Raw genomic sequence first — 93074 nt, 5'->3', positions numbered from 1 at the left:
ACGGTGGTGTGAGAGGACGCTAAATAAAATAATTATTTAGCTCCTACTCGATTGCATTTGTATATGTTTTTTCAACAGCAATCTCAATAGGAATAGAAATTTTTAAATATGGTAATTTTAGAATCACTAGAAATGAGGATTCATTTAATATAAGATATGGGACAATTAATTTAAAAGAATATTCTATATCATTAGATAAAATTCAAGGTATAAAGTTTAGACAAAATTTATTACAGCAATTATTAAATTTATATAAAATAGAAGCAATAGTCATAGGAGACAATGAAATAAATACATTGTTATTTCCATGCTTAAATAGTTCAAATAAAAATAAATTTATTAATGATTTTTTACCCGAATATAATATTACTAAAGAAATAGATAAGGCTCCTAAAAAATCAATTTTTAGATTTATATTTAAGAGATTTTTAATTTCTATGATTGTTTCAGTGATATTAATATTATTAACTAGGAATTTCTTACCTAAGTTATATATGATAAGTTGTTTTAAAGTTTTACTTCCATTAATTTTAGGAAGTTCTCAAATCATATTAGGTTACATTGACTATTTAAATAATGGTATATCAGTAGAAAATAATAATATTCTATTAACAAATGGTTCAAGAATGAGAAATACTTATATAATAAGAAAATTTAAAGTTCAATCATTGCAGGTTAAACAATCAATATTACAAAGATATAAAGATATTTGTAATTATAAAATAGACATTGCTACCAGCTCTTTTGGAGAAACAATAGAGATAAAAAATATGGATATAAATAAATATGAAAATATATTATAAATATGAAAATGTGCAGATTATTATTATGAAATCTGCACATTTTTTATTATAATATATTGACTTTATTTGGTATAATCTTATTAATAAATTTTTATTTGTATGTTTTAAAATAAAATGATATTTTAGAATAAAAATTATAGGACGGAAAATTTAATTTAGGAAGATTAAAAGTAAATATTAAGTTAAAACAAAACTTAATAATAAATGAAAAGAGGATATTGAGAATTTGAGAAAATATACGTTGATAACAGGTGGAACAGAAGGAATAGGGTTAGAATTAGCGAAGTTATTTGCTAAAGATAAATATAATTTGGTTATAGTAGCAAGGAATACAGATAAATTATTGCAAGTTAAAAAGCTTATAGAAAGTGAATACAAAGTAAATGTTGAAATACTTTCTGTAGATTTATCTATCAACAGTTCTTATGAAAAAATATTTGAATTTGTGGATAAAAAAAATATTTCTGTGGATTATTTAATAAATAATGCTGGAATTGGATCATTTGGATTTTTTCATAAAGGCGAATGTGGTTTTGAAGAGAATTTAATAAATATAAACATAATATCTCTTACAAATCTAACAAAATACTTTTTAGGTAAAATGGTAGAAAAAAATCATGGTGGAATAATGAATATAGCTTCAACAGCTGCATTTATAGGTGGACCGAAAATGGCAATGTATTATTCTAGTAAAGCTTATGTACTTTCATTAACTGAAGCTTTACATGAAGAAGTAAAAGATTTAGGAATAAAGGCAAGCTGTGTGTGTCCTGGACCTGTGAAAACATCTTTTCAAAGTAAAGCTGGAATAAAGAAGTCTGAAAAAGCTAAAAAGTATTTGATGGATGCAGATAAAGTAGCTGAAATAGCATATGAAGGATTTTTTAAAGGAAAGGCTATTATAATCCCAGGCTATAAAAATAAATTGTTAGTATGGGGAACAAAACTAATTCCAAGATCAATAAGTAGAAAGATAATATTTAAAAATAATGCTTAAATTAAGGTGATATTTTAGAATAAAGCTCACTGGATAGAGTAATTCACTTTAAGAGTAATGTTGATATTTGCATACGTAAAGTGGACTAAGTAATTGAACTTAGGAATACTAAAATGAGTATAGTCCCATTTTAGCTTGTTCCCAATATAAAATTAAGACAAGCAGTAAATGTGAGAATACTCATTAAGTATTCTCAAAATCCAATTATAATGCCACTTTACCTATTGTAGATATCAACATAGTTTTAAAATATTACTTATACTAGGATAATAATAAGTTGGGTTAGTATTTTTTAAATAGAAATAGTAATTATGGGGGAAATTATGGAGAAGTTTTTTTATGGATATTTGTTGGTTTCAGATATGGATGGAACATTATTAGATAGCGATGGTAAGTTATCTGAGGAGAATAGAAAGGCTATAGATTATTTCATAAGTAAAGGTGGAAATTTTACTTTAGCTACTGGAAGAATAGTCGCATCAGCTGGGAGATTTTTAAATGATATAAATGTTACATTGCCAGTAATACTGTATAATGGAGCGAAAATTTATGACTATAAAAACAACAGAGTGATTTATGAAGAATTTATAGAAAATTATAGAAAAAATACAATTACTTTAGTAAAAAGGGATAATCCTACTCTTGGAATTGAAGTGTATTCTGAAGAAAAAGTCTATATTTATTCTTCATGTAAATATACAGATAGATTTTCAAAATTGGGATATGAAGTTATATATAATTTACCTACAGAGGTTTGGAATAAAAAATGGACAAAGGTTCTTATTGTAGGAGATGAAGATGAAATAGATGTACTTGAAGAAAATTTTATAAGGAATTATGGCGATGGAAATATAATAAGAAGTGGTGCTAGATATTTAGAAATAGTTCCCAATAATACATCTAAAGGTAAAGCAATCGAAAAATTAATTGATATATACAATATAAAATCACAAAATCTTATAACTGTTGGTGATAATATGAATGATATTGAGATGATTAAACTAGCTGATTATGGTTTTGGTGTTAGAAATGGGGCAGAACGATTAATTAATAATTCAAAATTTATAGCACCAAGTAATGATGAAAATGCAATAGATTATGTAGTAAAGTGGATTAATAAAAATATAATAAGATAACTATTAAAATATGAATATTTTGTTAAAAAATATAAATTAAGTACGATAATCAAGATAATAATATAAAGAGAATGTATAAATAGAAGGGGAGAATTAATATGTTTAATAATAAAAATAGAGTTATTAGTGATGTTGTAACTAATATCTCTAATTTAAAGCTACCAAAAGAAAATATAAAAGTAGATAGGGATGTTTTAGATAAAATTAAATCAATACATATGAGATTAAATACTGGTAAGGGTAAATTTCAAGATATAACTAGATTAGTGTTGAATTCTGTTATTCAAATGAGTAATTTAGATTTAACTTTAACAGATAAACAAGAAAAAATAGAAAATGTAACTGAAGAAGTAGTTGAATTAATGGAAAGCGTATCTAGTACATCTGAAATATTATCTAGTACATCTGAAGAAATTACAGCAGCTCATACAGATATGACACAATCGATATCTCATTTATCATTAAATTCTACAAATTTATTAGAATCTATAAAAAGAAGTGAAGATGAGTTGTTAGAAATAAAGGGTTTTTCTGATACAGCAATATCTCATTCTATTGGAATGAAAGATGATATGAGTAATTTAATTCATGTAATAGAAAATGTACAAAATGTTATAAATGCTATCAGCGATATATCAGAACAAACTAATCTTTTGGCTTTAAATGCATCAATAGAAGCTGCAAGAGCTGGAGAAAGTGGACGAGGCTTTGCCGTGGTTGCAGAAGAAATAAGAAAATTAGCAGATGAAACTAAAACCTTAACCAATAATATGTCTGACTTTATAAATGCAATTGAATCTGCATCTAACAAAAGTAACTCTAGTGTTGATAATACTGTTGACTCTTTAGAAAAATTAAATCAAAATTTAGATTCAGTTGTAAAAGCAAGTAAAGATAATAGAGAACGTGTTAATAATATAAATGAATCAATAACATCTATTGCAGCTAATAGTGAAGAAATAAATACTTCTATGGATGAAGTTGCAACTAGTATGAGAAAATTTGATGAAGATATTGAAAAATTAGGTGAAGATACTATAGCGTTAAAAGATATAAGTTATACACTAGGAACTGTGATATCTCCTATAAGTTTAATGGAAGAAGATTTAGATAATGCATCTAAGATAATAGGAACTTTAGTTAATGATGAATATTATATGATAACTAATAAATTATTTATAGAAACAATTAATAAGGCAATTTCAGCACATCAAAATTGGCTGCAAACTTTAAATAAAATGGTTAATGATAGAGAAATATCAGCGCTTCAAGTCAATGAACAAAAATGTGGTTTTGGACATTTTTATTATTCAATGAAGCCTAAAAATGAAGAAGTATTAACAATTTGGAATGATATAGGTGAGAAGCATAAAGTATTTCATTCATATGGAAGAGACATAATATCAAAATTAAAATCAAATGTTAATGATAATATTGTAAAAGAAATGTATAGTAAAGCAGAAAAACTTTCCGTTCATTTAATTAATGATTTTAAAAAGATAATAAATTTTGCTGAAGAATTAGATTCTTCTAACAGTAACGTATATACTAATTAATTTCTAAACTATTTATTTAAAATACTCATAGTTTAGAAACAAGAATTAATACATTTAAATAAAAAAATAAATCTATTCTTCTTGACAGTATATGTATGATAAACTACAATAAGAAACAAGGTAAATATATAAATAAATATTTTCTAAAGATACACTTTAAATTGGTCCAGTGAGGCCAGAAAGGAGTCTATTTCTATGATATATTATGAGTTAGAAAAAAATAATACAGCTTTGTTTAAAGCAGTTAGTATACTTGATAAATATGTGTGGATAGTAAAGAGACCTCTTTTATGGTTGTCTCTTTAGTATCCTTTTATTTTATATAAAAATATAAATTTTAAAACATAAATTAAGGAGGACTAAGTATGAAAGCAAAGCTTATATTAGAAAATGGTATGGTATTTGAAGGTAAGGCTTTTGGATATTTGAAAGAAAGTATTGGAGAAGTAGTATTTACTACTGGAATGACAGGATACCAAGAAGTACTTACAGATCCGTCTTATTATGGTCAAATAGTAACTATGACTTATCCTTTGATAGGGAATTATGGTATAAATCTTGAAGACATGGAATCAGATTCAATAAAGGTTAGAGGGTTCATCGTTAGAGAAAAATGCAATTTACCAAGTAACTTTAGATGCGAATTAGAATTAGAAGACTTCTTAAAACAAGGAAAGATTATTGGCTTAGAGGACATTGATACAAGAGCTTTAACTAAGGTTTTAAGAAATAGTGGGACAATGAGAGGTATCATTGCACTAGAAGATTTAGATGATAAAACTATAAAGGAAAAAGTAGCGAGTTTTTCTAACAAAGAAGCGGTTAAGAACGTTACTACCAAAGAAAAATATGTGGTTAATGGTAACGGAAATGGAAAACATATAGCAATAATGGACTTCGGAATAAAGCAAAATATAATAACTAATTTCAAAAAAAGAGGATGTAAGCTAACAGTATTTCCTGCAACAGCAAGTGCAGAAGAAATATTAAATGCTAATCCAGATTTAGTATTCTTATCTAATGGACCTGGAGATCCAGAGGATTTAGATTTTGTTATAGAAAATGTAAAGAAAATAGTAGGTAAAAAGCCTATTGTAGGTATTTGTCTAGGACATCAATTATTAGCATTAACTTTAGGTGGAAAAACTACAAAATTAAAGTTTGGCCACAGAGGATGCAATCATCCAGTTAAAGATTTAGAAGAAAATATAGTTCATATAACTTCTCAAAATCACGGTTATGTAGTAGAAACATTACCAGAAAATGTTGAAGTAACTCATGTAAATATAAATGATGGAACTGTAGAAGGATTAAAGCATAAGACTTTACCGATATACTCAGTTCAATTCCATCCAGAAGCATCAGCGGGTCCTAAGGATAGCGAATATATATTTGATAAATTTTTAAAATATGCACTATAGGGGGATGAAGATAAATGCCATTAAATAAAGATATAAAAAAAGTTTTAGTTATAGGATCAGGTCCAATAGTTATAGGTCAAGCAGCGGAGTTTGACTATTCAGGAACTCAAGCGTGTGAAGCTTTAAAATCAGAGGGAATAGAGGTTGTTTTAATAAATTCTAACCCCGCAACAATAATGACTGATAAAGAAGTTGCAGATAAGGTATACTTAGAGCCTCTAACATTAGAATTTATTGAAAAAGTTATTGTAAAAGAAAGACCAGATAGTTTACTTGCAGGAATGGGAGGTCAAACAGGACTTAACCTTGCAGTAGAATTACATGATGCAGGTATTTTAGATAAATATAATGTAAAAGTAATAGGAACATCTATTGAATCTATAAAAGAAGGCGAAGATAGAGAACTATTTAGAGATATGATGAATAGAATCGGAGAACCAGTTATAAAGAGTGAAATTGTTACTGATTTACAGTCAGGTATAGATTTTGCTAATAAAATTGGATATCCAGTAATAGTAAGGCCAGCTTATACATTAGGTGGATCAGGTGGCGGTATTGCAGATGATGAAGAGGAATTAAGAACAATACTAGAATCAGGTCTTCAATTAAGCACAATAGGTCAAGTTTTACTTGAAAAGAGTGTTAAAGGTTGGAAAGAAATAGAATATGAAGTAATGAGAGATTCTTATGGAAATTGTATTACTGTATGTAATATGGAAAATATAGATCCAGTAGGAATACATACAGGTGATAGTATAGTTGTTGCACCATCACAAACTCTTTCGGATAAGGAATATCAAATGCTTAGAACAGCATCTATAAATATAATAAATGCTGTAGGTATAGAGGGCGGATGTAACGTTCAGTTTTCATTAAATCCAAATACTTTTGAATATGCAGTTATAGAAATTAATCCTAGAGTTTCAAGAAGTTCAGCTTTAGCATCAAAAGCAACAGGTTATCCAATTGCAAAACTTGCAGCTAAAATAGCTCTTGGATATGGATTAGATGAAATTAAAAATGCTGTAACTCAAAAGACATATGCATGTTTTGAACCAACACTTGATTATATTGTAGTAAAAATACCAAAATGGCCTTTTGATAAATTCTTTGGTGCTGATAGACAGCTTGGAACTAAGATGATGGCAACTGGAGAAATAATGGCTATAGGAGCTAACTTTGAACAAGCATTTTTAAAAGGAATAAGAAGTTTAGAAATAGGTAAATATTCATTAGATCATAAAAAGTTTAAAGAACATAGCATGTCTGAACTTAAGGCATTAGTAATGAAGCCAGATGATGAAAGAATCTTTGCTCTAGCAGAAATGTTACGCCGTGATTATATGATTGAAAGAATAAATAAAATTACTGGTATAGATAAATTCTTTTTAGAAAAAATTAAATGGATAGTTGAAGAAGAACAAAGATTAAAATTAAGTAATATAGAAGATTTAGATAAAGAATGGTTAAAGAGTTTAAAGAAAAAAGGTTTTTCTGATAAAGCAATAGCAGATATGCTAAAGGTAAGTCCAGAGGACATATATAGATTAAGAGATATTTGGAGTATAAAGCCATCATATAAAATGGTAGATACTTGTGGAGGAGAATTTGAAGCATTATCACCATATTACTACTCTACTTATGAACAATATGATGAAGTTGAAGTATCTAATAGAAAAAAAGTAATAGTAATAGGATCAGGTCCAATAAGAATAGGTCAAGGAATTGAATTTGATTATGCATCAGTTCATTGTGTAAAGGCATTAAAGAAACTTGATATTGAAACTATAATAGTAAATAATAACCCTGAAACTGTAAGTACTGATTTTGATATATCAGATAAGTTGTACTTTGAACCATTAACAGAAGAAGATGTTTTAAATATAATTGAAAAAGAAAATCCATATGGGGTAATTCTTCAATTTGGTGGTCAAACAGCAATTAAACTTGCTAATTTCTTAAAGGAAAAAAATATTAAGACTTTAGGAACTACAGCAGATCAAATAGATATGGCTGAAGATAGAGAAAAGTTTGATGAACTACTAGAAAGATTAGACATATCAAGACCTAAAGGTAAAGGTATATGGTCAGTAGAAGAGGGATTGGAAGAAGCAGAAAGATTAGGTTTCCCAGTACTTGTTAGACCATCTTATGTAATTGGTGGTCAAGGAATGGAAATAACTCATGATGAAGAAGAGTTAACTTTCTACTTAACTAATGCATTTGCAAAAGACAAAAAGAATCCAATACTTATAGATAAATATTTAATGGGTAGAGAAATTGAGGTAGATGCTATATCTGATGGAGAAAATGTACTTATACCAGGAATAATGGAACATTTAGAAAGAGCAGGAGTTCACTCTGGGGATAGTGTAACTATGTATCCAAGTCAAAATGTTTGTGATGAAATAAAAGGGGAAATCTTAGAATATACTAAGAAGTTGGCTTTAGCAATAGGAATAAAAGGAATGATAAATATTCAATTCATAGAATTTGAAGGAGATTTATATGTAATTGAAGTTAACCCAAGAGCATCAAGAACTGTACCTTATATAAGTAAGGTTAGTGGAGTACCAATTGTTGATATAGCAACACAAGTTATGCTTGGAGCTAAATTAAATGATTTAGGATATGGAGTAGATATATACAAAGAACCTGAATTAGTTTCAGTTAAAGTTCCAGTATTCTCAACTCAAAAATTACCTAATGTTGAAGTATGCTTAGGGCCTGAAATGAGATCAACAGGAGAAGTTCTAGGAGTGGGTAGAACTTTGAAAGAAGCTCTTTACAAAGGTTTTGTAGGGGCGAATATGTATCCATCAAAGAAAAAAGGCAAAATATTAGCAACAATTAATAAGCATAATAAGGCAGAATTTTTACCAATAGCTAAGGATCTTGCTAAAGTTGGATATAAGTTTATAGCAACAACAGGAACATGCAAGCTATTAAGAGAAGAAGGAATAGATGCAGAAGAAGTTCGTAAGATAGATGAAGAAAAGCCTAATATTTTAGATATAGTTAAAAATAGAGACGTTGATTTAGTTGTTAATACTCCAACTAAAGGTAATGATTCTAAGAGAGATGGTTTTTTAATTAGAAGAGCAGCTGTTGAGAGAAACTTAGGAGTTATTACTGCATTAGATACATTAAGGGCAATCGCAGATGTTGAATTAGAAGAATTTGATAAAAATAAAAATTTAGATGTATTTGATATAACTAAATAAGCATAAATAAAAAATGTTACAATTAATTATTGTAACATTTTTTTATGCTTCATATTTTATGCCTGATATTACTACTGATAATTCAGTTAATAAATTAATACGAGATCCAACAATTTCTTTGTTATCACTTTTTAATATTTTTATTTGAGGCCTAAGTGGATAATTTGGAAAGGTCTCTTCAACTATGCCAACATCACCATTACTTAAACAGACTATAGTTCCATTTGGGAATGGTATTATAACTCTAGAGAATACTTTAATCATGTCATAATCAAAGAAAGTTCCAGAGTTAGACATTATGTATTCTAATGCATCACCAGGACACATAGCACGCTTATATGGTCTATCAGATGTTAGCGCATCATATACATCTGCAATACTCACTATTTTAGCCATATAATTAATCTTATCTCCATTTAATCTATAAGGATAACCTAATCCATCTACTCTTTCATGGTGTTGCAAGATTATTAATTTACTATTGGAATTAATATTATATAAATCACCTAAAAAGCTATATCCTCTTTCAGGATGAGTTTTTATAATATCAAATTCTTCTAAAGTTAATTTACCAGGTTTTAATATAATATCTTTATCTATAAATGTCTTACCTATATCATGAAGTAATGCACCACTACATAATTGAATTAGTTTCCGCTTAGGAAGTTTTAAACTTATCCCTAGTACTAAAGATAAAACAGCTACATTTACAGAATGTTGATAAGTATAATTATCCATATTTTTAATATCAACTAGTGAAATTAACAAATTTTTATTAGACAATATATTGTCTAATAATTCTTCTGATATAGTACTTATATTTTCAAAATATTTTAGTTCATGTTTTGAATAATTATTAATTGAGCATTTTTCAAAGCTATGAAGTGAAGAAATTCTTTGAATATCATTAAATGTTTCTTTTAAAATTTTAATAGCTTTTTGACGTAATTCAGGTTTTATTATATCTTCTATTTCGTAATCACTATATTCATCAATTATATATATTGAAAGTATACTTAACTGCTTAATTTTTTGTATTAAAGGTTGCGTTAATTTTACTCCCTTTTTCAACAAAATTCTACCCTCAGAATCATATATAGTTTTACCTAATATAGTATCTTTCTTTACACATTCAATTGGTATTAAACGCATGATTAGCACCTCGTAATAATATTTCCATAAATTTAATAAATATACAATTATATCAGAATATAGAGAAATTTTTTTGTTAAACAATTACACTTTATTATATCATATATAGGATATTTAGACAAAACTTGCAATAAAAAATGGGAGAAAAAGCTAAAACTTTATCTCCCATTTTTTATTTATAAAATACCTAAAATTAATAAGCTTTCTAGATATATAAGTTTTAATTTTAGTAGAATTTGAATTTAACCGATTAGATCTAAAAAGTTAATAGAAACCTTGTTTATATATCTAAAAGATTTTTTCTATAAGAAGAATATAGACTTCTAAGAAGTTTCATTTTATCTTCAAGCTCAATATATAATTCTGATGCTTTTGCGTAATCTTTATTTATAAAAGCTATTTTAATTCTTGTAAATAAACCTTTAGTTGTATAGGTATCTTTCATTATATACATTCTTAAATCATTTATTTTCATCCAATTAGATATATCTAAATCTAAGGCCTTATCTAATGAATGAAGAGGTGCAAATGATCTTATTTCATTAATATAATTATTAATAATTCTATGAATAATTTCAGTAGTCCATCTTTGTAATGTAGCTAACTTAAAGCTGTTTATTATGTCTGATGTCATTACATTATTTTTCTTTAATATTTCAACTTTCTCAGGATATGTTTCTAATTGTGATAAATTTTCATAAATAGTTGCAGGAGCTATACCGAAGAATTTATTTCTTTCTTCTTCAGAGAAGTATTCAAATACATCTTCTTCACTTCTATAAGCTCTTTCTTTTTCAAGATAATCTGCATCTTCACCTGATTTCTTTGATAATTCAGCAAGTAATTCATCTTCTGTTTTGTTTACAGCATACAATATACCATCAAGCATTGACATAAAAGAAACAGCCATTGCAATATAGGTGTTTGTATGTGGATTTGGAGATCTAAGCTCAAATCTAGTAGCTAACGGAGAATCTAAATCTCTAATTAACCCAACTAATATAGATCTATTTCTTGATGGGTTTTCAGGACTCTTACCAAGTGAAGTTACTATACATACAGGTGCTTCAAATCCTGGTTTTAATCTTCTTAATGAGTTGTTTGTTGAAGAAATAAATGGATTCACAACTTCATAGTTTTTAAGAATTCCCATTATAGCTCCATATCCGATTACACTTAAGAAGTGGTTTTTAGGTCCATTAAATATGTTTATTCTTTTTCCGTTCTTTAATTTTAAACTAATACTTAAATGAACATGCATTCCAGATCCAGCTACTTCTTCTATTGGTTTAGCCATGAATGTTACTTCAAGTCCATTTCTTCTAAATGTTTCTTGAGTTAATATTCTTACAAATAACTCATTATCAGCAGCTTGAAGAGCGTCAGAATATTTCCAGTCTATTTCTATTTGCTCCATAACATGATCGAAGTTACCAGATGAGTTTAATTTAGCTCTTACTCCACCAACTTCTTTATGACCCATTTCAGGTTCAAAATCATATTTTTCCATTAAAAGAAGTGTTTCTTCAAGTGCAGTTCTTACTGAACCTTTAGTTCTTGTCCAATAATGTTCATGTAGTACTTGAGAAGTTGATAATTCTTCTACTTCAGCATTTTCATTAGGTGTTTTAACCCAAAATTCTAATTCAGTAGCAGAAGTAACTATTATATCATCTATATCATCAGGGGTAATATCATAAATATTTAAAAGTTCAGGCTTGTCTTTAAAAAGATGAGAAAGAGTTTCTTTAACTGTAGAGACAGATGCTTTAAGAATATGTCTAGAATCAACAGGTTTGTTATCATGATATAAGAAACATGGTATTCTTAGTGTACCTACAGGTTTGTTGGTTTCGGGATCTGTAAAGTTAAAGTTGTAATCAACAAACCATTTACTGTCTAAATCGGTAATCATATCAACTTTAGCATTGTTTAATGTAGCAATACCAGGCAATACAACAGAAGAACCATCTGTTTGAACAGCAATTCCGTTTAAGTATGAATCTATATTTTCTAAGAAAAGTTTAACAGGTATTTTTTCATCAGTATCATTACCAGATAAATCAATACCAACAAATGAAACAAACTTAATTTGGCTATTCTCATTCAATATTGCATTTAGGTCTTTAGCGTTATGATTCTCTTTTTTAATAACATAAAGTAAATTATTCATAATAATAAGCAGTTACAGATAATTCTGTAAGTTGCTATTCACATCCTTTCACAATTTAAATTTGATTTTAACGTATATCGAACAAATGATAAAAAAAACATAAAAATATTCGTATTTATTAGCTATAAAAATTCTATTATAAGTAGACTATACTGTCAATATATTTAAAGTTAAATTTTTAATTTAATAATTATAGTACAATTATAAATAAAATATGAAATAAAAGTACACATAAAAAACAATTCAATATAGATTTATTTTTAATAAAGTAATAAAATGTTTATTAGATAATATAGGGAAATTGGAGTGTGAACACTTTGGATAAAAAAAATAGGCCTATAGGATTTTTTGATTCAGGGGTAGGCGGATTAAGTGTAATGAAAGAAGCTATTAGTCTAATGCCGAATGAAAATTATATATATTTTGGAGATTCTAAAAATGCACCTTATGGGGTTAAGACTGTTGAAGAGGTCAGAAACCTTACATCTAATGCAGTAGAATGCTTATTAGAAAAGAATGTTAAGGCAATTGTAGTTGCTTGCAATACTGCAACTAGTGCTGCAATAGATTTAGTTAGAAGTAAATATAAAAATATTCCTATAATAGGCATAGAGCCAGCATTAAAATTAGCAACTAAGTATAATAGAAAAGGCAACATAATAATAATGGCTACACCTATGACTTTAAAGGAAAAAAAATTTAAGTCTTTAATGGAAAAATACAGTGAGAATTATGATATAGTATCATTACCATGTGCTAAATTAGTTGAATTTATAGAGAATGGTATACTAAGTGGAGAAGAGTTAGAAGAATATTTAAAAGAAAAGTTTAAGCCATATATAAATAATGATATAGGTGTAGTTGTTTTAGGATGTACTCATTACCCATTTATAAAAGAAATATTGCATAAATTAATTGACAAAGATATACCTATAATAGATGGTGGACTTGGCACTTCTCAAGAATTAAAAAGAAGGTTAGAACAAAAGAATTTATTGAATACTGAAGATAAGAAAGGTAGTATAACTATAATAAATTCAAATGGAAGCGAAAAAATGATAGAACTTTGTAAAAAGTTAATAGAAATTTCTTAATTAGCATATAAATGAATTTATGCAAATATTTTAGCTAATAATATATGTTATGAAATTGCACTAAGTGAAAAAATATATTTATACTATATAAATATATTTAATATATTAAATATCGTAATGTTTGAAAGGAGAATTTTTTATGGCAAATCCAATTGTTACAATAAAGATGAAAAATGGAGGAACAATAAAAGCTGAATTATATCCAGAAATAGCTCCAAATACAGTTAAGAATTTTATTGATTTAATTAATAGAGGATTTTATGATGGATTAATATTCCATAGAGTAATACCAGGTTTTATGATACAAGGAGGTTGCCCAGAAGGTACAGGAATGGGTGGCCCAGGATATGGTATAAAGGGTGAATTCACATCTAATGGATTCAAAAATGAGTTAAAACATAGCAAAGGTGTATTATCTATGGCAAGAGCTATGCATCCAGATTCAGCAGGAAGTCAATTTTTCCTTATGGTTGCAAATGCGCCTCATTTAGATGGTCAATATGCATCATTTGGTAAAGTTATTGAAGGAATTGAAATTGCAGATAAAATAGTTGCATCAAAAAGAGATATGCAAGATAGACCTTATGAAGATCAAGTTATTGAAAAGATGACTGTTGATACTCAAGGTGAAACTTATGGAGAACCAGAAATAATTGAAGAATAGTTCATTAGAATAAAAAGCTCTATTTTAAATATGTGTTGATATATAATTATTTAAAAGTGTTTGTTTAAATATATATCAACACTTTATTAAAAATAATATTTAAATAGGTTGTTTTTTACTGTATATGAAATTATAGAAATTTTAAAGCTTGAAAGGCTGATAAAATCTAAGTTAAAGTAAATATTAGTTGAAAATTGAGAGTGAAAAGTGGAGAATTAAGAAAAAAATTTCTAGTAAAATTTTAAAATATATATTTTAGAAAGTCTTTAAGACTTTCAACCCAAACCTTCAACTTTCATCTCTCTACTCTCAACTAAAAAGCGTGGTGCAGCCACTTTTTTATATATAAGTGAAGGCGGTGATATTATGATTCCTAACATTAAGTGTATATTAGCATATGGATTAGAGGATAATGAAATTAATAAAATAAAACAACGTCATGGAAAAGTTATAAAAATTAACAAAGACATGGGAAATGTTAAGATAAAAGATTTAATATCAGGCTTAGAACAAGTAGAAGAACCAGAAGATATGCTAGATGAAAAGATGATAATATTTAATAAGTTTGCAGAAGGCGAATTAAAGGGCGCAATAAAATATATAAGAGGATTTACAAGTGATGGAGTGTTAGCTGTAACTACACCAGTTTCTTGTAATTGGTCACTTAAATATTTATTGGAGCATTTAATTGAAGAGAGAGAATGGCATAAAGAGGGGCAAAAGGGGAGAGAGTAAAGTGAGCCGTGTAGGAGAAAAAATAAAACAAGCAAGAGAAAAGAATGGATTATCAGCTAAAGTATTGGGTAAGAAATTAGGCGTGGCAGAAAAATATATAAATGATATTGAATTAGGAAGAAAAGTAGCCAATGAATCATTTATAGAAAGAGTATCTAAATTCTTAAAAACTGATTTAAATGATATAAGTATGGTTGTTACTGATGAGGACTTAATGAAAGAAAAAGAAAGTCTAAGGAAATCAGTTAATACTAAGATTGAAAAATCAGAAGTATGGACTGATGCTTTTGCTTCAGTTATAAAAAATGTACCTATATACAATTATGCTTTATCTAATACAAAGGGTACAAAAGAATTAACTGTTCATTCTAATAAAGTAGAAGGATATCCACAAGATAAAGTTCTTTATCTTGAAATAGAAAATGATGAGATGTCTGGATTTAGAATTTTAAAAGGTGATTTAGCTTTTGCACATATGGTTAAGGAATTTAGTAATAATGGTATTTTTTTAATTGATCATAAGGGTGAAAGAAAAATAAGACAAATAAGAAGTCTTGGTAATTCTAAAGTTCTATTAATTAGCAATGGTGGTAGTTTACTTACAGAAACAACTGAAATAAAAGAGATAAATATAATTGCAAAATTAGAGAGAATAGAAATAAAACTGTAGTTTTATTAAGTAGTTGTATACATAAAAGTGTATAACTACTTTTTTTGTTCAATTAATCAATGTATGGGCATAAACTTATTATATAAAAATAGTTGGGGTTGATTAAAATAGAGATTACAGAATCTAACGGAATATCGTCTAAACTTGATACTGCTATTGGATTATTAACTAATGTACCACAAGATATATTAAATAGAATAAATACAAAGTTTTTTTCAGGAGAATTAGGTAAAGTAATTGAGGTTGTTATTTTATATAGAGATACAGCTGAAAATTTAGCAGCATTAGCTAAAGAGCTAGAGGGTGAATTTCAAGATTTAGGATTTAACTTTGGACTAATTAGTTTGCCACTAAAAAATTTAATTAAATTAGCAACAAGTAATAGTATTCAGTATATAGAATTGCCTAAGAACTTATATGAAGCAGACAGCGAAGGAAATAGAGCAACCTGTGTGCCTCAAGCTGTATCAATTTATAAAGTATCTGGAAAAGGCACACTAGTAGGGTTTATTGATTCAGGGATAGATTATATGCATCCAGCATTTATGGATTCTAATGGTAAGACTAGGATAGAATATATATATGATTTAAGTTTCGGGAAAAAAGTTTATGATAAAGAGTCAATAAACAAAGCCATAGAATCAAAAGATCCATATTCAATTGTTCCGGTTTTTGATAATACAGGTCATGGAACTCATGTTGCAGGAATAGCTTGTGGTGGTGGCAATATTAGCGATGCATATAAAGGTGCAGCACCAGAATCATCTATAGCTATGGTAAAAGCAGCAAGAGGCACTTGGATATTAAGTTCTCAAATAATGCAAGGAATAAAATTTTTAATAGATAAAAGTAAAGAAACTAATATGCCTTTAGTTATTAATATGAGCTTGAGCACTAATAATGGAGCCCATAATGGCAGTAGTTTATTAGAACAATATATTAGCACAGTATCTAATTTAGAAAGAGTAACTATAGTTATAGCAGCAGGAAATGAAGGTGATGCAGCACATCATACAGGTGGTGAGCTTTATGAAACTCAAACTAAAGCATTTAATGTTGCTAGTGATGAAAGTACAGTGGTTATAAATTTATATAAGTCAATACTACCAGATGTATCTTTAGATGTAATATCACCAACTGGTCAAAGCAGTGGAAGCATAAATATGCAAGAAGGATACTTTCATGGAGGGATAGGGCGTGATAGATATGATATATATGTATCTGGACCAAAGCCATTTGAATTGAATAGTGAAATTCAAATAATAATATCTTCTAGAGAATCAAGTTATTTAATTACTGGTGTATGGAAAATACAAATTGCTACTCGTAATAACTATAATGGATCATTTTCAATGTGGCTTCCAATATCTGAAGGGTTAAATCCTCAGACTAAATTTTTAGAACCTATAAATTATAATACATTAGGAATACCAGCAACTGTAGAAAATGTTATAGCTGTAGGAAGTTATAATTCACTTACAAATACCTTATCTTCATTTAGTGGAAGAGGACCACAGGCTCGAAGCAACTTAATAAGACCTGACCTTGTTGCGCCAGGTGTAAATATATTAGGACCAACTCCTAATGGAGGATACGATTCTAAAACAGGAACTTCAATGGCAGCACCTCAGGTATCAGGAATCTGTGCATTAATTATGGAATGGGGAATAGTAAAGGGAAATGATCCGTACTTATATGGACAAAGATTAAAGTACTATTTAGTAAGAAGTTCTAATAGAACAAGAACTGATATAGAATATCCAAATCCACTTTGGGGATATGGAACAGTTTGCGCTTATGATACCATTTATGATATTGAAAATACAATAAATCAAATATTATTTAGAAACTATAGATTAAGAGAAAATAAGGATAAATGTGAAAGATATATTAATTATGAGGACATTGATCAATATATTAATTCGGAAAAAAATAATGAGTTTTATGTAAATAATTTATTTATTAGACTTCCTAATAAATGACGATATAATGAGATAAATACAAAATTAGAGGAACTAAATCTCGTCTTACTTCATATAATATTCGTAGGAAAAATTTTAAGGAGTTAGTTATGGCAGATAAAGGTAATTTGAGAATTCAATGTTTTAATGGAGACAGTTATATCCCTGTAGATAACGCTAAAATCAGTGTAAAAGGAAGTTCATTAAATGAAAATAATCCATCAACATCAAGCATAGAATTAGTCACTAATTCAATTGGATTAACTGATAAAATAGATTTGGATGCACCACCTATTGAATATTCTTTAGATGAAAATAGTAATAAAATTCCTTATAGCATATATGATATTTTAGTTGAAAGAGACGGATTTGAAACTTTAATAATAAAGGGGTGTCAAATATTTCCGAAAGAGATTGCTTATCAAAGATGTAGTTTGATTGAACGTAGAAATATTACAAGGCAAGAGGAAGTAATTAAAATTCAACCCAATACTCTTAATGGTAATTTTCCACCTAAAATTCCTGAAGATGATGAAAAAAAATTACCACCTCCAAGCTCAGGAGTTGTATTGGCACAACCGATAGTGCCAGAATATATAATAGTACATCAAGGAGTTCCTAATGATACCTCTGCACCTAATTATACAGTTCCTTTTAAGGAATATATAAAAAATGTTGCATCTTGTGAAATATATTCTACATGGTCTAGTAATGCAATAAGAGCTAACATATTTTGTATAATTTCATTTACTTTGAATAGAATATATACAGAATGGTATAGAGGAAAAGGAAAGAACTTTGATATTACAAGTTCTACTGCTTATGATCATGCTTTTAATTATGGAAGGAATACTTACGATAACATAAGTTTAATTGTTGATGAAATATTTTCCACCTATATTAGAAGATTTGGTAGAAAGCAACCTCTTTTAACACAGTATTGTGATGGAAAAACTGTCTCTTGCCCAGAATGGTTAAGTCAATGGGGAAGTCAAAGCTTAGGTGCGCAAGGAAAGCCACCATATGAAATATTAAAATATTATTATGGAAATGATATTGAACTTGTAACTGCAGAAAAAGTTCAAGGAAGTCCTAAATCGTATCCAGATTATGATTTAACTATTGGATCGGTTGGTGAGCCAGTTAAAACAATACAAAATCAACTAAATAGAATATCAAATAATTATCCTCTTATTCCTAAATCGGCTGAGGATGGAGTTTTTGGTACTAGTACTGCAGAAGCAGTTAAAGTATTTCAAGGAATTTTTAATTTACCACAAACAGGTGTAGTTGATTATGCTACTTGGTATAGAATATCAGATGTGTATGTAGGGGTTACAAGAATAGCAGAACTTAGAGGTGAAAGTTCTGATCAAAAAATATTTGTTCCACCAATGACTATACAACAAGCAAATAGAGAAATTCCAAGTTTTAATTACTTTGTATAGAAAAAATAAAGTAATGCTTCAAATTGTTTGAAGCATTACTTTTTTGTTGCATAGTTATAGAACTTTTAAAGTTTAAAGAGATTATGAAATTTAAAGTGTGACTAATTTGTTTTTTTAGACTTTTTTAAATATTCGTTTATATATGCAATAGGTAAAATGGCATTGGAATTGGACTTTGAGAATTCTTAATGAGTATTGTCACATTTATTGCTTGTCTCAATTTTATATTGGGAGCAAGCTAAAATGGGACTATACTCATTTTAGTATTCCTAAGTTCAATTACTCAGTCCAGTTTTACTTATGCATATATAAACACTTTATTTAAAACATTATTTTTTATATTCCTTCACCATTAAAAGATGGAACAAAATCTGTTGTGTTAGTTCCTTGATCTTGGATAAAGCCATTTTTTAAACCAATATTTACGGCATAATCAATTAAGCTATCATAATGATTTGGATTTAGAGTCTTATTTATTTCAGGATAATCACAGGCTTTAAACATAGGTGTATATTGATTCATTAGGCTAATATAGATTTTATCCCCATATCTATTAAATAGTAAATCTACAATTTTTTTTGAATCAAAAAGTAAGCCTGGAAGAAGTAAATGTCTAACAATAACACCTTTGGTAATATGAGATTCTGAGTCAAAGTTAACTTCACCAGTTTGCCGTACCATTTCATCTATAATTTTTATGGCATTTATACTATAATCACTAGCTTTAGAATATTTAGTAGAATATTTATTATTGAAATATTTGAAATCAGGAAGATACACATCAATGTATCCATCTAAAGCTTTAATTGTTTCAAGTGAATCATAAGTGTTTGTATTATATAGTATAGGTATATTTAATCCTTTAGATTTAGAAATTTCTAGAGCCTCAATTATTTGTGGTACATAATGAGTTGGGGTAACTAAATTTATGTTATTAGCTCCTTTTTCTTGAAGTTCTAAAAATATGTCAGCAATTCTTTCTATTGATATGTCCATTCCTTTAAATTCTTGACTTATATCATGGTTTTGGCAAAAGACACAATTTAAATTACAATGTGAAAAAAATACGGTACCAGAACCTTTGCCAGATGAAATAGGCGGCTCTTCCCAAAGATGTAAGGCAGCTCTTGCAACTTTCACCTTTTCAGAAGCTCTACAAAATCCAATTTCATTATTTAATCTATTAATTTTACACCCTCTATAGCAAAGAGTACATTCTTTTAACATATTTGAATATTTCATAATTATCTCCTCGATATTTAATATAAACAGAATTCTAATACTTTTTATTATATCATGAGATATTATTTAATGATTATGTTTAAAAAAAATGTTGATACGTGTAATAGGTAAAATAGGACTACACTCATTTCTATCATTCCTAATTTTAATTACTCCGTTCATTTTACTTATATATATCAAGATTACTTTAATTCCTTTCTATGTTTAAAATAAAATATTACACTTTGTAGAACGAATACTAAACTTAATACTCCAAAAGCTGGATATAATTTTGTTATTAAATTACTAAATCCAATTTGAGATATTGGAAGGGCTATTGCTAAAATTATAAAAATACCTTTTTTAAAGTCTATATTAAATGTTTGTTCTAATGTTTTGCTTATTGAATAAACATCTGAAACTTCAGTAGAGAACATTTCAAGCCAAATAATCACTAATAATATAGCTTGTATTATGCTACCAAATCTATTTGCAACAAGAAGTAATGGAATTTCAAATTTGTATATATAAGGTTGATTTACTGTTAACATAAGATTTATTGCTAAGCAAAGTAAAGTTAGTCCAATAGCACCAATAGTAATTCCTATAAACATAGTTTTAGGTTTTTTCATTTGATTGCTAAGAGGAACTAGTACACCAGTACAACAAAGGGTGTTATAACCAGCATATAATATAGCTGATACAGCAAGTCCACTCTTAACAGGCTTGAATTGTCTCATGCTCTCCAATGAGACTGCATCTCTAGAAAATACAAAGTATAAAATAGTAATCAATGTTATTGTGCAGATTAAAGATGGAACTATAAATGAATTTACTGCAATTAATCCATCAGTACCTCTTAATAAGAAAAATACAGCTATACAAATCATTATTATTGATCCAACTAATTTAGGAATTCCAAAAAATTGATTTATAAGAGCACCACTACCAGCCAAAATTATAGAGGCACTTGAAATAAGATATAAAGTAGTTATAAAACCTGTAAATTTGCCTAAATAATTAGGACTTATCACATTAATCAAATCACTATAAGAATTTAACTCATAATGAATACTTATTTTAGCGATTATACATCCAATTACAATATAAAATATTCCACATACTATAATGCCAAAAAAACTTTTTAGACCAAAAGATGTGAAAAATTCAGTGATTTCTTTTCCTGAAGCTAATCCAGCTCCAACAATAGTACCTATGAAAACTACTGCAACTTGAAATATATTAACAAAACTCTTTTTCAATTTAAATTCTCCTTAACAATATTTTCACTAATAAGTATATAATGTAAAGTTATCTTTTATTCTTAAATTCTCGCATAACACTACATTTCTTAGGAAAAATAAATAAAGAGCTAAATAAGGGAGGTATTCAATTTTGAAAAAGATAATTTTAATAATAATGTCTATGATGATGATTTTTATATCGATAGGATGCAGTAATAAAACGTCAAATAATGAAAAGATAGATTTATATGACAGCAAGAAAGCTATTGAAACTGCTCAAAAATATTTAATGGAGATACAAAATGAAAATTTTGAGGAGGCAAAAAAATTCTGCACTAAAGATTTTGCTTCAGCTTCAAAGATAAACGATTTAGGAAATTCTAAAATACAAGTATTTAAGATAAATAAGAGTGCAGATGGTGGAGATAAGGTATCTATAACATTTGATGTGCTTAGAGGTGAAGATTACTCACCTAATAACAATTTAGATAAATATAAAATAGATGTTATAAAAGAAAATGACCAATACAAAATAAATAATTTAAGTGCTGCTGAAGAAGTAGAAGCATATGAAAAAGAAAATGAATTAAGATTGCAAACATCAGGTTCAGGAGAAAGTAAGCTTATTTTAAAACTTTCAGATATACCTAAACAAGTATATAATAAAGGAGATAATCCATTAGAGAGAGTAGATATTCCAAGTGATAAGTTTTCTAGTTGTGGTTTAAGTTATTCTGGTGATAAGGTAGCATACTCAACAACTAATGGGAAAGATAGTTTTATTGGAATACTATACATAAAGAATGATAAATCAGTTACTACAATAGGAAGTAACCAAGATGATACTCAAAATAAATCTGATAATAAAAGCAATGCAATAGAAAAAGTTCAAACTGATAAAGTTATGAATTTTGGGATATTAAATGATTGCAAAATAGAGAGAATAGTATTTAGTGCGGCCGAAGATAATTTGGTAGTGTCTTATAAGAATTATAATGAAGGAGTAGGACTAAAAATATTTAATGTAGAAAGCGGAAAAGAATCTTCATTGGATATAAAAAGTAAGTTTCCAACAGATAAATATAATGTAAGAGTTATGTATGTAGATGAAGATGAAATTATAGTTAGAGTCACATTGTTAGAGGGAGTACCTGAAGAAAAAGAAGATTTAACAGGTATTTATTCTATAAACATAAATAAATCTACAATAGAAAAGAAGTAGAGAATGTAATTTAAAAAATATTATAAATGTGTATAGATGAAATTTAGGAGGCAAAATGAATAATTCTTGGAATGAAAAGAGATATCATAGTTTAAATTATTTTTTGAGAGAAAAATTTGGAGAAAAGGTATTTAAAATATCTTTAGATGGTGGATTTTCATGTCCTAATAGGGATGGAAAAGTAAGTAAAGGTGGATGTGTATTCTGTAGTGCTAGAGGTTCTGGAGATTATGCAGGAAGTAGAAATTTTTCTATTACAGGTCAGTTTAATGATGTAAAAACTATGATGGCTAACAAATGGAAAAGTGGAAAGTATATAGCATATTTTCAAGCATATACAAATACATATGCTCCAGTAGATGAGTTAAGACAGAAGTATGAAGAAGCTATAAATCAAGAAGGTGTTGTAGCATTATCAATAGCAACTAGACCAGATTGTTTAGAGGATGATGTATTAGATTTAATAGAGGAATTAAGTAAAAAATTATATGTATGGGTTGAACTAGGTCTGCAAACTATAAACGATGATGTAGCTAAGAAAATAAATAGAGGATATGATTTAAAAGTATTTGATGATGCAATGACTAGACTTAAAGAAAGAAATATAGATGTTGTTGTACATTCTATCTTGGGATTGCCTGGTGAAAGCCAAAATGATATGTTAAAAACTATAGATTATATTGCTCATTCTGGAGCTCAAGGAATTAAGCTTCATTTACTACATTTAATGAAAGATACTAAAATGGTTGAGTTATATGAAAATGGTGAACTGCAATTCTTATCACAAGAAGATTATATAAAATTAATTTGCAGGGCAGTTTCTATGTTACCTAAAGAAATGGTGGTACACAGATTAACTGGTGATGCGCCTAGAGATTTACTAATAGGTCCTATGTGGAGTTTAAAAAAGTGGGAAGTATTAAATGCAATAGATAAAACATTAGAAGATAATGATATATATCAGGGCAAAAATTTTGATATGGGGGATATTTAAATGAGAGTAGATGTTTTAATTTCAGCAGATTACATAACTGATGATATTGTAAAAGATAAGGTTGTTGTTGTAATAGATATGTTTAGAGCAACTTCAGTTATAACAACTGCAATTAATAATGGATGCCAAAAAGTTATACCATATTTAACTGTAGAAGAAACACTTGAAGAGTCGAAGAGATACGATAAGAGTGAAGTTATATTAGGTGGAGAAAGAAGAGCAGTTAAGATAGAAGGCTTTGATTTAAGTAATTCACCTTTAGAATATACAAAAGAAGTGGTTAAAAATAAAATAGTTTTAATGACAACTACTAATGGAACTAGAGCATTAACTAAATGTTTACCAGGCAAAAAGATTGTTATAGCAGCAATGATAAATGCAGAAGCTGTAGCTAAAAAATTATTAGAATTTAACGAAGATATTGTTATAGTAAACGCAGGAACTAATGGAGAATTCTCTATGGATGATTATATTTGTGGAGGATATATAATTAATACTATGTTAAAAGAAAAAAGTAATATAGAACTTACAGACATAGCTAAGACTTCAAATATGATTTATGAAAGCAATAAGGATATTATAAATTACGTTAAAGAAGCGAGACATTATTCAGTTATGAGATCTTTAAAATTAGATAAAGATATAGAATATTGCATAAAAAAAAGCATAATAGATGTAGTTCCAATTTATGATGGAAATAAGATAGTTAAATTATAGACTTCTTGAAGTTTAAAAACTATATTAAATGTTAAGAGTAAGAATGGATTTAGTTAAAAATTAAAAGGCTAAGTTTTTAATATGTGTTGATATATGTAATAGGCAAAGTGGCATTGTAATTGGCTTTTAGAACTCTTAATGGGACTATAATCATTTTAGTGTTCTTAAGTTCAATTACTCCGTCCACGTTGCTTATACATATATCAACACTCTACTAAAACTTAGCTACTTTTTTATAGTTTTGTTTTATCAAATACTTGGAATATGAAGAATTTTAAATAGTAACTTTCATCTGAATTCCAAAGTATTGGATGATCACAAGATTGAGTTCTAAATTCTACTTGTCTTATAAGTTTATTAGCATCTTGGCAAGCTTCTACAATAGTTTTCTTTAAAAGTTCTTCATTCATGTAATGAGAGCAAGAACAAGTTATGAAGTAACCACCATGTTTAACTAATTTTAAACCTCTTAAGTTAATTTCCTTATATCCTCTTTTGGCTGCATTAATAGTATTTCTAGACTTTGTAAATGCAGGAGGATCAAGTATTACAACGTCAAATTTCTTTTCTTCTCTTGACCATGCAGGAAGAACATCGAAAGCATTATGACATTCAAATTTAACTGTATCTTGAAGATTGTTTAATTCAGCATTTTTATTAGCACAGTCTATAGCATGCTGGGAAACATCTATTCCAAGAACTGATTTTGCACCAGCAATACCTGCGTTTAAAGCAAAAGAACCAGTATGAGTAAAGCAATCTAATACGTCTTTATCCTTACATATTCTATGAATAGCAGCTCTATTTTCTTTTTGATCTAAGAAGAAACCAGTTTTTTGGCCATTTGCTAGATCAACTATGTACTTAACTCCATTTTCAACAATTTCAACATTAGTATCAAAAGGTTCAGTTAAAAATCCTCTAGTTTGTTCTAAACCTTCTATTTCTCTAGTTGCTATGTCACTTCTTTCATATACACCTTTAGCATTATATTCATTAACTAATACTTTAACAATTAAATCTTTATATTGATCCATTCCAAGTGTAGAAATTTGAATTACATAATAATCTTCAAATTTATCAACAGTTAATCCAGGAAGAAAATCAGCTTCTCCAAATATCATTCTACAAGATGAATCATCAATAATACTTCTTCTATATTCAAAAGCTGTTTTAAATCTCTTCTTAAAGAATTCCTCATCTATATCTTCATTTATATCTCTTGACATTATTCTTATAGTTATTTTACTTTTATCATTTATGTAACCTTTACCTATAAAGTAACCTTTGTGATTGTATACTTCTACGATATCACCATTTTCATATTCACCGTCATATTCATTAATTTCATCAGTATAAATCCAAGGACGACCTTGTTCAGCTTTACCGCTACGTCCCTTATGTAAATAAAATTTACTTGCCATATTAAAAAGACCCCTTCCAAAATAAATATTATATTTAATAATAGGCCTTATTCTTAGTTATTAAGAAAAGTCTTTTTTAATGAGCCTATCGTAATAATAAATACTCAATTAAAATAAAGCCTAAAAAAATTATAAACCAGAATAAAACTGGTCTATAATTTTTCTTTAAATATCTTATATGATTATAACATAATAGTCTAATTAGTATTTAATTATTTTAATATGCTTTAGTATAGCATTGATATTATAGTATAAAGCTCGTGGACTGGGGGCTTAAAAGGAAACTCGACTCCTATATAGTCGCTGAGTAAGTTCGAGAAACAAAATATAAAATTTTGACTCTCACTTAAGAACACTAAAATATATATTAATCTAATTAATGCATGTTCCCAATGAAATATTGTACTATGTGAAAGTTCGTGTTACCAAATATAAAATTTGGACATTCACTTTTGACAAGCAATTAATTCAACAATTTTATATTGAGAGCAAGCTAAAATGGGACTATACTCATTTTAGTATTCCTAAGTTCAATTACTCAGTCCAGCTTTGCTTATGCATATATCAACATCTACTTATTTAGTTCCTTTATTAAATCATTTATTTTTTCTGAACATTTTCTTCCTTTGCAACATCCTGATCCTGCACCAGTTGCTTTTTGAACTTCTTCGTAAGTTGAAGCACCATTTACTATAGCTTCTTTAATTTTTGCTCTAGTTATACTTTTACAAGTGCAAGTCTTTGTTATTTTATCTAAAATATCTTTATTTAAATTGTTATCCATATATATTTTCTCCTTATATGCTTTAAATTCTTATTTATTAAATTAAAACATCTTAATTAAAATGAGTCAATATTAAATAATAATTATTATCCATAATGCCAATAAATGATAACTAGATATTTTACTATAATTTATAAAAATATCTAGTTAAGTAAGTATTAAGAAAACTAATATATAATTTAAATAAAATATTATATATTATATCTAAGTTGTAAAAATATTAATAAGTATTTTAATTAGGATTTATATATTTTTGATAAGTATTTAAACTAGAATATAAATATAATTTTAAACATTAGGGCCTAGGCTTAATTAAAAAATAAAAATGGGGTGAATTTATGATAAGTATATTATTAGTAGAGGACAATATAGAAATAAGTAATAATATAGTAGAGTATTTTGGAAATGAATTTGATATCAAACCTGTGTACGATGGTTCAGATGCTATTCAATATTTAAATACCTATAGTTATGATATTGTTATTTTAGATTTAATGTTACCAGAAGTTGATGGAATGAGTGTATTAAGCTATATGTCTAAAAAAACATTAAATACTGGAGTAATTATATTAACAGCAAAAGAAGAACTTGGAGATAAGCTAAAAGCTTTTAATTTAGGTGCAAATGACTATTTAACTAAGCCATTCTTTATGGAAGAATTAAAAGCTAGAATAATTGCAATTCTTAAAAGTATGGGTAAGATAAAGAAATCTAATATACTTGAATTTAAAAATATGCAAATTGATATGAAAATTAAGAAGGTTTATATAAATAATGGAGAATTAGAATTAAATGAAAAGTTATATAAGCTTTTAGAGTACTTAGTTATAAATAAGGGAGTATTATTATTTAAGGAGCAAATATTTGATAATATATGTGGATATAATAGTGATGCAGCCACTGAAATAATAGAAGTTTATATCAGTAGATTAAGAAAACAACTTTCGAAATATAGTTATGATAAATATTTAGTAACTAAACGTGGAATGGGATATTTATTAGATGAAAGTATTGGAGATTGATTTTGATGAAAAAAGATATATTCTTATCTACTAAAAGAAGAATTACTGCTATAAGTATAGGAATAGTTTTATTGTGTTTAATTATATTTGCATTAATAACTCAAGCTTTTTATAAATCTAAATTATTAGACAATGTCGATCGCCAACTGATTGACCAGAAAAAAATATTTTTAGGTGAAGAAATAATTAGAATTGATAGAGATGAAAAAGAAAAACATTATAATTTTGATATGATACCTGACGGGAAACCTATAAAAATTCCACCAAATTTAATTTTAATATCATATAACAATGATATATTTGAAAGCATGAGCAATACTTTGTATTTTAGTGAGGATAATTTACCAACACTACCAAATGATTCTAATGAAAAAATGGTTAACTTTCAATATAATGGGTATAACTTTCGAGGAATTACTGTAACTAATGGTGAAAGAAAAATTCAGGTTATTGCTAATATTGATGTTGAAATTCACTCAATAAATAGATTAAGAAATTCTATTTTCTTTAGTTTAGTTATATTAATAATAATTTCTAGTGCTTTGGCGGCATATCTTGCTTCAAAGGTTATAAAACCTGTTAAAAAAGCTTATGAAAAGCAAATTTATTTTGTTCAGGATGCTTCTCATGAAATGAGGACACCAGTAGCAGTAATTAAAGGTAAAGTAGAATTGTTAGCTCATTCACCGGATGATACTATTGATGATCATTTTGAACATATATCAAAGATGATGAGCGAAATTAGGGGATTAGAAAAGCTTAATAATGATTTGCTATTATTATCAAAAGAAGATTTAGAATTAAGTTTAAACATAACAAGCTTTAGTTTAGATAAATTTATTGATGAAATAAGTGAATTTTATATTGATTTAGCAGAAATTAAAGATCGAGATTTTGAGATTATTAAGTCACAAAATGATGTTATAGTATCATGGGAATCTGACAAAATAAAAAGAGCTATTATTATATTACTTGAAAATGCATTTAAGTATACAAAAGAAGGTGACTCTATAAAATTAATTGTTGAAGACTTAGCTAAAAACATAAAAGTAACAGTTAAGGATGATGGAATAGGTATTAAAGAAGAAGATCAAAATCGTATATTTGATAGATTCTATAGAAGTAAAGAAGTTAGAGGAAAGAATATTTCTGGAACAGGTATAGGACTGAGTTTATTAAAATCTATTACTAAGAATTTTGGGATTAAACTAAAAGTAAATTCTAAATATGGAGAAGGGTCTGAATTTATATTAAGCATTCCTAAAATTATAAAATAGTTTAGGTATGTTTTAACAGGATGTTTATGTATGCCACTTTGTCTATGCCATATATAAACACGTATTTAAAATAGAATTAGATTAGTAAAAGCAATTATTTGGTTTTCATATATAAAACTAAATGGTTGCTTTTTTATTATTTGTAAAATTATGTTGTTGAAAACTTGTAGATAACTCAAATTATAAACTAGATGAAGTTTATCTTGTTTAGAGATTAATTTTAATAAAATTAATTATCGTTAAGCTAACATTAAGACTGATTGTATAAAATCTAAATTGTAAGATAGATTGGAGGTGAACATATGGAAGAAAAAAAGTTTAGACATGAATTAAAGCATTATATAAATTTTTCAGATTACTTAGCAATAAAAAGTAGGATAAGAAGTGTTATGCATATAGATAAAAATGCTAATAAAGATAATGAATATAGAATAAGAAGTTTATATTTTGATAATGCCTATGACAAGGTATTAATGGAGAAGGTTATTGGGTTAAGTAAAAGAGATAAATTTCGTATAAGATTTTACAATGATAATCATGAATTTATAAGACTAGAAAAAAAGTCGAAAATAAGAGGTTTATGCTTAAAAGATAGTACTCGCATTAGCAAAGAGGAATGTGAAAAGATTATAAATGGTGATATAGAATTCTTAAAGTATTCAAATGATAAATTGTTTGTTGATTTATATGCTCAGATAAAAGGTCAATTATTACGGCCTAAGACAATAGTTGACTACACTAGAGAAGCATATATATATCCAATTGGAAATGTGCGTATAACATTTGATAAGTCAGTTAGAACAGGAGTACAAAGTAAGAATTTATTTGATAATGATCTACCAACTATAGAAACAATAGATAACAAGCATATTGTATTAGAAGTCAAATTTGATGAATTTTTACCACAGGTAATTCAAGATATTATACAAGTAAATGAACGTAGGCCGACTTCTATATCAAAGTATGAAGCTGCCAGAATATATGGATAATAAAATTTTGAAAAGATCAAAGGAGGAATATTAATGACACAAACAACCACTAATTTTAATGACATTTTTAAATCAAGTTTTGCAGAAAAATTAACACAAGTATCTTTTTTAGATATGTTTATAGCATTAGCATTAGCTTTTGTAATAGGACTATTCATAATGCAGGTTTACAAAAAAACATTTAAAGGGGTAATGTATTCTGAAAGTTTTGCAATTTCCCTTTTAGCACTTAGTTTAATTACAACGTTAATTATATTAGCAGTAACATCTAATGTAGTATTATCACTTGGTATGGTTGGTGCTTTATCTATAGTTCGTTTTAGAAGTGCAATAAAAGAACCAATTGATATAGCATTTTTATTCTGGTCAATAAGTGTAGGTATAGTAATTGGTGCAGGTTTAATTCCATTAGCTATTTTAGGATCAATATTTATAGGAATAGTTATGATTTTATTTGTTAATAAGAAGACTTCAAACAATCCATATATATTAGTAATTAATTGTGAAGATGATGATTCAGAAAATACTGCATTAAGAGTGCTTTCAAAAAATGTAGACAAGTATAATGTTAAATCAAAAACAATTTCACCAGTGAATGGGATTGAAATGACAGTAGAAATAGGACTTAAAAAGAAATCAACCGATTTTGTAAATAGTATATCTAAATTAGAAGGAATATCTAATGTAGTATTAGTTAGTTACAATGGAGACTACATGTCATAAGTGAGACTCCGAATTTTACATTTGGCAAGTCAAACTTACTCAGGGAACGAATGTGAGTCGAGTTTCAGATAAAAAATGACTCCAAAAGTAAGTGTCCAAATTTTCACACAGTGCATTTTATATTTGGTAAGTCGAACTTATTTAGGGAAAGAATATGAATCGGATTTCAGATAAAAAATGACTCAAAAATAAACTTATTTAATAAAAAAGACTATGTTTTAAATAGGTGTTGATATATGTAACTTCACTTAAGGATATGTAAACACACTGCTAAAACATAACGAATAAAAAAACACCCAGCGAGCGTATGCTAGTTGGGTTTACTTTTAGAGTTAGCTTTGTTTAAAGATATGAACATTTATTTAAAGTAAAGCTTTGGGATTAGATAATATTAGGATAGAGGTGATGTATGAGTGATTAAAGAAAAGTATAAATGGTATATTTCTATAACTAGCATGATTGTAGCTGTAATACTTATTTTTTCATTAGTAGTTAATAATAAAGGAATAGAAAAATCAAGCATTGCTCAAAAGACATTATCAACTGTTTTGGATGAGGATAGTATCACCAATATAGACATTGATATAAATGAGAGTGATTGGAATTGGTTAATAGAAAATGCTATTAATGAAGAATTTCGTAGTTGTAATATAACTATTAATGGAGAAACATTTTATAATGTAGGAATAAGACCAAAGGGAAATACAAGTCTTACATCAGTAGCATCTGACGATACTACTGATAGGTATAGTTTTAAAATTAAATTTGATAAATATGTAGATGGGCAAACTTATCATGGACTTGAAAGTATTGTACTTAATAATATAATTCAAGACAGCACCTATATGAAAGAGTATATTACTTATGATTTATATGAATCTTTAGGCGTTGCAACTCCAGAAATGTCTTATAGTAATATAACTGTGAATAATGAAAACTGGGGATTATATTTAGCAATAGAAGTTATAGATGAAAGGTATTTAGAAAATAACTTTGGAACTAATGAAGGAAATTTATATAAACCAGAAACTATGGGAGTAAATAATGCAGGTGGAAATGGTGGTGGTAATCAAGGAGGAAATCCACCAAATGGAGGAGAAAGACCAACAGGTCCACCTCCAGATATGGAAAATAATCAAGACAATATGACTATGCCATCACAAGGCATGGAACAAAACACAAATGCTAAAGATACAGAAAATGCTCAACAAAATTTAGAAAATATGCCTCAAATGCAAGGTATGCAAATGCCAGAAGCACAAGAAAATATTAGTACAAATGTTGAACGGAATGTTTCACAAGAAGTTAATACAGTAAATGAGAAAATTAAAGAAAATGCATCAAATAATGAAAATATTAATAATGAAATGCCACAAATGGGTGGTGGAAAGATGGGTGGAAGAGCTGTTGAAGGTGCTGATTTTGTTTATATAGATGATAATATTAGCAGTTATTCAATAGTAAGAGAAAGCGCGGTACTTAAAAGAACAACAGATACTGATTTTAAAAAAGTAATAAATATGTTTAAGAACCTTAATGATGGAACCAATTTAGAAGATGTACTTGACGTTGAAGAAGTACTGAAATATTTTGCAGTAAATACTTTTGTAATAAATTTAGATAGTTATTCAGGTGCGATGTATCATAACTATTATTTATATGAGAAAGATGGAAAATGTCACATACTACCTTGGGATTTAAATCTTTCATTTGGAGGATTTGGTGCAAGAGGTGGTAATGGTGGAGATCAAGGCAATGCTTCGGGTGGATCAAGTATAATAAACTTTCCAATTGATAATCCTGTCTCAGGAGACTTATCAAGTATGCCATTAATAGGTAAGCTGTTAGAAGTAGATGAATATAAAGAAATGTATCATACTTATTTAAAACAAATAGGAGATGAGTATTTCAATAGTGGCTATTATGAAAATTTAGTTAATAAGATAGATAATTTAATTAGTAGTTATGTTGAAAATGATCCAACAGCATTTTGTACATACGAGGAATATAAAGCTTCAATCCCTGAAATGATAAAATTCGGAGAAGACAGAACTAAAAGTGTATTAGCTCAATTAAATGGAGAACAACCATCAACAACTTATGGAACTATAGAATCAACAGTAAATATGACTGCCTTAGGTGATATGGGTGGTGGCAAAGGAATGCCAGGAAATAAGACAAATAATGCTACTCAAAATACTGAGCAAAAAGTTTCTGCTGAAATTACAAATAAAGATAATGTAGAGAATACGCAAGTTACTAATGAAAATATTAATAAAGAAGTGCCTAATGTGATAAACCAAGACAATACTAATGCAAATATTTCAAATGAAGATATGATGCAACAAAAGCAAGAAAATACTACTGAAGTTAATAATGAGAATCCAAATAATCAAGTTAATGAAACAGAAGTAAATACAAATAATAAAAGTAAATCTGCAGGAAATAATATGCACAGACCTGATTTTCAACAGAACGATAATAGTGAACAAAACAAAAAATATTTATTACTATTAGCTGGTTTAGTTATATTAAGTGGAGCATCGTTATTGTTTGTAAGCAAATTTAAGAGAAAAAAATTCAAATAGAATTTAAAAAATTTTACTTTTAAAATTATTAAAAGTATTAAAAGTATTATAAATAAATATCTAATTAGTTAAAGAGATGTTAATTCATCTCTTTTTTATTTAATTTTTTGCAATTTAAATTATATATTTATTAAGTAAACAAGCTATAAAATATTAAAAGATATATATATTAGATATAGAATTGTAAAGATTATCATAATTATGATATTGATTACATGAGTATGTCTTCTTTTATAAAAAACATTATGTTATAATTTTCTATATATAAAATATAAATGAATAAAATTTAAAATATGGGAGGATAAGTTTAATGTTTAGACGTTCTAAAAATAAAAAATTTTTATCATCAATAGTAGCATCCATGATGATATTTACTCTATTTATACCTATTACAGCAAATGCTGCGACTAAAAATGAAAGCGTTAACTTGCAAATTTTAACAACTACAGATACTCATGGTAGATTTTTACCATACGATTATGCTGTAAATGTTGCTGATAATTCTGGTAGTCTTGCTCAAATATCAACTGCAGTTAAGGAGTTAAGAGCTAAAAATCCTAATACAATACTTGTTGATGCAGGAGATAGTTTACAAGATAATTCACAAGCTTTATTTATAAACGATTCAAGTAATCCAATGATAGAGGCTATGAATAAAATAGGATATGATACTTTTACTTTAGGAAATCATGAATTTAATTATGGCATGCCAACTTTAAAAAATATAATTAAACAAGTTAAAGGTACTGTATTATGCGGAAATGTATATGATACTGACGGCAAAACAAGAATTGCAGCACCTTATACAATAGTTGAAAAAGGTGGAGTTAAGGTAGGAATAATAGGTATGGTAACACCTAATATTACTAAATGGGACTCAGTTAATTTAAAGGGATATAAGGTTACTAATCCAGTTGAAGAAACTAAGGCTGCAATTGCAGAACTTAAAAAGAAAAATGTAGACACAATAATTGCTGTTGATCATATTGGAGAAACTCAAGAATATGGTACAGAAGGATCAAGTGCTATTGAAATATTAGAACAATGTCCAGAAATAACAGCTTTTGTAGCAGCACATTTCCATGTAAAAATAACTAATGATTATTATTATAATCATAAGATATATTCTTTAAATCCTAAAGACAATAAAGTTACTACAGTGATAAAAGATGGAACAATAGGACAAGCAACTGTAGCAGATTATGATAAAGCAAAAGCTAATGGAACAGTAATAGTTGAAGCTTCTAAATGGGCTAAAGCTATTGGACAAATTAATATTAACTTAACTAAAGATTCTAAAGGTAAATATGTAGTTGCAGATAAATCAAAGGATATAACTACAGGTTTTTATGAAATGGCTCCTAAAAATGGAACACCTGTTAAACCTGATGAAGAGATTGTAAAATCATTAGAAAGTTATAATAAGAGAGCAATTGATGATGCAAATACATTAATTGGTGAATTAAAGGGTGGTAATTTAACACCAGCAAATGAAGTTAAAGGAATAGATCAAGCTAAAATAGAGCCTACTCCAATGCTTAGCTTAATAAATGAAGTTCAAATGTATTATGGAGAAAAGGTAGCAAATCATAAAATAGACGTTTCATCTGCAGCAGTATTTAAAGATGGACAAAACATAGTAGAAGGTCCTATAAAGAAATGTGACACTGCTAATATATATAAGTTTGATAACACATTATATGCACTTAAAATAACAGGAAGTCAACTTAAAAAGTATATGGAATGGTCTTTTGCTTATTATAATAAATATAACCCTGGAGATTTAACAGTTTCATTTAATCCCAATACACCAGGATATAATTTTGATATGTTTGCTGGATTAAAATACAACGTAGATATATCAAAGGATGCTGGAAACAGAATAGTTAATTTAACTAAAATAGATGGAAGCAAAATAAATGATTCAGATGAACTTTATTTAACAGTTAATAATTATAGAGGGGCAACTCAATTATTAACTCCTGGAGTTATCTTTAAAGAAGGTGAACAACTTCCAACACTTGTAGGAAAATCAGAAGAAACTGCAGGATTAGGTGAAGGAAGAATAAGAGATTTAATTGGACAATATATCAAAGATGTTAAAGGTGGAACTATAACTCCTAAATGTGATAATAACTGGAGTATTATAGGTAACAATTGGGATAAAGAACAAAGAAAAACAGCAATCAAATGCATCAATAATGGAACCGTAACTTTAGATGGAGTTGCAGAAGAACAAACATCTTCTAATTCAAAATCTGTAACTTGGGATGAGGTAAAAGGCAAATAAGAGAGTAAACTTTAATTACTAAATTATATAGATAAATAATTTAAAACATGTAAAGTCATAGGGAATAAATTAAAGTATCTCTATGACTTTACTTGTTTTTAAATATATAATTTTAGAGGTAATAATAATCGCATTTTTATGACTTGTTTGGACTATCCAATTACAGTATTTGTAATGGTTATTTTAATTTTTAAAAATAAAGCGCAAATCAAGATTAAAAGTATGAAATAGGAAAAAATGTGAATAATAATAATATGCATAAACCGAATTCTCAACATATAAATAATTGTTTAGATAATAAAAATTACTTAATATTAATATGCGGATTAGTCATGTTAAACGTAATATTTTTAGTGTTTATAAATAAATTCAAAAGAAATAAAGTATAAAATTGTAAAAATATCAATAATTAATTTAAATATTTACAATAACTTTAAGACCATGAATTGACATTTAAAAATTGTTAATATATAATGTTACAATAAAAAGAAAAGACTTGGATTAGGAAAAGTAACTTAGACTTAACTTTTAGAGAATAGCTGGTTGGTGCAAAGCTATAGGGAAGCTAAGGGAAGATCACCTAGGAGTTGGAAACTGAAAGGCGTTTATGCTTATTAAGTTGTCACGTGGCCTGCGTTAAAGGATAGAGTATGTATGTACTTGAACTAAACACTATTTATAAAGTGTTAGCCTTAGGTGGTTTGCGATTTTAACTTCGTCCTGTGGGATGGGGTTTTTTTTATATTAAATTTAAGAAGTAATAATAAAAGAGTACTGACTATGAAAGGGGAAAACAGAATGTATAAAAAGGTTGATTCTTCAAAAGGTTTTGTAAATATGGAACATGATGTAGCAACACTTTGGAATGAAAAAGACATTATAAAAAAGAGCTTTGACTCAAATCAAGACGGTGAATATTTTACTTTTTATGATGGCCCTCCAACAGCAAACGGAAAGCCACATGTTGGTCATATCTTAACAAGAGTTATGAAAGATATAATCCCAAGATATAAGGTTATGAAGGGTTATAAAGTAGTAAGAAAAGCAGGTTGGGATACTCATGGTCTTCCAGTTGAACTTGAAATAGAAAAGAAACTTGGTATTTCAGGAAAAGAACAAATAGAAGAATATGGTGTAGAAAAGTTTGTTAAAGAATGTAAAGAAAGCGTATTTACATATGTTAGCATGTGGGAAAAGATGACTGAACAAATTGGTTATTGGGTTGATATGGAACATCCATATGTAACTTACCACAATCCATATATTGAATCAGTATGGTGGGCTTTAAAACAAATGTGGGATAAAGAACTTTTATATGAAGGACATAAAGTAATGCCTTACTGCCCAAGATGTGGAACAGCTCTTTCATCTCATGAAGTTGCTCAAGGATATAAAGATGTTAAGGACTTAACTGCTATTGCTAAGTTCAAAGTAGAAGGAGAAGAAAACAAGTTTATATTAGCTTGGACAACAACTCCATGGACATTACCATCAAACTTAGCTCTTTGTATAAATAAAGCTTACACATATATAGAAGCAAAAGTGGAAGAAGAAGTTTATGTATTAGCTAAGGATTTAGCTGATAAAGTTCTTGGAGAAGATTATGAAATAATAAAAGAATTTAAGGGAACAGAACTTCTTGGAACTAAATATGAACAATTAATGCCTTTTGGTAACGTTGAAGGAAAAGCCTTTGAAGTGATTCATGGTGACTACGTAACGTTAACAGATGGTACTGGTATAGTTCATATGGCACCTGCTTATGGTGAAGATGATAGTTTAGTATGTAAAGCTAATGGAATAGCTTTTATCAATTTAGTTGATAAAGAAGGTAAATTCGTAGAAGAAGTTACTCCATGGGCAGGTAAATTTGTTAAGAAGTGTGATGAAAGTATTTGTAAATGGCTTGAAGAAAATAATAAGTTATTTAAAACTGCAAGACACCTTCACTCATATCCACATTGTTGGAGATGTGATACACCACTTCTTTATTATCCAAAAGAAAGCTGGTTTGTAAGAATGACATCTCTAAGAGATAAACTTTTAGAGAATAATAACAAGATTAATTGGTGTCCAGATAACATAAGAACTGGAAGATTCGGAAAATTCCTAGAAAATGTTATTGATTGGGGTATTTCAAGAGATAGATACTGGGGAACTCCACTTCCAATTTGGGAATGTGAATGCGGACATAAGGAATGTATAGGAAGTATTGCAGAACTTAAGGAAAAGGGAATTAATGTACCAGAAGATATAGAACTTCATAAACCTTATATAGATAATGTACATTTAAAATGTGCTCATTGTGGTAAGGAAATGAAGAGAACTAAGGAAGTTATTGACTGTTGGTTTGATTCAGGATCAATGCCATTTGCTCAACTACACTATCCATTTGAAAACAAAGAATTATTTGAACAAAACTATCCAGCTCAATTTATATCAGAAGCTGTTGACCAAACAAGAGGTTGGTTCTATACATTACTAGCAATTTCAACTGCTGTATTTGATAGAAACCCATTTGAAAACTGTATTGTTTTAGGTCACGTTCTTGATAAGAAGGGCTTAAAGATGTCAAAATCTAAGGGCAATGTTGTAGATCCTTTTGAAGTTTTATCTTCTCAAGGTGCAGATGCTACAAGATGGCATTTCTACACTGCAAGTGCTCCATGGCTTCCAACTAGATTCTCAACTGATGATGTAGGAGAATCTCAAAGAAAGTTCTTAAGTACTTTATGGAATGTATATTCATTCTATGTATTATATGCAGAGATAGATTCATTCAATCCATTAGAATATACTGACTTTAAGTCTGAAAATGTAATGGATAAATGGATAATGTCTAAGTTAAATACATTAATTAAAACTGTTGATGATAAGTTAAATTCTTATGATATAACTGCAGCTACATTAAGTATTGAAGAGTTTACTGATGAATTATCTAACTGGTATGTAAGAAGAAATAGATCTAGATACTGGACAGAAACTATTAATGATGACAAAATAGGAGCATATGTAACTTTATATAGAATTCTTGTTACTTTATCAAAGGTTGCAGCACCATTTGTACCATTTATAACAGAAGAAATTTATCAAAACTTAGTAATTAATTTAGATAATACAGCAGAAGAAAGTATTCACTTAACTAGTTGGCCACAAGTTGATGAAAGTGCTATAAACAAGGAATTAGAAAAAGAAATGGACTTAGCTTACACAATAGTTAAGCTTGGTAGAAGTGCTAGAAATGGTGCTAATATTAAGAATAGACAGCCACTTTCAGAAATTTTAGTTTCAGTAGCATCACTTCCTGAATATTATGGAGATATTATAACTAATGAGTTAAATATTAAGAAAATTAAATTTGGAGCAGATCTTTCAGAACATGTTAACTTTGAACTTAAGCCAAATTTACCTGTACTTGGTAGAGCTTATGGTAAGTTAATACCTGGAATTAGAAAAGAAATAGCTGCTAGAAACCAAATGGAATTAGCTCAAAAGATTAAGGGTGGAGACGTTGAAGTTATAAACGTTGATGGAACTGAAATTGAGTTGAATTCAGAAAGTATTCTTGTAACTATGCAAGGTTTAGAAGGATATGCTTTTGCTGGTGAAGGTGAAATTGGAGTTGTTCTTGATACTCATATCACAAATGAATTAAGAGAAGAAGGTCACGTAAGAGAAGTTATCTCTAAAATTCAAAACATGAGAAAAGATAAAGGCTTTGAAGTAGCAGATAAAATAAAACTTTATGTAGCTAATAATGAGTTATTATTAGGAATAATTAAAAAATTCTCAGAAACAATAAAGAAAGAAACTTTAACTTCCGATATTATTTATAATGAAATTTGTGATTATACACAAACTATTATAAATGGTGAAAACTTAGATATGACAGTTGAGGTTGTTAAGTAATAATACATTTAATGGGCTAGAATCTAAGTTACTACTTTTGACTCTAGCCTTTTATCAATAAATAGTAGTTTATATAATTACTTTAAAATATAAAGGAGGAATGGTTATGGCAGCTTCTATTAAGGACGTTGCAAGAGAAGCGGGAGTTTCGATAGCAACAGTTTCTAGAGTGTTAAACGATATTGATGTGGTTAATGAAGATACTAAGAAAAAAGTATTGGATGCAATAAAATTATTAGGATATAGACCTAATATAATAGCTAGAAGTTTAAAAACACAAAAAACAAAAACTATAGGGATACTATTACCTGATGTATCAAATCAACTTTACCCAGAAATAGTAAGAGGAGCCGAAGATGTTTCTAATATATATGATTATAATGTAATCTTATGTAATTCAGATTTAGATATAGAAAAAGAAAAAGAATATTTAAGGGTTCTAAAAGAAAAAATGGTAGATGGAGTACTTTATATGAGTAGCTCACTTCAAGGAGAAATTTTAGAATTAATAAATGAATTAAATCTAAAAACTGTACTTGTTGAAACTAAGGATAAAGAAAGTAGATTACCAAGTGTTACAATAGATAATATACAAGGATGCTATGATAGCACAAAGTATTTAATTAAAAAAGGCCTTAGAAACATTGCGTTTATAGGAACTGAAAAAAATCATATGAATGCTTGGGGAGATAGATACATAGGATATGAAAAAGCTCTTAAAGAAGAAGGTATTGCATTAGATCAAGACTTAGTATACTTAGATACTGTAAAAGTAAAAACAGGATATGAAGGTATTGATAATTTCATAGACAAAAATAAGAAGTTTGATGGAATAATATGTGCATCAGATGAAATTGCTATGGGAGCAATAAATAGATTAAGAGAAAAGGGATATGAAGTACCTAAAGATGTTAGTGTTATAGGATTTAATGATAACTATGCAGCTTCAATTTTCTATCCAAAGATAACAACTATTTCTCAACCAACTTATGATATGGGATCAGTTGCAATGAGAATGTTAATAAAAATATTAAATGATAAAGAGTTAGAAACAGCTCATTATGTACTAGAACATGAATTAATAGAAAGAGATAGTACAATTTAAATATGAAGTTATTGTAAATAAGATGCAATGAAAGTATTAGATTACTTTTATTGCAGCTTATTTTTTATATTTTAATACTAGAATGTTTATATATGCATAAGTAAAGTGGACTGAGTAATTGAAATTAGGAATAATAAAATGAGTATAGTCCAATTACAATGCCACTTGACCTATTGAATATATAAATCTATATTAAAAGAAATATATGTATTTAAAATTGGGCATTACATTTACATAATAAATAAGGATTTTAGAGATAAAATATATTTAAGGAGGAAGTGAACCGATGAAGAAAAAGATGCTTGTGTGCTTTTTAATAATAATAGCTATTGTATTGGCAGTAATATTTTTTGATAAAATAAATTCAAAAACTAAAGAGGAACAATTTAGTTATAAATTAGAATACGTGAAATCTCTTGAAGATATAGATAAATCATTACCAACAGTTATATTTTTCAAAGGATTAATAAATAAAGAAGAAAGCTTAGAATCTGAGATAATGTTAAAGGACTTGAAGGATGAAATTAATTTTAATTTAGTACATATAAGTTTAGATTATATAACTACTGATGAACAAAAAAATATTATAGATAAATATGATGTTACTGAGGTTCCAATGATAGTTGTAAGGGATAGTAATCAAAATGATATAGAAACATATCATCATATCACATATGAAAAACTTAAAGAATCAATTAATAACTTAAATTAAATGTTTACATTTGATTTAAATGAACATAATTAGTATTAAATTTTGAATTGTAAAATTTTTTGCTAGATGTTAAAATGATTAGTATTGTAATTATACGAATTACACAAAAAGAGGAGGAGTTTTATTGAACAATCAAAAGAGATTGGGAGAAATCGGAATAGGAAAATTACTATTAGAGTTTTCAATACCAGCAATTGTTGGAATGTTAGTAAATACTTTATATAATATAATTGATAGAATTTATATAGGCAATATTCCTGAAATAGGGAATTTAGCTATAACTGGCGTTGGAATAACGTTGCCACTTATGACAATAATTTTAGCATTTGGTATGCTAGTTGGAATAGGGACAGCTACGAGAATATCAATTAAATTGGGAGAACATGATAGAGATAGTGCTGAACATCATTTAGGAAATGCATTTACACTACTAATAATAATAAGTATATTATTAACGGCAATAGGATTAATTTTTATGCGTCCACTTCTAAGTATGTTTGGAGCTAGTGCTAACACTATTGGATATGCCATTGACTATATTAGAATAATATTTATTGGTACTATATTTAATATGCTTAGTTTTGGATTAAATCATTCTATAAGAAGTGATGGAAGTCCTAAAGTAGCCATGCTTTCAATGTTAATAGGTGCACTTACAAATATAATATTAGATCCTATATTTATATTTGTATTAGGACTTGGAGTAAAAGGTGGAGCAATTGCTACTGTAATTTCTCAAATGGTATCAGCTACTTGGATTTTATATTACTTTACTAAAGGAAAAAGTGTACTTAAAATAAAAAGAAAGTATTTAAGATTAAATAAAGAGATTGTTACTAGCATATTTTTAATTGGAATGAGTCCATTTAGTATGCAAATTGCACAATGTGCAGTACAAGTAATTTCTAATAATTCTCTTCAAAGATATGGTGGAGATGCAGCAATTGGAGCTATGACAATAATAAATAGTTTAGCTATGGTATTTTTAATGCCTATATTTGGATTGAATCAAGGTATGCAACCAATCGTAGGATATAATTTTGGAGCTAAAAAATATGATAGAACAAAAAAGACATTAAAATACACAGCCGTAGCAGCTACTGTAATAGTAACAATAGGATTTATAGTTGTGGAAGCAATACCTGAATTGCTAATTTCTATATTTAATAGAGATCCAGAACTTTTAAGAATTGGTGTTTCAGGAATGAGAATATTCTTAGTTATGTTACCTTTAATTGGAGCACAAATAGTTACAACAAACTATTTCCAATCAATAGGTAAGGTTAAAGTTTCAATGTTTTTAAGTTTGTTAAGACAAGTTATAATATTAATACCGCTACTAATAATAATTCCTAAATTTATGGGATTAACAGGAGTTTGGGTTGCTGGAGCAGCATCAGATTTTCTTTCAGCATTAATAACATTAACTGTATTCTTAATATATAATAATAAGTTAAAAAAAGATACAATTAAACAAACCAGTGCTCAAATAGTAGAAGCATAGATTTATATAAAACAATCCCACATCTTAATTTTAAGATGTGGGATTTTATTTTTATAGTATTCCTTCATTTTTTAAGATGTTTTCTAAATTTTGAACTGTTTCAGATAACAATATAAACTTTTCCTTTATTTGTTCTTTTGAATCAGCATTTTCACTAAGAGATTTTTCCATATCTTGTACAGTCTTTAGTGCGTTTTCTATATCTTGTTGTGCTATTTTTAAGTTTTCTTCCTTCATAAAGTTTCTCCTTTTAGCCAATTTATATTGAATACATATATCCTATCACTACTAAAAAATAAGTGCAAGGCATATATATGTAAAGAATAATTACATTTTGGAGGAGAATATGATTAATTATATTTGGTTTGCTATGATTTTTTTTGGGATTTTAGTTGGATTAGTAAGTGGTAATGGAGATATAATTTCTAAATCAATAGTTAATGCATCGGGTTCAACAGTTACTTTCATAATTGAGCTTACCGGAATAATGTGTTTTTGGTGTGGTGTTATGAAGGTGGCAGAAAAAAGTGGTTTAACAGAAAAAATATCTAAGTTATTAAAGCCCGTCTTAAAACTTATTTTTAAAGATGCAGCCAAGGATGAAAAAGCGTTAGGTGCTATAGTTATGAATCTTACAGCAAATATGATGGGTCTTTCTAATGCAGCAACACCTTTTGGGATTAAAGCTATGGAAGAAATGGATAGATTAAATGGTAAGAAGGAAAGTGCATCTAATGACATGGTGCTTTTTTTAGTTTTAAATGCAGCATGTATTCAAATAATACCTTCGACAATTATATCTATAAGAGCAGCATGCAATTCTGTTAATCCAGGTGTTATTATAATTCCTGCTTTAATATCTACAGCGACAGCAGCGACAGTAGGAATAATATGTGCAAAGATACTACAGAAATATTTTTAAGGGAGCTGATTATATATGCTGAATTATTTGAGTAAAAGTATAATTCCTATAATTTTTTTATTAATTATTAGTTATGGAATGATAGAAGGACGCAAGGTTTATGAATGGTTCATAGAGGGAGCTAAAGAAGGCTTAAATGTATGTTTAAGAATATTCCCAGCTTTATTGGCCATGATTATAGCAGTACAAATTTTTAAAGAATCTAATTTATTAGATGTTTTAAATAATTTGATTGCACCAATAGGAAATTTAATAGGATTGCCTAAAGAAATAATACCATTAATACTTATAAAGCCACTTTCAGGCAGTGGAGCTATTGGGGTATTTACAGATATAATAAAAAGTTTTGGAGCTGATACTAAAATAGGATTAATTTCTTCAGTTGTAATGGGCACAACAGAGACTATTTTTTATACTATCACAGTTTACTTTGGTGCTGTAAAAGTAAAGAAAATAAGACATACATTATGGGCAGCTATTTTTGCTGATTTAACAGCTATAATAATGGCGGTTTTCATGGTTAATTTATTCCTAATTAAATAAAATTTATTAATTAAACATATAATAAGATTTAATTAATATTAATTCCCATTAGTAAATTAATTTAATAGTATATATTAAACATATATTTTAGGAGATGATTTTTTTGATTAAAGAAGCAAAAAATTTATTTGTTGCTATGGTTGGCGCAACAACTATGACTTATGAAAAAGCTAATGAAATTGTAAGTACATTAGTTGAAAAAGGCAAAGTAACAATAGAAGAAGGCAAAGAACTTTCGGAAGAATTAAAAAGAGAAGTAAAAGAAAAAAAAGAAAATGTAAAATGCATGGCTAATGAAAAAATTAATGAAATTAAACCTATGACCAAAGATGATATCTATGATATACTTCAAGAATTTGATTTTATTACAAAAGAAGAATTTAATGAACTAAAAGATAGAATTAGTAATATAGAACAAAAATTACAAGATAAATAATATAGATAAAGGATCTGTTTTAAGATAGCATTAATTTTTTAGTATAAGGCTCATGGACAGAGGAATTTACTTTAAGAATTCTAAAAAGAAAATTCCAATGCCACTGCGTCCGTATACTAAAAAATCAATATATATTTAAAACACATCATTTCAAATAAGAAATTATTCTTCTAAGGAGGAGAAAACCTGTGGCTAAACAATCTTCAGAGAGATTTAAAAAAATAATAAAGGTTTTTGCAAGTTATGGTTTTGGATATGTATTTGACAGTAAACAAGTTGAATATAAGAAATCTCCTGCTAATTTAAGAAATGCATTTGAAGAACTTGGACCAACATTTATTAAGCTAGGACAAATATTGAGTACAAGACCAGATATACTTCCTAAGGAGTATATAGATGAACTAGTAAAACTACAAGATTCTGCTCCACAAGAAGATTTTAAGGTGATGAAATCTGTTCTAGAAAGCTCATTAAACATCTCCTTAGAAGAATATTTTGAATATGTTAATGTATTTCCGATAGCATCTGCATCTATAGCTCAAGTTTATGATGGCGTATTGAAAGATGGAAGAAATGTAGTTATAAAAATACAAAGGCCAGATATTTATGAAAATATGCATTTAGATATAGCTATCTTAATGAGAATATTTAAGTTTACAAAATCAAAAAGTACATTACCAATAGATCCGATAGAAGCTTTGAAAGAAATAAAAATAACAGCAGAAGAAGAGTTGGATTTTATTTTAGAAGGAAAAAATATTGAGAAATTTAGGATTAATAATAAAAATGTTTCACCTATTTATGCCCCTTATGTAGTAAAGGAATTATTAAGTGATAAGGTAATAGTACTAGAAAAGATAGATGGATTTAAAATAAATGATTTACAAAGAATTAAAGATGAGGGATATGATAATAAGGATATTGCAAAAAAATTAGCTTTATCTTATTGTAAACAAGTATTTAAAGATGGTTTCTTTCATGGAGATCCTCATCCAGGAAATTTATTGATAAACTGTGGTAAAATTTGTTTTATTGATTTTGGTATTGTAGGGCAATTGAATGATGGAACTAAAAAAACTTTAAATTCAATAATGCTAGCAATAGCAACCAAAGATAAAGAAAAACTTATAGAATATATATTATCAGTTTCAATAAAAAAAGGAAAAGTAAATAGAATGCATTTATATGATGGAGTATCATACATGTTTGATACATATCTAACTACATCAATAAAGAATATAAAAATATCTGTATTATTACAAGAGATATTTTATTTAACAAAGGAAAGTAATTTACAGTTGCCAAGAGAACTAGTATCACTAATAAGAGGCGTAGTAATATTAGAAGGTGTTATAGCAGAAATAGATCCAGAACTAGAGATTATAGATGTTGTAGTATCTTTTATAAAAGCAAAAAATAAGGATATAATATTTGATTTTCTTACAAGTGAAGAACTAATAGTATCACTATATTCATTTGGAAGGGATGGAATTAGGATACCCTCTAAAATATCAGAGTTATTAACTAAAATGTCTTTAGGAGAAGCTAAATTACAACTCATAGTACAAGATAAGAATTATATATTTCAGGAGCTAAATAAAATGGTAAATAGGATGATAACAGGGCTATTAATAGCATCATTAATTATAGGGTCATCTCTAGTAATAACTAAGAATGTAGGTCCTAAATATAATGGAGTATCATTAATTGGTGTTGTTGGCTACAGCATTTCAACTATTTTTGCATTAATACTTTTAATAAATATGATAAAATATTGGCGTTTTAATATGAAAAAATAATGCGTTGTTTTAAATAAATGTTTATATATGCAATAGGTAAAGTCCAATTACAAAGCTACTTTACCTATTGCATATATCAAAACTTTTCTAAAACAGAGCCAAAAACAAAAAATAATATTTGAAAAAATTTCAATATGCTGTATAATGAATTATAAGTAAAAAGTGAATATGCGAAAGAGGTAGAGGCGCAAAATTTAAAAGTATTATTACTGAGGTAAACACGATGACGTAATAAGAAAGGAAATTTTGCCGAAGCTTATAACTGATGTTTTAAGGTTATAAAGCTGGGATTATGCAGAATATGTATAAGACTGTCACAAATTAGTTTGTGGTGAGCTATCATTCATGAAGTTTTTAAAGTCTATTTTGACTATTTTTAAACCTTGAGTGTTAATCACTCGGGGTTTTTTTATTCTTTAGGAATTTATATTATTAAAAAATTTGTGGATAACTTTTAGAATACCGTGTTTTAAAGGTATGATGAGTATCCCTAAAGAATAAAAAATAATCATATGCCGCACCATTATTCCTGCACTGCGTTTGGAAAGGGTGCATGGCTAAAAAAATCGACGGCTCCAAAGTCGCCTTAGCGATTTTGTTCTTATAGCCAGCCTCTGCAGATGTTCACAAAACAAATGGGGGGAAATAAAATGAAAAAATTTAACAGGTATCATGTATTTTTATTAACGTTTATGATGTTTTTTATGACATCAACAATTGCTTTTGCTGAGGATATAGATCCATCAGTAATGAATTCAGCTAAGTTTGGATGGTTTACTATATTGCCACCACTTGTAGCTATAGTATTAGCATTTATAACTAAGGATGTTGTAATATCGTTGTTTATAGGGATTTTATCTGGATCATTTTTATTAAATTTATCTAGTGGAAATCCACTCTATGCACTTATTCAAGCATTTTTAGATTTTGTTCAAAGAGCATTAAATTCATTAGCAGATCCTTGGAATGCAGGAATAGTACTTCAAGTTATGGCTATTGGAGGAGTAATTAGTTTGGTTAGTAGAATGGGAGGAGCAAGAGCAATTGCTGAAGCATTAGCCAAAAAAGCTAAGAGTCCTGTTAGTGCACAAATAATTACTTGGTTACTTGGAATTTTTGTATTTTTTGATGATTATGCAAATTCATTAATAGTTGGACCAATAATGAAGCCCGTTGCAGATAAAATGAAAATTTCTAGAGAAAGATTAGCATTTATAATTGATGCAACAGCAGCTCCAGTAGCGGGAATTGCAATAATATCAACATGGATTGGTTTGGAATTAGGACTTATAAGAGATGGTTTTGCAAGTATAGGACAAGAAGTAGATGCATTTGGAGTATTCTTAAGTACAATTCCATATAGATTTTATAATATATTAATTTTAGCATTTGTTGTTGTAAGCTCACTTATGTTAAGAGAATTTGGTCCAATGAGAAAGGCAGAGCTTAGAGCAAGAAAAGGAGCTTCTTCAAATAAAGAAATAGCTTTAGATAAAGAAATGGAAGATGAAATTAAAGTAAAAGAGGGCGTGAAATTAAGTATTTGGAATGCGATTATTCCAATAGGTGCATTAATTATTTCAGCAATTGCAAGCTTTTATTATAGTGGATACACAACTATAATGGGTGGAGAAAATCAAACTTTAATAAATATTATGTCTAACTCACCAGCATCATTTGAAGCGATAAGAGAAGCTTTCGCAGCATCTGATGCAGCAGTAGCATTATTCCAGTCAGCATTATTTGCATCTATAGTAGCTATAGTGATGTCAGTATGTAAAAAAATATTTACACTATCAGAAGCTATAGATAATTGGATACATGGGATGAAAGGTCTTATAATAACAGGAGTTATTTTAATACTTGCATGGTCTTTAGGTTCAGTAATTAAAGATCTTGGTACAGCTGTATTTTTAGTAAGTAAGTTATCAAGTACAGTTCCAAGCTTTTTATTACCAAGTATAATATTTGTTTTAGGAGCAGTAATATCATTTGCAACAGGAACAGCTTATGGAACAATGGGAATTTTAATGCCTCTTGCAATCCCACTTTCATATTCAATTTCACCAGAAATGGGATATGTAGTTATGAGTGCTAGTGCAGTTCTTACAGGTGCCATATTTGGAGATCATTGTTCACCAATATCAGATACAACAATAATGTCTTCAATGGGAGCAGGATGTGATCATATAGATCACGTTAAAACTCAACTGCCTTATTCTTTATCAGTAGCAGGTATAACTATAGTATTTGGTTATATACCAGTAGGACTTGGATTATCAGTATGGGTAGTACTACCTATATCAATAATAGCAATAGTAGGATTAGTATATTTTGTGGGTAAACCAGTAGAAAATTGTGAAGAATAATATTCATAAAATTGTAATGAAAACAATGATATTTACAATAAATAATTTATTTAAATTGTGATATAATTAATAAGATACCAATAATAATTGGTATCTTATTTTTATTCTTTAGGAAATTATATTACTAAAGAATATGTGGATAACTTTTATAATACTGTATTTTAAAGATATTATGAGTACCACTAAAGAATAAAAATAATCATATGCCGCACAATTATTCCTGCACTGCGTTTGGAAAGGATACATGGCTAAAAAAAATCAACGGTTCAACAGTCGCCTTGGCGATTTTTTTATAAGTTGAAGTTTAAGTGCTTCATAAGAGTATAACGATTTCTGATTTATATATAGAATTAAACTATATATAAGGGAAGAAATTTATATATAAATAATATGGGTGAAATTATTTAAAAGAAAGGTAATGAATTATATGAGAACTTTTGAAAAAATACAAAAATTAAGAGAGATAATGAAAAAAGAAAATATAGATTATTATGTAGTTCCTAGTGGTGATTTTCACCAAAGTGAATATGTAGCTGAACACTTTAAATCAAGGGCATATATAACAGGATTTACTGGGTCAGCAGGAACTGCTCTAATAGGAAGAGAAAAAGGAATTCTTTGGACTGATGGTAGATATTTTATTCAAGCTGAACAACAATTAAAAGATTCAGGAATTGAATTATACAAAATGAGAATACCAGGATGGCCAACTTTACATGAATGGCTAATGGATAATATGAAATCTGGAGAAACAGTAAGTTTTGATGGAAGATTATTTTCTATAAATGAATACAAAGAATTTAAGAAAATAAAAGATAAAAAAGATATAAATATAGTGATGGATAAAGATTTAATACAAGAAATTTGGAGTGATAAACCAGAGTTACCTAAAGAGAAAGCTTTTTTACATGATATAAAATATTGTGGAAAATCAGCAAAAGAAAAGCTTGAACAAGTTAGAACAGAAATGAAAAAGATGGGTGCAGAATCTTATATAATATCTTCATTAGATGATATTGCGTGGCTTTATAATATAAGAGGAAATGATGTTAAAGACACCCCGGTTGTATTAGCTTATGCAGTAGTAAACGAAGAAAAGGCTACATTATATATAGATAAAAATAAACTATCGAATGAAGATGAGATAAAATTAAATAATCAAGGCATTAAAGTAGAAGAATATAACAAGATATTTGAAGATGTAAAAGATATAAAAAATAGTGTTATAGTAGATCCTAATAAAGTAAGTGGATATATATATACATTAATAAATGATAATGTAGAAGTAATAGAAGCGTTAAATATAACAACAGAATTGAAGGCTATAAAAAATAGCATTGAAATAGAAAATCTTAAAAAATGCCAAGTAAAAGATGGCGTAGCTATGGTTAAATTTTTAAAATGGCTTAAAGAAAATGTAGGTAAGGAAAATATAACAGAAGTTACTGTAGCTGATAAGTTATTAGAATTAAGAAGCAAAGGTGATCTTTTTGTAGAAGAAAGCTTTGGAACTATTGCTGGATATAAGGATCATGCTGCTATGATGCATTATTCAGCTACAAAAGAAAGTGCTTATGAATTAAAACCAGAAGGAATACTTTTAGTTGATTCTGGTGGACAATATTTAGATGGGACTACAGATATAACTAGAAGTTTTATCTTAGGAAAATTAACAGATGAAGAAAAGAAAGATTTTACTTTAGTTTTAAAATCTCATATAAATCTTATGAAAGCAAAATTTTTAAAAGAAACAACAGGTTCAAATTTAGATGTATTAGCAAGAACTATTTTATGGGATGAAGGTATGGATTATAAGTGTGGAACAGGACATGGCGTAGGATTCTTCTTAAGCGTTCATGAAGGACCACAGTCAATAAGACCTATTCCTAATAATATAGCTTTAGAGCCAGGAATGATATTAACAAATGAACCTGGAGTATATAAAGAAGGAAAGCATGGAATACGTACTGAAAATGTAATGTTAGTAGCTAATGACATTAAAAATGATGAAGGTGGCGAATTCTATAAGTTCGAAGTTATGTCATATTGTCCAATAGATTTGGAAGGTGTAGACAAATCATTATTAACAGAAATAGAAAGAAAATGGTTAAATAATTACCATGCAGAAACTTATTCTAAGTTAAGTCCTTATTTAAATGATGAAGAAAAGAACTTTCTTAAGAATGCAACTAGAGAAATATAAATTTAAATAGTTAAAAAAGAAACTATTAAGTGAATTTTAACTTAATAGTTTCTTTAATAATTAGATATTATTTTAAATTTTTCTCTTTTGGTGGATGCACAAATTTATTTATAACAACAGCAATTGTTATTCCGATAGTAGTATCAATACATCTCATAATTGCGTAGATATAAGATCCTGTTCCGGAATGATGATTTACCATAATACTTATAAATACGATACAACAAATAATTACTGATGCTGATTTGTTTAATAAAGTACACAAATATATGGAAAAAATTATTCCAATTCCAGTAACAATAGGAGTTATATTATATAGAAATGGGAAAGTTATGCTTAAAAATATAACTAAGAGTCCAATTAATCCACCTAAGAAAGTACCTATTAGTCTATTTTTACCCATTGTAAAAGAGTTTGAAACGGTATCTTTCATGCAAACTACAGAAGCGATACATGCATAGAATGAGTCTTGACGATGAAAAATTTGAAATATAAACATACACAAAGAAACAGCTAATGCAGTCTTCAGGTTTCTTAATCCTATCTTGGGAAGTTTGAAATTTTTCAAATATTAATCCCTCCTATTTTTTAATTATTATAGCATAATAGTGTTTTTATTTTCAAAAGAATATATTTTTAGTATTACTTATAGATGAGAGGTGTATACATGAGAATTGTTAGAGAGATAAAAATTAATAATAGTAATAAGTATTTGAATTTTGAAGCAGTAGTATCTATTATAAGAAATTTTTTTGCTTTAGAAGAAATATATAATGTAAAAATACTTCTCGATATTAAGGAAAAGGGTGAAATTCCAGCTACAATAATATTAGGTTATATACTTTTAAATATATCGGAAGTAAAGGAGTTAACTTTAATAATAGAGGGAAATAATGATTTAGAATTAGTATCTAAAAATGTAGAAGCCTTATTAGAAAGTTATATTAATGAAGATAATATTTTAAGTAATATTAATATATACAATACTTATGGTGTGGTCATTAATAATAAACTAAATGATAATAAGGTGATTATTCCAAATAAACCGGATAAGGCATTTAATAAATTTATAGGAAAAAGTAAAAAAATTTTAGAGATATTAAACTTAGCTACTAAATCAGCTAGAAGTTCTGCAACAATACTTATCAGAGGAGAAAGTGGTACTGGTAAAGAACTGATTGCAGAAGGGATTCATAATGCAAGTGAAATGAAAAAAGGTCCTTTTATACGTGTTAACTGTGCAGCTATACCAGAAAATCTAATAGAAAGTGAATTATTTGGACATGAAAAAGGTTCATTTACAGGTGCTATAAAAAGAAAATTGGGAAAATTTGAATTAGCTAATGCTGGAACCATATTTCTTGATGAAATAGGTGAAATGGATAAAAATACTCAAGCTAAAATTTTGAGAGTATTGCAATATAAAGAATTTCAAAGAGTTGGTGGAGAAGAAACTATAAAGGTGGATGTCAGGGTTATTGCAGCAACACACAGAAATTTAGAAGAAATGGTTAAGTCGGGCGATTTTAGAGAAGATTTGTATTATAGATTAAATGTTATTCCAATATTAATACCTTCTTTGAAGGAGAGATTGGAAGACATACCATTGCTAGTTAGTCATTTTATTAATAAGTTTCAAAAAACAGGAGAACATAAACAGTTTTCAAAAGATGTAATGAACATATTTATGAGTTATTCATGGAAGGGTAATGTCAGAGAATTAGAAAATGTAATAGAAAGAATATTAGCGTTAAGTGAAAGTGAAATTATTACTATCAAAGAGGTGCCTTTATATATAAATGAAGAAACACAAAAAGAAAATAAAAGTAATATTAAGATTTTTACTGAAAATAGTTTTATAGGTAGTTCTAAAAATGAAGTTTTGAATATGATTCAAGATTTAGATGAAGTGTTACCGATGAAAGCATATGAAAAAATGATAATAGAAAAAGCATTAAGAAAGTATGGTAGCTTTAATGCGGCAGGTAAAGTATTAGGATTAAATCATAAGACAATAGCAGCAAAGGCTAAGGAATTTGGAATAGAAAAGACAGTTAATTGGAGAAGAAAATAATATGGCATAACAATTGCTTCTAATAAAAATTAGTTGAAATAATAAACAATTGTAATTTGAAGAATAGAAAGTATATTTTCTATAACTGGTGGAGATGATCCTACAAGTGGATATGGTGAAGGCATTGCAGTGGCTATTGAAAAATATAAAAAGGCAGGAATTAATGATATTAATTTAAAGATATATCCAAAAGCAAGACATGAATTATTAAATGAACTTAATAAAGAAGAAGTTATTGATGATGTGATCAATTGGGTAAATGACAGAATCTAAAACGAATAATATTATATATTTAATAAAAATGATGGTTAAAGTTTTAACTATCATTTTTTATACCAATAAACAATGAATATACCAATAGATTTAGTTCGACATTGTAAAGATAATGTAACAATTTCATAGTAAACAGTTTATAAAGGTATTAATAGACTATAATATTAGTAGTGTACCAATTAAAAAAGGTTTTTATAATATGGAATATATGTAATTAATACATCTAAAATACAAATTTTAGAATTGAATATAAGCGCAAAAAATATAGATTATTGGTAAAAAAGCGCAATATAAACGTTTTCAATTGGGGATATTGACCAAGGTGATGAAAAAACACCAATATTGATAATAATGAAAAGTTGTGTAAAGGTACTGTTTGTCCCAAATGTAACAATTTGAATATTTTGGCACGGTTATTGCTATTAATAATAAGTGTAAATAAATAATTTATAAAATGGGAGGTATTATTTATGTCAATTTTTATGGCTGAATTAATTGGGTCAATGTTACTTATCCTTCTAGGAGATGGCGTTGTTGCAAACGTTGTTTTAAAGGATTCAAAGGGTACAGGAGCAGGTTGGATAGTTATTACAACTGGTTGGGCACTAGCTGTTGCGATTCCAGCATTAATGTTTGGAGGATATAGTGGAGCACACTTTAATCCAGCGTTAACAGTAGCACTTGCAGCAATCGGAACTATTCCATGGTCAGTGGTTCCTCAATACTTTGCAGGTGAATTCTTAGGAGCATTCTTAGGAGCAATCTTAGTATTTATTATGTACTATGATCAATTCAAAGCAACTGACGACAAAGATGGAAAATTAGCAGTATTCTGTACAGCTCCAGCAATAAGAAATACTGGAATAAACTTTATGGGTGAGCTTATTGGAACATTCATGTTAGTATTCGGTATATTAGGATTAGGCGCTGTTCAAATGGCACCAGGACTTAACACATTATGTGTTGGTGGATTAATCTTTGTAATAGGTTTAAGTTTAGGTGGTCCTACAGGATATGCAATCAACCCTTGTAGAGATTTATCACCAAGAATAGCACATGCTATATTACCTATACCAAATAAAAGAGATGCAGACTGGGGATATGCTTGGATTCCAGTAGTAGCTCCAATAGTTGGTGGTTTAATCGGTGCTTTTTTATGGCAAGCAATCGTTTAATAGAAATCTAACAATTAAATAGTTATTATTATAAAATTAAAATAAAATCAAGGTCTTGCTGGACAACCTCTAGCAAGGCCTAAAATTGTATATTTAGGAGGCGCTTAATAATGAAGAAGTTAATAAATAATCCAGATAATGTTTTATCAGATATGTTAGAAGGTATTGTGGCAGCACATCCAGAGTATTTAAAAAAATTGGATAATGCTAATGTATTAGTAAGAAGTGAAAAAGCAAAAACTAAAGTCGCAATAGTTAGTGGTGGCGGTAGTGGACATGAGCCAGCGCATGGAGGATATGTTGGCTTGGGAATGTTAGATGGTGCAGTTTGTGGAGAAGTATTTACATCACCTACTCCTGATCAAGTGTATGAAGCAATTAAAGCAACTGACAATGGAAATGGAGTTCTTCTTGTTATAAAAAATTATACTGGAGATGTTATGAACTTTGAAATGGCAAAGGAAATGGCTGAAATGGAAGGTATAAAAGTAGAACAAGTTGTAGTTAATGATGACGTAGCAGTTGAAAATAGTTTATATACAGCTGGAAGAAGAGGTATTGCAGGAACAGTATTTGTTCATAAAATAGCTGGAGCTAGGGCTGAAAATGGTGGGAATTTAGAAGAAGTAAAAGGTGTTGCTGAAAAGGTAATTGAAAATGTTAGGAGTATGGGAATGTCCTTATCATCTTGTATAGTGCCAGCTGCAGGTAAAGCTAACTTTACTTTAGAGGAAAATGAAGTAGAAATTGGTATGGGAATCCATGGAGAACCAGGAACTCATAGAGAAAAAATATCAACAGCAGACGAGGTTGCAGAACATTTATTAAGTAAAATTCTAGATGATATAGAAATTTCAAGTGGTGATGAAGTAGCTGTTATGATAAATGGATTAGGCTCAACACCATATATGGAATTATATATTGTAAATAAAAAAATCAATCAATTATTAAAAGATAAAGGAATAAGTATTCATAAAACTTTTGTTGGAGAATTTATGACTTCACTAGAAATGGCAGGCTGTTCTGTTTCAGTACTAAAGCTTGACAGTGAACTTAAAGAATTACTTGATGCAAAGGCTGATACTCCAGGACTTAAAGTTATTAAGTAACATCATATCTTATTATATTTAAAGGATATTATAAAATTTGTTGTATACTTAAAGCTATTTATTAGCATCATATTAGAGGAGGGTTAATTATGGTAACAGTAAAACAAGTAAAAGATATTCTAATAAAAGTAGAAAAAGTTATAGAAGAAAATAAATTATATTTAAGTGAATTAGATGCAGCAATAGGTGATGGCGATCATGGACTAAATATGAATAAAGGTTTTAAAGCTGTTATTGAAAAAATAAAAGATTTGCCTGAAGATGATTTGGGAAATATATTTAAAAACTCTGGTATGGCTTTAGTTTCTAATGTAGGAGGAGCTTCAGGGCCACTATATGGAACTGCTTTTATGAAAGCTGCTATGGCAGTTAATAAAAAAAGTGAAATGGATATAAATGATTTTGTTAAAGTTTTAGAAGAAGCTTTAGGTGGAATAAAGATGAGAGGTAAGGGTCAAGAAGGTGAAAAAACTATGATTGATACTTTATCACCAGCAATTGAAGCGGCTAAAAGGTCTATTGGAGAAAATAAAACTGTTAAAGAAGTATTAATTGAAATTAAAGAGGCAGCTAAAAATGGTATGGAACATACAAAAGACATAGTTGCAACTAAAGGAAGAGCAAGTTATGTAGGTGAAAGAAGTATAGGACACATCGATGCAGGTGCTACTTCAATGTACTTAATTTTAAATACTATAGTAGAAGAATTAACTAAAGAGGAGAATTAATTATGGTTGGTATAGTAATTGTGTCACATAGTAATTTTATAGCAAAAGGTGTTAGAGATGTTGCTCTACAAATGGCTCCAGAAGTTTCAATTGTAGATGCAGGTGGAACCAATGATGGAAGAATAGGCACAGATATTTCTAAAATAACTAGCGCAATAGAATCTGTTTATAGTGATAGTGGTGTACTTGTATTGTTTGATTTAGGTAGCGCATTTATGAACACAGAAATGGCTATAGAATTTTTAGACGATAATATTAGAGGAAAAGTAGAAATTGTAGATGCTCCTTTAGTAGAAGGTGCAATTACTGCAGCTGTTGAAGCTAGTATGGATAAATCTTTATCAGAAATTAAAGAAGTACTTAAACCTATGTCTTTAAATAAGATTTCTTAATTAAAAAAAGCTGTATTATATTGAGTTTTTAACTTAATATAATACAGCTTTTATTTTTTTAACCATTTGACATGAAAATATATTTATTCTATTATAATAAGTGTATAAATGCTATGAAAAGAAGAGTAATGAAAAGGAATTCTTAAAGAGAGCTAATGTGCGGTGAAAGTTAGTAGAAGAAATTTTCATGAAGATGGCCTTGGAGCATATTTCCCGAGCAATATTTGTTAAGGAATTACGGCAGCATCCGTTACAATGCAAGGTGATTGTAGTCACCTAATGAGTTATTTATTGTGAAATAAATAAAAAGTAGAGTGGTAACACGTATATACGTCTCTATATAGGTTTAATATACCTATATAGAGATTTTTTTGTATAGATATTTATAGGATCTTTAAAGCTTTAAAAATCAGGTTAAGGTAAATATTTAGTTAAGAATTGAAAGATGAAAGTAGAGGGTCAATGAAAAATTCAATAATGAAATTTAAAAAATATATTATTAGAAAGTCTTTAAGATTTTCAATTATAATGTTTCTACTTTCAACTAAAAAAGTGTGGTGTAAATACTTTGTTACTGTTTAAGCTAAAAATTCTAAAATTAGAATTTGTTTAATAAATATTAAAAATGTGAAAAAATAATGCCTAGAGTATTGTTTAAAATAAGGAGGACTATTTAAAATGTGTAAAGATTGTAAAAAACCATATTATATAACTACACCAATTTATTACCCATCAACAAAGTTACATATAGGAAATACTTATACTACAGTAGCTGCTGATGCATTAGCAAGATTTAAAAGATTAACAGGATATGATGTAATGTTCTTAACAGGTACTGATGAACATGGTCAAAAAATCCAAAGAATAGCAGAAGAAAAAGGAATTACTCCAATAGAACATGTAGATGAAATTGTAGCAGGAATTAAAGACCTTTGGAGCATGATGAATGTAAGCTATGATAAATTTATCAGAACTACAGATGATTATCATGTAAAAGCAGTTCAAGATATATTTAAGAAGTTAAATGACCAAGGAGATATTTATAAGAGTTCTTATGAAGGTTGGTATTGCACTCCATGTGAATCATTCTGGACAGATACTCAATTAGTAAATGGAAATTGTCCTGATTGTGGTAGACCAGTTGAAAAATCAAAAGAAGAAGCTTATTTCTTTAAAATGAGTAAATATGCTGACAGATTAATTAAGTATATAGAAGAAAATCCAAACTTCATTCAACCTGAATCAAGAAAGAATGAAATGTTAAATAACTTTTTAAGACCAGGTCTTCAAGATTTATGTGTTTCAAGAACTAGTTTTGATTGGGGTGTTCCAGTAACATTCGATGAAAATCATGTTGTTTATGTATGGATAGATGCATTATCAAACTATATTACTGCACTTGGATACGGTCAAGATAATAAAGAGTTATATGATAAATTCTGGCCAGCAGATGTACATTTAATAGGAAAAGATATATTAAGATTCCATACAATATATTGGCCAATAATGTTAATGGCATTAGATTTACCACTTCCAAAGCAAGTATTTGGTCATGGATGGTTACTTGTTGATGGTGGAAAGATGTCAAAATCTAAAGGTAATGTTGTAGATCCAGTTGTATTAGTTAACGAATTTGGAGTAGATCCAGTAAGATATTATTTACTAAGAGAAATTCCATTTGGCGCAGATGGTCTATTTAACAATGAAATATTCATAAAAAAGATAAATTCAGATCTTTGTAACGATTTAGGTAATCTTTTATCAAGAAGTGTCGCAATGATTGAAAAATACTTTGGTGGAGAAATTCAACCACAAACTGAAAGTGGAGAATTTGACGAAGAATTAATAAACTTAGCATTAGCTGCTCCAAATAAAGTTCAAGAAGCTATTGATGAATTAAATATTCCATTAGCACTAGAACATGTATTTGAATTAATAGGTAGAGCTAACAAGTATATAGATGAAACTACTCCTTGGATTTTAGCTAAAGATGAAAGTAAGAAAGCTAGATTAGGAACGGTACTTTACAACTTAATTGAAAGTTTAAGATTTGCTTCAGTAATGATTTCATCATTCTTACCAGATACAGCTAAGAAGATTAATGAACAAATTAATACTTCAGAAATATCATGGGAATCTTTAAAGTCATTTGATGGAATAAAAGCTGGAACTAAGGTAGTTAAAGGCGAAAATTTATTCCCAAGAATAGATGTAGAAAAGAAGCTTGAAGAGTTAGAAGCATTAAAGGCAGCACAAGCACCAGCTAAAAGAGAAATAACTCCTATAAAAGAAGAAATCACAATTGATGATTTTGAAAAAGTAGATTTAAGAGTTGTTAAGGTATTAGCATGTGAGCCAATAAAGGGTGCTAAAAAACTTTTAAAATTAAAAGTTGATTTAGCTGGCGAAGAAAGACAAGTGGTGTCAGGAATTGCTAAATACTACAAACCAGAAGAATTAATAGGGAAAAATGTAGTTTTAGTTGCAAACTTAAAACCTGTAAAACTTAGAGGAGAATTGTCACAAGGTATGATTTTATGTGCAGCACCTGATGATGATAGTGAATTAAAAGTTGTAGATACAGGTGAAATTTTAAGTGGAAGTATCGTTAGATAAATATAAAATAAAAGCTATATTTTAAATGAATGTTGATATTTTAGCATAAAGGTTCATTTAAAAATTTTTATCAACCAGATGTATACTCGAATATTAACACTATATTAAAATAGAGCAAAATAAAAGGAGCACCTCATTTAGGGGGTGAGGTGCTCCGTAACCACTAATGTATAATGGTTAAAAGGGGTAAATAATAATGCTTTAACTACTTTACAATTTAAATATACTATTTGAATATGTCAAATCTGTGACAATTTAAAATTAATTTGAAATTTAACATTGTTATAAAGTGTATGAATTAGAATAAAAGGATATATTCAATATTTGAAAGGATATGCTGTTATGGAAAAAATATTCAAGATAATAGATAGTCATGCTCACTATGATGATGAATCTTTTGAAAATGATCGTAAAGAAGTATTAGAGGAAATTCAAAAAAATGGTGTTATCGGAGTTTTAAATTGTGCAGCATCTTATGATAGTTTAAAAACTACTTATGAATTAACTGAAAATTATGATTTTATATATGGGGCATTAGGAATACATCCTGAAAATGCCAATGAATTTAAAGATAATACATTAGATGAAATTAAAGAATATATAAAATCTAATGAAAAAATAGTAGCAATAGGGGAAATTGGATTAGATTATTATTGGGATGAGAATCCATCAAAAGAAATTCAAAAAGAGGTTTTTAGAAAACACATGGAGTTAGCGAAAGAACTTAATTTGCCAGTAATAATTCATGATAGAGATGCTCATCAAGATACTTTAGAAATAATAAAAGAGTTTCCTGATGTAACTGGTGTTGTACATTGCTTTTCTGGAAGCGTTGAGTTTGCAAAGGATTGTATTAAGTTAGGGTACTATATAGGATTTACTGGTGTTGTAACATTTAAAAATGCAAAAAAAGTTATTGAAGTTGCAAAGGAAATACCATTAGATAGAATGCTAGTAGAAACTGATTGTCCGTATATGGCTCCAGAACCTAATAGAGGAAAAAGAAATAAATCAGACTATATAGAATATATAATAAAAAAATTAGCTCATATAAGAAAAATTGATCCGTATGAATTGAATATGAGATTTAATGAGAATTTTTATAACTTGATTAAAAAGTAAAAATAAGGTAAAATATTAATTGGAATATTTTTGAAAAAGATATTCCGATTTTTCATAAATTTTAAAATATACAATAAACAGTTAATGATTTTTTAATTTAATAACATTGATAAAAAACCTAAGATATATCGTTATTATAATTATTATATTTAATTATTTTAAAAAAACTATGCAAAACTGCATTATTACACGGTTTTATAAGGTGCAAGAGGTTATCAAATTTGACAAACTTAGGTGTTTGAGATATAATTCAGTATACGCTCTTGCCAAAGGAGGGAAATCAATGGTAGAAAAATTAAAAGATTATTTCAAGAAAAGTTTTTCTAACGGTCCGAAGGCAAAAATCATAATAACAACAATTGCTATGGCGGTTGTTATTACAGCGACATTAATGAGTGTGAGAAAAACACTTACTATAAGTATAGACGGAAAAGAAGAAAATTTTGTCACGTATAAATGGACTGTGAAAGATGTGTTACAAGATAATGGAATAGAATTGGCAGAAAAAGATAAGGTAGAACCATCATTGGATTCTAAAGTATCTGACAAAGAGTTGATTACAATTAAAAAAGCTATTCCAGTAAATATTGCTTTTAGCGATAAAGTTGTAACATTAGAAACAGCAGAAGATACTATTGGAGATATGCTACAAGCAGAATCAGATGTACTAAAAGAGCAAGGTGTAGAATTTGAAGAAGGAACAGATGAAGTATTACCTTCTTTAGATGCAGAAATAGAACAAAACTTAGACGTTAAGATTGTTAAGGTAGAGACTAAAGACATTGTAGAAAAGGAAGGAATAAACTTCGATACAGTGGTACAAAAAGATTCAAGTCTTGATAGTAGCGTTCAACAAGTTAAGAGTGAAGGAACTAATGGAGAAAAACAAATAACATATCAAGTTATTTATAAAGATGGTCAAGAGGTTTCTAAAGAAGTAAAGAGTACTAAGGTTATTGCTGAACCTGTAAACAAGATTGTTGTAAAAGGGACAGGCAATGTATATGCAAGTAGAGGAGCAGGTAATATAACATATAAGAAAAAATTATCTTGTGTTGCAACTGCATATAGTGGACATAGTACTACAGCTACAGGCAGAAGACCTGTTAGAAATTCGAATGGATTAAGTACAATTGCTGTTGACCCATCAGTTATTCCATTGGGAAGTAAAGTTTATGTTGAAGGATATGGATATGCCATTGCAGCTGATACTGGTGGTGCAATAAAAGGAAATATAATTGATTTATACTTAGATTCATCAGATGAATGTATAAAATGGGGAAGAAGACCCGTCAATTTATTCATAGTAGCTTATCCAGGAGAATGGTAGTTGATTTTTAGGAGATAACATCTTAGTTATCTCTTTTTTTTATTCTTTAAAGTTTACATTATTAAGGAAGTTGTAGATAATTTAAATTATAATTTTATTTAAATAATTTTAAGTTTGATATACTATGATTAATGGGTATATTAATCATGCAGTAATGAAAGGAAGTATAAGATTGATTAAAGAAGTAATTGTGGTTGAAGGAAGAGACGATGTTGATGCTGTTAAAAAAGCATTAGATGCTGAAATAATAGCAGTAGGTGGATTTGGAATAAATGCTAAGGTTATAGAGAGAATAAAAGAAGCTCAAAAGAGAAAAGGTGTAATAGTTTTTACTGATCCAGATTTTGCTGGTGAAAAGATAAGAAGAATCATTTCTAAAAGAGTAGAAGGAATAAAACATGCATATATTTCTAAAGAAGATGGTCTTAAAGATGGAGATATAGGAGTAGAAAATGCTTGTCCTGAAGTAATATTGAAAGCACTTGAAAATGCTAAAATAACCGTTGAGGAAAAAAGAAACTTTTTTACCATGCAAGATATGTTTTATTTTAAATTAACAAATGATTCAACTTCTAAAGTAAGAAGAAGTATGCTTGGTAAAATTTTAGGAATAGGATATTGTAATACAGCTCAAATGATTTCTAGATTAAATAATTATGGAATAACAAAAGAGGAATTTACAGATGCTATAGAAAAAATAGAAAAACAATTGAAAGTAGGGATATAATAGATGGATTTAATGGATATAAAGACTAAAGAATTAGTTAAAAAATATAATTTTAGGTTTTCAAAAAGTTTAGGTCAGAACTTTTTATTAGATGAATCTGTTCTTAGCGATATAGTAGATGGAGCAGAGGTTAATGAAAATGATTTTATTATAGAAATAGGTCCAGGAGTAGGTACTTTAACAGCTAAGTTATTACAAAAAGCTAAAAGAGTAACTTGTATAGAATTAGATAATGATTTAATTCCTATTTTACAACAAGAATTAGGTGAATATGATAAATTTGAATTAATACATAATGATGCTTTAAAAGTAGACTTTAATGAAATAATGAAGGATGAAGAACATGTTAAGTTGGTTGCAAATCTTCCTTATTATGTTACAACACCGATAATAGTAAAGTTACTTAAAGAAAATCATAAGTTTGAGTCATTAACTATAATGATACAAAAAGAAGTGGCTGAAAGAATAAATGCAGAACCTAATTGTAAAGAATACGGAGCATTATCTGTTTTAGTTCAGTATTATTGTAATACTAAAATAGTAAGAAAAGTATCACCAGAAAGTTTTATGCCAAGACCTAAGGTTGACTCTATAGTTATAAGATTGGATAGATTAAACAATCCAAGAGTTAAAGTACAAGATGAAAAACTTTTATTTGATATAGTAAGAGCAGGTTTTAATATGAGGAGAAAGACTTTATGGAATGCAACTAAGTTAATAGGTCTTTCAAAAGAAGATTTACAAAAAGCTTTTGATTCTTGCAATATAGATCCAAAAAGAAGAGCGGAAACATTAAGTATTGAAGAATTTGCATTGTTAGCAGATAGTATATATAATCTTAGAAAAAATAATTAAATTATATATTTAATATTAAAACATAATTCAACATTATAGTATTTAATCATAATCTATCAATAAAAGCATATACTTTATTGAATAAATATATGTGGAGGGATTATGGTAGTGGCACATAATAAATTATATAGAAATTTTATAATTTTACAACAAGATGAAAAAACCAACTTAGAATCTACCGAAAAAGCTTTGTCTGGATATGCCAAAGTAGAAGCAAAGGGAGATAAGTGTAAAATATCATTTTACGCTCAAAATCTTAAAAAAGAAGAAGATTATTCAGTAGTACTTATCTGTTGTAAAAAGGACATGAAACAATTAATTGATTTGGGCTCTCTAAAAATAAATGATGTTGGAAAAGGAGATACAAGTAAAGAATACTATATAAATAACATAGCTGGTTTAGGCATATCTTATGAAAAAATAAATGGCGCTGCTATTTGTAAAGCAAATTCAAGAGAAGTTATCTTCATGATGTATGGCTTCATTAATGGAGAAGAACCAAAGGAAAATTGGAAAAAGCTTAAAGTTGCAAAAGAAGATAATATTTCAGAAAAGACTAACATTAATGAGACTTTAATCAAATCATCTACAAAAACAGAGTTGACTGAAAAGAAGATGGAAGAAAAATATGATGATGATGTTAAAAGGGAAAATATTAAGAAAGAAACTGCAAGTAAGCTTGATAATCTAAATATAGATATGGATTTAGATTGTGAAGAAGATAGTGATCGCAATAAAAATAAGAAGTGTAAAGAAAAATGTGAAGACAAGTGTAAAGACAAGTGTAAAGATAAATGTGAAGATAACTGTGATGGCTGTAGTAAAGAAAAATGTGAAGATAAGTGCGAAAAGAAATGCGAAAAGAAATGCAAAGATAAGTGTGAAGTAGAAAAAGAAAAGGAAAAAGAAAAATATAAGTGTGAAGTAGAAAAAGAGAAGGAAAAAGAAAAATATAAGTGTGAAGTAGAAAGAGAGATGGAAAGGGAAAGGGAAAAAGAGAAGGAAAGAGAAAGAGAAAAAGAGAAGGAAAGAGAAAGAGAAAAAGAGATGGCAAGGGAAAGGGAAAAAGAGAGGGAAAGAGAAAGGGAAAAAGAGAGGGAAAGAGAAAGAGAAAAAGAGATGGAAAGGGAGAGGGAAAAAGAGAAGGAAAGAGAAAAAGAGATGGCAAGGGAAAGGGAAAAAGAGAAGGAAAGAGAAAGAGAAAAAGAGATGGAAAGAGAAAGGGAAAGAGAGAAGGAAAGAGAAAGGGAAAGAGAGAAGGAAAGAGAAAGGGAAAGAGAAAGAGAGAGGGAAAGAGAAAAGAAGAATAAAGAAGAGAAAGCAATGAAGGATAAATATGATTTTAGTGAAACTGAAAAATGCAAAAAGATTATTGATGAGTTAAATGATGAATCTTATTTTACAAACACAGTAAATTATAAAAGAATAGAAGAAAATACTAGAATTGATGGAGCTGATTTTGAGCAATATGAAAAAGATATTGAAAAGTTAAAGATGGAATCATCAAATAACGTTAATATAAAAGGTAAAATTGGTGAGTACTTTGAAAAAATTGCACAAGGATTTGAAGAGTATCAGGATGGAATAGATGGTGTTAAAAATTGTAAATGGTATAATGTACCTATAAATAAAATTGATGACTTATTTAATATATCAGATTACAATAAATACACATTAGTATATTATCCAATGTTAAATTATTATCCTTATATAAGTAAAACTAAGCATTTTCTATTAGGATATAAGTGTAATTCTGAAGGAGAGTTGACTCATATAGTTTATGCAATACCAGGAAGTAAAGATCTTTCAGAACAACCATATGAGGGCAAAACAGGATATGTAACATGGACACATAACGATACTAGAAGCTCTGGATATTGGCTTATGTTCTATGATTTCCAAAATGCAACAGTTGTAGTTCCTATGAAGTAGAAGAGGCGATATGAATAAAAAGCAAATACTAATATTGTCTATTTTACTTTCGTTAATGGTAGTGTTAGGTATAACACAATCGTTTTTTAAAGAAACATTTACAGAAGTTGCTCTTGTAGAAAATGGGATAAACGAATTTAAGGATTATAGTTTTGATGAGGGAAGATATATATTTTCATTACCAAATGAATGGAGCGTATCGGAGAAGGAAAGCCAAGGACAGTATATTAGTTATAAGGCAGATTTTAAAGACAAAGATAACAAAATCACTGGATACTTAGAGGTTATAAATACTCAAATTGACCTTGGAAATTTTGCAGAAAGTGATTTAAAAAATTTACCTTTATCATATAGAAATGAGCAAATAATACCTTTTAAATTAGAAAAAACATCAGGGGTTTTATCTCAATACAAAACTAAAGTAAAAAAAGGTTATACATTTGAAAACAGCTGTTATTATTTAAGTAGTGATGATGGCAAAGTTATAAAAGTTTTATTTAATGTAAAAGAGGACGATTATAAAGAAAATGTAAAAACTGTTTTTAATACTATAATATCTAGGATAAACATACAAAGTTAATAAGATTTGATATTAATATGTATAAGTATTATAATTTAAGTATCATGGAGGGATTAAGAATTCATCTATGATACTTAAATATTATAAGGAGATATGCATGAAAATAATTTTATTTAAGGCATTTGGCCTAGAAATAAAAAGTTATGGTTTAATGATTGCTATTGGAATACTTGTAGCAGCATCTTTACTTTTAAAAAAAGGTAAAGAAAAAGGATATGATGAAGATTCCTTATTAAATTTAATTATTTTAACTGTAATAGGTGGAGTAGTAGGCGGTAAACTACTTTTTATTATAACTGAATTTAAAAGTATATTAGAAGATCCAAGTATATTATTGAATTTTGGTTATGGATTTGTTGTGTATGGAGCACTAATGGTGGGAGCCTTTACAATATATTTATATTGTAAAAACAAAAACTGGACAGTACTTGAAATTTTAGATTTGGTTGCACCTGGATTAGCTATTGCACAAGGTTTTGGACGTATAGGGTGTTTTTTAGCAGGATGTTGTTATGGAAAAGAAACTAACCTTCCAATAGGAGTAGAATTTCCAATAAATTCACTTGCCCCAACAGGGATTCATGTACATCCAACTCAAATTTACTCATCAATTTTTGATTTTTTACTAGGATTTTTCCTTTTATATTATTCTAAAAAAGAAAAAAAATCAGGTAAAGTAGTTTCTATGTACCTGATAATATATAGTATAGGAAGATTTGTGGTAGAATTTTTTAGAAATGATCCAAGGGGGAATGTTGGGTTATTATCAACATCTCAGTTTATAGCTGTATTTACATTGATTCTTGGATTAGTAATTTTTAATGTTCATAAATTTTTTAAGGGAGCGAAGAAATAAGTTGTTTAAGAAAAAAATTTTTATATTGCTTTTAACTCTAGTTACTATTACTTCTATTTTAGTTGGATGCAGTGCTTACGATAAATTAGCAATTTCAATAGGAATTAAAAATAATAATTTTGAATATGTAAAACAAAATAAAGTGGATAAAATTGTAATTCAAAGTGCTAGAGATACTGGTTTTAGATTTATAATTACTGAGCCTAATGCAATAAATGATATGTATAAATTATTGTCAAATGGCAAAAAAGTATCTGAACAAAGCTCATTAGATGCAGATTATTATTTTGAAATCTGCATGGGAGATGAGGTAAAAAAGTATAACTATATAGTTGGTGCTGGTGAAAGAGGAAAAGGAAATTTTTTTAATGATGAAGAATGTTTTTCAATTTCAAATCGTTTAGATGATACAATAATACAAAACTTATCTTTTATAAGAAAACCAAGAAATTTTGAATATGTATATTATCAAACTATTTTAGCAGTATTAGAAGCTGAAAAATCTAAAATAGATGATTCTAATAAAGTAGGAATAGATATAAGTGGTGATATTGATTGCTTAAAATACATACTTTCAACAGATTTACAGCAATTTGAAAAGAATATTGCTAAAGTTATTCCTAATGCTAAACTTGTTAAAAATAATTCTAATGAATTTGACACAATAATTAAAGTTAAAAACAGAGGATATAATAGCACAATTTTTAAAACTATGATTACTGTTGATAATAAGAAAGATAAGGTTTTTAACACTTATTATATATTAGCAGAATATAATTTTAGAAATTGGGATATCGATATGGGAGAAGTAGACAAAATGCCTAATGAATGGTAAGAGGAGGAAAAATAATGGGAAGCTGTGATAATTGTCCAAGTAAAGATTCATGTGGATCAAAAGGCCAAGGATGCGAAAATTCTATACCTAAAATGATACCTACATATGGAAAGATTAAAAATGTAATAGGAGTTATTAGCGGAAAAGGTGGAGTAGGTAAGTCCACTGTTACGGGAATAATGGCAACTACTTTAGCTAAAAAAGGATATAAAGTAGGAGTTTTAGATGCAGATATAACAGGACCATCTATGCCTAGATTCTTTGGTATTAATGAAAAAAGAGGAAAAATAATTCCTTTAGAAAATGATATGGTAAAATTTGAACCTGTAACAACTGATTCAGGAATAAAAGTTATATCTATGAATCTTTTAACAGCGGTTGAAGAAGATCCAGTTATATGGAGAGGACCTGTAATTACAGGAGTATTAAAACAAATGTTTATGGAAACTAATTGGGAAGAATTAGATTATTTACTTATAGATATGCCACCAGGAACTGGTGATATAGCTCTTACAGTAATGCAAGAATTCCCTATTACTGAAGTTATAATAGTATCAACTCCACAAGATATGGTATCAATGATTGTTAAAAAGTTAGTTATAATGGCTCAAAAGATAGGTATAAAAATTAGAGGCGTAGTTGAAAATATGGCATATATTAAGTGTCCAGACTGCGATAAAAAAATAAGAGTATTTAGTACAAAATCTTCTGATGAACATGCAGAATATTTAGGATTGCCTTTAATAGGTGAATTACCTATAAATGTAGAGTTAACAGAGGCTCTAGAAAAAGGCAGAGCAGAAGCATATGTTATAGATAATGATTTATATTCATTAATATTTGAAGCTTTATATTAATATACATAACTCATCTTTCTTAGGGAAATACTATTAACGTAATTTCATAATGGAAGGGTGAGTTTTTTGAAAGCAAACGTAGATAAAGATACTTGCATAGGATGCGGTTTATGCCCATCAATATGTCCTGAATGTTTTGATATGGAAGATGATGGTAAAGCTGGAGTTATAGTCCCAGAAGTACCAAGTGCATACCAAGATACAGCAAAAGAAGCAGAAGCAAGCTGTCCAGTTGATGCAATCTCAGTAGAATAAAAAAATGTGGTGTTAGAAATTTAATTTTTAACACCACATTTTTTTATATCTATCTATATTTATTATTATTAATTTAAAGTATATTGTAGATTTTAATTACAAAAGATTTGAATATATAAATCTACTATTATAATAATGAAAAATACATAATTTTGATATTTAATTTATGTTGTAACTCTATTATTTGATACGACTGAAATTAATCTTGTCATAGGAAGAGCAGCAACTATAACTAAACAAATAAGTCCTTCTAATCCTATTATAGGTGCATTTACTGATAGAGAATATAATGCTGGAGACATTCCTTCTGGTGCAAAAGATCCAAAGAAAGCAACTCCAGATATAAAGTGGCATATAAATCTTCCCAATACTGCGAGTGTAACACCTAAATACTTTTTATTTGGAAAGAATCCAGCGATACCTAAACATAAAAATGGTAATGGAAAATCAAATAACACTTGAACCGGATGTAAAATATAGGGGTCCATAAGTAATGTAATCATTCCATAAAGGAATCCAGTTAAGAATCCAACTTGTGGCCCATACATAAATGCAATCAGCAAAATAGGAACCATACTACCAAAGGTTATACTTCCGCCTTGTGGAAAATGATAAATTCTAAGAATTTTTAGAATTGTTGCCAATGCTAAGGCTATACCAATTCTAGCAATTAATTGAGGTGTAAATTTAATTTTTTTTGCTTTTACTAATACAACTAGTATAGCAATACACCCTAATAAAGTAATAAGTGATAATGGATTAGAAATGATAGTTTGTACATTTTCAGGCAAATGGTTATACAATTTTGAAAATTGTTTTGCCCAATCGTTAAAAATATTCATAAAAAAACCTCCTTAATTGTGCTTAGGAGATTGTTAACCAATAAATATAAATTTTTATTATTCAAATAGAACAATAAAATATACTAAAACACTTTTAATGTTTATTAGTATAATAAATATATATTAAGCGGTTATACTTCCCTACGCCAGAATTAACTGGATCAGGTTCCGAGGGTTTATGACATAAATCAAATCTCAGCACAAAGGCTCCCCTAGCACTATAATATATATTTATTTTACCCGTATAACTATAGGTAGTCAACTACGTTATATGGGTTATATTTATTGTCTTTATTATAATGAGTGATATAACTTGATGAAACATCATTTAAATTGACTTTAGAACCATTTGCTGAATAATTAGGAATATTATTACAAGGAACTGTAGAATTAATATTATTATTATCTATTATAATGTCTTCTTTATAAGTTGAATCAATAATAAAACCTTTCATAAATTAACACCATCCTTTAATAGTATTTTTAGTATTATTTAAATAAATATACATTAATGCCATTATGGAATTTTTTGATGTTAAATTGATATATTTTTTATTTAAAGTTTATTTTCAAATAAAAAAGTGCCTTGTTTTAAAATATTATTTACTTTAAAACAAGGCACAAAATTAATAAAGGTCATTATAAATTATTTTAAAAACTTCTAAGGATTCTTCAATTTTTGGTTTTAGAAGTTTTTTCTTATGTTCATATTCTATTTTTCCTTGTGGTGTTAAATGATATATTTTTTGAAATTTCTTATTGGGATCATCCCATATTCCAACAATAAGAGCTTCCTTTTCTAATTTTTTCAGTATAGGATATATTCCTCCAGTACTAGGAATCCATCTGTTATTAGTTCTTATACCTATTTGATTTGAAATTTCATTTCCGTTTGTTGGGTTTAGTGATAATATATATAAAACATATATAGGCAAAAGACCTTTGGTAAATACTTGACCTACAGCTTCCTTTTCCTTTTTAATTTTTTTTAACTCAGAAACTTTATTCTTATATTCTTCGTATAATCTTTTTTCTTCATTTTTTATATCATTTATATCAGAAAAATTAAAGTCAGACATATTAATCTACCTTTTCAACAATGAATCCAAAAAGACCAGGACCAGTATGAACTCCAAGTGCAGGGCCGATACTATATCCTAAGTTGCACTCTACTACATTATCAAAGCTCTTAATATTTTCACATAATGATCTTGCATCATCAAGGGCATTACCATCCATAACCCAGAATTTACATTTATTATTCTCGGTATAAGATTTAGCAATTTTTAATAATTTTGATGCAGATTGCTTTTTACCACGAGCTTTGCAGTAAGTATGGAAGCAACCGTTATTATCTATTGTTATAACAGGCTTTAAGTTAAGAACATCACCGATAGTTCCAGCGATTCTACCTATTCTTCCACCTTTTTTTAAGTATTCTAAAGTATCTATAGTAAAGAATATGTCTATTTTAGATCTTAACTCAGGAATTGTCTTTACTATCTCATCAAATGATTTTCCTTCTTCAATAAGTTTTGCAGCTTCTAATACTACTACACCTTCTGCCATGCTTAAACTTTTTGAATCATATACAAAGGTTTCTATCCCTTCAAAGCTTTCACATGCTAATCTCATTGAATTATATGTTCCTGAAAATTCACTTGATAATGTTACTATAATAGCATGCGTATATCCTTCCTCAATTAATTGATGAAGAGTATTATTAAGTCTTTCAATACTTGGTAGTGATGTTTTAGGAATTTCTCTAGGAAGTAATTCGTAAAGAACATCAGAAGTTATTTCTAATTTATCATCATATTCTTTATCAGAAAAGATAATTTTAAAAGGTAATAATTTTATATTGTATTTTTTTAAGTCCTCAGTACATATATCAGATGCACTGTCAGTTAGTAATGCAATTTTATCCACTAAAAATTCCTCCTAGTAATATATTCTATTAATTAATTATATCACTATAGATAACTATATCAATAGTGATATAGTTATCTATAGTGATAAGTTCTTAGATAATATTAATTATAATAAGTCAAATTGAAAACAACCTTAAAATTTAACCAAATATAGAGATAAAAAGATATATTCACTAATAATTAAAAAATATCACCAATAAAACTAAACATTAACGGTATTGCTAACGCATATTTAATCAAGTATAATAATACAGTATTATTAAAGTACTATATATTGTGTTGTGGAGGTAAGCAAAATGCTATATGTTGTAAAAAGAGATGGAAGAACTGTTGAGTTCAATGGAGAGAAGATTTCTCAAGCTATTAAGGGTGCTGCGCTAGAAATCGGGGTTACTTTAAGAGAAAGCCAAGTTTTGGAAACTATACAAAAGGTGATTATGTATATCGAAGATACAAAAAAAGAAAAAATTACAGTAGAAGCAATTCAAAATTTGGTTGAGAAAGCTTTAGGTGAAGAGGATAAAAATATAGCTTTTGCATATTCATCATATAGAAGAGAGAGAACAAGAGTAAGAGATATAAAATCGGATTTAATGAAAGCAATAGAAAAAATAGGTGTTGAAACTGATAGAGATAATGCTAATGTAGGAAATAATTTTAGTTCTAAGCTATTAAGAATAGCATCTGAATCTAATAAATGGCATAATTTATCTACTATGCCTAAGCATTTATCAAAAGCTCACGAAACAGGTGATCTTTATTATCATGATTTAGATAGTTATAACTTAACTACTAATTGTCTTCATATACCTACTAAAGAAATTCTTATGAATGGATTTAATACAGGATATGGAACAATAAATGCACCTAAGAGAATAGAGACAGCTGCAGAATTATCATGCATATTATTACAATCTACTCAAAATGATATGTTTGGAGGTCAATCTCATCCAGATTTTGACAATGATTTAGCAGTATTTATTCCTCCAACAAGAGACGAGATAAAAAAAGAATTAGAAGAACTAGATATTCCAAAAGAAAAGATGAACGCGCTTATAGAGAAAACTTTAAGAAAAAGAGTTCATCAAGCAATGCAAGGTGTTATTTATAATCTAAATACTATGCATAGCAGAGCTGGATCACAAGTACCTTTTAGTTCTGTAAATATAGGAATACCAACTAATGATGATGCAGCATTAGTTTGTGAAGTATTTCTTTTAGAATATGAAAAGGGATTAGGTAAAGGAGAACAGCCTATTTTCCCTAACATAATCTTTAGAGTAAAAGAAGGCGTTAATAGAGAAGAAACTGATTCATATTACTATTTATATAAATTAGCTTGTAGAGTAGCAGCTAAAAGAATGAATCCTACTTTTATGAACATTGACGCAGATTTCAATAAAGAATATTATGATAAAGGATATATTCCAGCTACTATGGGATGTAGAACTTATCTTATGAAAAATGTAAATGGAGAACCAGGATGTAAAGGAAGAGGAAATATAGCTCCTACTACAATCAATTTACCTAGAATAGGATTACAAGCTAAAGGTGATTTAGATAAATTCTTCAAAATTTTAGATGCCAGATTATCTTTATCTAAGGAATCTTTATTGCATAGATACAATGTATTAAAGAATTTAAGGGTTAAAGATTTACCATTTATAGCAGGTCAAAACTTAATGGTAGGTTCAGAAAATTTAAATCCAGAAGATTCTATTGAACCTATATTAAAACAAGGAACTTGGGGTATAGGATTCATAGGACTTGCTGAGACATTAACAGCATTAATAGGTAGCCATCATGGAGAAACTGAAGAAGCAAGAGAATTAGGATTAAAAATAATTGGTCATATAAGAGATTATTGCGATAGATTAACAGAAAAATATAGCTTAAATTGGAGCTGTTATGCAACTCCTGCTGAGGGATTATCAGGTAAATTCATAAAGCAAGATCAAAAAACATTTGGAATGATAAAAGGTATTACTGATAAAGAATACTATACAAATAGTTATCATGTACCAGTAGGGCATGCTATATCAATTAAAAATAAAATTGACATAGAAGCTCCATATCATAAAATTTGTAATGGTGGCCACATAACTTATATAGAAGTTGATGATTTTCCAACTGAAGATGTTATTATGGATATAATAAATTATTCATATAAAAACACTAATATAAGTTATATGGGAGTGAATTTCCATATAAGATATTGTAAAGATTGTGGAACTTATTTACACAGTAACGAAAGTAAATGTTCAAATTGTGGCAGTACTGATATACAAGGTGTAAGTCGAGTAACAGGATATTTAAGTTTAGATGAGAGATTCGGTCCAGGAAAGTATCAAGAAAGAGCTGATAGAATATCTCATTTAGAAAGTCATAAAAAACATTATTAGAGAATTAAAAACTAATTAAATTAAAAAGCATTAAATTTGAGTGAGGATACTAAAAAGTATCCTCATTTTTTAGTGCTTTTTTATATAAATATCTATGTTTTATAAGAAAGCGAATATATTCATAAGTAAAGTGGAGGGAGCAATTGAATAAAGCAGAGTACAGATATTTTTTAGGTTTAAGCATGATAAATTACATTGCTATGTAATTTCACTAATGAATAATTGTAAAAAAATCTTGCAATAAATTACAACTTTTTATGTAAATAGCCTTATATAACAAGAAAAATTGAAAGGGAATAGCATATTCATTGCAAAAATAAGAAAATTATCGTTCCGTTATATGTATATATAGTGTATAATGATAAATAAATAAAAATTAATTGGTAAAAGCAATAGGTAATAAACAGATATTAAGGGGGAGTTAAAATGTCAATTAAAAATATAAATACAGATAAAGAAATTAATATAGTTGATACTACTCTTAGAGATGGGGAACAAACAGCAGGTGTAGTTTTTGCTAATGCTGAAAAGATAGCAATTGCAGAAATGTTAAGTGAACTTGGAGTAGATCAATTAGAAGTTGGTATACCTACTATGGGTGGCGACGAAAAGGCTGCAATAAAAGAAATTGTTAAAAGAAATTTAAAGCCAAGCATAATGGCATGGAATAGAGCTGTTATTGGGGATATAGAACAATCAATAGACTGTGGAGTTGATGCGGTAGCAGTATCTATATCAGTATCTGATATACACATTCAACACAAACTTAAAACATCAAGAGAATGGGTATTAGAAAATATGGTTAAATCAGTTGAGTTTGCTAAAAAGAATGGACTTTATGTATCAGTTAATGGAGAAGATGCTTCAAGAGCTGATCAAGATTTTTTAATAGAATTCATTCAAGCAGCAAAACAAGCTGGAGCAGATAGATTTAGATATTGTGATACTGTAGGAATTATGGAACCTTTTAAAATTCAAAAAAGAATTAAGGAGCTTTACGAGACTACTAATTTTAATATAGAAATGCATACACATAATGATTTTGGTATGGCTACTGCAAATGCTATAGCAGGAATTGAAGGCGGAGCTACACACGTTGGAGTAACTGTTAATGGTCTTGGAGAAAGGGCAGGAAATGCTGCATTAGAAGAAGTAATTATGGCATTAATGATTGTATATGGATACAAAGGAGATATTGATACAACAATGCTTAAAGATCTTTCTCAATATGTATCTAGAGCATCAGGTAGAGAATTACCAAAGTGGAAAGCTATAGTTGGAAGTAATATGTTTGCACATGAATCTGGAATTCATGCTGATGGAGCTCTTAAAGATCCAACTAATTATGAAGCATTTGATCCAGCAATTGTAGGGTTAGAAAGACAAATAGTTATAGGGAAACACTCAGGACGTGCTGCAGTTGAAAATAAGTTTAGAGAATATGCAATAGAACTTACTAAAGATGAAGCTACAGGAATATTAGAATTAGTTAGATCAACATCTGTTAGATTAAAAAGATGTCTTTTTGATAAAGAGGTTGTTCAATTATATAAAGAATATAAAAGAATTAATAAATTATAAAATATCAACATCTACCTAAAAGTCATAAAGTTAAACTATAAGCAATAATAGGGGGAATAAACATGGGAGATAATTTAGTTTATAAAATTTTAAAAAATCATATTGTTGAAGGAAATTTAAAAACAGGAGAACCAATTTCTATTAAAATTGATAAAACATTAACTCAAGATTCAACTGGAACAATGGCATATCTTCAATTAGAAGCTATGGGAATAGATAGAGTAAAAACTAAGAAATCAGTGGCATTTATTGATCATAATATGCTTCAACAAGGATTTGAAAATGCAGATGACCATAAGTTCATTCAAACAGTAGCATCAAAATATGGAGTGTATTTTTCAAAACCTGGAAATGGAATATGCCACCAAATATTTTTAGAAAGATTTGCAACACCAGGAGATACATTAACTGGTTCAGATAGCCATACACCAACAGCTGGCGGAGTTGGAATGCTTGCAATGGGAGCTGGTGGATTAGATGTTGCTCTTGCAATGGGTGGTGGTGCATATAATATAAATACACCTAAAGTTGTAAAAGTTGAACTTAAAGGAAAGTTAAATAAAATGGTGGCTGCTAAAGATGTAATTTTAGAAGTACTTAGAATATGTACTGTAAAAGGCGGAGTTGGAAAAGTATTTGAATATTGTGGAGAAGGAATTAAAAGTTTATCAGTACCAGAAAGAGGCACAATAACTAATATGGGAGCTGAGCTTGGTGCTACAACATCAATATTCCCTAGCGATGAGAAAACTTTAGAATTCTTTAAAGCACAAGGTAGAGAAGAAGATTGGCTGGAATTAAAAGCTGATGAAGATGCTGCATATGATGAAGAAATAGTTATAAATTTAAATGATTTAAAACCATTAACTGCAAAACCTCATAGTCCAGATAATGTTGTAACTGTTGAAGAGGCAGGAGAGATTAAAGTCGACCAAGTGTTTATAGGAAGTTGCACTAATTCTTCTTATGAAGATTTAATGAAAGTTTCAAAAATATTAAAAGGAAATAAAGTACATGAAAATGTAAGTTTAGTTATTGGACCAGGCTCTAGACAAGTCATGGAGATGATTGCTAGAAATGGAGCCTTAGCAGATATAATTAGTTCAGGAGCAAGAATACTTGAAAATTCTTGTGGCCCATGTATTGGAATGGGTCAAGCACCAGGAACAAATGGAATATCCTTAAGAACTGTAAATAGAAATTTCTATGGTAGAAGTGGAACATTATCAGGACAAATATATATTGTAAGTCCAGAAACAGCAGCAGTTTCAGCGATTAAAGGTTGTTTAACTGATCCAAGGGAAATGGATGTAGACATAAAAGTTGATATGCCTGAAAAGTTTATCATAGATGATTCTATGATTCTAGAACCTGCTAAAACTAATGAAGAAGTCGAAGTTGTTAGAGGACCGAATATAAAACCATTCCCAATAAATAAATCATTTGGAGATAAAATTGATGGTAAAGTGTTAATCAAAGTAGAAGACAATATTACAACAGATCATATAATGCCTTCTAACTCAAAATTATTACCATTTAGATCTAATATTCCTTATCTTTCAGAATTCTGCTTTAATACAGTAGATACAGAATTCCCTAAGAGAGCTAAAGAATTTAATGGAGGATTTATAGTAGCTGGAGAAAACTATGGACAAGGTTCAAGTAGAGAACATGCTGCATTAGCGCCTTTATATTTAGGTGTAAAAGCAGTTATTGCTAAATCATTTGCTAGAATACATAAAGCAAATTTAATAAACAATGGAATAGTACCAATTGAATTTAAGGATTCTTTAGATTATGAAAAAATAAATTTAGTTGATGATTTATTAATAGAAAATATAAGTGATAATTTAAATACTGGAGTATTAAAAATTAAAAACTTAACTAAAAGTAGTGAATTTGAAGCTTTAGTTAAATTAACATTAAAAGAAATAGATGTTATAAAAGCGGGTGGAAGATTAAATTATGTAAAGCTTAATTTATAGAAAAATTAATTTATATCAACACTTTGCTGAAATATAACCTATATAAAAAAGACTTTCTTAAATAAAAAGAAAAATTTAAGAAAGTCTTTTTTTATTTTAATACAAGTTTATATGAAAATATGATAAAATATGGATATACAATAAATTACAATAATTTAAATTACTTGAATTTTTGTTTGTACAACCTTTGGAGTAGCAATATTAAGAGTTGGGGGGTAAATATATGAATAATAAGTTTAAAAGTAATATTTTCGCCTATATTATACCGATTACTGCTATTGTTATGTTAATAGCGATTGGATTTTCTGTATGTATAATAGAAGTTAAAGAAGTAATAAATAAAGGCAATAAATCTGTTATTGTAAAAGCATCAGAAAATAATTCTATGTTCATAAATTATAAGTTAAATGATAATATTCAGTATATGAAACATATATCGAGTATCTTTAATGGATTAAACGATTTCAAAAAAGAAGATGTTATGGAGTTTTTAAATTTAGAAGAAAAAAAAGATTTTTTAACAACTGGAATTATAACTTCTGATGGGATTTTAAATTGTACTGATGGCTCAATAAATAATATTAAAAACAAGGATTATTTTAAAAAATGGGAAAAAACTAATGAAGATATCATAACGATAGATACTGATTTAAAAAGTGGCGAAAGAGTATTCATATATGTAACATCATTATTTCATCATGATAAAATTCAAGGTGCTTTATATGGAACATTATCATTTAAGGATATAGAAAAATTATTTATATCAAATTCTAAATTTTATCAACAGGTTGAGACTTACATACTAGACAGAGACGGAAATATATTAATAGGATCTGGTGATTTATTCAATATATTAAAAGACAATAATATATTTTCATATCATGACTTAGATGATATAGAAATGTTAAAGGATGATTTGACTAATAGTAGAGATGGGGCTGTATTTATTACACTAGATAAGAATAAGTATATTTTATCATATTCTAAAATAAGTGATTTAAAGGATTACTATGTTTTATCTTTAATAGATGCATCTAATATAAATGAAAAACAATATCATATTACATCTCTAATGACCATTTTAGCAAGTTTTGTTATATTAATATTTTTGATACTTTTAATTTATGTAAATTCGTATAGAAATAGAAAAGAAAAGTTAATTAAAGACATAGCATTTGTTGATGATATTACTGGTGGAAAAACTCTAACTAAATTTAAAATGGATATAAAGGAAGTATTAATAGAAAATATGAATTCGTCATATGCATTGGTAGAATTTGATATAGTTAGATTTAAAATTATAAATGATATATGGGGATATAAAACAGGGAATTTATTATTAAAACATATATCTGATATTTTGAGAAATAAATTATTGTATAAAGAAATGTTTTGTAGAGTAAGGGATGATTTATTTATATTGTTATTAAAATATAAAGATGAAAATGATATTATAGATAGAATTAATGCATTAGATAATAGTATGAGATTCTTTGATAATGGAACTAAAGAAGTTCCAAACTTCTCTCTTTCATATGGGGTGTATGTTGTAGATGGAACAGAGGAGGATATAAATAAAATGATTGATAATGTAGCCTTTGCAAGAGAAACTTCAAAGGATCATTGCAATGAATTTATAGGATTTTATGATATAGGACTTCAAAGTAAATTAATAAAGCAAAAGCAAATAGAAGATGTTATGTATAGTGCATTAACTAATAGACAATTTGAATTATACCTTCAACCTAAGTATGATATAAAATTAGAAAGTTGTGTTGGTGCAGAAGCACTTGTAAGATGGAATAATCCCGAAAAAGGATTAATAAGTCCTATAGATTTCATACCTTTGTTTGAGAAGAATGGTTTTATAGTTAATTTAGATATGTTTATTTTTGAAGAGGTATGTTCAAAAATAAATGAATGGAAGCAAAACAATATTAAATTAATTCCTATTTCAGTTAATATATCAAGAATTAATTTAAAAAATGTAGATTATTTTACAAAGAATATAAGTAGAATATTTAATAAATATGATATAGATCCAAATTTAATAGAGATTGAAATTACAGAAAGTGCAATATTTAATCATTATGATAATATGTTGCAAGCATTGCTTAGATTAAAAGCAATGGGATTTAGTATATCATTAGATGATTTTGGTACAGGTCTTTCTTCACTTAATATATTAAAAGATTTGCCTATTGATACAATAAAACTTGATAGAGAATTCTTAAATAGTAAGGATAGTTCTAAAAAAGGTGAGATAGTAATAGCAAATATTGTGAGAATGGTTAAAGAATTAGATTTAAATGTAATCTGTGAAGGGGTAGAAACTCATGAACAAGCAGAATTTTTAAGTGAAGTAGGATGTAATAATGCGCAAGGATACTTGTATGCAAAGCCTATGCCAGTAAAAGATTTTGAAGAAAAGGAATTAACATTAAGGTTAATTAAAGATGTTATTTTAACAAAGCCCTGATATATATAAGAATAACTGAACGGAATAAAATGTCATTTTGTCTATTTCATATATCAACACATATTTAAAATAGTTTTTTTAATTACAGGTAATAAATGAAGTGTTTTTGAAAAGCTACTAATATATAATTTATTATATATTAGTAGCTTTTCTATTTTTGTGTTTTATAATTAATATTATATTTCCTATATATAAAAGATAGAGATATAATAAATCTTAAATGCAAACATAAGAATTTTTAAAGGAAGTGTATTATTTTGGATAAAAAAATAAGATTATCAGGTATTGCTTATGAAAGTTTAGTAAATGGTCCAGGAATAAGAAGAGTATTTTTCTCACAAGGATGTAATCATAATTGTAAGGGTTGCTTTAATCCCGATACTCATGATTTTAATGGTGGAGAAGAAAAGGATATAAATGAATTAATAGAAGATGTTTTATGTAATCCAATGATTAGAGGAATTACTTTTAGTGGAGGAGATCCATTTGAAAGAGCAGATCAATTTTCTTATATGGCAAAAGTTTTTAAAGAAAACAATAAAAATATTTGGTGCTACACAGGATATACATTTGAATATATAAATGATAATTTAGAAAGCAATAAAGGTTGGAAAGACTTAATAAATAACATAGATGTATTAGTGGATGGAAAATTTGAGGAAGATAAAAAAGAAGATGGATTGAAATTCAGAGGATCATCTAATCAAAGAATAATAGATGTAAAGGAAAGTTTAAAATCGAATAAAGTAGTTATTTTTGATATTTAGCGTATGCTTTAAGAATTTGTTTATATTGTAGTATAAAGCGCATAGATTGAGTAATTTACTTACAATGCTATCACGCCGTATACTAAAATATAAACATTCATTTTTAATGTAGACTTATAATAAAATATCAAAAATTAGTTATAATAAAACTTTAGAATGAGATTTTAAATAAAAGGATGTGATGAGTAATTGATTTTGAATAGGGAATTTTATAAAAGAGATGCGTTGGAAGTAGCTAAAGGTTTATTGGGTAAAATTTTAGTAAGAGAAATAGATGGTGTTATTTTAAGGGGAAAAATAGTAGAAACTGAAGCGTATATTGGATTAATTGATAAAGCATCACATGCTTATAATGGAAGAAGAACTGAAAGAACGGAACCGCTATTTAAAGAAGGCGGAATAGCTTATGTATATTTTATATATGGACTTTATCATTGCTTTAATGTAATAAGCGGAGAAAATGATGATGGACAGGGAGTTTTAATTAGAGCATTAGAGCCATTAGATAATTTTGAGTATATTTCTTTAAAAAGGTTTAATAAAAAATTTGAAGAATTATCTATTGTTAAGAAGAGAGAATTAACTAATGGACCATCAAAATTATGCATGGCTTTTGGAATAGATAAAAAAGATAATTATAAAGTGCTTTATGAAAAAGGTGATTTATATATAGAAGATAGCTATGATAATCATGAGATTGTTGAAACAACGAGGATTGGAATAGATTATGCCGAGGAAGCAATAGACTTTCCATGGAGGTTTTATATAAAAGATAATAAATATGTATCTAAAAAATAATGCTATGTTTTAAAAAGTGTTCATATATGCATAAATAAAAATGGACTAAGTAATTAAACTTAAGAACGCTAAAATGAGTATAGTCCCGTTTTAGCTTGTTCCCAATATAAAATTGAGACAAGCAGTAAATGTGACAATACTCATTGGGGGTTCTAAAAGTCTAATTACAATGCCATTTTATCTATTGCATATATGAACATATACTAAAAATGATTATTTAAAACGTAATTGAAAAATAAACTATAAAATAAGAAAACTCTTCATTATTATAATGGAGAGTTTTCTTCGTAAATAAACAATTCATATTAGTATAACAACAAACGTTATACTAGTTTAAGGGGACTAATGATTATTATGATATTGTGGATACATTTATATTATGGACAAGCGAAAAAATTTTATACATTAACAAGGAAAATTTTTAAAATTTTTTTTTACTCTTTAGAAATCTATAAAATATTAGATGGAGTGGGGTTTTAACAGTATTAATTTTTAATATGTTTAAGTTTTTAGTATTTTACTTTATTGATATGTATATGAAAATATGGTATTGTATATTTAAGTAATCGATTAACTTAAGGAAAAAAGAGGTATTGAGATGGCATCAACCATAAAAGATGTAGCGAAATTATCTAAAGTATCTGTAGCTACAGTATCAAGAGTTTTAAATGATTTAGGGGGATACTCTGAGGAAACAAAAATTAGAGTTCTTAAAGTAGTTGATGAAATTGGCTATAAAAGAAATGCTATTGCAAGGTCTTTATCAACTAATACAACAAGAACTATAGGAGTAATTTTACCAGATGTATCTACAAACTTTGATGGTGAAATCATTCGTGGAATAGAGGATGTAGCACATGAGAACAACTATAGCGTTATACTTTGTAATGCTGGTTCAAAAGGAGTTAGAACTTTAGAATATTTAAGAATTTTAGAAGAAAGACAATTAGATGCTGTCATCATTGTAAGTATAAAAATAGAAGATGAATACTATAAAGCTTTAAAAAAAATCAATATTCCATATATACTTATATCTACAACATCGCCTAAATATGATATGCCCCATATAAAAGTAGATGATTTATCAGCAGCTTATACTGCAACTAAGTATTTATTAGATAGAGGTCATAAAAAAATTGCGATGATAAGTGGAACTAAAGAAGATACAATAGCAGGATTACCTAGAGTACAAGGGTATATGAAAGCACTTTTAGAGTATGGAATAAATGTAGACGAGGAATTAATTACATATGGAGATTTCTCATATAACAGTGGAATTGAATGCATGAATACTTTATTAGAAAGAAAAAAGGAATTTACAGCTATATTTGTAGCTAGTGATGATATGGCAGTGGGAATTTTAAATGTTGCCTATAGAAAAAATATTAGAGTACCTGATGAGTTATCAATTGTAGGATATGATAATACTAAAACAGCCATAATGTCAATACCACCATTAACAACATTATCACAGCCATTATATGAAATGGGATGTAAGGCATTTAATGAAATTTTAAATATGCTTAATGGAAGCGATTCTAAAGAACAAATTATTATGAAGCATAATATTGCTGAAAGAGAAACTGTAAAATGGTTAAAATAAACCATTTTATTTTTCAAGGTTACGTAATCGGTTAACCTAATACATAATATATTTAAAACATAGCATTTATTAAAAATAAAAGGAGGAGTTTTTATGAAAACAAATTGGTGGAAAGAAAGTGTGGTATATCAAATTTATCCAAGAAGTTTTAAGGATAGTAATGGGGATGGAATTGGGGATATAAGAGGAATTATAGAAAAGCTAGATTACTTAAGAGAATTAGGTATAGATGTTATTTGGCTTTCACCTGTATATAAATCACCTAACGATGATAATGGATATGATATAAGTGATTATAAAGATATAATGACTGAATTTGGTACTATGAACGACTTTGATGAGTTACTTAAATCAGCTCATGAAAAAGGAATTAAAATAATGATGGATTTAGTTGTAAATCACACATCAGATGAACATCAATGGTTTGTAGAAAGCAGAAAATCAGAAAATAATAAATACAGAGATTATTATGTATGGAAAAAAGGTAAAGATGGTCAACCACCAAATAATTGGACATCTTGTTTTAGCGGCCCAGCATGGCAATATGATGAAGAAACAGAAATGTATTACTTACATTTATTCTCTAAAAAACAACCAGATTTAAATTGGGAAAATAGTGAATTAAGAAATGAAGTTTATTCTATGATGCAATGGTGGTTAGATAAAGGAATAGATGGATTTAGAATGGATGTTATTAATTTTATTTCTAAAGATCAAGAATTCCCTGATGGTGTAAATGGAGATTTCAGTAAGTATTCAATGAATGGTCCAAGAATACATGAGTTTTTAGAAGAAATTAATGAAAAGGTTTTAAGAGATAAAAATCTAATAACAGTTGGCGAAATGCCAGGTGTAAGTGTTGAAGAAGCTAAGTTATATACTGGAGAAGATAGAAATGAACTTAATATGGTATTCCAATTTGAACACACAGATTTAGGTAATGGAAAATATGGAAAATGGCATAAGAACTCATTTAAATTAACAGATTTAAAGAGAATAATGTCTAAATGGCAAAAAGGTTTAGAAAATGAGGGCTGGAACAGTTTATATTGGAATAATCATGATCAACCAAGAGTTGTTTCAAGATTCGGAGATGATAAAAAGTATTGGAAAGAATCAGCTAAGATGTTAGCTACATGTCTTCATATGATGAAGGGAACTCCTTATATTTATCAAGGTGAAGAAATTGGTATGACTAATGTTGAATTTGAGGATTTAAATGATTATAAAGATATAGAAATTATAAATGCATACAATGATTTAGTTGTTAAAAAAGGAAGATCACATGATGAAATGATGGAAGGAATTCATGATAGAGGTAGAGATAATGCACGTACACCTATGCAATGGGATAGTAGTGTAAATGCAGGATTTACAACAGGTACTCCTTGGATTAAGGTTAACCATAACTACAATGAAATAAATGCTGAAAGTCAGGTAAATGATAAAGATTCTATTTTTAATTATTATAAAGAGCTTATAAAAATAAGAAAAGATAATGAAATTATTGTTTATGGAAATTATGATTTAATTTTAGATGATAGTGAAGAGATATATGCATATGTAAGAACATTAAATGAAGAACAGTTATTAGTAATATGTAATTTCTCTAGCAATATTTCAGAATTTAAATTACCTAATAATATAAAATCAAAATATAAAAAACTTCTTATAGCAAATTATGATGAGTGTAAAGAAGAGACATTAGAGAATATAAGCTTAAGACCTTATGAATGTAGAGCATATCTTATTTAATAATTATATATCTTGTTTTGGGAACGATTCCTGAAACAAGATATATAGCCTATAAAGATTATAAATAATAGGAGGTGAATACTATTTTTCTATGAGTATTAAGTACTATAGAAAAGTAGTTGGCATAATGAAGATTACAAGAATTCTTATTAGTTGCTTAACAATTTGCATTTTTTCTACATCACTTTTAACTGGTTGTAAAAGCAATGATATTAAAAATGCAGATGGAAAACAACAAGTAGAAGTTTTTTTAAGTAAAGCAGAAGCAATAAATACATTTAAAAATCTTGAAGAAAAATTTGAAAAAGAAAATCCTGATATAGATGTAATTATTAGTTCACCAGCTGAACCTGTGACAGTATTAAAAACAAGATTAGTAAAAAATGATGTTCCAGATATATTAACAATAGCTGGGGAGATGAATTATGGAGACTTTGTAGATGCAGGTATTTTAGAAGATTTATCTAGTCAAAAAAATATTATAGATAGAATACAACCTGCTTACGTTAATGTTTTAAAAAGTTTAGAGTTTGAACCTAGTGATACTTTATGTGGAATACCCTATGCATGTAATGCTGGGGGAGTAGTTTACAATAAAGATATTTTTGAAAAATTAAAATTAAAAGTTCCAACTACATGGGATGAATTTATAGATACTGCTGAAAAGATAAAAGAGGCAGAAATTACACCATTTTACTTTACGCTAAAAGATGCATGGACTGCTATGCCAGCTTGGAATGCTATAACAGCTAATACTCAATCTGAAGACTTCTTTATTGAACGTAGAAAAAATGAAGTTACATTTAGAGATGAATATAAACCAATAGCTGAAAAGATGGAAAAGTTAATAGAATATGGTCACAATGATAATTTTGGAATCGGATACAATAATGGAAATGTATCTTTTGCTCAAGGAAATGCAGCAATGATGATACAAGGAAATTGGGTTATTCCAGAAATATTAAAGATAAATCCAGATATGAATTTAGGAATGTTTGTATTGCCAACAAATAATGATGCAAGCAAGAACAGTGTTGTTTCAGGTATCGATTTACTATTTGCAATACCTAAGGAGTCTAAGAATAAAGAAGCGGCAATTAAATTTTTAGATTTTATGACTAAGAATGAGAATGTAGAACAATATGCAAAAGAACAGTTTGCGATTCCAGCAATTAAAGATATATATCAACAAGATAAAACTGTAGAAGATTTAAATCCATACTTTAAAAATGGAATGGTTTTAGATTTTCCTGATCACCATTATCCAGCATCAATGCAAGTTGGAGATTTAGCTCAAGCTTATTTATTTAATAAGGATATAGATAAGCTTTTAAATAGTTTAGATGACAGATGGAATAGATCACAGCAATAAAATAAGTTATAGGGGTGAACGAGCATGAAAGAAAAAAGAAGAGTGTTCTTATTAATGTCAATACCAGCAGTAATTCTATTTTTTATTTTTCATACATTACCTTTACTAAAGGGTATATCTTATAGTTTTACAAACTGGAGAGGATTTGGAACTTTTAAATTTGTAGGTATAAAGAATTATATAAGTATATTCTCAGATGAAAGAATAATTAATTCATATATGTTTACATTTAAATTTGCTTTACTTTCAACAATTATAGTAAATGTAATAAGCTTAATTTTAGCAGTAGGATTAAATTCTAAAATAAAATTTAAAAGTACTTTAAGAGGTATTTATTTTATTCCTAATATTTTAGGTGGATTAATAGTTGGTTATATATTCAGTTATATATTTACATTTATACTAACAAGTGCAGGACAAGCAATCGGGAGCGAAGTTTTAAGTAAAAGCATACTTGGAAATCCTAATTTGGCATGGCTTGGGGTTGTCATAGTAGCATCTTGGCAAGCCATTGCATTTAACACAATAATATATATTTCTGGACTTCAAACTATTTCAGAAGATGTATATGAAGCAAGTGCAATTGATGGTGCAAATAAATGGATACAGTTTAAAAAGATAACATTTCCTTTACTAGCTCCATTTTTCACTATAAATATGGTGTTAGCAATGAAAAATTTCTTAAATGTATTCGACCAAATTATGTCACTTACTGGTGGAGGTCCTTCAGGATCAACAGAATCTATAGCTGTATTAATATATAAAGCTGGTTTTGATGGTAGTCAATTTGGATACCAATCAGCAAACTCAGTTATTTATTTCATAGTAGTAGTAGCAATATCATTATTACAACTAAGAATCCTTGAAAGAAGGGAGATGCAATTATAATGTTTGCAGTAGTTAATAAATCAAGAAAAAATAAAGAATCTAAAGTAAATAAAGATGAGAAAACAAATTGGTTTGTAACAATACTAATGATTTTAGGAACTATAACTGTACTTTTTCCATTATTAATAACAGTACTTATAGCTTTAAAATCACCACAAGATATGATGAACGGAATCTTTTCATTACCAAAAGTTTTTCATTTTGAAAACTTTACTAAAGCTATAGAAATGACTAATTTCTTTAATGCATTAAAAAACAGTTTAACTATTACAATAACAACAGTTATACTTACTCTTATCACTAATTCTATGGTTGGATATGCAATAGCAAGAAATATACATAAAAAGACATACAAAGCTATGTATTATTATTTCTTAAGTGCCATGTTTGTACCATTTCCAATAATAATGCTTCCACTTGTAAAACAAGTTAGTGTTTGGAATATGGATAATATAATGGGATTACTTCTTTTATATACAGTGTATGGACTATCTTCTAATGTATTCTTATATGTAGGTTTTCTAAAATCTATACCAATAGAATTAGAAGAAGCAGCATTGATAGATGGAGCAAGTACTTGGCAAGTATTTTTTAAAATAATATTTCCAATGCTAAAACCAATACATGCAACAGTAGCCATTTTAACAGCATTATGGTGTTGGAATGATGTTATGTTACCACTTGTAATATTAAGTAACCCGGACTTTGCAACTATTCCTTTAGTTCAATTTATATTCCAATCACAATTTGGGACAGATTATAACTTAGCATTTGCATCTTACTTATTAGCGTTAATACCTATATTAGTATTCTATTTATTTGCTCAAAAGGGTATTATTGAAGGAGTAACTAAAGGTGCTATAAAATAATTAAAAAATAGTTAAAAAATGAATCTATATTTTGAAATAGATTCATTTTTTATACTATTTTATTAAACGAAATAAAATTAAAAAAAGTTTGAAAAAAAGTGGTTATTTTTGTGGTGAAAGCATATATATTATATGAATGATAAATAAATATATTAATTTATTCCTTCATTGAGCATTGATATTTAACAATTTAAAAGTTATAAACAGATTTAAAATTTTATAATTTCTCGTATGAAAAACAAAAACTATATTTAGCAAAATAATGCTCAATATAGTTTTTATCTTTATAATATATTAATTTATTTTTCTTCACTATCTTTAGTTTTTTTATCTATACCACATGAAACCCATGGATAATCTGGATTACTTGGATCACATGGATTTGATGGATCAACTTTAACTTTTTCTTCTTCAAAAGCTACTTCAAACTTATCTGTACAATTACATTCATTTTTTTTGTTTAAATTTTCTTTATTACTCATATTAATTATCTCCTGTCTTCTTATATTCTATGTTTTTATTATAAAACAATTATTATTAATTAGCAACTATTATTAAATAATAATTTAGATTATTTTATATATTTTGTATTATTTAATATAATTTGCATTTATAAAGTTAATTATGTATTAATTATAATTAATAATTGTTCATCGTAAATTATGCAGGTAAATGCTAATGGAAAGAAAATCCTTTATAAACCAGAGGCTTCATTGGCTTGTAATTGTTCATTATAACGTATATCATTATAAAAAGGCTATTTTCGAGGAAGAAAGATAGCTGCTGATGAAAAATATTGTAAAACCTTTTAAAATAATTTGCCATTTAAGGTTTATTAAAGGTTTGGCAGTTATGATTAGGATGTAAGGTAACTACCTACAAAATAATTTTAACGGAGGTTAAGAAAATGAAAAACATTTCAACTGCAACAAAAAGGAAATTCGGTACCGTCGCTCTATGTGGAGCTCTTGTTCTATCAATGAGTGCGACAACAGCATTTGCGGCAAGTACCCCAATGAGGTCAGACAGTAGTTCCACATTCAAGGATAGTATCAATATGAGCGTCAAGGTGAAGATGGAAAACGGTGTTAGGTTGTATTCAACTGATGACGGTGCAACTTGGAATGAGAATGCTCCAGAAGGCATTCAGGGTGTTATGTTCAAGGGTGAAAAAATCATGAGTGGCCAATTTACTAACGGCAGATTTCACATAGATGATGCCGGTATGAACATAATGGCTAAATCCGAAAATGGCGTTAAGATGTACTCTATCGATGGTGGCCAGACTTGGAGCGAAAACGCTCCCGAAGGTATTCCCACTTTTAATGAAAAGGATGGAAATTTCACGACAAATGGAGCTATACTGCAAATGGGAGACGGCACAAGTGTGATAGTCAAGGTGGAAAACGGCGTTAAAGTCTATTCAACTGATGGCGGCACAACTTGGAGCGAAAACGCTCCCGAAGGCATTCCCACTTTTAATGAAAAGGGTGGAAATTTCATGACAAATAGAGCTATACCGCAAATGGGAAGCGGAACAAGTGTGATGGTCAAGGTGGAAAATGGTGTTAAACTCTATTCAACTGATGGCGGCACAACTTGGAGCGAAAACGCTCCAAGCGGAATTTCTTCATTAGGCGAACTAAAGTATAAGACTAAATAACCTTAACAAAATGAGTCCTACTCACAACAAAGGAGTCTGATAATAGCTCCTTTGTCGTGAGTATACTACTACATTTTTGAATAAACCAATCAGGAGGTGTTCTGTTGAGAATTTTAATGGTTGAAGATGAGAAATATATGGCAGAAGCAATTGCCGCCGTTTTAAAGAAAAATAATTATACTGTTGATTTGGCGTATGACGGCGAATACGGCTTGGATTGCGGACTTTCCAGCATCTATGACATTATCATTCTTGATATTATGCTTCCGAAATTGGATGGATTAAGCATATTGAGGGAACTTCGTGCCAACAGCATTGCGACTCCAGTTATCCTCCTTACGGCAAAAGGCGAGACTGAGGATAAAGTCAAAGGTCTTGACAGCGGAGCGGACGACTATTTGGCAAAGCCGTTTAAAACAGATGAACTATTAGCACGAATTCGTGCGTTAGGACGCAGGAAAAGTGAATTTGTAAATGATGGTATATTGACTTGTGGAGATATTGAGCTAAATCCACAAACGTTAGACCTGTTTTGTGGTAAAAAATCATTTAAGCTGACGTTAAAAGAATGCCAGTTATTGGAATTTCTCATAAATATGAAAAGCATGGTTATCTCTAAAAACGCGATTATTGGGAAGTTATGGGGATTTGATGGTGATGCCGAGGATAATCACGTAGAGGTATACGTATCTTTTTTGCGAAAAAAATTAAGCCATGTAAACTCCAAAACAGTCATACAAACGGTGCGTGGCGTTGGGTATATAATAAAAATTGCAAAGGATGAAAATTGATATGTTTAAAAAACTTCGAAACAGATTCCTTATATTGAATATGTCAATTATTTTGATGGTAATGCTTGCCGCCTTTGCTACTATTTATTTTACAACATACTCTAACGTACAGATGGAAAATCAAAATAAGTTAAACAATATATTTGCCCTTCCAATCGGAATATCTTTAAGGCAGGATAGAGAATTTTCTAGTGATGTGCAAGGAAATAGGACAGTCGGCGTCATTCCCCCTAATTTTTCTCTTTCATTTAATATTTTAATGAATGGGGATGATGAAGTTCTTAAAATAGTAACTTTTATTGATATGCCGGAAGAAACTTATTTCAAAGCTGCCGAGCTTGCTTTAAATAATAAAAGGGACATAGATACCATCTTTCTGGAAGGCAAAAAGTGGATGTATAAAGTGTCATCGGTAAGCAGCAAATTTGTGACAAATAAAAGTGGGCAGCAAAGCATTATAAGTTCTACTGGAACAGAACGGCAAATAGCGTTTTTAGATATTACCGATTCTGACAAGATGCTTACAGAACTTTTAATGACATTTTTAATCATTGGTTTCGCCATGATTTTTGTTATTTTCGCAATCAGTCTTTATTTTGCAAATCGAGCTATTAAACCAATTTCGCAAACTTGGGATAAGCAAAAACAATTCATTGCGGATGCATCCCATGAACTCAAAACACCACTGGCTATTATTAGTGCAAATTCCGATGCATTGCTTGCCCATCAAGAGGAAACAATCATAAGCCAGAAAAAATGGATCGATCATATACAGGCTGAAATTGGAAGAATGAGTAAACTCGTGAGCGATCTTTTATATTTAGCCAAAGCCGAGGACACCAATATCAAAGTACAGAATATGCCTTTCGATATGAGCATAGTTGCAAACGAAGCCATACTGTCGACCGAGGTTTTGATTTATGAAAAAGAAATAACCCTTACCCATACCATAGAGTCAAATGTTATTGTAACTAGCGATAGTGAAAGGATCAAACAGGTTGTTATGATATTGCTTGATAATGCCGTAAAGTACACAAATGAAAAAGGTGCGATTGATATTACTCTGAGAAAAACGAGACATAACATTGTCTTTTCAGTTGAAAACACTGGAAAAGGAATTACTCCATCTGACTTGCCAAAGCTGTTTGACCGATTTTACAGAATTAGTACTGCAAGAACGCAAGAAGATGGCGGATATGGGTTAGGTCTATCCATCGCAAAGGCGATTATAGACAGACTTGGTGGCAAACTATATGCTGAAAGCACCGTTAACGAAAAAACCACATTTACCTTTACCATTGGATTATAAAAAATTAGTAACGTTTAATATCTAAAACCTCTCTGATAAGCATCATTGCAATCGGATAAATTGCAATTATAGCAACTAAGTTATTTAATCTTTTTGAAGATAAAGGTATCATTTTCTCTAATGTTTTTTCAATTTTGTAGTGATATATTCTTGATCATTAATCATAAATAAACCACCTTTTTTTAGTAAATTTGAGTTCACAAATCAATTTTACACTAAAATAAGGTGGTTTGTTATTATTGTGTCATTTTATACACTCTTAGTTAAGAATTAAATCTTAAAACCAAGTAAATAAGCCATTTCTAATTTAAATTTTTCTAGAATTCAGAAGTTCTAGGATTTGAATTTTAGTGTATTTTATAACCTCTTCTAAGGCTTTATTTTACTTGTGTTTGAGCATTCTTAATTTTATTTGATTATAAAATGTCATAAAGAAAATTAGCTGTGTTGTGTTATGGTTGTGTTATTTTTTACTATATAATCAAATTACACAGATACGTATATTACAAAATTAAATTATATATTAAATACATTATACTATAGATTTTAAGGTTTTTCATTGCAATAAAGATAGTAAGAAGTGTAGATACAGAATATAGGTATGATATTGAAACAATGTTATATGCTTTTGCCAGTAAATTTTTAGAGGGTAGAGATTTAGAAAAAGTAGAGGAGGAGCTTAGTATGACTGAATTAGGTAAAAGATTATGGAAAGAGGAGAAAGTAAAAAAGTTATAGAGATAGTTAAAAATTCAATAAAAATGGACTCGATAATGAAGTGATAAGTTCTATAACAGGATTAACAGTTGAAAAGATTCAAGGAATAAGAGAAGCTATTGAATATGAAGAGTAAAAGTTTATTAAAATATAATTAAATGACACTAAATTTCATTTAGTTAAAATTAAAACTAATTTGAAAAGAACGATAATTAATTTATCGTTCTTTTTTTGAACAATTTTATTTATTTTATACCCTTGAGGGTACATTATGACCATTAAAAAGTTTTACTTTATATTAAAGAAAGTTTTCTTTCCTAATCTTTCGGTAATTAATTTCCAACTTTCTCAATATTCTTCATCCATACCATCTTCAATTGAGATATTTAGATATTCATCATAGGAACTGGTAATATTTTTGCATTCACTCCGCCTATATATTTATACAATGGCATTTGTAAATAGTTTGCAGCTGCTTTTGTAACAGCTAATGATATACCTAAAATAGCATTAGCTCCTAATTGTGTGCCCAGCATGGGCACGTACTAATCGGTGAAAGTCCGTAATGGGGGCTG

At 28.2% G+C, this 93074-nt stretch carries 76 protein-coding genes, 1 pseudogene, 2 riboswitches and 2 other annotated features; of the genes and pseudogenes, 63 read left to right on the top strand and 14 right to left on the bottom strand.

Going from position 1 to position 93074, the window contains the following annotated elements; translation table 11 throughout:
• Positions 1 to 50 precede the first annotated feature (50 nt).
• The 6 genes from RYM86_RS07580 to carB all read left to right on the top strand — a co-directional run bounded on the left by RYM86_RS07580 (position 51) and on the right by carB (position 9137).
• The gene (locus tag RYM86_RS07580; protein ID WP_315079224.1) at positions 51 to 803 is read left to right on the top strand and encodes a PH domain-containing protein; all 753 of its coding nucleotides are present in this window, start codon (positions 51 to 53) and stop codon (positions 801 to 803) included.
• A gap of 226 nt (positions 804 to 1029) precedes the next feature.
• Positions 1030 to 1800, top strand: a complete 771-nt coding sequence (locus RYM86_RS07575; protein WP_315079221.1) for an SDR family oxidoreductase — start codon at positions 1030 to 1032, stop codon at positions 1798 to 1800.
• Between the two features lie 323 nt (positions 1801 to 2123).
• Complete coding sequence (locus tag RYM86_RS07570; protein ID WP_315079219.1) at positions 2124 to 2936, top strand: HAD family hydrolase; 813 nt, start codon at positions 2124 to 2126, stop codon at positions 2934 to 2936.
• A gap of 98 nt (positions 2937 to 3034) precedes the next feature.
• On the top strand, positions 3035 to 4492 hold the full coding sequence (locus RYM86_RS07565; RefSeq protein ID WP_315079217.1) for a methyl-accepting chemotaxis protein: 1458 nt from the start codon (positions 3035 to 3037) through the stop codon (positions 4490 to 4492).
• Between the two features lie 365 nt (positions 4493 to 4857).
• Positions 4858 to 5913 (top strand): glutamine-hydrolyzing carbamoyl-phosphate synthase small subunit, encoded by a 1056-nt coding sequence (gene carA / locus RYM86_RS07560; RefSeq protein ID WP_315079214.1) that lies wholly within the window; start codon positions 4858 to 4860, stop codon positions 5911 to 5913.
• A 14-nt stretch (positions 5914 to 5927) separates the two neighbouring features.
• On the top strand, positions 5928 to 9137 hold the full coding sequence (gene carB, locus RYM86_RS07555) for a carbamoyl-phosphate synthase large subunit (RefSeq protein ID WP_315079213.1): 3210 nt from the start codon (positions 5928 to 5930) through the stop codon (positions 9135 to 9137).
• Between the two features lie 42 nt (positions 9138 to 9179).
• Here carB and RYM86_RS07550 read toward each other — a convergent pair whose 3' ends face one another.
• Complete coding sequence (locus tag RYM86_RS07550; protein WP_315079212.1) at positions 9180 to 10289, bottom strand: HD-GYP domain-containing protein; 1110 nt, start codon at positions 10287 to 10289, stop codon at positions 9180 to 9182.
• A 280-nt stretch (positions 10290 to 10569) separates the two neighbouring features.
• Positions 10570 to 12462, bottom strand: a complete 1893-nt coding sequence (locus RYM86_RS07545) for a glutamine synthetase (RefSeq protein ID WP_315079210.1) — start codon at positions 12460 to 12462, stop codon at positions 10570 to 10572.
• 317 nt (positions 12463 to 12779) lie between these two features.
• Between RYM86_RS07545 and murI the strand changes: the two genes are divergently transcribed.
• The 6 genes from murI (at position 12780) to RYM86_RS07515 (ending at position 19034) form a co-directional block, all read left to right on the top strand.
• Positions 12780 to 13556, top strand: coding sequence for a glutamate racemase (gene murI / locus RYM86_RS07540; protein ID WP_315079208.1), 777 nt, complete (start codon positions 12780 to 12782; stop codon positions 13554 to 13556).
• 139 nt (positions 13557 to 13695) lie between these two features.
• Positions 13696 to 14220, top strand: coding sequence for a peptidylprolyl isomerase (locus RYM86_RS07535; protein WP_315079207.1), 525 nt, complete (start codon positions 13696 to 13698; stop codon positions 14218 to 14220).
• Between the two features lie 366 nt (positions 14221 to 14586).
• Positions 14587 to 14955: a DUF3783 domain-containing protein gene (locus RYM86_RS07530; RefSeq protein WP_315079205.1), complete on the top strand. Its 369-nt coding sequence runs from the start codon at positions 14587 to 14589 to the stop codon at positions 14953 to 14955.
• A gap of 1 nt (position 14956) precedes the next feature.
• The gene (locus tag RYM86_RS07525) at positions 14957 to 15625 is read left to right on the top strand and encodes a helix-turn-helix transcriptional regulator (protein WP_315079204.1); all 669 of its coding nucleotides are present in this window, start codon (positions 14957 to 14959) and stop codon (positions 15623 to 15625) included.
• A 98-nt stretch (positions 15626 to 15723) separates the two neighbouring features.
• A complete protein-coding gene (locus RYM86_RS07520) occupies positions 15724 to 17607 on the top strand; it encodes a S8 family peptidase (protein WP_399547432.1) in 1884 nt (627 codons plus the stop codon).
• A gap of 89 nt (positions 17608 to 17696) precedes the next feature.
• Positions 17697 to 19034, top strand: coding sequence for a peptidoglycan-binding protein (locus RYM86_RS07515; protein WP_315079203.1), 1338 nt, complete (start codon positions 17697 to 17699; stop codon positions 19032 to 19034).
• Positions 19035 to 19370: 336 nt separating this feature from the next.
• On the opposite strand, the gene RYM86_RS07510 is transcribed toward RYM86_RS07515, so the two are convergent.
• Positions 19371 to 20276 carry a radical SAM protein gene (locus RYM86_RS07510; RefSeq protein WP_315079202.1) on the bottom strand — a complete coding sequence of 302 codons (906 nt, stop codon included), beginning with the start codon at positions 20274 to 20276 and terminating at the stop codon, positions 19371 to 19373.
• Between the two features lie 182 nt (positions 20277 to 20458).
• Positions 20459 to 21517: a transporter gene (locus RYM86_RS07505; protein ID WP_315079201.1), complete on the bottom strand. Its 1059-nt coding sequence runs from the start codon at positions 21515 to 21517 to the stop codon at positions 20459 to 20461.
• A gap of 133 nt (positions 21518 to 21650) precedes the next feature.
• Between RYM86_RS07505 and RYM86_RS07500 the strand changes: the two genes are divergently transcribed.
• The 3 genes from RYM86_RS07500 to RYM86_RS07490 are packed head-to-tail and all read left to right on the top strand — an operon-like array spanning position 21651 to position 24432.
• Positions 21651 to 22721, top strand: a complete 1071-nt coding sequence (locus RYM86_RS07500) for a hypothetical protein (protein ID WP_315079200.1) — start codon at positions 21651 to 21653, stop codon at positions 22719 to 22721.
• Positions 22722 to 22776: 55 nt separating this feature from the next.
• Entirely contained in the window at positions 22777 to 23715 is a 939-nt protein-coding gene (locus RYM86_RS07495) for a TIGR01212 family radical SAM protein (RefSeq protein ID WP_315079199.1), read from the top strand.
• Positions 23716 to 24432 (top strand): 2-phosphosulfolactate phosphatase family protein, encoded by a 717-nt coding sequence (locus RYM86_RS07490; protein WP_315079198.1) that lies wholly within the window; start codon positions 23716 to 23718, stop codon positions 24430 to 24432.
• 233 nt (positions 24433 to 24665) lie between these two features.
• Here RYM86_RS07490 and RYM86_RS07485 read toward each other — a convergent pair whose 3' ends face one another.
• Positions 24666 to 25856 (bottom strand): class I SAM-dependent rRNA methyltransferase, encoded by a 1191-nt coding sequence (locus tag RYM86_RS07485; RefSeq protein ID WP_315079196.1) that lies wholly within the window; start codon positions 25854 to 25856, stop codon positions 24666 to 24668.
• 571 nt (positions 25857 to 26427) lie between these two features.
• Entirely contained in the window at positions 26428 to 26640 is a 213-nt protein-coding gene (locus tag RYM86_RS07480) for a (2Fe-2S)-binding protein (protein ID WP_315079194.1), read from the bottom strand.
• 338 nt (positions 26641 to 26978) lie between these two features.
• Between RYM86_RS07480 and RYM86_RS07475 the strand changes: the two genes are divergently transcribed.
• The 10 genes from RYM86_RS07475 (at position 26979) to RYM86_RS07430 (ending at position 42759) form a co-directional block, all read left to right on the top strand.
• Positions 26979 to 27662: a response regulator transcription factor gene (locus RYM86_RS07475; RefSeq protein ID WP_315079193.1), complete on the top strand. Its 684-nt coding sequence runs from the start codon at positions 26979 to 26981 to the stop codon at positions 27660 to 27662.
• Between the two features lie 5 nt (positions 27663 to 27667).
• Positions 27668 to 28939, top strand: coding sequence for a HAMP domain-containing sensor histidine kinase (locus RYM86_RS07470; RefSeq protein ID WP_315079191.1), 1272 nt, complete (start codon positions 27668 to 27670; stop codon positions 28937 to 28939).
• 302 nt (positions 28940 to 29241) lie between these two features.
• Positions 29242 to 29928, top strand: coding sequence for a polyphosphate polymerase domain-containing protein (locus tag RYM86_RS07465; protein WP_315079189.1), 687 nt, complete (start codon positions 29242 to 29244; stop codon positions 29926 to 29928).
• Between the two features lie 33 nt (positions 29929 to 29961).
• Entirely contained in the window at positions 29962 to 30651 is a 690-nt protein-coding gene (locus tag RYM86_RS07460; protein WP_315079188.1) for a DUF4956 domain-containing protein, read from the top strand.
• Between the two features lie 413 nt (positions 30652 to 31064).
• Entirely contained in the window at positions 31065 to 33239 is a 2175-nt protein-coding gene (locus RYM86_RS07455; RefSeq protein WP_315079185.1) for a CotH kinase family protein, read from the top strand.
• Between the two features lie 310 nt (positions 33240 to 33549).
• Complete coding sequence (locus tag RYM86_RS07450) at positions 33550 to 35529, top strand: 5'-nucleotidase C-terminal domain-containing protein (RefSeq protein WP_315079183.1); 1980 nt, start codon at positions 33550 to 33552, stop codon at positions 35527 to 35529.
• Between the two features lie 488 nt (positions 35530 to 36017).
• Positions 36018 to 36255, top strand: a binding site (T-box leader).
• Positions 36256 to 36327: 72 nt separating this feature from the next.
• Positions 36328 to 39438: an isoleucine--tRNA ligase gene (gene ileS, locus RYM86_RS07445; RefSeq protein WP_315079180.1), complete on the top strand. Its 3111-nt coding sequence runs from the start codon at positions 36328 to 36330 to the stop codon at positions 39436 to 39438.
• Between the two features lie 106 nt (positions 39439 to 39544).
• Entirely contained in the window at positions 39545 to 40543 is a 999-nt protein-coding gene (locus RYM86_RS07440) for a LacI family DNA-binding transcriptional regulator (RefSeq protein WP_315079179.1), read from the top strand.
• A gap of 286 nt (positions 40544 to 40829) precedes the next feature.
• The gene (locus tag RYM86_RS07435) at positions 40830 to 41255 is read left to right on the top strand and encodes a viral A-type inclusion protein (RefSeq protein ID WP_315079177.1); all 426 of its coding nucleotides are present in this window, start codon (positions 40830 to 40832) and stop codon (positions 41253 to 41255) included.
• 124 nt (positions 41256 to 41379) lie between these two features.
• Positions 41380 to 42759 carry an MATE family efflux transporter gene (locus tag RYM86_RS07430; protein ID WP_315079174.1) on the top strand — a complete coding sequence of 460 codons (1380 nt, stop codon included), beginning with the start codon at positions 41380 to 41382 and terminating at the stop codon, positions 42757 to 42759.
• 51 nt (positions 42760 to 42810) lie between these two features.
• On the opposite strand, the gene RYM86_RS07425 is transcribed toward RYM86_RS07430, so the two are convergent.
• Entirely contained in the window at positions 42811 to 42996 is a 186-nt protein-coding gene (locus tag RYM86_RS07425; protein WP_003373625.1) for a hypothetical protein, read from the bottom strand.
• 109 nt (positions 42997 to 43105) lie between these two features.
• Between RYM86_RS07425 and RYM86_RS07420 the strand changes: the two genes are divergently transcribed.
• The 6 genes from RYM86_RS07420 (at position 43106) to RYM86_RS07395 (ending at position 51031) form a co-directional block, all read left to right on the top strand.
• Positions 43106 to 43681: a nucleoside recognition domain-containing protein gene (locus RYM86_RS07420; RefSeq protein WP_315079166.1), complete on the top strand. Its 576-nt coding sequence runs from the start codon at positions 43106 to 43108 to the stop codon at positions 43679 to 43681.
• A 15-nt stretch (positions 43682 to 43696) separates the two neighbouring features.
• Positions 43697 to 44224, top strand: coding sequence for a nucleoside recognition domain-containing protein (locus tag RYM86_RS07415; protein WP_315079163.1), 528 nt, complete (start codon positions 43697 to 43699; stop codon positions 44222 to 44224).
• Positions 44225 to 44327: 103 nt separating this feature from the next.
• Entirely contained in the window at positions 44328 to 44660 is a 333-nt protein-coding gene (locus tag RYM86_RS07410) for a phasin family protein (RefSeq protein WP_315079161.1), read from the top strand.
• Positions 44661 to 44848: 188 nt separating this feature from the next.
• Positions 44849 to 46459: an AarF/UbiB family protein gene (locus tag RYM86_RS07405; protein WP_315079160.1), complete on the top strand. Its 1611-nt coding sequence runs from the start codon at positions 44849 to 44851 to the stop codon at positions 46457 to 46459.
• A 172-nt stretch (positions 46460 to 46631) separates the two neighbouring features.
• Positions 46632 to 46806: riboswitch (Lysine riboswitch) on the top strand.
• A gap of 303 nt (positions 46807 to 47109) precedes the next feature.
• Positions 47110 to 48828 carry a Na+/H+ antiporter NhaC family protein gene (locus RYM86_RS07400; protein ID WP_315079157.1) on the top strand — a complete coding sequence of 573 codons (1719 nt, stop codon included), beginning with the start codon at positions 47110 to 47112 and terminating at the stop codon, positions 48826 to 48828.
• A 427-nt stretch (positions 48829 to 49255) separates the two neighbouring features.
• A complete protein-coding gene (locus RYM86_RS07395) occupies positions 49256 to 51031 on the top strand; it encodes an aminopeptidase P family protein (protein WP_315079223.1) in 1776 nt (591 codons plus the stop codon).
• Positions 51032 to 51098: 67 nt separating this feature from the next.
• Here RYM86_RS07395 and RYM86_RS07390 read toward each other — a convergent pair whose 3' ends face one another.
• Positions 51099 to 51530: an FUSC family protein gene (locus RYM86_RS07390; RefSeq protein WP_315079155.1), complete on the bottom strand. Its 432-nt coding sequence runs from the start codon at positions 51528 to 51530 to the stop codon at positions 51099 to 51101.
• A 168-nt stretch (positions 51531 to 51698) separates the two neighbouring features.
• Here RYM86_RS07390 and RYM86_RS07385 point away from each other — a divergent pair, with 168 nt between their 5' ends.
• The 17 genes from RYM86_RS07385 to RYM86_RS07305 all read left to right on the top strand — a co-directional run bounded on the left by RYM86_RS07385 (position 51699) and on the right by RYM86_RS07305 (position 68747).
• Positions 51699 to 53105: a sigma-54 dependent transcriptional regulator gene (locus RYM86_RS07385; protein WP_315079153.1), complete on the top strand. Its 1407-nt coding sequence runs from the start codon at positions 51699 to 51701 to the stop codon at positions 53103 to 53105.
• Positions 53106 to 53234: 129 nt separating this feature from the next.
• Positions 53235 to 53378 carry a hypothetical protein gene (locus RYM86_RS07380; protein WP_315079151.1) on the top strand — a complete coding sequence of 48 codons (144 nt, stop codon included), beginning with the start codon at positions 53235 to 53237 and terminating at the stop codon, positions 53376 to 53378.
• Between the two features lie 470 nt (positions 53379 to 53848).
• On the top strand, positions 53849 to 54553 hold the full coding sequence (locus tag RYM86_RS07375) for an MIP/aquaporin family protein (RefSeq protein WP_315079150.1): 705 nt from the start codon (positions 53849 to 53851) through the stop codon (positions 54551 to 54553).
• Between the two features lie 110 nt (positions 54554 to 54663).
• Positions 54664 to 55662 (top strand): dihydroxyacetone kinase subunit DhaK, encoded by a 999-nt coding sequence (gene dhaK / locus RYM86_RS07370; RefSeq protein ID WP_315079147.1) that lies wholly within the window; start codon positions 54664 to 54666, stop codon positions 55660 to 55662.
• Between the two features lie 89 nt (positions 55663 to 55751).
• On the top strand, positions 55752 to 56390 hold the full coding sequence (gene dhaL / locus RYM86_RS07365) for a dihydroxyacetone kinase subunit DhaL (RefSeq protein WP_315079143.1): 639 nt from the start codon (positions 55752 to 55754) through the stop codon (positions 56388 to 56390).
• 2 nt (positions 56391 to 56392) lie between these two features.
• On the top strand, positions 56393 to 56782 hold the full coding sequence (gene dhaM / locus RYM86_RS07360) for a dihydroxyacetone kinase phosphoryl donor subunit DhaM (RefSeq protein WP_315079142.1): 390 nt from the start codon (positions 56393 to 56395) through the stop codon (positions 56780 to 56782).
• A 104-nt stretch (positions 56783 to 56886) separates the two neighbouring features.
• Positions 56887 to 57123 (top strand) — a binding site (T-box leader).
• A gap of 337 nt (positions 57124 to 57460) precedes the next feature.
• Positions 57461 to 59398 (top strand): methionine--tRNA ligase, encoded by a 1938-nt coding sequence (metG, locus tag RYM86_RS07355; RefSeq protein WP_315079139.1) that lies wholly within the window; start codon positions 57461 to 57463, stop codon positions 59396 to 59398.
• 342 nt (positions 59399 to 59740) lie between these two features.
• A complete protein-coding gene (locus RYM86_RS07350; protein ID WP_315079137.1) occupies positions 59741 to 60520 on the top strand; it encodes a TatD family hydrolase in 780 nt (259 codons plus the stop codon).
• 283 nt (positions 60521 to 60803) lie between these two features.
• Positions 60804 to 61850 (top strand): 3D domain-containing protein, encoded by a 1047-nt coding sequence (locus RYM86_RS07345; RefSeq protein ID WP_315079135.1) that lies wholly within the window; start codon positions 60804 to 60806, stop codon positions 61848 to 61850.
• 172 nt (positions 61851 to 62022) lie between these two features.
• Positions 62023 to 62577 carry a ribonuclease M5 gene (gene rnmV / locus RYM86_RS07340; RefSeq protein WP_315079132.1) on the top strand — a complete coding sequence of 185 codons (555 nt, stop codon included), beginning with the start codon at positions 62023 to 62025 and terminating at the stop codon, positions 62575 to 62577.
• A 3-nt stretch (positions 62578 to 62580) separates the two neighbouring features.
• A complete protein-coding gene (rsmA, locus tag RYM86_RS07335) occupies positions 62581 to 63432 on the top strand; it encodes a 16S rRNA (adenine(1518)-N(6)/adenine(1519)-N(6))-dimethyltransferase RsmA (protein ID WP_315079131.1) in 852 nt (283 codons plus the stop codon).
• 108 nt (positions 63433 to 63540) lie between these two features.
• The gene (locus RYM86_RS07330; protein WP_315079130.1) at positions 63541 to 65364 is read left to right on the top strand and encodes a hypothetical protein; all 1824 of its coding nucleotides are present in this window, start codon (positions 63541 to 63543) and stop codon (positions 65362 to 65364) included.
• A 10-nt stretch (positions 65365 to 65374) separates the two neighbouring features.
• Positions 65375 to 65944 carry a hypothetical protein gene (locus RYM86_RS07325; RefSeq protein ID WP_315079129.1) on the top strand — a complete coding sequence of 190 codons (570 nt, stop codon included), beginning with the start codon at positions 65375 to 65377 and terminating at the stop codon, positions 65942 to 65944.
• 97 nt (positions 65945 to 66041) lie between these two features.
• The gene (locus tag RYM86_RS07320; RefSeq protein ID WP_315079128.1) at positions 66042 to 66800 is read left to right on the top strand and encodes a prolipoprotein diacylglyceryl transferase; all 759 of its coding nucleotides are present in this window, start codon (positions 66042 to 66044) and stop codon (positions 66798 to 66800) included.
• A 1-nt stretch (position 66801) separates the two neighbouring features.
• Positions 66802 to 67635, top strand: coding sequence for a hypothetical protein (locus RYM86_RS07315; RefSeq protein ID WP_315079127.1), 834 nt, complete (start codon positions 66802 to 66804; stop codon positions 67633 to 67635).
• A gap of 14 nt (positions 67636 to 67649) precedes the next feature.
• Positions 67650 to 68492 carry an Mrp/NBP35 family ATP-binding protein gene (locus tag RYM86_RS07310; protein ID WP_315079126.1) on the top strand — a complete coding sequence of 281 codons (843 nt, stop codon included), beginning with the start codon at positions 67650 to 67652 and terminating at the stop codon, positions 68490 to 68492.
• A 66-nt stretch (positions 68493 to 68558) separates the two neighbouring features.
• The gene (locus RYM86_RS07305; protein ID WP_315079125.1) at positions 68559 to 68747 is read left to right on the top strand and encodes a ferredoxin; all 189 of its coding nucleotides are present in this window, start codon (positions 68559 to 68561) and stop codon (positions 68745 to 68747) included.
• Between the two features lie 164 nt (positions 68748 to 68911).
• On the opposite strand, the gene thiT is transcribed toward RYM86_RS07305, so the two are convergent.
• The 4 genes from thiT to RYM86_RS07285 form a co-directional block, all read right to left on the bottom strand.
• Positions 68912 to 69589 (bottom strand): energy-coupled thiamine transporter ThiT, encoded by a 678-nt coding sequence (gene thiT, locus RYM86_RS07300; RefSeq protein WP_315079123.1) that lies wholly within the window; start codon positions 69587 to 69589, stop codon positions 68912 to 68914.
• Between the two features lie 121 nt (positions 69590 to 69710).
• Positions 69711 to 69813, bottom strand: a riboswitch (TPP riboswitch).
• 24 nt (positions 69814 to 69837) lie between these two features.
• Positions 69838 to 70044: a hypothetical protein gene (locus RYM86_RS07295; protein WP_315079122.1), complete on the bottom strand. Its 207-nt coding sequence runs from the start codon at positions 70042 to 70044 to the stop codon at positions 69838 to 69840.
• A 171-nt stretch (positions 70045 to 70215) separates the two neighbouring features.
• A complete protein-coding gene (locus RYM86_RS07290) occupies positions 70216 to 70668 on the bottom strand; it encodes a PadR family transcriptional regulator (protein ID WP_315079120.1) in 453 nt (150 codons plus the stop codon).
• A gap of 1 nt (position 70669) precedes the next feature.
• Positions 70670 to 71518 carry a DegV family protein gene (locus RYM86_RS07285; RefSeq protein ID WP_315079118.1) on the bottom strand — a complete coding sequence of 283 codons (849 nt, stop codon included), beginning with the start codon at positions 71516 to 71518 and terminating at the stop codon, positions 70670 to 70672.
• A gap of 298 nt (positions 71519 to 71816) precedes the next feature.
• Here RYM86_RS07285 and RYM86_RS07280 point away from each other — a divergent pair, with 298 nt between their 5' ends.
• From RYM86_RS07280 to RYM86_RS07230, 11 genes are all read left to right on the top strand, one after another.
• On the top strand, positions 71817 to 73922 hold the full coding sequence (locus tag RYM86_RS07280) for an anaerobic ribonucleoside triphosphate reductase (RefSeq protein WP_315079116.1): 2106 nt from the start codon (positions 71817 to 71819) through the stop codon (positions 73920 to 73922).
• Positions 73923 to 74348: 426 nt separating this feature from the next.
• A complete protein-coding gene (gene nifV, locus RYM86_RS07275) occupies positions 74349 to 75503 on the top strand; it encodes a homocitrate synthase (RefSeq protein ID WP_315079114.1) in 1155 nt (384 codons plus the stop codon).
• A 62-nt stretch (positions 75504 to 75565) separates the two neighbouring features.
• A complete protein-coding gene (locus tag RYM86_RS07270) occupies positions 75566 to 77488 on the top strand; it encodes an aconitate hydratase (RefSeq protein WP_315079112.1) in 1923 nt (640 codons plus the stop codon).
• Positions 77489 to 77711: 223 nt separating this feature from the next.
• Positions 77712 to 79967: a GGDEF domain-containing protein gene (locus RYM86_RS07265; RefSeq protein WP_315079110.1), complete on the top strand. Its 2256-nt coding sequence runs from the start codon at positions 77712 to 77714 to the stop codon at positions 79965 to 79967.
• A 257-nt stretch (positions 79968 to 80224) separates the two neighbouring features.
• Entirely contained in the window at positions 80225 to 80734 is a 510-nt protein-coding gene (gene nrdG / locus RYM86_RS07260) for an anaerobic ribonucleoside-triphosphate reductase activating protein (protein ID WP_315079109.1), read from the top strand.
• A 189-nt stretch (positions 80735 to 80923) separates the two neighbouring features.
• Entirely contained in the window at positions 80924 to 81532 is a 609-nt protein-coding gene (locus RYM86_RS07255) for a DNA-3-methyladenine glycosylase (RefSeq protein ID WP_315079108.1), read from the top strand.
• Positions 81533 to 82130: 598 nt separating this feature from the next.
• Positions 82131 to 83135 (top strand): substrate-binding domain-containing protein, encoded by a 1005-nt coding sequence (locus tag RYM86_RS07250; protein WP_315079107.1) that lies wholly within the window; start codon positions 82131 to 82133, stop codon positions 83133 to 83135.
• A 93-nt stretch (positions 83136 to 83228) separates the two neighbouring features.
• Entirely contained in the window at positions 83229 to 84890 is a 1662-nt protein-coding gene (locus RYM86_RS07245) for an alpha-glucosidase (protein ID WP_315079106.1), read from the top strand.
• A gap of 91 nt (positions 84891 to 84981) precedes the next feature.
• Positions 84982 to 86262: an extracellular solute-binding protein gene (locus RYM86_RS07240; protein WP_315079104.1), complete on the top strand. Its 1281-nt coding sequence runs from the start codon at positions 84982 to 84984 to the stop codon at positions 86260 to 86262.
• A 24-nt stretch (positions 86263 to 86286) separates the two neighbouring features.
• Positions 86287 to 87150, top strand: a complete 864-nt coding sequence (locus tag RYM86_RS07235; protein WP_315079103.1) for a sugar ABC transporter permease — start codon at positions 86287 to 86289, stop codon at positions 87148 to 87150.
• On the top strand, positions 87150 to 88019 hold the full coding sequence (locus RYM86_RS07230; protein WP_315079102.1) for a carbohydrate ABC transporter permease: 870 nt from the start codon (positions 87150 to 87152) through the stop codon (positions 88017 to 88019). The genes RYM86_RS07235 and RYM86_RS07230 overlap by 1 nt, the downstream gene beginning before the upstream one ends.
• 299 nt (positions 88020 to 88318) lie before the next feature.
• Here RYM86_RS07230 and RYM86_RS07225 read toward each other — a convergent pair whose 3' ends face one another.
• Positions 88319 to 88501: a hypothetical protein gene (locus RYM86_RS07225; RefSeq protein WP_315079101.1), complete on the bottom strand. Its 183-nt coding sequence runs from the start codon at positions 88499 to 88501 to the stop codon at positions 88319 to 88321.
• A 425-nt stretch (positions 88502 to 88926) separates the two neighbouring features.
• On the opposite strand from RYM86_RS07225, the gene RYM86_RS07220 reads away from it, so the two are divergent.
• The 4 genes from RYM86_RS07220 to RYM86_RS07205 all read left to right on the top strand — a co-directional run bounded on the left by RYM86_RS07220 (position 88927) and on the right by RYM86_RS07205 (position 92520).
• The gene (locus RYM86_RS07220) at positions 88927 to 89682 is read left to right on the top strand and encodes a sialidase family protein (protein WP_315079100.1); all 756 of its coding nucleotides are present in this window, start codon (positions 88927 to 88929) and stop codon (positions 89680 to 89682) included.
• Between the two features lie 104 nt (positions 89683 to 89786).
• Positions 89787 to 90473 carry a response regulator transcription factor gene (locus RYM86_RS07215; protein ID WP_315079098.1) on the top strand — a complete coding sequence of 229 codons (687 nt, stop codon included), beginning with the start codon at positions 89787 to 89789 and terminating at the stop codon, positions 90471 to 90473.
• Position 90474: 1 nt separating this feature from the next.
• On the top strand, positions 90475 to 91782 hold the full coding sequence (locus RYM86_RS07210; protein WP_315079096.1) for a HAMP domain-containing sensor histidine kinase: 1308 nt from the start codon (positions 90475 to 90477) through the stop codon (positions 91780 to 91782).
• A gap of 615 nt (positions 91783 to 92397) precedes the next feature.
• Positions 92398 to 92520, top strand: coding sequence for a hypothetical protein (locus RYM86_RS07205; protein WP_315079095.1), 123 nt, complete (start codon positions 92398 to 92400; stop codon positions 92518 to 92520).
• A gap of 368 nt (positions 92521 to 92888) precedes the next feature.
• Here RYM86_RS07205 and eno read toward each other — a convergent pair.
• Positions 92889 to 93023: pseudogene (gene eno, locus RYM86_RS07200) on the bottom strand (phosphopyruvate hydratase); the annotation flags it as partial.
• Between the last annotated feature and the right edge of the window lie 51 nt (positions 93024 to 93074).

It is taken from the genome of uncultured Clostridium sp. (assembly GCF_963527835.1).
Taxonomy (GTDB): Bacteria; Bacillota; Clostridia; order Clostridiales; family Clostridiaceae; genus Clostridium.
This window is presented reverse-complemented; position numbering and strand designations above follow the sequence as displayed.

What these genes read in the sequence shown, in the direction of transcription:
- RYM86_RS07570 (WP_315079219.1), top strand. Translation starts at nt 2,124, where the DNA reads ATGGAGAAGTTTTTTTATGGATATTTGTTGGTTTCAGATATGGATGGA.
- RYM86_RS07565 (WP_315079217.1), top strand. Translation starts at nt 3,035, where the DNA reads ATGTTTAATAATAAAAATAGAGTTATTAGTGATGTTGTAACTAATATC.
- carA (WP_315079214.1), top strand. Translation starts at nt 4,858, where the DNA reads ATGAAAGCAAAGCTTATATTAGAAAATGGTATGGTATTTGAAGGTAAG.
- carB (WP_315079213.1), top strand. Translation starts at nt 5,928, where the DNA reads ATGCCATTAAATAAAGATATAAAAAAAGTTTTAGTTATAGGATCAGGT.
- RYM86_RS07550 (WP_315079212.1), bottom strand. Translation starts at nt 10,289, where the DNA reads ATGCGTTTAATACCAATTGAATGTGTAAAGAAAGATACTATATTAGGT.
- RYM86_RS07545 (WP_315079210.1), bottom strand. Translation starts at nt 12,462, where the DNA reads ATGAATAATTTACTTTATGTTATTAAAAAAGAGAATCATAACGCTAAA.
- RYM86_RS07535 (WP_315079207.1), top strand. Translation starts at nt 13,696, where the DNA reads ATGGCAAATCCAATTGTTACAATAAAGATGAAAAATGGAGGAACAATA.
- RYM86_RS07530 (WP_315079205.1), top strand. Translation starts at nt 14,587, where the DNA reads ATGATTCCTAACATTAAGTGTATATTAGCATATGGATTAGAGGATAAT.
- RYM86_RS07515 (WP_315079203.1), top strand. Translation starts at nt 17,697, where the DNA reads ATGGCAGATAAAGGTAATTTGAGAATTCAATGTTTTAATGGAGACAGT.
- RYM86_RS07510 (WP_315079202.1), bottom strand. Translation starts at nt 20,276, where the DNA reads ATGAAATATTCAAATATGTTAAAAGAATGTACTCTTTGCTATAGAGGG.
- RYM86_RS07495 (WP_315079199.1), top strand. Translation starts at nt 22,777, where the DNA reads ATGAATAATTCTTGGAATGAAAAGAGATATCATAGTTTAAATTATTTT.
- RYM86_RS07490 (WP_315079198.1), top strand. Translation starts at nt 23,716, where the DNA reads ATGAGAGTAGATGTTTTAATTTCAGCAGATTACATAACTGATGATATT.
- RYM86_RS07485 (WP_315079196.1), bottom strand. Translation starts at nt 25,856, where the DNA reads ATGGCAAGTAAATTTTATTTACATAAGGGACGTAGCGGTAAAGCTGAA.
- RYM86_RS07480 (WP_315079194.1), bottom strand. Translation starts at nt 26,640, where the DNA reads ATGGATAACAATTTAAATAAAGATATTTTAGATAAAATAACAAAGACT.
- RYM86_RS07475 (WP_315079193.1), top strand. Translation starts at nt 26,979, where the DNA reads ATGATAAGTATATTATTAGTAGAGGACAATATAGAAATAAGTAATAAT.
- RYM86_RS07470 (WP_315079191.1), top strand. Translation starts at nt 27,668, where the DNA reads ATGAAAAAAGATATATTCTTATCTACTAAAAGAAGAATTACTGCTATA.
- RYM86_RS07465 (WP_315079189.1), top strand. Translation starts at nt 29,242, where the DNA reads ATGGAAGAAAAAAAGTTTAGACATGAATTAAAGCATTATATAAATTTT.
- RYM86_RS07460 (WP_315079188.1), top strand. Translation starts at nt 29,962, where the DNA reads ATGACACAAACAACCACTAATTTTAATGACATTTTTAAATCAAGTTTT.
- RYM86_RS07450 (WP_315079183.1), top strand. Translation starts at nt 33,550, where the DNA reads ATGTTTAGACGTTCTAAAAATAAAAAATTTTTATCATCAATAGTAGCA.
- ileS (WP_315079180.1), top strand. Translation starts at nt 36,328, where the DNA reads ATGTATAAAAAGGTTGATTCTTCAAAAGGTTTTGTAAATATGGAACAT.
- RYM86_RS07440 (WP_315079179.1), top strand. Translation starts at nt 39,545, where the DNA reads ATGGCAGCTTCTATTAAGGACGTTGCAAGAGAAGCGGGAGTTTCGATA.
- RYM86_RS07435 (WP_315079177.1), top strand. Translation starts at nt 40,830, where the DNA reads ATGAAGAAAAAGATGCTTGTGTGCTTTTTAATAATAATAGCTATTGTA.
- RYM86_RS07425 (WP_003373625.1), bottom strand. Translation starts at nt 42,996, where the DNA reads ATGAAGGAAGAAAACTTAAAAATAGCACAACAAGATATAGAAAACGCA.
- RYM86_RS07420 (WP_315079166.1), top strand. Translation starts at nt 43,106, where the DNA reads ATGATTAATTATATTTGGTTTGCTATGATTTTTTTTGGGATTTTAGTT.
- RYM86_RS07415 (WP_315079163.1), top strand. Translation starts at nt 43,697, where the DNA reads ATGCTGAATTATTTGAGTAAAAGTATAATTCCTATAATTTTTTTATTA.
- RYM86_RS07400 (WP_315079157.1), top strand. Translation starts at nt 47,110, where the DNA reads ATGAAAAAATTTAACAGGTATCATGTATTTTTATTAACGTTTATGATG.
- RYM86_RS07395 (WP_315079223.1), top strand. Translation starts at nt 49,256, where the DNA reads ATGAGAACTTTTGAAAAAATACAAAAATTAAGAGAGATAATGAAAAAA.
- RYM86_RS07390 (WP_315079155.1), bottom strand. Translation starts at nt 51,530, where the DNA reads ATGTTTATATTTCAAATTTTTCATCGTCAAGACTCATTCTATGCATGT.
- RYM86_RS07385 (WP_315079153.1), top strand. Translation starts at nt 51,699, where the DNA reads ATGAGAATTGTTAGAGAGATAAAAATTAATAATAGTAATAAGTATTTG.
- RYM86_RS07375 (WP_315079150.1), top strand. Translation starts at nt 53,849, where the DNA reads ATGTCAATTTTTATGGCTGAATTAATTGGGTCAATGTTACTTATCCTT.
- dhaK (WP_315079147.1), top strand. Translation starts at nt 54,664, where the DNA reads ATGAAGAAGTTAATAAATAATCCAGATAATGTTTTATCAGATATGTTA.
- dhaL (WP_315079143.1), top strand. Translation starts at nt 55,752, where the DNA reads ATGGTAACAGTAAAACAAGTAAAAGATATTCTAATAAAAGTAGAAAAA.
- dhaM (WP_315079142.1), top strand. Translation starts at nt 56,393, where the DNA reads ATGGTTGGTATAGTAATTGTGTCACATAGTAATTTTATAGCAAAAGGT.
- metG (WP_315079139.1), top strand. Translation starts at nt 57,461, where the DNA reads ATGTGTAAAGATTGTAAAAAACCATATTATATAACTACACCAATTTAT.
- RYM86_RS07350 (WP_315079137.1), top strand. Translation starts at nt 59,741, where the DNA reads ATGGAAAAAATATTCAAGATAATAGATAGTCATGCTCACTATGATGAT.
- RYM86_RS07345 (WP_315079135.1), top strand. Translation starts at nt 60,804, where the DNA reads ATGGTAGAAAAATTAAAAGATTATTTCAAGAAAAGTTTTTCTAACGGT.
- rsmA (WP_315079131.1), top strand. Translation starts at nt 62,581, where the DNA reads ATGGATTTAATGGATATAAAGACTAAAGAATTAGTTAAAAAATATAAT.
- RYM86_RS07325 (WP_315079129.1), top strand. Translation starts at nt 65,375, where the DNA reads ATGAATAAAAAGCAAATACTAATATTGTCTATTTTACTTTCGTTAATG.
- RYM86_RS07320 (WP_315079128.1), top strand. Translation starts at nt 66,042, where the DNA reads ATGAAAATAATTTTATTTAAGGCATTTGGCCTAGAAATAAAAAGTTAT.
- RYM86_RS07310 (WP_315079126.1), top strand. Translation starts at nt 67,650, where the DNA reads ATGGGAAGCTGTGATAATTGTCCAAGTAAAGATTCATGTGGATCAAAA.
- thiT (WP_315079123.1), bottom strand. Translation starts at nt 69,589, where the DNA reads ATGAATATTTTTAACGATTGGGCAAAACAATTTTCAAAATTGTATAAC.
- RYM86_RS07295 (WP_315079122.1), bottom strand. Translation starts at nt 70,044, where the DNA reads ATGAAAGGTTTTATTATTGATTCAACTTATAAAGAAGACATTATAATA.
- RYM86_RS07290 (WP_315079120.1), bottom strand. Translation starts at nt 70,668, where the DNA reads ATGTCTGACTTTAATTTTTCTGATATAAATGATATAAAAAATGAAGAA.
- RYM86_RS07280 (WP_315079116.1), top strand. Translation starts at nt 71,817, where the DNA reads ATGCTATATGTTGTAAAAAGAGATGGAAGAACTGTTGAGTTCAATGGA.
- nifV (WP_315079114.1), top strand. Translation starts at nt 74,349, where the DNA reads ATGTCAATTAAAAATATAAATACAGATAAAGAAATTAATATAGTTGAT.
- RYM86_RS07270 (WP_315079112.1), top strand. Translation starts at nt 75,566, where the DNA reads ATGGGAGATAATTTAGTTTATAAAATTTTAAAAAATCATATTGTTGAA.
- RYM86_RS07265 (WP_315079110.1), top strand. Translation starts at nt 77,712, where the DNA reads ATGAATAATAAGTTTAAAAGTAATATTTTCGCCTATATTATACCGATT.
- RYM86_RS07250 (WP_315079107.1), top strand. Translation starts at nt 82,131, where the DNA reads ATGGCATCAACCATAAAAGATGTAGCGAAATTATCTAAAGTATCTGTA.
- RYM86_RS07245 (WP_315079106.1), top strand. Translation starts at nt 83,229, where the DNA reads ATGAAAACAAATTGGTGGAAAGAAAGTGTGGTATATCAAATTTATCCA.
- RYM86_RS07240 (WP_315079104.1), top strand. Translation starts at nt 84,982, where the DNA reads ATGAGTATTAAGTACTATAGAAAAGTAGTTGGCATAATGAAGATTACA.
- RYM86_RS07235 (WP_315079103.1), top strand. Translation starts at nt 86,287, where the DNA reads ATGAAAGAAAAAAGAAGAGTGTTCTTATTAATGTCAATACCAGCAGTA.
- RYM86_RS07230 (WP_315079102.1), top strand. Translation starts at nt 87,150, where the DNA reads ATGTTTGCAGTAGTTAATAAATCAAGAAAAAATAAAGAATCTAAAGTA.
- RYM86_RS07225 (WP_315079101.1), bottom strand. Translation starts at nt 88,501, where the DNA reads ATGAGTAATAAAGAAAATTTAAACAAAAAAAATGAATGTAATTGTACA.
- RYM86_RS07220 (WP_315079100.1), top strand. Translation starts at nt 88,927, where the DNA reads ATGAAAAACATTTCAACTGCAACAAAAAGGAAATTCGGTACCGTCGCT.
- RYM86_RS07210 (WP_315079096.1), top strand. Translation starts at nt 90,475, where the DNA reads ATGTTTAAAAAACTTCGAAACAGATTCCTTATATTGAATATGTCAATT.
- RYM86_RS07205 (WP_315079095.1), top strand. Translation starts at nt 92,398, where the DNA reads ATGTTATATGCTTTTGCCAGTAAATTTTTAGAGGGTAGAGATTTAGAA.